Origin of the sequence: Labrenzia sp. 5N, from assembly GCF_012395805.1 — a bacterium.
GTDB classification, from domain to species: domain Bacteria; phylum Pseudomonadota; class Alphaproteobacteria; order Rhizobiales; family Stappiaceae; genus Roseibium; species Roseibium algicola.
In genome coordinates, this window is record NZ_JAAZTM010000020.1 from 461,182 (window position 1) to 573,885 (window position 112,704).

A 112,704-nucleotide genomic window follows, 5' to 3' on the forward strand; every position below is an offset into this window, starting at 1 on the left:
GAAACCTGGCAGCAATTCGACAGCTACGGCGTGGCATAGGGGGCATCATGGCGCACTCGCCAAAGAAGACCGACTATTTTCCTTATCTGCTTCTGGTGCCGGCGTCCCTCGTCATGCTGGCTATCGTCGCCTATCCGCTTTTTGAAACATTCCGGCTTTCCTTCACCAACACGAGCATGAGCCCGAACTACGAATACGTAGGGCTGGAAAACTACGAGAAGCTCATGTCGCGCCGCTTTCCGGAAGTGATTGCGCGCACCTTCTACTGGATGGCTCTCTCTGTAGCGCTGAAAATGCTGATCGGAACCCTGGGAGCCGTGCTTCTCAACGCGATGGTGCCGGGTCGCACCCTGTTTCGCGTGCTGGTCATGCCGCCGTGGGTGATCCCGATTGCCATTGGCGTCTTCATCTGGGGATGGATGTACAACGGTCAGTTCGGAATGATTTCCGGAATGGCCCAACGACTCGGCATTCTGAGCGGGCCGTTCGAATTCCTCGCCTACAAGAACTCCGCCTTCATGTCGACCATCGTGACGGACGTGTGGATCGGTGTTCCAATGGTGACGCTTTATCTGCTGGCCGCCATGCAGTCCATTTCGAAGGACCTTTATGAAGCGGCCTGGGTGGACGGGGCCTCTCGGCTCTACAGGTTCCGCCGCATTACCTTGCCACTGATCATTCCCTCGATCGCGACGATGGCGCTTCTGTCGGCCATCGCGACCTTCAACTCCTTCGACATCATATGGATCCTGACAGAAGGCGGTCCGCGCGGCGCAACCACCACGATGATCATCGACACCTACAAGACCGCGATCAGCCGCTTCAAATACGGCGAAGGCGCCGCCAGAACGGTGATGATCGTGGTGTTCCTGGGCTCGTTCATGCTGGTCTATTTCATGCTGCTGTCGCGCCTTGCCAAAAGGAGCCCGCACAATGCTGCATAAGTATCGCTGGTACGAATATGTGCTGATCTATCTCGGTCTCGCAGTGTTCCTGACATTCGTCCTGGCCCCCTTCGTCGAAGCCTTCGTGGTGTCGCTGAGGCCGCTCAGCAGCCTGTTTTCGATCCCCTACAAGTTCATCACCGACAAGATGAGCTTCGATGCCTACATCACCATGTGGCAGAACGTGCCGCTGTTGTGGGTCTACATGCTCAACTCGTTCTTCATCGCCACGGTGGTGACGGTCCTCGGCCTGTTCTGCATCATCCCGGCTGCCTATGCCTTCGCCCGGTTCGAGTTTCCAGCGCGAAACTCGCTGCTCGGCATCTTCATAGCGGTGAACATGTTCTCCGGTGCGGTGCTGATCATTCCGCTGTTCAAGCTGATGCAGCAATACGGGCTGCTGAACACCTATTTCGCGATGATCGCACCTGGAACGGCCTTCGTCATTCCGACCGGTATCTGGCTTCTGCGCTCCTATCTGATCCGGATCCCCAAGGAGCTTGAGGAAGCAGCCTGGGTGGATGGCGCCGGCAAGATCTACACTCTCTGGCGCGTGATCATTCCCGTGGCGTTGCCGGGCATCGTGGTGGTCACGATCACCGCTTTCATCACCGCTTACGCGCAGCAATTCATCTATGCGCTGACCTTCAACTCCGTGAATGAACTGAACCCGCTTCCAGTGGGGCTGTTCCAGTTCTTCGGACGCCAGACCGTGGTCTGGAACGAACTCATGGCCGCCAGCCTCGTGGGCATCCTCCCCGTGCTGTTCGTCTATGTGTTCCTGCAACGTTTCATCGTCGCCGGTCTCACGGCAGGCGCCGTCAAAGAATAACAAAAAGAAGAAACCAACCAGAAAAGGGAAAACAGATGACACTTAAATCAGTGCTATTGGGAGGGGTCTTCGCGCTCTCTCTCGTCGGAGCCTCCCAGGCAGAAGACAAGGTCATTCACATGATCAACTGCGGCGACAACACCGGCGCCGGAATTCCGCTGCAGGATGAGTTGATCAAGGGTTGGGAAGGCGAAAATCCGGGCTACAAGGTCCAGCTCGAGTTCGTTCCCTGGGGCCAGTGCCAGGAAAAATCCACGACGCTCGCGTCCGCCGGGAACCCGCCAGCCGTTGCCTACATGGGCTCGCGCACGCTGAAGCAGCTCGCAGCCAATGACCTGATCATTCCGGTCAACATGACAGAAGAAGAAAAGGCAACCTACGCGGCCCCGATCCTGGCAACGATCACTGCCAACGGTCAGCAGTGGGGCCTGCCGCGCGCCTTCTCCACCAAGGCACTCTACTGGAACAAGGATCTCTACGAGGCTGCAGGCCTGGATCCGGATACGCCGCCGAAGACCTGGGACGAAATGTACGATTTCGCCAAGGCTATCAAGGACAAGACCGACTCTGACGGTTTCGGCCTCGCGGCCGCGTCCTTCGACAACACCATGCACCAGTTCATGAACTACGTTTATACGAACGGTGGTCAGGTCATCAATGAAGACGGCGAAATCGTCTTCAATTCCCCGAACAACGTTGAAGCCCTCGCCTTCTACGGCAAGATGGCCGAAGTCTCGCAGCCGGGCCCGATCGCCTATGACCGCGCGAAGCTGCGTCCGCTGTTCTCCGAAGGCAAAATCGGCATGTTCATTTCCGGTCCCTGGGAACGCACCCGCGTGACCGACGTGAACTGGGGCGTCGCACCGATCCCGGTCGGTCCGTCCGGCACTCCGGGCACTTTGCTGATCACCGACTCCCTGGCCGTTTTCAAGGGGTCCGGCGTTGAAGAACAGGCGCTTTCGCTCGCAAAGCTTCTGACCAACCCGGAAAACCAGATGGCCTTCGAATTGGCTGAAGGGTTCACGCCGCTGCGCGATCTGCCGGAAGTGCGTGCGCTGGTTGAGAAGGACCCGACCTGGTCTGCTTTCCTCGATGCGATCCCGACCGGTGGACCGGAGCCGTTCGTCACCGATTATGTCGGCCTTCAGGATTCGATCAACGAAGCCGTTCAGGGTGTTGTCCTTGGTGAAGTCGATCCGGCTGAAGCCGTCGAAATCGCCGCGGAACAGCTTGAGGAATTCAAGTAACACCTTGAGCACTGTCCGGGCCCCCTCTCCCACTTTCGGGGGCCCGGTCACCTCTTCAAAAAAGGAATGACCATGGGCGAGTTGCAGCTGCGCGACGTACGCAAAAGCTATGGCCATATGGAAGTCATCAAGGGTGTCAATCTTGATGTGGACCATGGCGAATTCATTGTTTTTGTCGGTCCGTCCGGATGCGGAAAATCGACCTTGCTGCGCATGATTGCAGGGTTGGAGGAAATCACGGGCGGCGATATCACGATCGAGAACAAGGTCGTCAACGATCTGCCGCCGGTCAAACGCGGCATCGCCATGGTATTTCAGTCGTATGCGCTCTATCCGCATATGTCTGTCTACGAGAACATCGCCTTCCCCTTGCGCGTCGAACGCCTTTCCAAGGACAAGGTGGAGGAGAAGGTTCAAGCCGCTGCCGGCATTCTTCAACTGAAGGAAAGACTGCAGCACAAACCGGGCGAGCTCTCCGGCGGGCAACGCCAGCGCGTCGCCATCGGCAGGGCCATCGTGCGCGAGCCTTCCGTTTTCCTGTTCGACGAGCCCCTGTCCAATCTGGATGCGGCACTACGAGCGGAAATGCGTGTTGAACTTGCCAAGCTGCACACGGAACTTGACGCGACCATGATCTACGTCACCCACGACCAGGTTGAAGCCATGACCATGGCGGACCGGATCGTGGTGCTGGATCACGGTATCATCTCCCAGGTCGGTTCGCCGCTGGAGCTTTATCACAAACCGCAGAACACCTTCGTTGCCGGCTTTATCGGCAACCCCAAAATGAACTTCATCGAGGTGTCCGGAAAAAGTTCCGGTCCTGAAGGCGTTGTCGTCACCTTGCCATCAGGCAAGGACCTGACAGTCAAGGTAGATGCCGCGGAAGAAGTTGCAGGAAAGAGCCTTACCCTTGGCATTCGCCCGGAACATCTGACACTAGGCGCTGCCGATGCCTCCATAGAGATTGTTCCGACCGTCGTTGAACATCTCGGCATTCACACCGTCACCTACAGCACGGTTGCCGGTGCCAAGTCCACTTTTTGCAGCGTCTTGCCCGGATCCGCCCCGGCGAAAGTTGGTGTGCCGGTTTCCATGGGACTGAAGGGTGTGGATTGCCACCTGTTCGACGGTAACGGAAACGCTTTTGACCGCCAGCTTTCGCTTGAAGAACTGGATGCTGCGGACATGCATATCTGACACTTGGCATCAGATACCCCAAATGAGAACGGCCGCCCCGAAAGGCGGCCGTTTGAAATTTCGGGAAACGGCGGGCAAGTCGTCTGGAGGACTAGACGACTTGCCCACGGGCGGCGACCGTCTCGATGCGGGTCACCACGCCGTCTCTGTGAAACACCAGGCGGTCGAAAAGGTTTGAAACCACGCACGTATGGTTGGGAATGATCCGGACCCGTTCGCCGATCTGCGGTTTTTTGCCGGACTTCGTCAGGTCGACGACGGCATGCTCTTCGCTGAGCGCGGCAATGGATGCCTCCGGATAATCGATCAACAGGCCGTGGTCGGAAAAACCCAACAAATCGGACGTCAACGCTTTCGATCCCGCATCCAGAACCGCCCGGTTTTCGGTCGGCCGGGAGACGACTGTGGCCAGCACATGCATGGCGCAATCGTCAAAATCGCACATACCGGCGCGCACCATCGAGCGGTCGTTGAAGATATAGGTTCCGGCCCGGTGCTCCGTCGCGCTAGGCACAAGATCACTGTCGAACAGGCTCGGTGAACCTCCATGCGAGACGACGGGGCACTCAAGACCTGCCTGTTTCAGAAGTGACAGTGTTTCAGAAAAAAAGGTTTCAACTGCCGTTTCGGACGATGCCTTCGGATAGGTCAGCAGACCATGGAATACCAGTCCGGGCGATGCATCGATGCGCTTGGCCAGCGCGACCGCAGCATCCGGATTTTGCACGCCGTTGCGTCCGGCTCCTGTATCGCATTCGACCAGAACCTTCAGCGGTTGATCCCCGGAAAACGCACTCGCCAGACCGTCGACGACAACTTCATTGTCGGCAACAACCTGTAGATCCACCTTGGTATTCAATAACTTCAACCTGTCGAGCCGCGATTTGCCGAGCATATTGAAGGTGATCAGGATATCGGTGAAGCCTGCGTCGGCGAACACTTCCGCTTCGCTTATTTTCTGGCAGTTGATACCGCGTGCGCCATAGGCCAGCTGCAATGCGGCCAGCGCCGGGATCTTGTGTGTCTTGATATGTGGCCGGAAGTTCCGGCCAATACGGTCGAAATACTCCTGTGCAACCTTGATGTTAGTCTCCATGACCGTTTCATCGATCACGGCGACAGGGGTCAGAAGATCCTGCACTGACAGCCCGACACTCATCGCTTAGCCTCCCTTGCGGCCGACAGTGCCGGCACTGGTATCGGTTTCATGCCCACTCGCGTTGACTGCCTCGTTGATTGGCCAGATATCCCTCGGTGCTTTCTTATAAGGGGTTACCCTCGGGTCGTTGGGATAGGGACGTCCGGCGGCGCAATAGAGGATCAACGGACTGATGCGAGCAAACGATTGATGAAAATGGTTCGTCGACTTGACCACCAGGATCTTCCTTTTGGTCGGATCGATACCGAAGTTGGAAAACAGGCTCGTGTCGAAGCATTGGGCGCGGGTCGAATTCAGGATCACTTCGATTCCGCCAATCCGGATCAGACTTGCGTCACCGATGGGAACGATGCTCTGGCCAAAAAACTGCTCTGCATTCCGGATGTTGCGGAGAATTTCAACTTCGGCGTCGATCGGCTTACCGGTTTCCGGTGCTGATTTCGCTCCGAACCGCAGCATCATCCGAGCCCCCTCGCCCGCTGCGTGACAGAGCTGGACGGCTACCGGGTCCCAGATTGAGCCGAAGGCAATGTTCTCGAGCTTGCCGGCAATGGCTTCTGCCAGCAGGACGGTCGCATCCCCGGCCGTTCCCCCACCGGGATTGTCCCACATGTCCGCGATCGTGACCGGACCACCTTCACAGGACAATGCCTTTGCGTAGGCTTCGGCCGGAGTAAGTTCAGCACTTCGCACCTTGCCGCGCAGCTTGAACAGGGCCTCTCCAAGGTCACGGGCAACTTCGGACCCAAGTGCCGGATCGTTGTTTGTCACTGCCAGCAACTTGGTCCCCATTTCGGGGACGTCGCCCGCCATGAAGCCATGGATAACAGAGAGAGACAAAAGGCCCGGCGTTTCCTGCTCCCGGCGGATCATCTCATCGACAAACCGGCGCATAGGCTCGGATGTTGTCGGGAAGACGTCAATCATCTTGGGATCGTAAACGCTCATTACAGGTTTGACTTCGCCTGCAACCGCTTGCCCAGCAATACGCCATGCATCCACGGCCCGATCGACGAAATCGATGTGGGGAAATTCCTTGAAGGCGATGAGCGCGTCAGCCGCGGCAACACGCTTTGCAGTCAGATGACTGTGCGGGTCGAACGTTGCAATAACAGGGACATCCGGGCCGACCACGGATCGAATTCGGCTCAGTAGATCCCCTTCCGGATCATCATACCCGTCAGCGACCATCGCACCATGCAGGCCAATGACGACAACGTCGAAAGGTCCACCTGCCACGATCTGATCCAGAATTTCGTCACGCAAGCCCTCAAAGGTCTGCCGCGAAACCAGTCCGGCCGGATCTGCCCACGCCGCGGTACCTTCAACCAGTTCCCAGTCGTTTTCACAAGCAAACCGGCGCCCTACGGTGACGACGGCAGAACACAGGGTCGGAGTTTCCGGATGCTCCCCCGGCCTTGCCAGCAGCGACGCCCTGAACGCGTTGATATCAATCCGGATCGGTGAAAACGTGTTGGTTTCTGTTGCCAGAGCTGCCGTAAAAGCGCGGGGCTTCGTCATGATCAGGACGCGGCTCCGAGAGGATTGGGCAAATATCCGGCAAAGCCGCAGATCTTCCAGCGCCCCTCCCTTCGGACACAGAAATAGAGCGTCTGCCACAACAAACGATCCTCGCCTCCATCTGCTTTCCGAATGCGGCCGTCGAATTTCTTGTGCGCGATCGCCCGGTTTCCGTTGATGTCGATCTCGGTCAGGCGGGTAGCGTCGAAAATGGCGGCACGCGCGTCTTCGGCAAATTCCGTCGCTCTGAAAATTTCCGCCTGGCTCAACCAGCGCTCCTTGTAGGAGCCGAGATCCGGAAACCCGAGTTTCCAGTCGTCCGGATTAGGTACCTTTCCGCCGTCTACGCCAAAAAAGGCTGGTTCGTCGAAATCATGGGCCACCTGCTCCCAGTCTGCTGCAACGAAGGCATTGATGTCCCGCATGACAAGCATGTCCCAGATCTCGGAGCGATCTTCGTCTTTTCCTGCAAATGGATTTGTCTGGCTGTCTGGAAGGGCCTGCATATCGGAAACCATTTTCATTTTGACGGTTGATTTTTGAAAAATATAAGGGTGAAATAAAACCAATGTCAAACCACTATGTAAATCATTTTCATTTTGGAGCCAAATATGTCTATCAAGCGCTATGGTGCTGAAAAATCAGGTGCCGGCGGCCAGAATCTGCCCTTCGCTCGAGCCGTTGAAGCTGATGGCTGGCTTTATGTCTCCGGACAGGTACCAATGAAGGATGGTGAGATTGTCGGCACGGGGATTGTCGAACAGACTCACCTGACCATCAAAAATGTTATCGCGATCCTGGAAGAGGCCGGGTACGGCCTTGAACATGTTGTCCGCGTCGGTGTCTGGCTCGATGATCCGCGCGATTTCTGGTCGTTTAACGGCGTCTATAAAAGCTATTTCGGTGAACACCCACCGGCACGCGCCTGTGTCCAGTCAACCATGATGGTGGACTGCAAGGTCGAGATTGATTGCGTCGCTTACAAGAAGCCGGCCTGATCCCATGCGGGATATCCTGTCCGTTCTGCAACAGATCGAGCCGGAGCTGTCCAAGTCGGAACGGATCCTGGCTGCATTGTTGCGCAACGATGCCGAGTTCATCGTCAATGCCGGAATTACGGATGTTGCCGAACGTGCAGGTGTTTCGCCGCCGACCGTTACCCGTTTTTGCCGTCGGCTTGGCTGCGAGAGTTACACCGCCTTCAAGGTGCAGGTTGCCCAGGTCACCTTCGCCGGAACCAGGTACCTGACCGCTAATGCGGCTTCTGACGCGCCGCGCGATATTGCCGACAGTCTTCTGGCTCAGTTTCAGGATGCAGCGACCAGTACGCGCAAAGCGTTGGACATGGAGTCGGTGCTGGCAGCTGCAGATGCGATCTCGACCGCCAATCTGCTGGCAGCGTTCGGTGCGGGCGGGACATCCTCGATGATTTCGGACGAAATGCAGAACCGGTTTTTCCGCCTGGGTCTGCGTACGGTGAGCGTGACGGATCATGCCATGCAGCTGATGCAGGCGGCCACCATGAGGACCGGCGATGTCATCATTGCGTCGTCTGTCTCTGGCCGGAACCTGCAAATGGCACGTGCGCTGGAGGCAGCGAAGACCTACGGGGCAATCGTAATCGCCCTCACCCGCCCGGGTCGGCCCGTCGCCGATCTGGCGGATATCACGATTGCCATCGACCTGCCCGAAGGTGACAACATCCTGCGGCCAAGTACCAGCCGCTACGCCTTTCTGTTTGTGACAGATCTCTTGGCAACGCTTGTCGCCATGCGGCGAGGCGACGAGGCTCGAGAAAACCTCAGACGCGTCAAATACCAGCTCAGCAACACGCGCGATCCGGACGACAAGGAAGCCCTCGGTGACTGATCAAACTCCGAAACCCGTTGCGGTGGTAACGGGCGCAGCCGGCGACATCGGCATGGCCATTGCCGCGCAGCTGTCAGCAACCCACATCATCGCCGCCGTGGACATAGACATGATTGCCCTCGAAGGCGCGGTGGAAAGTCTTGAAAACCACGGTGCCGATATTGCTGCGATCCAATGCGACCTGACCAAGGCTGATGACCTAGCCCGGCTTGCCAAGGAGGCTGCCAGACTGGGGCAGGTCAATACAATCATCAACAACGCGGGCGCCGCTGCGGCACTTACGTTGCATCAGATGACTGCCGAAACGCTGTCCAGGGATCTCGCCCTCAATCTGGAAGCCGCGCTCAACTGCTTCAAGGCCTTTGAACAAGCCTTGATTTCAAGCGGTGCCGGCAACGTGGTCAATATTGCCTCTGTCAACGGACTGTCTGTCTTCGGTCACCCAGCCTACAGCGCTGCAAAGGCCGGCCTGATCCATGCGACAAGGTCCATCGCAGTCGAATATGGGAAGTATGGCATTAGATCGAATGCCATCGCGCCTGGTACTGTTAAGACCCAGGCCTGGAAAATACGGCAGGCTGCCAATCCGGACGTCTTTGACGAGGCCCTTTCCTGGTATCCGTTCAAATCCCTGCCTGAACCGAACGACATTGCCTCGGCCGTCTCATTCCTGATCAGTCCGGCGGCGCGTTGCATCACGGGTGTTTGCCTGCCTGTCGACAGTGGGCTCACTGCCGGGTCACCTGCCCTTGCCCGAACCTTCACTCAATCTCCCGACTTCGACGGATTTTAAGTCATGACCAAGTTTGTGCTCGACTGTTTCTACCGCCCTGCGGAGGATCTTGCTGCGTCTCGTCAGGAGTTTGCACTGACCAATACAAGCTCCAAGCCCCTGAAGGATTTCACGCTGGCCTACACGGCGGTCAACCGGGCCACGGCAAATGCCAAGCTTGAAAACGCAGCGAGTTTCAGCCGGATTGCGAATTTTCACGAAATCACGCCAAACACTGGCCAAACAATCGAGCCAGGCGAAACCTGGACATTCGCCATCACCGGCCTGGCGAACGTGGCAAGACACCGGCTTGATGGTCCGAAGTCCGCCTATGTCAGCACCGGTGGCAGCGTCATCGAGGTGCTGTGCAATGATCTTGAAGCGCCGGTAGAGCTGGACAGCGGAAAACGCCGCAGCATGCCGGCTGGACACCTTCCTGAACCGCTGCATATCGTTCCCTGGCCCCAGAAAGTGGAAATAACGGCTTTTGCGGAAGACAAGACAAGCTTCCTTGTTGCCCAGGGCTCGGCGGAGGAAAAGGCGGCGGCGGCCAAGATCAACGCGCTCGCAGCAAGGCTCTTTCCGGGAGCGCCACATCCTTTCCGTTTTACTCAATCGCATCATCAAATCGCGATTGAGTTCCAGCAGGACGATAGCCTTGCAGCTGACGGTTACCGGCTCGAATTTGACCAAGCGAAAGCAGCCTTGCGCTACAGCGGCCCCGTCGGCCGTGACTATGGCCTGACGGTACTCGCCCAGATGGCTTACGGCACCTATGAGGCACCTGGTACATTCAAGTTTCCTGCACAAGGCGTGATTGAAGACGCGCCAAGATTTTCCTGGCGTGGAACGCATCTGGATGTGTCACGACATTTCCGTGGCCCCAAGGACATCATGCGCCTGCTCGACATTCTCGCCTGGGGTCGGATGAACGTCTTCCAATGGCATCTGACAGACGATGAAGGCTGGCGACTTGAAATCAAGGCCTATCCCGAACTGACCGTGGGCGGCGCGCGGCGTGGCCCTGGGTGCCAACAGGTGCCCCAGCTTGGCTTTGCCGCTGAAGTCTACGAAGGGGCCTATTCGCAGGACGAGGTTCGCGAGATTGTCGCCCATGCCACCAGCCTGAACATAGATATCCTGCCGGAAATCGATGTTCCGGGGCATTCGACCGCCGTTTTGAAGACCTACCCGCGCTTCGCCGATCAGGCGGAGACCCCGGAGAGCTACCATTCCATTCAGGGCTATCCGAACAACGCACTGAACCCGGCGATGGATGAAACCTACGAGTTTCTCGAAAAGGTCTTTGCGGAAGTTGCCAGCCTGTTTCCGTTCGACTTCATCCACATCGGCGGCGACGAAGTCGACGTCAATTCATGGCTCGCCTCTCCGAAGACCCAACGCCTCATGGAGGAAAAGGGACTCGCGGATACAATGGAAGTGCAAGCCTATTTCATGGGCCGCGTGCGCGACATCCTGAGAAAACTCAACCGGAAACTTGCCGGTTGGGACGAAGTCTCACACGGTGGCGGCATTGACCCGGATGGCGTGCTTCTAATGGCCTGGCAAAGACAGGAAGTCACCAAGGACCTGATCGATCAGGGCTACGACGTCATCTGCACCCCGGGACAGCACTATTACATGGATATGGTCCAGGCGTCCGGTTGGCATGAGCCGGGTGCGGGTTGGGCCGGCGTTTCGACACCGGAAGACTGTTACGGCTATGAAGCAGCTGCCGGTCTCAGCACCGGCAGTGAAGAGCGCCTCAAAGGGGTGCAGGCCTGCATCTGGTGCGAGCACATGACCGACAACGTCATCTTCAATCATATGGTCTTTCCGCGGCTGTATGCGGTCGCCGAAGCCGGCTGGACCGATCCCGCCAGCAAGGCCTGGCTACGATTTGCAGCACAGGCCCCCTTCTTCCCCCAGCTTTGAATGCGTGACGAGGCAGGAAGATGAAAATTGCAGTTGGCGGCATTCATACCGAATGCAGTACCTATTCACCGGTCCAGCAAACCGCATCAGACTTCACGGTCACCCGTGGCAAGGACTTGCTGGCACAGGCAGGCGTCGACGGCGGCAGATTTCCTGACGTCACCTTTTGTCCATTGTTTCACGCCAGATCCATTCCAGGCGGACCGGTGTCTGCGGATTGCTATGCGAGCTTCAAGTCTGCCTTTCTTGCCGAACTTGAAGCCGAGAAGCCATGCGACGGTGTTCTCTTGATTATGCATGGCGCCATGCATGTGATCGGTCTGAGCGATGCAGAAGGGGACTGGATCTCTGCCGTTCGCCAACTTGTCGGGCCGCAAGTGCCAATCGCTGTCAGTTACGATCTGCACGGCAATGTCACGCAAACCATTGTCGATCAGATCGACATCTTCTGTGCTTATCGCACTGCCCCTCATATCGATGTGACCGAAACCCACCGACGTGCCGCGGCAAATCTTGTCGATCAATTGGGTGGCGGTCCCAAGAGGTACGTGGCCTGGGCTCCTGTACCGGTTCTCCTGCCCGGGGAACGAACCAGCACGGAAGATGAACCGACAAAATCGCTTTATGCAAGGTTGCCGGTATTCGATCAGAGATCCGGGGTGACCGATGCCAATCTTATGGTGGGGTATGTCTGGGCTGATACGGCAAGAGCCACCGCAGCTGCCGTGGTGACGGGAACAGACCTGGATGCCATTCAACAGGCGGCTTCCGAAATTGCTGCGCAGTACTGGTCCGCAAGGCAAGACTTCGAGTTTGGTGTCCCCACGAAGCCGCTCGAACTGTGCCTGGGCGATGCTGCAACAGAAAGCTCGTCTCCCCTCATCCTTGCCGACAGTGGCGACAATCCGACAGGTGGTGGTGTTGGTGACAGATCCGATGTCCTGGCGGCCTGGTTGGAGCGAGGCTTGACTGGAGGTGTATTTGCAGGGATCGCTGATCCGGTTTCGGTCGATAAACTCTGGGCATCGCCGGAGGGCTCTTCGTCCCGCCTCACAATTGGTGGTGCATTGGGCAGCGATTGCAAGGTCGTTAGCACGGAAGCTGTCTTGCTGTCTAAACTAGGCAGAGAACAGGATCATAATCGGGAAGTGTTGACCAGGATCGCAGGTAATTTGGTGATCCTGACGGAACACAGACGCCCCTTCCATCAATTGGAGGATTTTCGGCGCTTTGCCATTGAACCATCCACTGCAAGGTTCTTGATCGTGAAATCCGGATACCTTTCGCCAGAGCTGGCCCCAATCGCCAATCCCGCCCGCATGGCCCTCACAGATGGTGCGGTTAACCAGGACATTGAGGCGCTCACAAACCAACACCGCCCTGTGCCGAGCTACCCTTTTCAGCGGGTCTTCGATTGGAAACCGGTTACAAGTCTATCTCGCAGGGCGCCCTCTTGAGTATTGCGCGCTCTTTCGAGCGGCATGAGTAACTGACGAATCCAGCCGACTAAAAGGGGTGCATTGCTTACCAAGCGCGTCCTGAATGCACGGATAATTGGCATTATGCTTGCAAATACAAGCACTCGCAAAGTTTTATTTCTATTATTTTCAGTACCGAATTTAAAATCGGTCATCCGCCTGCATTTGCATTTCTCAAATCAATCATAGTCTTACATGGGATCTTGAGCTCAGCAGCGCCCCTTCAAACACACTAATTGTTATTTTTACCAAGGTTGAATGTGAATGGTCGGTCAGTATCAATTTATGAGACGATCGAAACCCAGCCTTCAGGACCTGCGCCGATCTGCAGATCCAACGGCAAACTAAAACGGCCTGATCGCTGCAAGGATTTGATCTGTAGGGAGATTTGCACGTACCCCATCAACTGTGCCGATCCCATAAAGCTCCGCCGGACCTCTGCCGGTGGAGCTTTTTAATTGGAACTTCTGTCAGGTAGTTACTTCTAGCCGCGTTGAGCAAACCGGCTTTCTGACCTCGAGTTTAAGGCAAGTGCACAGGCGATAGCGGAAACCGATCAAAATCATCGAAAAACATCGACAAAATTACCACAGTCAACAAACTTACTCTACGTTCATTGTTAGTTATGACGATGGCTTTGCGTTCACGAACTGGTGATTGGCCTTGAACTTCGTAGTTCAACCCACATTTATTACCGAAATATAACTGAAAAAGCCCGGATTTGTGATCTTTGTTACACGCATTCGGGAGATTGTGGTGCGATAATGGCAAAATCGTGACCGCACGAACGGGGCGCAAAAGCGCGGAAGACCTGAAAAGTCCTACAATGGACCTCCGTTTACAGACCCCACGCGCGGTAAATTAAGTTGTATTAGCCTTGGGAGGCGTACATGCAACGGAATACCAGAGCAGGAACTCTTGCGCTTGGCCTCATCCTTGCCTTGGCGGGAAGCGCTGCTGCGGCCCCACTGCCTCAGGAAACGATAACGTTGCCTGAGGATCGTTTGGCGGTCACAGTCGCGTCAGCGTCACAGGATCAGGCCGATCCGCTGGAAAGTGAGCTCACGATATGGGTGGGCGAAATCGAGCTTGAAGGCCGGAAAGCGATCTGGGTAGAACTGATCGATTCCTTCGGCGAAGTTATCTATGACAGTGAAGTGAACACCAACGAAACCCATCTGCTTCCAGATGGCCGGGCCGTTGTCGTTCGCGCCATGGATCAGGATACGGTTGTCGCCGGCAAGGATGAATCAAGACTGGTCAATGAAGGCACCCTTACGGTCACGCGTCGTGTGGTCAATGAAGGTGTTGATGCGACCACAATTGAACTTATCGAAACCGGCCAGCAACCCTCGCAGAAACGCGGCACCATGCTGCAGGTCGCAGATTTTGGCGAATTGGTATGGCAGAAGGTCGTTGCCTTCTTCGATGCCGCACGCACACGCGTCGAAATCGCATGGAACTGGATTGTCGACACGATCCAGGCCTGAGGCTTGTTTTGGCGCAATTGCCTTGCAGACTTGCGACACGCCATTCGCTTGCCCGGCTTTTTTGCCGGGCAGCGGCGACGCGCGTGTGAGACTTTCCGCTCTTCCGAGGTCGCAAAACCTCGGATGGCGCTGGCTGAAGTCGCGCCAATGGGTTTGCGTCAAAAATAATCCATAAAATTCATCGCCCTATGTGATCCGCCCTTCAAGGCGAGGCGTAACCGCTGCACATCAACTGGAAAACTTGGCGTCCGACCAGGTTTCCCGCGGTAACACCGACGCCCCGAAGGATATGATATGCGGATTGCCGTAATCGGCTCCGGAATTTCCGGAAACAGTGCAGCCTGGGCCCTTAATGATCTTCATGACGTTGTTCTCTACGAGCGGCGCGAACGGCCAGGTGGTCACAGCGCCACGGCGGATATCGACTATGATGGCGCCCGGATTTCGGTGGACACCGGTTTCATCGTCTACAACGAGCTCAATTACCCGAATTTTACTGCGCTGCTTGACCATCTGGGGGTCGCCAACGAGATAAGTGACATGAGTTTTGCCTTGTCGGCGGACAACGGCAAGCTTGAATGGTCAGGCCATTCTCTGAACGCGGTCTTCGCACAACGGCGTAATCTGGTCTCACCGCGGTTCCTGCGCATGTTGCGGGATATCTTCCGCTTCAATGGCAAAGCCGTTGAAGATCTGAAGGCCGGACGCCTCAGCGGACAAACGCTCGGTGGCTACCTGGAGCGTGAACACTACTCTTCCGGTTTCATAAACGACTATCTGCTGGCGATGGGCGCTGCCATCTGGTCGACGCCGATCAACGAAATGCGGGACTATCCTGCGGAAAGCTTCGTGGCTTTCTTCGAAAATCATCGCCTGCTTTCATTCGATCGGCCGCTGTGGCGTACCATTTCCGGTGGCAGCCGCAACTACGTGGAAAAGCTGCTGGCGCCGCTTCAGGGAAAGATCAGGCTTGGCAAGCCGGTCACAGAAGTTCTTCGGCAAAACGGTCAGGTCATCGTGCGCGACGCATCCGGCCACCAGGACGTCTTCGATCATGTGATCCTTGCCAGCCACACGGACCAGACCCTTGCCATGTTGGGTGATCCATCCCCACAGGAGCGCGATATTCTTGGATCCATCCGGTATCGTCCAAACGAGGTTTACCTCCACCGCGACGAGGCCCTGATGCCGAAACGCAAAAACGTCTGGGCTTCCTGGAATTACATGTCCGATCGCGAAGCCGGCGAAACACGGGACGTAACCGTCAGCTACTGGATGAACCGGTTGCAGAACTTCGATCACTCCAAACCGGTCTTCGTTACATTGAACCCCTATGCACCACCTCAGGAAGACAAGACCTTCGCAAAGTATGTTTATGATCATCCCCAGTTTGATGCCATGGCTCAGCAGGCCAAGAACCGGCTTGGGGAAATTCAAGGCGTGAACAACACATGGTATTGTGGTGCGTGGCGCGGTCACGGCTTCCACGAAGACGGACTTTCGTCCGGACTTGATGTTGCCCGTTCGCTCGGTGCCCGGCTGCCATGGGAAAAAGACGTGGCTGGCGATACCTATCTGGAGGCTGCCGAATGAAGGCAAGGCCGAGCAATTGTATGCATGACAATGGACCGCCCCCTGATCTGGCGGCATCCCTGTTCATGGGCTCGGTCATGCATCACCGCATGAAACCCCGTGAGCACAGGTTTTCCTATAAGGTCTTTTCCGTGCTGCTCGATCTGAATCGGCTTGAAGAAGCTGCGCAGTCCAGCCTGTTCTTCTCCGTCAACCGGTTCAATTTGCTGTCGTTTCATCAGAAGGACCATGGCCCAAGGGACGGGTCTGATTTGCGGCTCCATGTCGACCGATTGCTCACCAAGGAAGGACTAGAGGCACCCGCTCGGGTCCTGCTGCTCGCATATCCGCGGATGCTGGGGTACGGCTTCAACCCTCTCAGCGTTTATTATGCTTATGACCGGTCGAACCAACTGATTGCGCTCGTTTACGAGGTGCGCAACACATTTGGCGGCATCCACACCTACGTCGCACCTGTCAAATCCGGCCAGTGCAGTGATGCAGGCATACGCCAGGATCAGAAGAAGCTGTTCTACGTGTCGCCCTTCGTCAGCATGGAACAACACTATTTCTTCCGCATGATGCCGCCGGGAAAAACCGTCCGCGTTCGCATTCTGGAAAAGGATTGCGAAGGCCCGCTTTTGTCGGCGACATTTTCTGGCACACAACATCCCCTGTCCAACGGCTCGATTCTGCAGGCCTGCCTTCAGGTGCCGCTGCTGACGTTCAAGGTCATCGGCGCCATCCATTGGGAAGCCTTTAAAATCTGGCGCAAGCGTGTACCATTTCACGCTCGACCCGCAGAAGATGCAGGGAATGACGGGTTGCCTGGGCAGACAGGTTCTGTCTTGCCAGTTTCAAACAACTGACGTTTCAAGAGATTCTGCTATGAGTGAGCCGATTGTTCTGACCAAGGAAAACTTCCGCGCGGAGTTGAAGGGTACTCCACGCCTCGCCAAAATGGCGGCCGGCCTTGCCCTCAAGATCCGCTACGGGTCTCTTGAAGTTCAATTTCCAGACGGTCGAAGGTTCCATATCAAAGGGCTGGAAGATGGCCCACACGGTGTTCTCAAGATCCATAACTGGGCGTTTTTCCGGATGGTCGTCCAAGCAGGCGACGTTGGTGTCGGAGAAGCGTTCATGGCGGGGTACTGGTCGTCGCCCGACGTAACCACATTTCTGGAAGTCTTTTGCATAAACCAGGAATCGACGCTGGAAGCTCTCCAGGGGAAACCGTTTACACGTTTTCTGATGTCGGTACGCCACTGGCTGAACTCCAACACCAAACGCGGGTCAAAGCGCAACATCTCGGCGCACTATGATCTCGGAAATGCATTTTACCGGGAATGGCTCGATCCTTCGATGACCTATTCCTCGGCGATCTACAGCAACGAAACCAACAATCTGGAACAGGCCCAAACCGAGAAATACGCTTCTCTGGTCCGGCAGACCGGCATTACTCCCGATCACAAGGTTCTGGAAATCGGGTGTGGCTGGGGCGGTTTTGCCGAATATGTCGCAAAATCGGTTGGTGCCAACGTGCGAGCCTTGACCATCTCACAGGAACAATTCGATTACGCGCGCGAGCGGATCTACAAGGCCGGCCTCAACGACAAGGTTGAAGTGGTCTTCCAGGACTATCGCGACGAAAATGGCGTGTTCGACAGGATAGCCTCCATCGAAATGTTCGAGGCCGTCGGTGAAAAATACTGGCCGACCTACTTCCGCCAATTGTCGAAGTGCCTCAAGCCGGGTGGCAAGGCGGGTCTGCAGATCATCACGATCCAGGACAAGATGTTCGAGGACTACCGCAGAGGCACAGACTTCATCCAGCGCTATATCTTTCCAGGTGGAATGCTGCCGCCGCCCGGCCGACTGGCGGAAATCGGCAAGTCACTGGGCCTGGACCTTATGGATCAGAAGATTTTCGGCCAGGACTACGCAAGAACGCTTGCAGAATGGCGTCAGAGCTTCCGACAGGCTTGGCCAAGGATTAGTCCGCTGGGTTTTGACGAGCGCTTCAAGCGCCTCTGGGAGTTCTACCTGCATTATTGCGAGGCAGGCTTCCGGTCCGGCAATATCGATGTTCGCCAGATGGTCTACGTCAAATCTGCCTGAGCAAGGCACTGACGTTGAAGACACATTTCAAAGGCCGGGTCACCCGGCCTTTTTCTTGTTCCAACCCGTGGACCGGGCTACCAGCGCGAAGTAGGCACTGTACGGCAACCAGCGCAAAAGCTTCAGTTGCCGAACAAATTTACGCGGAAATGCAATCTCGAAACGGGCTGGATGGGACAGGCCTTTCCTGATTTCCTCGACAGCCTTTTCCGGAGACATCAGATAAGGCATCGGGAACGGATTGGACTTTGTTGCCGGCGTATCGACAAAACCGGGACTGATGATCTGAATTCGGATCCCTGCAAGGTCCAGATCGAATTTCAAGGATTCAACAAGGTTGATCAGCCCCGCCTTGGTGGCACCGTATGCAGCTGACGTCGGCAAACCGCCATAACCTGCCACAGACGACACCACTGCGATCTGCCCCCTGCCCGCCGCCTTCATGGCTGTGATTGCCGGCAGAAGCACATTGACCGTCCCCATGAGGTTTACATCAAAGCTTTTGCGAAAGGCGTCTGCATCGGCATCGAGGCCATCCTGCGGCAGATAAATGCCCGCATTAGCCACGAGCAGGCTCAAACCGCCGAAGTCCTGCTGAATTTTTTTCACGTGTTCGGCCATGAGGTCCGTCTTCGTGACATCCCCAGGCAGCGCATGAATTGAACCGGCAAGCGCCTTGGACTGGTTCTCCAGCTCCGCCAATTCCTGCTCCGAGCGGGCAGTTACAATGACCTTCCAGCCCGAACGGGCGAGGTCAAGTGCAAGCTCCCGACCGATACCGGAACTTGCTCCCGTGATCCAGGCGCAACCGTGATCAGCTTGGGCAACATAATTCGTCTTGGGCAATTCATTCTCCCGGTTCGTTTGCCTCTTTACGCAAACAGACCGGGTGTCGGATTGAATTTTAGCGGATAAAGGGTGCGAACCAGCGGCCAACAGGGCCGGTCAACTGCAGGCGTCCCGCCGTCACCGCGAAGCAAATGCAGTCTTCACCTTCGTCAGCTATAGGTTTGTGGTCCACATCGCCATCGGCAAAGGCAACGTCACCAGCCACATAGTGGCCGTCTTCGTCCTTGAACCCGCCCGTCAATACCAGCGTAAGCTCAGTGCCGTGGTGCGTATGGGACGGCATTGCTCGACCTGCCCGCACCCAAAGGAGACTGCTTGCGCAGCCGTCAATTTCACCGAACTTGCATTCCTTGACGCCAGGAAGGAGCGTTTTCCAAGGGAGTTGATCCATCGAGGAACCGATAATCGACTGCAACGATTCGGGAACGGTCGGTCCGCCTTCCTCAGACAGTTCGGCGGCAGGCGCGTTATCGTTCAGGTCATCAACGTCGCCACTGAATATCGATCCGAGAAATTCGTCCCGATTGGAAATGGAGACCGGATCGGCGTCTTCCAGTTCAAAGCCGGCAAGCGTTTCAAGTGAGGTTACATACGACCTGTTGCAGTCGCTCATTTCGAGATGAGCACCGACCAATGCCTGCGCCGGATAGGTCAAGGTCCCGGCCGCATATCCGGCCAGTAACTCGTCCATTCCGGTCACGTTTTTTTCCATTACCGCTCTCATTTGGCTTTAGAATCCCAAGTTGCCTTACCGGCGATACGACAGGCAACAAAAATCGGATCAACAATTACACCAGAATTGTTAGAAATAGAATTTCAGTGAGCTGATTTCACGGAACAACTGATGGCGTGTTTTTGACACCAGATGGAAAAAGGAACCTGATTGGCCTCAGGTGCTGGCATTCCCCATTTGAAGCCTTACATTGCGACCTTGATCAAGGCCCTTCAGACCTTTAGCGTCCGGGGCTTATCAGATTTCATCTGGCCGGTCAGCGCCACCGGACCAGATCAGCCGGGAAAGAATAAATGTCTGTGTCCGCTTCTGTTGTCGATGCGATCGGTAACACGCCCCTCATCCGTCTGAAAGCTCTGTCCGAGGAAACGGGTTGCGAGATTCTCGGCAAGGCCGAGTTCATGAACCCTGGTCAATCGGTCAAGGACCGCCCTGCCCGGCAGATGATTCTTGAAGCCGAAGCCCGCGGTGATCTCAAGCCCGGTGGTGTGATTGTCGAAGGTACAGCCGGAAACACCGGTATCGGACTGGCGCTGGTAGCCAGTGCTCGCGGTTACCGGACCGTGATCGTTATTCCGGAAACGCAAAGCCAGGAAAAGAAGGACATGTTGCGCCTGTGTGGTGCTGAACTTGTCGAAGTCCCGGCCAAGCCTTTTTCCGACCCCAACAATTACCAGCACGTCGCCCGCCGTCTTGCAGAAGAGATGGCGCGGACTGAACCTAATGGCGTTATCTTTGCCGATCAGTGGAACAACCTCGACAACCGCAAGGCTCATTTTGTAACCACAGGTCCTGAGATCATGGCTCAAACGGGTGGCCGTGTTGACGGTTTCATCTGTGCGGTCGGTTCCGGCGGCACGCTGGCCGGCGTTTCAACCTATCTTCAGGAGAACAAGCCGGGTGTCGTCATCGGCTGCGCCGACCCGCGTGGCGCCGCGATGCAATCGCTGTTCACCATCGGCAAGGCGGTCGCCTCCGAAGGTGGATCGGTTTCCGAAGGCATCGGCCTTGGCCGCAGCACCGCGATTGTCGGCGATCTTAAAATCGATCACGCCTACACAATTCCGGACGAAGAAGCCCTGCCGCTGGTGTTCGATCTCGCGGAAAAGGAAGGGCTGCTGCTTGGCGGGTCGACCGCTATCAACCTGGCCGGCGCCCGTCGCCTCGCTCGCGAGCTTGGTCCAGGCAAGACGATCGTCACGATCCTGTGCGACCACGGCACCCGCTACCAGTCCAAACTCTACAATCCGGACTTCCTCAGATCAAAGAATTTGCCGGTTCCGGAGTGGCTGGAGCGAAAAGTCACGATCCAGCCACCCTTCGCCTGATCGATTGACACCGGGGGGCATTACATGAGTTCAGCGGATCAAGCATTGGCGCAAGGCGGTGACGCAGCCGAAGCGGTGATCCGCGATGCCGTCACAGATGCCGGCGTTCTGGATGTCATGGCAAACAATCTCGGACTGGTCGCGGCATTTGTCGCGATCATGTACGTGACGGCAGGCATCTGCGCCGTTCGCGAAGTAATGAATTCAAGAACTTCCCAGGGATCCGTCGCATGGCTGCTGTCCCTGTTTTTTCTGCCTTATCTCACGGTGCCGCTCTATTTCGTGTTCGGCTGGCGATCCTTTTCCGACTACGAGAAGATTCAAGCGACCCTTGGCCGGGCAGAACGGGCAAGGCGTGCAGACGAACTTGGCCTGACCGATCACGAGGAAACCAGAGACTGGCCGGTTCTTTCCCGCGTTGCCGGGGTTCCCTTCATGGCCGGCAACAAGGCAGACCTACTTATTGATGGTGATGCGACGTTCACAGCCATCAAGAATGAAATTGCAAAGGCCAGAGACGTCATATTCTTCCAGTTCTTCGCCATCCATGACGACGAACTGGGACGTGACATGGCCGACGCCCTGATCGCCCGTGCCAAGGATGGCATAACGGTCTATTTCCTCTACGACGATGTCGGCAGCCATTCTCTGTCAAAAGACTATCTGACCCGCTTGAAGAGCGCCGGCGTCAAGGTTTGCGGCTTCAACGAAAACCACAAGTTCCTGCGACTGCTTGGACCGATGCGTCTCAACTATCGCAATCATCGCAAACTGGTCGTGATCGACTACCGCGTCACATTTGTCGGCGGCCACAATGTTGCGGACCAGTATGTCGGCCGGGACAACTGGTTTGGCCACTGGCGCGACACCCATGTCCGTGTCGAAGGGCCCGCTGCCGTTGCTTGCGCACTCTCCTTTGTCGAAGACTGGCTCTGGGCGAGCGGCGAGCGCATCGAACTGCCTCAGGTTGGCGAAATTCCGATGCCAGGTGACGAAGCCGTTCTGGTGATGCCGACAGGGCCTGCAGACAAGCTGGAGGAATGCGCGCTGGCTTTTGTCGAAACGGCAGCCCGGGCACGAAAGAGGCTATGGATCACCACACCGTATCTGGTGCCGTCTCTCGACATCCAGACAGCGCTTTGCTCGGCAGCAATGCGCGGCGTGGACGTACGCGTTCTGATGCCGGAAAAACGTGATCACTGGACTGTATGGCTCGCAAGCCACGCCTACGAGGACACCCTGGTGCAGCGCGGGGTGAAGGTTTACCGCTATATCGACGGTTTTCTGCACCAGAAGGTTACGCTGATGGACGACGAACTCGTTTCCATCGGCACGGTCAACTTCGACAACAGATCATTCCAGATCAATTTTGAACTGACCCTCTGGTTCACCCATCCGCGCATGATCGACAATGTCGAAAGCATGCTGGAGACCGATTTCCAGAACTCCCGCCTGACCTGGCCGGACGCACTCCAGTCCCGCAGTTATGTTTTTCGTGTCCTGGCTCAAGGCGCCCGGTTGCTGTCTCCCATACTTTGATCAGTGTTCGGGACATATTCAGTCCCTGACTGCGCGGCCATGCAGAGCGCCTCGTGCAGCTTGAAGGCAATATCCAGCGCCTGACTTGTGAAATCGAAGGAAGAGCGCGCCCTTCCGGGCTGGTGCCGTCCTGGCGAATGATCTAAACCTCTATCAGACCAACTTCTCCGGCATCTGCAAACCATGGCTTACATACCCGACTACGCGACCCTGCTTGCCTTTACGGCCGCAGCACTGGTGTTGACCGTTACGCCAGGACCCGACATGACGCTGTTCATGAGCAAGACGCTGACACAAGGCCGGCGCGCCGGGCTTGCTGCTGTGTTTGGGGCAACCTGTGGGCTGGTCCTGCACACCGTGCTTGCCGCGATCGGTGTTTCCGCCCTGCTTTCAGCGTCGGCACTTGCATTTACAGTGCTGAAGATCGTCGGTGCCGCCTATCTGATTTATCTCGCCGTTCAGGCCGTCAGGAACGGGTCCAGCCTTGCGCTGGAAGCAGCCACCGTGAAGAGGCAACCTATTCACCGGGTCTGGTTACAGGCACTCGGGATCAACATCCTCAATCCCAAGATCGTCTTGTTCTTCGTGACCTTCCTGCCTCAGTTTGTCAGCGCGGCGGATCCGAACGCGACAGGAAAACTGATGTTCCTCGGGTTTTACTTCGTCGTTCTGGGAATGCCCATCTGCGCAGCGATGGTTCTGGGAGCCAGTGCGTTTGCCCGTTTCCTGAAGTCCTCGCCGAAATTCATGCGTGCCTTCGACTGGGCTTTTGCGGGCATCATGGGCACCTTCGCCCTGAAGCTTCTGGTGGCCAAGGCAAACAGCTGAACCGGTTCCTTTGGCTGCCGGTGACCCGTGGTGACTGAGCGTCCAAAACCAGTCTAGCGTGCCAGCAGTTCTCTCAGGCCGGCGGGGGTAACTTGGGCCATCTTGCGAAAGTCCCGGCTCATATGGTGGCGGTCCGAATAGGACGCCTGGTAGGCAATCTCGTCGAGACAGCAGTCGCCCGACGCCATCATACGCGTCGCCTTTCGCAGACGGACGAAACGAGCGAGCCTGGCGTAGCCCAACCCCGCCTCCGATAGCCGCCGGGAAAGACTTCTCGGCGATAAACCAAGTCCCGACGCTGTTGACGACAAGCCAGGATGCTCCCCCACTGAAAGTTCGAGAACGCCGACGACCCGCGCAAGAAGTCGGTTCGTACCCGGCCCCTGCGGCCTGTTCAGCAGGTGGCGAAAAGACAGGCTTGAAGCAGAAGACATCATTCCGATTTCGGATTTGAACCCGGAAGTTTCTTCTGCAGGAATAATCAGGATGTCGCTGTCGAAGTCCAAGTTGCCTTCGACGAAATTGCCAAACCGATAAATCGGACGGGAAGCACTGCCGCGGCTAACCGACCAAATGTCCTGGATATGTATCCCTGCGCTTTCAAGCGTTCCGGTCACGACACCGGCCAGCATTGCCGGTCCGAACGGTTTCTGGTTCGCGGGACGTACCTTGTAGGGTGACAAGACCAGTGAATTGCGCTGGCAGGAAGAAATAAAATCCTTTCCTTGACCGTTCTCGTGAAACCGAAAGGACGCCTGCAGTGCCAGGACACCCGACCATCTGTTCACCAGGTCAGGCATGCTCGGCGCACTCGTCAGGAGATGACTGATCACATCGAAACCGGCTGGGCGACCTAGAGCACGCGCAAGATTGAAAACCGCTCCGCATCCTCGTGAAGCGTAGAGCATTCCGATACGGGACAGCGGATCCTTCGCCTCAGTGCCCTGCAAAACGGAATTCCCATAAATTGCGGGAAACCTTGCCTCAGCCTGCTTCGCAAAATGCCTCAACCACCAGTTCCAATACGCCGAATAGGCTTCTCCGAGCGGCTCGTTGACACGCACGTTCTCCGCACCTTGTTGCGGCTCAATGGAAATTTTGGCGTCGATATTCACAGGTCTTCTTTCGACCGTGCTGCAGGATGAAGTGTGCCCTGGAACGAAACCAAGGGTTTAGCGCAAATGCAAGCATCGAAATCGAGGGGAACATGCGCAACTTGAAATCTCAGCTACAACTTCTTGCACTGACGTCGCTGGCAACACTGACGGGCAGCTTTTACGCACTGGCTGATCCGGCCAACCTGACGGCAGACGAGATCAACGACATGATGTCGGGAAACTCCATCCATGGTTTCTTTCCCGACGGCGTGACGGAGTACAAGCAGAACAACCACGCCGACGGCTTCGCCGTTGTCGTGGTCAAGGGCGACAAGATCCGGAACATTCCGTGGGAAGCCGTCGAAATTAACGGGACTGGTCAATATTGCGAAGACTGGAGCGGCGATGGCTGGGGCAAACTCTGTTTCACGGTGACGCGCGAAAACCCGGCCAAGCCGATCTTCACAAATGCAAAAGGCAAGGCAAACGCACAGAACTGGTCTGAAGGTTTTGTGGATCTGAATTTCGCCGACTGAACTTGGTCCACATCATTGTTATCGCCCGCGGTCCGGCCGGATTGCGGGCGTTTGTTTTTCATGACTCCGGTTTCCTGCAAATAGGGCCTTGCACCGCATGCTGTTCGTTGGTCAATTCGACGCTATTCGTTTCAGGGAGTTCCGGATGACCACGCCTTTGTTTCGCGACGATGCCTACCTCAGAACATGTGAAGCCGAAGTGACCGGCATCAACGAGCGTGGCGGCATCGTGCTTGATAGATCGGTTTTTTACGCGACCGGTGGCGGTCAACCGGGCGACAGCGGCACATTGGAGCTGGAAAACGGCACGAAGGTCGACATTGCCACCACGGTCTATGATGACGACAAGAAAACCATCGTCCATGTCCCTTCAGAAGGACAAAACCTGCCTGCCGCCGGCGCAAAAGTGACCGCCCATTTGGACTGGGCAAAACGGTACCGGTTGATGCGCATGCATACTGCCTTGCATCTATTGTCCGTGGCCCTGCCCTTTCCCGTTACAGGTGGTCAAATCGGGGATCCCGAAGGACGTCTTGATTTCGATATGGGTGAAGACACAATCGACCGGGAAGCGCTTCTGGAGAAGCTCAATGCGCTGGCTTCTGGTGATCACGAAGTAACCACCCAATGGATTACAGACGAAGAACTCGATGCCAACCCGGGTCTGGTCAAGACCATGTCCGTCAAGCCGCCACGAGGGTCTGGCAGGGTAAGATTGGTCAGGATCGGCGACGACGTGGACTTGCAGCCTTGCGGTGGTACCCATGTAACGAGAACCTCTGAAATCGGCCTGCTTGAACTCGGCAAGATCGAAAAGAAGGGTAAGCAGAACAGGCGCGTCCGGATCCGCCTGACCGACTGACAAGCAAACGGGGGAAGTTGAAATGAAACTGTCAGGTGGCTGCCGGTGTGGAGCTGTTTCCTTCGAAGTGGAAAGCAGAACCCCCTACCCCTACATGCGCTGTTACTGTTCCATCTGCCGTAAGACAGGTGGCAGCGGCGGTTATGCAGTCAATCTGATGGGAGACGCCAGCAGCCTTGAGGTATCGGGTGCGGAGACGAAGTCGGTCTACAACGCTGTCATTGATGGAAAGACCAGTCCTGCGGAACGTCATTTCTGCAAGGCTTGTGGATCTCACCTGTGGCTTTGGGATCCGCGTTGGCCTGAACTGGTGCATCCACATGCAGGAGCGGTCGATAGCCCCTTGCCAACACCGCCAGAGATTGTCCATATCATGCTGGCGTTCAAGCCTGATTGGATCGAGGTGCCGAGCGGTCCCGGACACGTTCACTTCCAGAACTATCCGGTCCTCTCAATCGAGGACTGGCACAAGTCCAAAGGCTTGCTGGAGACCTAAGGAGCCGTAATGACCGACCATCCCCTCGTATCGACTCAATGGCTGGACGATCATCTCTCCTCGCCTGATCTGATTGTCATCAATGCCTGGATGCCGCCGGTCACGCATCCAGATGCTCCGCCTGTCTATCCGAACGCCCACATTCCAGGCGCCGTCTTCTTCGACGTCAACGAGGTCTGTGACAAGACCAGCGATCTGCCTCACATGCTGCCAGCTCCGCATGTGTTTTCGTCAACCATGCGGAAAATGGGGATAGGCGACGGTCAGACACTGGTGGTCTACGATGATTTCGGTTTCTATTCCGCGCCACGCGTCTGGTGGACGCTGCGCAGCATGGGCGCGGAACGAGTTTATGTTCTGGATGGTGGTTTTCCGAAGTGGCGGGCAGAAGGCCGTGCCTTTGACGACGATACGCCCCGCAGAGTTCAAAGCCACTTCTCGTCCCGTTTGAACCATGGTGCCGTTGCCGACCTCGACCAGATCCGCTCCACCATCGCAAATGGTTCGCGGCAAATACTGGATGCAAGGTCTGCCGAACGATTTGCCGGAGAAGCGCCAGAGCCGCGTGCCGGACTGAAGTCGGGTCACATGCCGACCGCGCTCAACCTGCCCTTCACCCAGCTCATCGCGGAAGACGGCACATTCTTGCAGAAGGAAGACCTGGCAAAGGCTTTTCAGGATGCTGGAGTGGATCTCGACAAACCCGTCACGACCTCTTGCGGCTCCGGTGTCACAGCGGCGATCCTGACCCTTGGCCTTACCGTGCTCGGTGCTCGGGATCTTTCGCTTTACGACGGGTCCTGGGCGGAATGGGGAAGCCGGGACGATACGGACGTCGTCACCGGCCCAGCTTGAGAGATCAAATAGCGCCTTGATCAGGTACCAGTCTTCAAGGTTTCAAAGAAATCCCGGATCTCATCCGAGATCGAACTGGTGCTTGAAGACATTCTGCTGGATGCAGCCAACAGACTGTCGGCCGCCTGATCGGTTGCGGTGATTGCCTGTTCGACACCGCCAATGTTCTCATCGAGGGTCTGCGTTCCCGAAGCGACCGTCTGGATGCTGTGGGAAATTTCCTGCGTTGCAGCACCCTGCTCTTCAATCGCCGCTGCAATTGATGACGTCATTTCGTCAAGTTGCTTGACCACTTCGGAAATCGACTGGATGGAGGCCACGGCATTGTCCGTCGAACTTTGAATTTCGGTGACTTGCTGGCTGATTTCCTCGGTGGCCTTCGCGGTCTGTTCTGCGAGGGTTTTCACTTCGCTTGCGACCACCGCAAATCCCTTGCCGGCATCACCGGCACGAGCAGCCTCGATCGTTGCGTTCAGAGCCAGCAAATTGGTTTGTTCGGCAATCGCCTGAATGAGACCGATCACATCCCCAATTTTCTGGGCTGCACCTGCCAGGCTTGCCACCTGAAGGCTCGATTGTTCTGTGCCACCCGCCGCCTGGCTGGCAATTCGGGATGCACCGGAGATCTGCTTCGAAATTTCCTGGATGGAACTGGAGAGCTCTTCCGTTGCAGAGGCTACGGTCTGGACGCTGACGCTGGAGTCTTTTGAAACATGACCGGCGTTCTCTACCTGGCTTCTCGCGGTTTGCGATACACTCGTCAAATGCTCGGCTTCACCCGCAACGCTGCGAGCACCGGCCTCAACGTCGGCCAGCGGTTGCTTGACGCTGCTCTGGAACTTTTCGATAGCCTTGTTCAACCGTTCCGTCTGCGCTGCGCGCTCCAGAAGAAGTTCTTCTTCGTAGGTTGATATGGCAAGGTCCATGTCAAGGAAGACGGCCGCCGTGACATCGTTCAACAAGACGGCAAGGTTTTGAAAAGACCGTCTGTATTTACGGGTCAGATGGGCATGCAGATGGCGCAGGACATAAAGATACCCGGCAATGTACCAACGCGGTTCCAGCCCGATGCGGCAATGCACATGACCGATCTGGTTGATGCTCTGCTGGTAGCTCTGGTCGAAGCCCGACGTGAACAGCTTCTTCCAATGGCCCTTTTGAGCTGAAACAAGTCGGGGTTGATGCGAGCCGACGAGTGCAGCCAGATTTGGCTGGGTGTTGATGTGAACGTAAAAACCCGCCAGCACATCGTCCAACACGGGCTCGATTACCGGCCAGAGTTTTCTGAGATTTTCGATTGTGGAATGATCAATTTGGGCGAATTTCAAACGGGATTGGAAGTCGTATTCCTGATCGCTCATGGCAGGTCACCTTGATAAAAACTGACCCTACGTGACCCGACAATTCTAAATAAACCATAAATTGTATTTTTACGTACGACATAGTGACAATGGCGCGTTGAGCCACAACGAAAACGAAATAGGAATAATTACCAATCCCCCCGGTTTTTGGCCGTTTTTTAGGCAATATAAACGCGATACCCGATTCTTTCCGATGGGAGTGGCGAACACAACCTGAAAACGAAGGTAGCGATACTTTGGTCGTATTCCGGTTGTCCAAAACAAGGCTCACTCTCCCGGCTGGGGTCTTGCCTTCAACCCATCCGGTTTCTTGCGTGACGGCTCCAGACTGATCAGAAATTCGGCACGTGTGCCGGCAAGATGATGGCCTGGCCAGATCTCCAGAGCATCGTTCAGTTTCCCTTTCGGGTATCGAGCGAAGATGTCCTTGCGAACGTTCTGCGCAATCCTGCGCTGCCCCATTCCGAACACGTCACACATTGCTCCACGCGAAATAAGATGTGCTTCTGCGCCATACCTTCTGGCAGACACATAGCCGTTAAGGTGCAGTCCGATGGCATCGGCAATCCGATGTACCTTTGCCCGGTCATGTCCCTGGCCGACAAGGTGGTGCTGGCAGCGTTCCGCACCATGGACCACGAAACAGCAATCCCGCGGCTCACTGGTCCGGCCTGACGCCAGGCCTACGTCATGCAATATGGCTGCACAGAAGAGGATTTCCTTGTCGACAGTGAGCTTACGATAGCCACCCAACAAGAGACCAAAGTAATAGGTGCGCCAACTGTGCCGCATCAGGTCCAAATTCTGGACTTCGTCGGCAAAGTCCAACGCATCCCGGACCAATGCGGTCTCCGGTGGCTGCAGTCCTTCAAGGTCTGCACCGAAGGTGTTGATCAGGCCCAGTTTTCCTCTGAAAGCGTCCAGCGCTTCAAGCATCCCCATACGGCCAAGATTTGTAAGCACCTTCAGCTTTTCAGTTCTTGTCAGTCGCCCATTGCTGAACTGACCAGACCTTCGTCCCCAAGCAACCGTCCCAATGTCTGCAGTGTTTTCCGGCATCTCCCAAAACGTCTCCATTGATTGCTCCATTTTTATGTACCGTATCGCATAAAAATAGACATGTCGATATTTATGTGCCAATTGGTATAAAATGAAAGCCGAAAGCAAACGCGGGCGTCCGCGCAAATTCGACGAAGACATCACGCTCGACCGCATCATGCTGGTGTTCTGGCAGCACGGCTATGCCGCTACCAGTCTCGACCAGATAGCAGAAGCAACCGGCCTGAACAGACCCAGCCTCTACGCCGCATTCGGCAGCAAGAAAGACATGTATCTGAAGGTGATTTCACGGTTCGCGGACCAGATGCAGGCCCACCTGAAGGCGGCAGGACAGACAAAAACAGGGCTGAAACCCCGGCTCAAGGCCATCATGACAGCTGCTATCGATCTTTATTGCGGCAGGTCGACATTTGGTGATGCGGCCTATGGTTGCCTGGCCATCTCCACACTGACGACTGAAGCTGCTGATGATCCTGACTTCAGATCAATGCTGGCGCATGTCGTTGAGCGAATGGATCGAGGGTTCGCCGGTCTGATTTACGCGGAGGTGAAAGACTCGGTTCCGGAAGCAAGCGTCCAGTTCGCCGCCCAGCATTTGTCTTTGATGCTGCACGGTCTTTCGGTTCGCGCCCGGGCTGGGGAATCTCGCGATATCCTGGTGGAACTGGCAGAGGCTGCTGTTGACCGGCTTGTACCGGACCCAGCTTCAGCGCCCGTTATGTAGATCCAGCGACCAGTCAAGTGTCAGAGGCAGCGGCGTCCACATGCCGGTCTTCACCCCTGCCCGCCTCAACATGTCGGCCGTCCACGTGTTGCAGCCTATCATCGCGTTGAAGCCGCCAACTGCCGGAAAGAAAATGTCGTGTGCGTCATACGCCACGCCGGGAATTGCCGTCGGAGGCGTTGTGCCATCTGACTGGAAACTGGTCCTGATATCATTGACCAGTTCCTCAAATTCCAGCTGGCTCAGTTCAACTACGCGGACGCTTTCCTGTTCAAGCGGAATATCGCCGGTGCGACGGACATGCATGACCGAGGCATCCCAGGTCAACGCGTCTATTACCGGACCCGGTTTCAAATCGCCCCACGTTGGCGTTTCGATATAGAAGGACCGCCCACCCCAGCCGAAAGCAATCCAGAAAACACCCGGATAATCCAGCTCCAGCCCGCCATCCGATACGAATCCGAACGCCTCCAGCACGTCCGGATCGGCCGGGAGAGCGATATCAGTATGGATGGGATTGTTGAGTATCAGAATACGCCGTTTCTCTGCGAAACTTTGCGCAACTTCCATAACCGGGTTGGAATCGAACAAAGGCCTCGGAACGAGTGCTCCGAGGCCCAGTGCTACAACAGCAGTGAAGACAACAAGGCAAATTCCAATCAGGAACCTGCGCAGCAGTTTCATCATCCGCAGTCTTTAGCCGATCAGTGGTGCAGGATCTGGCTCAGGAAAAGCTTGGTACGTTCATGCTGCGGATTGGTGAAGAACTCTTCCGGCTCGTTCTGCTCCACGATCTGCCCCGCATCCATGAAGATAACGCGGTTTGCAACCTTGCGGGCAAAGCCCATTTCGTGAGTGACGCACAGCATGGTCATGCCTTCTTCGGCAAGTCCGACCATCACGTCCAGAACTTCCTTGATCATTTCCGGGTCGAGTGCCGAGGTCGGCTCATCGAACAGCATGATTTTCGGGTTCATGCACAAAGACCGTGCAATAGCAACGCGCTGCTGCTGACCACCGGACAGCTGCCCCGGATATTTGTTGGCCTGCTCCGGGATCTTGACGCGCTCGAGATAGTGCATCGCGATGTCTTCGGCTTCCTTCTTGGGCATCTTGCGAACCCAGATTGGAGCCAGAGTGCAGTTTTCCAGAATCGTCAGATGCGGGAACAGGTTGAAGTGCTGGAAGCACATGCCGACTTCGCGGCGAATTTCGTCGATCTTTTTCAGATCGTCCGTCAACTCGATGCCATCCACAAGGATCTGTCCAGCCTGATGTTCTTCCAGACGGTTGATACAACGGATCATCGTGGATTTGCCGGAACCTGACGGTCCGCAGATAACGATACGTTCTCCGCGCATGACCTTCAGGTTGATGTCGCGCAGAACGTGGAAATCCCCGTACCACTTGTTCATGTTCTTGATTTCAATAGCCACGTCCGTATCGGAGATGGTCATTCTGGAACGGTCGGCTGCGAGTTCCTCGTCGCGTACAGCGTTTTCAGACATAGTTTTTAACTCCTAGAGTGTCCTGTGGCCGGGGCGCTGCGGTTCATCGCGCGCCCCGGAAGCGGTTTGCTAGCGTTTGTGTCCTGTATGAAGCTTCTTCTCCATGAAGATGGAGTAGCGCGACATGCCGAAGCAGAAGGTCCAGAACACCACTGCAGCGAACAGGTAACCCGTGTGACCGGTACTGGGCGTCGACCATGTCGGATCCGTGAAGGACGACTGGATCTGGCCGAGAAGGTCGAACATGCCGACGATCAGAACCAGAGTCGTATCCTTGAACAATCCGATGAAGGTGTTGACGATCCCGGGGATCACGAGCTTCAGAGCCTGCGGCAAAATGATGAGATACATCATCGGCCAGAACCGGAGCCCGAGCGCCATGGCACCTTCATATTGCCCCTTCGGAATGGCCTGCAGGCCACCACGGACCACTTCTGCCATATAGGCGGCAGAGAACAGGGTCACGCCGATCAGAACGCGCAGCAGCTTGTCGAAGGTCACGCCTTCCGGCAGGAACAACGGCAGCATCACCGACGACATGAACAGAACCGTGATCAGCGGAACACCGCGCCAGAACTCAATGAAGATAACCGAGACAAGCTTGATGATCGGCATTCTTGATCGACGTCCAAGCGCCAGCGCGATACCTAGCGGTAGCGAGGCCACAATACCCGTGACCGCGATGACAAGCGTAACAAGCAAACCGCCCCAAACCGCTGTTTCAACGATCGGCAGGATTACCGCATCTCCGATGACCAGGCCGGTCAGCAGGAAGTATGCGATGATCGGGAAGACGACCAGAAACAGGATTGCGTTGATTTTCTTGAACGGCGCGCTGGGGATTGCCAGCGGCACGAGCAACACCGCGAACAGGAAATAGACGATGTTCACCCGCCAGATTTCCTCGGTCGGATACCGGCCATAGATGAACTGCGGGAAGTATGCTTCCACGTAAGCCCAGCAGGCACCGCTATGGCCGCCGTCCTGCGGCAGACACGCTTCACGATTGTCGCCGCTCCAGACAGCATCGATAAATGCGAACTGGATCAAAGGCGCGATAAGTGAGTAGGCGATCAGAATGCCGATTACAGTCAGAACGGTGTTGCCGATGGACGAAAACAGGTTCTGACGCATCCAGCCGATGACGCCGGTGGTCGAGATCGGCGCCGGCAGTCGCGGCGCCTCCTCGGTTCTGATTTGGAACATATCAGTGTTAGCCATTTTGCGCTCCTTACCGTTCCACGAGCGCCATGCGCTGGTTGTACCAGTTCATGAAGGCCGATGTGATGAGGCTGAGCGACAGATAGACAACCATCCAGATACCGATGATTTCAATCGCCTGGCCGGTCTGGTTGAGCACCGTTCCACCCATCGAGACGAGGTCCGGATAGGCAATGGCAACTGCCAGTGAAGAATTCTTGGTAAGGTTCAGGTACTGACTCGTCAGCGGCGGAATGATCACGCGCATCGCCTGGGGAATGACCACCAGTCTCAACGTCGGTCCGTTCCTCAAACCTAGTGCATGCGCAGCTTCGGTCTGACCATGGCTCACCGCCTGAATACCAGCACGTACGATCTCTGCGATGAACGATGCGGTATAGATTGCCAGGGCTGCGGTAAGAGCCAGGAATTCAGGAATAATATTGAGCCCGACATTGAGTTCGAACCCCTGACGCAGGATTGGCCCGGTTTCGACGAAGTTCGGATGTTCAAGAGTGATCGGCATGCCGGTTGCAAAGTACGTCAGCAAAGGCAGGCCAATAATAAATCCGACCCCCGTCAGGAATGACGGGAACGGTTGCCCTGTGGCCTCCTGACGCTTGCGCGCCCAACGTGCCACGAGGAACGCTGCTGCTATCCCGATCAGAAACGCATAGCCGATCCATTCCGATCCGGTCCCCATGATGGGTTTGGGAAGCCGAAGACCGCCAATGTTCAGGTGGAATGTGTCGAACAACGACCATTTTTCACGCTTGCCGGGGATCGATCGCAGCACCGCAAAGTACCAGAAAAAGATCTGCAGCAGCAGCGGGATATTTCGGACCAGCTCGACGTAGCAATACGCCAGACGGCTGATGACCCAGTTGTTCGACAAGCGGGCGATACCGATGATGAAACCAAAGATCGTGGCGAAGAAGATACCTACGCCCGCCACAAGCAGAGTGTTCAGGAAGCCGACATAGATCGCTCTTCCGTAACTTGATGTCTCAGAGTAGGAAACCAGTGACTGGTTGGTTCCAAACCCGGCTGTATTTTCTAGAAAGCTCCAACCGGAGGCGATGTTCTGCCTCTCCAGGTTGGCTATCGTGTTCGAAACGATGACATATCCCAAAGTCACCAGCGCGACGACCAGCAGCAGCTGGTAAAAGATGCCGCGCGCTTTGGGATCGTTCAACAGCGAAGCACGCGCCGGCGCCCCCGCCGAGTCCTGCTCCATTACTGACATAGAACCTCGCCCAAGTTTTCACGAAAGAGCCCGGCACGAAGCCTCTCCTCAATCGTGTCTGACCTGCTTCCCTGGCCGCACTTCGTCGGCACTCCCCTATCGACGGAAGCAGTCTGTTCCCCCACGCGGTTGCCGGGTATGTTGTCCGGTTTTTATTGCGTGGAATTTATTGAGGGTTCCGGCAGAACAACCGCCGGAACCCCTTCAATCCTCAATCAAAGAAGAGGATTAGCGGACCGGCGGTGCGTACATGAAGCCGCCGTCGTTCCACAGAGCGTTTACGCCACGGGAGATGCCGAGCGGAGTGTCCGGACCAACGTTGGCGTTGAAGGACTCTTCGTAGTTACCGACGTTTTTGATGATCGCATAAGCCCAGTCGTTCGGCAGGCCGATAGCTTCACCAAATGCGCCCTCAACGCCCAGAAGACGCTTGATGGACGGGTTGTCGGAAGACTTCATCTCGTCAACGTTTTCAGAGGTCACGCCGAGCTCTTCTGCGTTGAGCATCGCATTCAGCGTCCACTTTGCAATGTTGAACCACTCATCGTCGCCCTGACGGACAACCGGACCCAGAGGCTCCTTGGAGATGATTTCCGGCAGGACCATGTGGTCGCCCGGGTTGGTCAGCTTCAGGCGCTGTGCGTACAGGCCGGATGCGTCAGTGGTGTAAACGTCGCAACGGCCGGCGTCGTATGCAGCCACAACTTCGTCGGCCTTTTCGAAGGCGACGATTTCGTACGGCATGTTGTTGGCGCGGAAGTAGTCGGCAACGTTAAGCTCAGTGGTCGTACCGGTGTTGGTGCAGACCGAAGCGCCGGACAGTTCCAGTGCGGAAGTCACGCCCAGGTCCTTGCGAACCATGAAGCCCTGACCGTCATAGTAGTTCACACCAGCAAAGTTCAGACCCAGCTGGGTGTCGCGGGACATGGTCCAGGTGGTGTTACGGGACAGAACATCAACTTCGCCGGACTGAAGCGCGGTGAAACGCTCTTTAGCGGACAGCGGGGTGTATTTCACAGCGGACGCATCGCCGAACACTGCTGCAGCCATAGCGCGGCAGTAGTCAACGTCGATACCGGTCCAGTTCCCCTGAGCATCCGGGTTCGAGAAACCCGGCAGACCCTGGCTCACGCCACACTGAATGAAGCCCTTTGCCTTGACGTCTTCCAGCGTCGTTGCACCAGCAGCCGTCGTCGCGGCGACTCCCATAGCAGCGCCGATTACGAGCGGAAGGAATTTATTGGACATGGATATGCAGCCTTTATTTGTTACCCATACTTTTATTATGCCGGGTTTGTTCGAAAGACATCTTCTCCGTCTCTTGTAACCGGACGGATGCCAGCCTTGACGGCTGCTTCCTCCAGATATCTTTCGTCCCACCCAACGGTTCCATACGATGGCATTTAGCTGTTCGGGTCAAGTACTTGCTGCAGATATCTCGTCAAATTTCTCGAGCTATCCGCCATTTGCCATCAGGTTGGATGCACAAACAGCGAACATGTCTAAATCGAATTCATTCAATGCCTAAAAAGGGTTCAATGCATTTAGCGGAGACCTTGCGAAGGTTAACGCTAATCGAAAAATTCTCCACACAAAGACCCCCGCACAACATGTGAAATGGCGGTTGCGACCATGACGCGAATGACTAAAGTGAGCGCTCGGCGCTCGGCAGTTCAATGTCGCGCCGCCTCTCGCAAAACACACACCCAAGAGCCTTCATGTCTTCCACCAATTCCAAGCCGCCGTTGAGGCAGGATACCAAACTGGCGCATGCAGGGCGCGACCCGCTTGCATTTCACGGTTTCGTCAATCCGCCTGTCGTGCATGCTTCGACTGTTCTCTACCCCGACACCAAAACCATGGTGACGGGTGGCCAGACCTATTCCTACGCCCGCAGGGGCAACCCGACCACGGACTCCCTTGAAGGGGCCATGAAGGAGATCGAAGGGGCAGCCGGGGTCAAGATCGCGAATTCGGGTTTGAATGCCATTGCATTGGCCATCCTGTCCTGCGTGAAATCCGGTGACCACATCCTGATTGTCGATACGGCTTACGGACCGACCCGCCATTTCGCCGACACTGTTCTGCCAGGCATCGGGGTTTCCGTGACCTTCTACGATCCGAAGATCGGCGCCGACATCAAGACACTGTTTCAGGAAAACACGACAGCCGTGTTCACCGAAGCACCCGGCTCCCTCACCTTCGAGATGCAGGATGTTCCGGCGATTGCCGCCGAGGCCCGTGCCATCGGCGCAACCGTTCTGATGGACAATACCTGGGCGAGCCCGATTTACTGCCAGCCACTGTCCATGGGCGTCGATCTGTCGATCCAGGCGGGCACCAAATATCTTGTCGGACACTCCGACGCTATGCTCGGTACGGTCGCTGCCAGCGAACGCGCCTGGGAAAAACTGGATGCGTTCTGCGGTGCCATGGGGTGTCACGTCGCGCCGGATGACATCTACCTCGGCCTGCGGGGCCTCAGAACTCTGTCCGTTCGCCTTGAACGGCACCAGCGCAACACGCTTGCCGTGCTTGGCTGGCTGAAGGACCAGCCCAACATCGATCGCATCCGCTATCCAGGCCTTGAATCGGATCCTGGTCATGCTCTCTGGAAACGAGATTTTTCGGGAGCCTCGGGCCTGTGCGCCTTCGACTTCAGTGAAAGCACGACACAGGAACAGGCCTACGCCTTCCTGGATGCGCTCACGCTTTATGGTCTCGGCTATTCGTGGGGTGGTTTTGAAAGCCTTGCCATTCCGGTTCGCCTCAAGGGCGGCCGCACGGCAACCCCGGTAAACCTGGATCGCCAGTCGGTTCGCCTCCACATCGGCCTGGAAGACCCGGAAGATCTGATTGCCGATCTGGATCAGGCACTGGCGAAGGCATTCGGCTGACAGACTGTCGAGCGAAGGACGGAACGGCTCAAATCGTAGGGTCGTTCCGCTTTTCCTTGAAGATCAGCCACAGGTTCCGGAAATAGATTAGCAGACCCAGTCCCTGACCGGCGATGAAGACCGGATCCTGTCGTTGAATGGCATAGATCAGCAGCAGCGACCCACCCGCAACGGAAAAGAACCAGAAAGCGACCGGCACGATTGAGCGGCCGACGCGCTCGGATGCGATCCATTGGATGACGAAGCGCATCATGAACATGGCCTGGGCGAAGAAACCCAGAATGATCCAGAAGTCCAATTGCGCGATGAAAACCGCATGGATCCATTCGTATAGAGCGCTCATGTCTCAGGTCCAGTCAGTGTTTTTGAAAGGTCGGCGGGCTTCTCCACCCGGATTGGGGCATTAATCAGGTCAGTGGCCGAACATCCGGAATTTTTTTACGGCGGCGACGCAGCCACCACACTCCGAACAGATCCAGCACACCGACCAGCGCCCTGTCAAAGATCCCGTATTTAGACGTTCCATGGCGCCGCTGCCGGTCCTGCACGTCGATATGGGTGACACCGTAACCCTCGCGGATCACGAGTGCGGGCAAGAACCGGTGCCAGCTGTCGAAGTATGGCAGTTGCAGGAACACTTCCCGGCGCAGGGCCTTAAGGCCGCAACCGCTGTCGCGAGTATTGTCCCGCAGGATCGCGCCGCGCAGCTTGTTGGCAAACTTCGACGCATAGCGCTTGGCCAGGCTGGCCTTGCGGCCAAGCCTTTGCCCGGCGGCAAGAGCAACTGCCGGGCCGGCATCGTCGAGAGCGTCCAGAAGCGCCGGAATATAGGCGGGGTTGTTTTCGCCATCGCCGTCTATGGTCGCGACGACGTCGCCCCTCGCGTTCAAAAGACCGGTACGCACCGCGCAGCTCTGGCCACAAGACTTCTCATGCCTGACCGGCCGCAGCCAGTCATGGGTTGCCGCGTAATCCTGCAACACGATATCCGTACCGTCGGACGAGCCATCATCGATGACGATGACCTCGAAACGCCTGCCCTGCAATGCTGCCTCGATTTCATCCAGCAGGATGGGCAGGTTTTCCGCTTCGTCCTTCGCGGGAACCACGACCGTGACGGCGAGCGCGCCCTTGCTGGCCGCAACAGCTTCCAGATAGCTTTGTGTCATGCGCTTGTCCGTTCTGTCGTGTCTGCCGCAGGGACCTCGGTTTCCACACGGTCAGCGCCTCGCTGGCCGCGCAGAACCTGCCAGACAGCCCGCACACAGGCCTTGGCAGACAGGACATTCATGTTGGGTACAATCTTTCCGGAGGAAGACAGGTGAAAGCCGATCCGCCGCCGGGCCATGGCACGAACCGTGAAAAAGGTGAACGTCATCCCCAATAGCGTGCCTGCGATGACGTCGCTGGGATAATGCGCCCCGACCATGACGCGGCTGAACGCAAGCCAGAAGCCCGCAACAATGATCAGCCACCGGTAGGCCGGGAAAATAAAGGCCAGCGCAGTTGCAAGTGCAGCGACAGTGGTCGAATGACCAGAGGGGAAACTGGTGAAGGTGCCGTCGAAGGCCAGAAAGTCGAAGCGGACCGGACCAACTTCCTCGTAAAGCTTGGGACGCGCCCGGCCGAGCGACCACTTGAATGCAATGGCCAGAAGCCCCGTCGCGGCGACTGAATAAAAGATGAAGGCCGCATAAGTGAACACTGCGCCGATTGCCATGCGCAGGCGGAATGCGTAGCGCCCGGCATCCAGCGCCAGCAGAAACAGGCAGCATAGACCGGTAGAAACGAGGATCCAGTCGGCCTTGCCGATATCGGTAAAGGTTCGGAAGGCGGCCCGGTATTCGCCCGGGAGCGAGCGCAGCCAAGGATAGGTCGGAACATCGAACGCAACGACTGCAATGCCAACCGTCAACAAGAGGACTGCAAGGATATCCTGCGGCCGCTGCCCGGGAGGAAGCGGATCCCTGTTGTGGCGCGCACGTTCCCTGCGACCGGAAAACAGTATTGCAGCCCGCCGAGAATTCCCGCGCATGCGCGCCAGAACATGCCAGACAAATTTACTGCTGTTGCTCATTGCCGTCTTCTGAAACCGTCGTCGGCACGGACTTCTCATAAAGCCCGATATCGACATCGTCCCCGCCGTTGATATTGAGGCCGTCTACCCTTTTTACAGCCTCCGGCACAAGACCAATCTCCTGTGCGGCGGCCAAAAACGCGGCTTCTTCCCGGCTTTCTATTGCCGCAATACGGCAGGTAGCTGGATTCGTGGCTTCATCGGCAGCAAGAAAGGCGGCGGCATCCTGCGCGGAAACGATCTTTGTCGTCGTACCTTCCAGGAATATGAAACTGGGTTCGTGAAAACCGGTGGTCACGACCAGACGGTTCGACTTGTCTGCACAACCGGGGATTTCGTCCATGGCCGCGACAAGGCGCGGACTGACCCAGATCGGCGTAAGAGCTGGGCCGACAAAGCCCCAAAACCCGATGCTGACGCAGATCGCTGTCAGGCAGATGGCGGGGAAAGCATAGAGTGCCGGTCCTCGCAGAACCCGGGATGCTGCCGCAATCGCAAAAACAGCTCCCACTGCAAGCAGAACGGCTCCGGGAGGTGACGGCCAGACACCCAGCGCTAAAGGACCGGCAAACGCGGCGACGGCCAACCCCAACGCAGGCACCGCCAGCAACACTGCCGCTACCCAACGCAGCCACGTTCTCGTCGTGGCGCCAGCCCCCTCCATCAGCGCAGCAGCAACAGGCAGTGCTAGGGCAGGCAGCAACGGCATCGTGTAATGCGGAAGCTTCGTTGCAACCAGTTCGAACACGATCCAGCTTGGGACAAACCAGGCGACGGCAAACGTCACCAGCGGACTTTTTCGTTCATGCCAGATGAGCGGCAAGGCAATCACGAAGAATGCAGGCAAAGGCCAGAATATGCCGAACATCGCCCCGAGATGGGTAAGCGGGGGTGCTCCATGACCTTCCTGCCCCTGCCCGACCTTGCCAAGCAGATCCTTGCCGATGGCTTCAGTGAAGAACGTTCCGTCCGTCGCGATCCAGATTGCCACAAACCAGGGCGAGACGAGCAGCACGAACCACAGCAGACCCGCGATTGGCGCCGTTCCCTTGAACCATGCAGCTTTCCGTTTCATGGCCATGAGGCCAACAACCGTAAGGCCAATCACCATGGGTCCAACCGGCCCCTTGATGAGGACACTGCCCGCAAGTGCAGTCCAGAACAGGAACCCAAGACCCCATAGCCGTTTGTCCGGATCCTTCAACCAGACCCGCGCCAGGGCACCTTGCGCTATTATGATCATTGCAAACAGCGCGGCATCAGTTTTTGCCAGTCGCGCCTCGACGCCGACAATGATCGCCAGCGCCACGAAACCTGCCGCCAACAGCGCACCGGCAGGCCCCATGAATGCCCGTGCAAGCCAGAAGGTTGCCAGAACGCTGATTATCGAGGCTATGACGGAAGGCAGTCGATAAGCCCAAAGCGGAGCGTCCGCCCCCTGCCCTGTCAGCTTTACGGCAGCTGCCTGAAGCCAATAGATCCCGACTGGCTTTTTGTGGCGTGCCTGATCCTGAAAACGAATGTCGATGTAATCGTTCGTTTCCAGCATCTGCTTGGTTGCCTGGGTAAAACGCGGTTCGTCCCTGTCCAGGGGAGGTACCGTCCATTGACCTGGTACGAACAAGGCAAGCGACAGGAGCAACAGGAGGAACGGGGCAGTGATGTCGTGGCCGAAGATATGCAACCAGACCGGTTTTCGAACCGGGGCAGCCGACGGGCTATCCACCTTGTCCTTGCGTTCGGAATTCCCGGCTGCCTTGCCTGCCGCCTCGGGCTTCTGATCGTCGCGCGTGTCCGACATCAACTTTCTTGTCCAGTTCCTGCGTCCGGTGTCCTGCGCCCGGTGTCCTGCGTCTGGGCGGTCGCCCCTGCCCGCCCGTTTCTGAACGCTTCTCCTACATGAGCTTTTCAAAAAGGGAAACTAGTGCTTGCCCTCTTCGAACGCACGGTTATCGTCCGGGCAGATGATCCACCTGACGAGTCACAAGGTTTTCCATGACATTGATTGCTCATATGACGGACCTGCATTTGCGTCCGCGAGGTTTGCCCTGCTATCGCGTTTCGGACACCAATATGCTTGCCGAGCGCGCGATCAAGTCGCTGCAGAGTCTCACCCCGAAACCTGATGCTCTCGTTATAACCGGCGATATAACCGACAGAAACGATCCAAGGGAATACGCGCTCGCCCGCTCCATCCTCTCGCGCGTCGACATGCCTGTCTATCTTGTGCCCGGGAACCACGACGGCACAGAAGTCATGCGCCGCGAGCTCGGGAGCTTTCCAGGTCTTTCAGGCAGCCTTGAAGACAAGATATGCTATACGGCAGACATCGGCGACATTCGCCTGATTGCGCTGGACACCCATATTCCGGGTGATCCGCGTGGTCGGCTCGGTCAGGCACAGCTTGATTGGCTCGACAGCCGGCTGCGCGAAAGCGCCAAGACAACGCTGATCGCCCTCCACCACCCGCCTGCACTTTCCGGAATCCGACACATGGACGACATCGGACTTGTGGATGCCGATGCGCTTGCAGAAGTTGTTTCGCCGCACCGGCATGTTGCGCGCTTCCTGTGTGGTCATCTTCACCGTCCTATCATCGCGAGCTTTGCCGGAAAGGTGATGACGCTTGCTCCCAGTACCGGACACCAGGTCGTCCTCGACCTGACGGAAGACGGCCCCGCCATGTTCAACTTCGAACCCGCAGCCTATTTTCTCCACTATCATTCGCCGAAAACCGGAGTGGTGTCACATATGGCCTACGTGGAAGCGTATCCTGGCCCGTACCATTTCTTCGCCGATGAAGGCGTCGTCTGGCCGGGAGATGAAAACTGATGTCCGTAATCGCCCTGCCCAAACGCTTCTTGGCGCTGTTGCTGCTTGGCCTTTTCGCGGCCTCCCTCAGCGCCTGCGGCGCCTTGCCGGGAAAAAGCGACCTTGAAGACAAGACAGTGCTGACGGACCAGCCGGTCGACAAGGCGCAGATGCTGTCGATGATAAACGCCTACCGGCAGCAAAAAGGCTTGCCCGCTTTGCGCCACGACCCGGAACTGGATGTCGTTTCCCAAAAGATGGCACGCCATATCGCCGAGCGCGACAGTATGGACACCTGGGCTCACAGTGCCTTCGGTCTGTCACAACGGCTCGACAAGGCAGGATACGCAAATTACGCAGGCGCGGAAAACCTGGGGGCGGGATATGCTGATCTGGCAGCAGCCTTCCGTGGCTGGCAAGGCTCAGAAGGCCACAACAAGAACCTTCTCAACCCCTACGTGACACGGGTAGGTATTGCCAGAACAAACCGCAACAATGGCAAATGGCGCAATTTCTGGGTGATGACACTGTCCCGCCCTTATGCGGACGGCCGACCGACCGTCCGATAACAAGGCACCTGGAAAAAGGGCGGAGCCAAGCTCCGCCAAAAGGCTTCTTCCAGAGATCGAATGACCCAGTTGTCATCCGGACGCCCCGCAAACAAAACATGAATGCACGGCTCATATTTTATTAAGGCCGGCGCATCAGCCTGTCAATCGTTCAAAAGGGAAATGGTCGGGCGGCAAATTCGGCTTCGGACGCGGGAATGTCTCGCAAACCACGCTCTACAACCCCGTCGAACAACCTTTTTTTGCCGAACCTTGGCTCCCAACTGCAAAGCTCGGGGGACAACAGCTTGATGCAGGGAATTGCAAGGTCTTGGCGGGTCGCATCAAACTCCCAAAGGCTGATCTCGCGGTCGAAACAGCCCTGAAGCAGGCTTTCAAAAGTTGAGGTCTTCTCCAGAACCTCAGGACGCGTGGCAACCGCACCCCGCAAAGGCAGATCTTCGAAAATCACGCGCTCTCTGGCATACGCCAGCTGCCTGGGTAGCGACCTCAGCGCTTCTTTTGTGCCGTGACTGGCGGGATAGGATTTGTCCATAAGAGACAGCGCGTTTTCCGATTGCAACATTTCCTGAATTGCACTGGTGCATGCCTGTGCGGTGTCCCAACCGGCGGATGATCCAAACGCACACCCCCGGCCGTAAACGTCATGAGAGACACAAATCACCACCTGGACCGGCAGGTCCGTGTCGACGTGCAAGAGCTCCCATTCCCGCGGCTGGTCATCGAGATATTGGACCAGATCAGGAGGGAGCATTTCCCTCACATAGCCTTCAGGTAGAGAAGTTATCCCCAGGCGGTTGTACCAGGCCTGCGCAACTGCATCACGCTCTACAAGCTCAAGAAGCGCGCGCGCGCGCGCTCCCTCAAGGTCATGCCAGACAGCGCATCCTACGCTCGAAGCAAAGGGCAAACGTAAGCCCGTAACGTCATCGGCTTCGTTAAACAAAATTCCCAAACTAAGGCACTGCGCCTCTTCATCGGACCTCAAATTCCGCAACCGGACACGCCTGTCTGAAAGAGATGACCAGTCTGAAGAGTTGACGCGTGAAAGATCCCGCCCGAGATGGAGCCTGCCGAGAGCGACACTTGCCTGGGCTTCACTCAATCCAAGCAATCGACCGAAATCTACCTGAGGTTGTTTTTTGTCGTAATTGAAAATCCTATTGTCACTAATCCCGATACTACAAAGGGTTAGCCTTTCGGAAAGCTCTCCAATACAACTAATAGCTGCAATTGATGCGATATCCCCCTGTCCACCGGCAGGAATTGGTGCCCCTGCAGCAGGTACTTCATTTGCATCAGTTTCAGATGACTTGAGCAACCCGGTGCAAAAATGCACCGGGCATCCGGGGCGTGTCATCGGGACCAGTCTTGGGGAGAATGACGAAAGCAGCTTCAGGAAAAGACGAAGGTCCGGCTCCAGCAAGCGCACACGATCTCCCTCAACGCCCGGCTCCACCGCTATCAGGCCCAAACGCGACAGGTCCGCAAGTACGTCGTCCGCAAATCCACTTTCAACGATCATAGAAGAGACACCGCCGCCAACAGTGAGGATGCGGGACGGCTGCTTATGTTTTGATATGGCAATTTACTTCGCCTCACCCTGCAATTGCACACAACGTAGATTAACAAAACTGCCATTGAGCGAGTTCATTCCCTCGTTCTACATTCTATTCGAAAGCAGTCGATCAGTAGTAAACAGTATCAATACATAACTATTTACTAAAGTTTGACCGAATTTCAAAAAGCCAGGTGACCATCCCACCACCAGGCAGGACACATTGCAACTCAACCTATCGGAGGCTCATAATGCACGCTGACACAACTTCCCGGACTGAACTGGAAATTGGCGCGAAACTTGGCGCGATCATTCAGAACGCCACAGCACGTGAGCGGCTGGTTGCCAACCCGGCTGAATTCCTGGCTGAAGTTGGCATCGACTCCGATGCCGCAATCTTCGCCGACACTGCTGACCTCGTCCATCTCGTGATTCCTGCACAAATCGACGCTGAACGCGTTGCAGCCGGCGATGAGAAATATTTCGAAGAACTCGGTAAAGCAGCTCTCGGCAATTGCTTTTACGAAGACGTCCCGGAGTAAGCCGGTAAGGTCGTCACGATACGTCTCCGGCCTTCTTGCTTCGCGCAGGAAGGCCGTCGTTTTTTCCGATTGGGGTAACGATGGCCAGATTTCCCTACTATCAGAGCAACGTCAAAGACCTTGGCAAACTTATCGCCAGGGCAGCGATCGACGAAAACTTCCGACGCGAGCTTGAGCGAGACCCGTTAGCCGCGATTTCCAAAATTGGCCTGCCGAAAGAGACGGTGGCGCTCATGCGGTTCAAGATCGTCGATCAGAAAAGCAATCCGAACGCCGTAGCTCTTCCTTTTCGTCTGAACGAAGAAAAGCTGAACAGCGCCAACGAGGAGTATCTGAAAGCTCTGTCTTCGACGTTCGCGCTAAATTGAACCGGAACCGTCGAACAGGAACCGCTGCACCAAGGCTGCGCCCTTGTCGAAATCGTTTCGCACTTTCTCGTTCTGGAAGAAATTGATCTTCTTTCTCCAGCTCTTGGGGTCCTGCGCAAGCTCGGGAGAGTTTTTCAGCAAGGCAGCACGGTTTTCACCAAAGCGCTCAAGCGTTTGCATGGCTTCTTCTTCTCGCCCGGCACAGACCAAAGCGGCCACACGAGTGGTCAAGCCACTGATACCAACCCCGGCGCCCCGCTCTATCTGCTTTATCGCGCTGTCGTAATCTTCCGCGGCAAAATAGATGTTCGCCAGGTACTCGTAGAAAACGCGGGGCACAAACGCGAAGAGAGAAAAAGCTCTTTCGGCCGTCACGCGCGCTTCGTTGATGTCGCCGGAGAAAGCCAGGCCCTCGGCAACGGACATCAGGTTGGCGGGATCAGCCGAGCTCAGACGGCCAGCATTCTGGAATGCTCTTCGCGCCTCGTCAGGCATATTGGACAGAATAAGTGCCCAACCATAAACACGCTGATTTACCGCCTGCCAGGGATCGAGCCTGATCGATTTTTCGGCAAGGTTCAGAAGATTGTTTTCTTCACCGGAAAACGTCTTGTCCATGAGCGGGAAATGCAATTCCTGCTTCATGATGATCGACGCCTTGCCAGCATACGTCATCGAGAACGAACGATTTGTGCGCTCCAGATCATCCAGCAACCGCATCGCTTTTTCGTCGGATTGCGGCGTGAAATCCCACAGCAGGGCTTCGGCCTGACACCAACGGGCGAAAACGGATGTTTTCGCGGGGTTTCTTAGTCTGCTGGTCGCGTGGTTATGGATGCGGCTCACAATCTGGCTCGCAGCCGGCACCAGGCCGTCCCAGTATTGCAGGTCAATTATCTCGTTAAAGACAATCTGACCGTTGCCCCTGTCCTCGAACTGGACAACCACTTTTCCGGATCGTTCATCATGCCGGAACCTGAGCAGATAACAGCCAAGTTCGTGACCTTCCATCAAGGTTGGACGTGGCACGTTTTCTTCGCCGAAATACTCAGATTCAAACAGCTCGAACGACCTAAACGAAGAAAGGCCGGAAACGATTTCCTCTCTCAGATGGATCGCGTCGTTCAGCCCTTTTTTCAACAGGGATGACGAGACAATGGAAATTTCTGGCAAGGGAACGAAGTCATCGTAATTTGGCAAGAACCCTCGGTTTCCGCCGCTATTACCATCACTTCTACCAACCGACACCGGAGAAGCTTCGACCTCCGACACGAGCAACAGCTTCCGCGTCTCTTCATCGGGCTCAGCATCCAGATGAAGTCGCATTTCCCTTTCGCAGGATCTGAGCTGCTGTTCGGCGCGCTCGGGCTGGCCCAGATTCATGTAGAGACGAATAAGAACGCGATGAGCCGCCTCAAACGCGGGATCGAGTTTCAAAACAAAACGCGCCCCGGCCTCTGCCTGCACACCCCCGTCTTCCGTGGATATCCTGTTCAGATGCTTGAATGCGGCGCTGATGAGTTCTGAGCGCACCCGTTCACGCTCGACTGTCAGCCACTCGGAAAATTCAGAATCGATATCGTCGTAGCCGGTCAGGAACTCGCCGCGCCACAGTTCCCCCGCCTTGCGGAAATCAGCTGCCTGCCCACGTTCGAGGAGCGTATTCATGGCCATGAGATCAGACGCAAACGCCGATGGGTCGAGTTGAATGTGACCTGGCGCTGAGCGCACAACATCGATGCCGGCCGTTTCTTCGGCGCTCTTCAACTGGCGCAATGCCTGACGCAAGGATTGCATTGCCTTGTGGCGGTCTGTCCCGCTCCAAAGCAAATCCGCCAGTGCTTCCCGGGGCGACGCCATACCGCTCATGCGGCTCAGATAGCCCATGATCGCCAGAGCCTTGCGGGTTTTGACCGCTACAGGTTCCTGGTCGCTATCAAGGAGCAAAGGCCGCCCAAGGCATGCAAAGCAGGACGCGATTGCCATCAATTCCCCGTAATTGAAATGCACGCTTCAGCCGTCGCCTTCGCGCAACCGCGAATATCACGCAACCTGAAACACAACAGCACCTTATCACGCTCATTTCACGCTGCAACAGCATGCTTTAATCGGATGGTCACAGCAGCGACGCTGCAATCGGCAAATCAAATACTGGTGGGTAGTAAAATGTCTAAGACCGTTAGCAAATCGGACCGCACTGAACTCGAGCAGGAGCCTGCAATCGAGGCGATCAAGCGCATGATCCGCTACACGAAAAAAGAATCGGACAAGGACGGCCGTACGTTCTGTTCCTATTTCCTGGATATGGCTCTTCAGTCCCTGGAAGATGGTTCCGAGGACGTGGACATGATCCTCAAAACAAAGATCACGCCGCTCATGGTTGGCCAGAAGGTGGAATCGGGAAAGTCCGAGACGCTCTGACCTTCAGGCGAATCGCGGTCTAGAAACACCGCCGTGCTCCTATATTGCAGGGGCCGGCGGTTTTTGTTTTTTGCAGGCTTTTTCCAAGTACCTGACTTGAACGTCCAGTTTAGGACATCTGCACGGCAGGAAGCCTTTCCACGCAAGGTAGAGGCATCGAAGCTCAGGATTTTTTCAAAAAAAATCAGGGAGATGGCGACTCCGGCAGGATTCGAACCTGCGACCATTCGCTTAGAAGGCGAGTGCTCTATCCAGCTGAGCTACGGAGCCAATTTCTCAGGAACGCAAACCGTTCCCAGATGAGACTATCGGGCAGTATCTCTGAGGCCTGCCAGACGTTCATGCAAACTTGGATCGAGACCAAACGTCCGGAGGCAACCCGATCCGGCGATCGCCTCCACCGCCCTAATGCGTCAAAAACCCGGCTCGTGTCGATTCGAAATCGGCGCTTTCAACAGACAATCCGAACTCTTACCGAACAGGTCAGAGGAGCCGAACGTTCTTGTTCAGTGAGTCCAGGGTGCAGACCGGTTGAATTTGAAATTGTCCGCATAGGCAGACCCGCGCACCTTACGCTCCTGCGCCTTCTCCACCCTGTGCGGAATGCCATGGCGTTTCGCATATGCGACAGCTTCTTCAGAAGTCTCGAAATAAAGCCGGATTTGCTGCTTCATGTCGGACGACGACGTGTAGCCCATCAAAGGTTCGACGGACTTGGCGACCTCCGGCTCGTAATCCAGCACCCATCTCTGGGTTTTCGCCTTGCCTGACTGCATGGCGGTTTTCGCCGGACGGTAGATACGCGCAACCATGTGACAGTGCCCTCAAGTCTGAATATGTGAGATGCAATTCCTTACAGCAGCTTTTTCCCGCCTTTGCCGCCGGTGTCAACACCGATATTGGCCGCAACCCGCAATCTTCGGTTCGGCGACGACTCATTTAACAGCACAAGTATGTATTCACGGTGTTGGTGGAGAGGCGATTTATGACATTCACGTAACATGACATGGAGGCGCAACTCATGCTATTAACTACCCTAACGTGAACTTGTCTGGAAGACGCCGATTTTCGGAACGCAGTGCAGGTTCAAAAAATACAGAATCGCAGGGCCGGACAGCCTGAAAGGGCCGATCCAAAGATCAAAACGATAAGGCTTTGACATGCATTACGAATTTCTGAAAAGACTGGAAGGCTATGTTCCAGAACATGTTCGGCCGGTTACCAGAGCGCCGGAAAAAATTGCGCCGGTCGAACTGAAAGCGGCGATCGACGACGCCAATCTCACTGAAATGTGGGACATGATCCTGACGCTGGACTATTCGGTATCCGACCCCACCGATCTGTCACCGGAAAAACGCGACGAATTCCTGAATGTCATGTCGCTGTTGTTGAGAGCCTTCGACCGGTAGAAATGGTTATTGGCAAACGGCCAAACATGTGCGGTGTCCCTGGTCGATTTTTGCCGGATGGAACAAATCAAAACATGAGAGAGGACTGTGCTAACACGCCCTGATACTCATTTTTCGGAACTCGGCACACAGGCCATTGAAAAAGGGCTTGCCGACCCGGCTGTGTCTGCGTTCTACGACAGCATCATGTCGACCGATGCGGTTCAGATCCAGCAATGCCTGAAACCGTTCCTGCCTCATTTGAGCCTTTGCTCGGACAAGATGCCCGGAAACGCTCCTCCTCCGATCTTCTATGTCGGTAAGGAAAGTGGGCAGCGACACTTGTTCGGCGAAGACTGGGCAAGCCCGGCGACACCCGCCTGCGGTCTGCGCACACCTGATCCGGACCTGGAGAAGGCTTCGGCGGAAGGTTATCGCAAGGCTTTGGAAGGCACGCCTTATTACGGCTACGCCCACACGAAAATTCAGGTCAATGGCGAACTCTATGAAGTTGCGTTCGAGCGGTTGATCGTCGCCGTGCGACCTTCGTTGCAATCCGATCTTCGCTTCTGCGCCTACCTGGGCGTCATTCAGGATCTTCAGCGGACGTCCTGAGGATAAGTTTTACAAGGCCGTGTAGATCGCTTCTGGTGGCATAGACCAGCCAGTCATCCGGCCTGATATGTCCAGGCGCAATCTCCCAATGCGTTCCGCGTGGCACGAACCTGCGGTAACCGACCCGGATGCCGAAGCCTTTTTCTGCGCTTTTTGCAGCCATCAGGCCATAGAGATAATCCGGCGACCACTTCAATAGTGAGAGCAGAAACCCCAACTGGGTCAAAGGCTCGGCAAGGCCCTGCCCCCGGATGTCCCGTCTCAGCCACAGATTGCCGTGATAGACGATACGCCCGCGCATGAAATAGGCATCATGCGCGTGGTCTGTCCCGAAGCGAACCTGGGGGTTTGGATCGACAAACATCCTGCGTTGCTGCTGATGCCAGTGCTCGGCAAGGCTCCTGTCTTTCAGGTCTTCCACCTTTGCAGCTTGCACAGACACGACGTTACCATGGCTGTTGACGGCCCCTACCCAGAACGCGGTCGTCCCGTGCAGGTCGAAAAACCGCGGTGAAAAATCTTCCATCAGGTATTTGTCTTCGGTGCTCCGGACGGTCTTTTCGAAAAGCGCAAAATCCGCGCTTTCCTTCAGAGAAAGCCCGGCCTTTTCAATTCTGGACTGCAGCACGGCGATCGCCGCCGATACATCCAGCGTCGCCTGGTCGTCAGGATCCGGTATCATCAGCCCCATCCGGCGCGGCCTGCATGCCGTCGCAAGCGGCGTCACTCCCACAGGCATTGGAAACGCCCGTCTGACCAGTCTGTTATGCGGCGATAAGTTGCACAAGACGCCTGCGTAGCTTGGCCCTAGTTATCCCGGCCTTTAGGCACGGAACCACAGCAAGCGCATGGATTTGCATTGCAAAGTCCCAGGTCACGCGCACCGCATCACATCGATTTTCAGGAGAATGAATGGTCGGGGCAGCAAGATTCGAACTTGCGACCCTCTGGTCCCAAACCAGATGCGCTACCAGGCTGCGCTATACCCCGATCCGTTGATTTGCTTGGGTTTATAGCTCTGACAGATGCCAGTCAAGCTAGAACAAACCATGAAAATCGCGCCCTTGTGGACAAGAAGTGACAAACGAGTCCCGAAATAGTACCGAAATCCGTTCACGGCTTGTTCACGGTTCTCCGATTCGGCAATAGCTTTGGGCGCGTGAACTCGGTTGGGCACGACCTGAGCCGATAGGTTTGTTGTGAGCTGACTAGCCTTAAAACGACCGAAATGCGCTACGAGGCCGCCCTTCGGTAGTACTTCGGACCGTTCGGCAAAGCTGCCGTTCGTTTCTCTACATCAGATGATCTTTGGAGCGTGTAGAGCAGTCTTTCGCTGCCCTCGGTCCCAAGACCCAAGATCGGTGGTGTGTCGACTTGAGGCAATGTAGCTTTACCCAGAGGACGAAGCTGAAACCGGCTAGATAATAAAGTACGGATTGCGATCGTGCGAACTTTTTATGAAACAGAAATTCCAAGCGCGTGAGGCATGCTTTAGCGTCAAGATATGAGGCGCGTTTTGCTGCTTCTACTTAAAAAGGTAACTACATGGGTCTCGAGGATAGTCTTCCAGATAAGTTTTCCAGGAACTTGCTTGCGGGGTGTCTCATGGTCGCCAAAGATCAGAAAAATCCTGTTCGTTTGCATCTCGCGGCGGCTGGATTGAGAGAATTGTTTGGACACATCCTGAATGCGGACTCGCCAGACGATGAAGTACGCGCATGCGCTTGGTTCAAGCAGGAACCAAACACGAATACTGTAACACGGCGTCAAAAGGCTATCTATTCCACGCAGGGTGGCCTTTCAGACGCATTCGTTGAACGTTTAGGATTGGACGTCGAAGATTTCCACCGCGTGGCGATCCGATCGATTGAAGCCCTGAACAAGGCAACTCACGTTCGGCCCGACACGCTTGTAAACGACGAGGTAGCTATCAACTCATTTGTCGATGAAGCCTTGGAGGCGCTTGAAGGTTTACTTCAGTCATTTTCTGAAGGACGAAGCGCCGTCAAGGAGGCCTTAGTGGATGATGTCTACCGTGCTATGTCGAACGCGTTGATCGAGCAGACCTTCGACGAGATTAATATTCTCGCCGGCAAGGGATACGAAATCGACCCTTGGATTGACGATGCCGAAATCGAAGTCGAAGCATTGCGATCACAAGTGATCCTTGTGCGCTTTTCTGGCGTTGCAAATGTTACCTTGCACTACGGACCCAAGCACGACGCTGCGGAAATCCATCATGACTTTCCATTCTGGCTGAGATTCGAAGCGCCAGTCGAAAAGCCTACCGAGCTAACCTTGGTTGCACATCACTTCGACGACACGTCCTGGTACATTTGAACAAAGCCCAGCTTGAAGCCTACTCCGCCACCAGCCTACTCCTGTATCAATGTCCGAGATGCGTTTCCCAACCTCCTCGCCCAGGTAGTCTTTGTTGATCATTTACAGAAGTGCGTGGCGAATTCTCAAGACTCTCTTGTTTAAAGAACCTTGAATTGCTCAAGCTAGGTTTGCGCTCTAACATCCGCACGGTGGAATTGCGGAGAATGTGCGTGGCGAACCCGGAACATGTGAAATGGCTGCTGGAAGAGGGGGTTAACGCCTGGAATGAACGCCGGGAACAGCTTCGCTTCAAACCCGACTTTTTTCTGGTGGAGCTGCGGGCGGCAAGCCTGCAGGGTGCGAACCTGAGGGGGGCGGACCTGCGGGGGGCGGACCTGCGGGAAGCAATCCTGCAGGGGACGGACATGAGGAATGCGGATCTGCAAGGGGTGAAACTGCGAGAAGCCAACCTGCGAGCGGCCATCCTGCGGGATTCGGACTTGCGGGAGGCGAATCTGTTGCGCGCGGACTTGCAGGAGGCGAACCTGATGGGTGCGAACATGCGAGAGGCGGACCTCCTGCGAGCCATCCTAGTCGGGGCGAACATGCGGGAGGCGGATCTCCTGCGGGCGAACCTGCGGGAGGTGGACCTGAGAGATGCGAACCTGCGGGGGGCGAATTTGAGGGGAGCGAACTTGCAGGGGGCGAACCTGCAAGGGGCGGACTTGCTGCGTGCGGACCTACAGTCGGCGAATATCAGTACTTTAAAATCGGCCCTGCGCAAAAAAAGAAGCGGCAGAGCCGATTTTGCACTCGCATCAAACCTGGTCCAGTTGCAAGTCGAAGGTATGAACGGCGATACTGGCGTACTGCTGCCGGAAGGATTGAGACATCCTGAACACTGGCCAAAATGGGAAAAGGAAAACAACAACCAGAATGCGGCGCGGAAAGAAGATTTAGATCAAAACCAGCTAAGTGACCCCGTTGAACAGGAAATTCGCCTCAAAAACAGAATCGGTTCGTTGAGCCCACTGTCAGCGAAGCTAGACAGCAACAAACTCAAGGCAATCTCAGGACCACTTGGCGCGCGCCCCACTCATTTCAATTCAGCTGAAACAGAAACTCTGTTTCGGGCAATCGATCATGGCTCTTTCAATTTCTTGATAAAATACAAGGAGGATCATCTCCAGTTGCCAAAGTCCTTGCAGAGGCACTTTAAGGAAGCAAGACGCCGTGCCCGACAAAAGAGTTTTGATTGGTTTATCTGGGAAAATTTAATCGCTTCGATAAACGGGCCAATTACCGACCCATATTACAAGGATGATTGGCGCGGTGCACACGAGCTTGCGTCGCTTGTTCTGAGAAACATTAGACTGCTCCAACCGTACTTGACGCACGTAACAGATGGTGTTGGGACGGACGAAATCGAGCTGACAGCGCACATCGATAAGGACACGTTTCCAAAAGTACGGAGCCTTTCATCATCTCTCGGGAAATTGATCGCCACGGAAGAAGATCGCCTCTACCCAGGAACGCCAGAAATTCTCCGGAATGAGAAAGGTGCACTGGATATGTTCGAGGACGAGGGGTTGACATCTGACGGCTTTTTGGGAGAAGCGCGAGAAAGTGATCTAAAAAAGACACTGTTCCGCGTTGCAGGTTTTGTCGTAGGCGGATTGAAGGCCTTGGGCGCAAGCAGCGTCCGTGTAAGCGAAAATACCTCAGGTGCAACAATTGCAATTCTCGCAACGACCCCATCTGCCCACGAGTCTCTGATTTCAGCACTTATGAAGCTCTGGGAAATTGTGAAAACCTTTTTCATCTAACCACATGCTGAATGAAATTGTTCGTCGTAACTCCTAAAGAGGGCCCCAATTGAGAGCCAAGTGATCTACGCGCAACAATGGTCCTCTTTTTCAATCCTCCTCCACTTCAGCGCGGGGTCTTTAGGTTGATTTTCACCTCATGCAACCTCGCCTACAATGTCATTTTCGTAGCGAATTTGTCGGGTGTGAGGTTGCCTAGGGATGAACGAGGACTGGTGAATCCATCAAGGCAGTGCGGCGTGCTTGCGAGCGGACGCAAAGTGTCGGTTCTTACCTTTGACCCAAAAAGTCATAATACCTGCGCGGTTGATTATCGCTCGGAAATCGCAAGGCGACAGTGCTAAGTGCGGCCGAGGCCACCGTTCGGCAGCGCCGCCCATCGGCCGGCGATTGGTTTTGGCAGACTGCCGGTATTCGGTGCGTTGGCGCGTTCCGGATCTACCAAGTTGTTTTAGCAGGAGATATGGCTGTGACAGAAAATTCAGGTGACCCGAAATCACGGTTCGACGCGGACATCAAACGATGGGAGCTTGGGTTTTCCGAAATTGAGGCGATAAGAAAACGCGGGAACGACACCCACATCGCTTTTCGCAATTACTCAGTAGCCTTCTCGCAACTAGCACTTCGCAGTGCCTTCTTGATGAATGGTGGTGCGATGTTTGCGGGTCTTGCTTTTCTTGGAGCGCTGTCGCGAGCCAGTGACGACAATACCTATTTGACGGGCTTCATTGTGGCCTGCGCGTGTTTTGTAGTTGGAATAATCGCAGCAGCAGCGGCCGCGTTGTCAGCGTATTTGAACTATGAATCTCATTCACTACGAGAACAATACGAAACTAAACGCGACGCTTTGAGCAAGTCAGTTTCTCATTTTCCAGATCTCTACGTCGATCAGCAGCAGGCGGTTGATGCAGACAATTCCAACTGGAATGCTGAGATCATAAAGCATGAGAAAATCATCATTGACACGCAAAAGTGGGCGGTCGGGTTTGGCGTGACCTCATTTATCCTCTTCATGATTGGATGTGTCGTTGTCGGAGGCACAATGGCGACTGCCTAAATCGCGTATTGCCAAATCAACCACCTGGTCGATATTGGTACAAAGAGAGAACAAGTTTCAGGTTTGAATATGTCTCGTCGCAGCGGGCGCGGTTTCATCAACACTCAGGAAGTGCTGGAAAAGCTCAGCCTTGGCAGAGCCGGAGCTGTCCAGGTCATGCGATCAGCGAAGATCGGATCGCCGCAATATCGGACGGCCATACACCTGAGCGAGGCGATTGACGACATGGTCGAGAAACTGACCGGAGACCGGACCTATTTTCACGACAAGCCCGCATCGACGGCGCCGCGGGAAGATCCGCTCAGAAGATAATCAGATAGAGCAGAGCGATTGCCAACGCGGCCAGGAGCACCCTGCCCTGACCGCGTGTTGCCTCCTTGGCGTATTTACGCTTCTTCATCGCGCTTACCCACGTGAAGGGGGCTGGCACGGTAGATACCGTGAAGGCGAAAAATCTTCAGCAGGATCTCGATGACGACGATGCCGAGGACTCCCATCAGAAAACCGGACATACCAGCGGTCTTTTCCGGCGGCACATTCAACCCGCCCAGAACAAGCGACAGGAGCGGGATCGCCAGGGGCGACAGATAAAGCGCACAAAGGGTGCCGACGACGATTTTTCGCACTGCCGGCAGGAACCCTGACCACTCCATTGCAGCGGACACAGCCGCACCGGCAAGGCCGGCGGTTGCCAGTTCTCCGGTTGCGGTTTGCATCCACGCCGAAACGCTCTGCCAAACACTCATTCCACATCCCCGCTTAAGCTGTTTCGATAGGTGTCGTGCCAGTTCGCACAACGCAGGACTCGGCTGTTCGCCCGGCCGAGGGCCTGGTCTGTCTTGATAAGGGCGACATCAAGCGGATCACCGAGGGCAACGCCCGATCGTTCCCGCTTCCGGCAGTCTTCCGGCAACGGCGGATCGGCCTCTGATTGAGCAGCCGACGCACCGATCCGCGCGCCTGCCGAGACCGCCCGGTCCCTATCGGTTTGGCAGGCGGTCAAGAAGACGCTGATCAACAACATCACGGGAAGTCGGTTCATAGTTGCTCAGCTCCTGCGCCTGGAAAGTGGCAATGGCTTCAGCTTCGGAAAGCTGGCGTTGAAAAGAGAAGTTCGCCGCCTCCGCGGCTTCGGCCCGTTTGCGAGCCGCGGCCAGTTCGGCCTCGGCCGCTGCCAGCTCGACGTCGGCTACATAGGACGTCACAGCGGCACGAACGGCACTCGACTTGTCCAGCCGGTGCCAGGTGTAGAGTGCCGCCGCAACCGCAAGGAACGCGATCACGACGGCGCCGGTTCTGGATTTCCAGACCGCAGCAGCAAGCGCCAGCATCAGCCGTAATCCGGAGTCGAAGGCGCTTTCGACATCAGCTGCTTGCCCACAGCATCGAGGCCGAACGCAGCAACGGCAAAGGTGATTACCGGTGCAACGAACAGCTCCGCCCAATCACGGGCCGCCGTGCCACCGCCGTGCAGCAAGTCATAAAAACAAAGCACCGCCAGACCTGCCAGCAGCGCCCACGCGGTTTCCCGCTTGTAGGTCTTCACCATGGATTTTCTCTCAGTCGGGGATGATCGAAATTTGGTCGTCGGTCTGCAGTCGCCAGACACATCTGTTTCTGCGTGTCACCGGGTAGCAGCGTAATCAGCCGGCTCAACACTATCCGCACGCAAGGCCGGATATCTCCGAAACGGGAAGGTCTTCGGCCAACGGAAGGCGATGAACTTGCTTTCAGGAAACGAGCTGATCGTGACCGCGTTCTGCTGGTTGCCCCCCATCAGAAAGACGCGGCGTTTCGCAGCGTCATAGCCGACAACAATGCCGACGTGCCCGGAGTTTGCGGTCCAACGTATGACGCCAATTGCTCCAACCAGAGGGCCACCGGCATCCATGCCGAACGCGCGCCAGTTCTGAGCAAAGAACGGATTGGACGGTACCGGCTCATCCGGAAGGGTCTTCACGATGCAGGTTTCAACGGCATCACCGCACCAAGGCAGCTTCGAAGGATCGCCAAGGAACTTTCCGAATTTGAGCCAGCCCGACAAGGCAGTCTTGTCGCGAACCTCGTGCAGTCCCATGCGCCGGTCCATTTCCTTGAGCCAGGGCGGCATGTCCTGCGAAGGAACATCACGAGTCGCCACTCGGCCGCGGCCATTCGGCGACTGGCGAAGAAGTTTGATCGTGTCATTGTCCGCGAGACCTGACACTCTCAGCCCTTTGAGCGTTTGGAACTTCTTGATTTCGCTGGTGGTCTCGTTTCCGATCTCTCCATCTGCAGCGATATCTGCGCCGTGCAGGTTAAGTCGCTGCTGAAGCCATTTTTCAAACGTCAATGTGCTCATTGCGCCCTCCATCGTTTGGGCATGAAAAAACCCGCTTCGAAGAGCGGGTTGGGTGAATTCTGCTATTTGGATCGGCCGTTAGCGGCTGTCATTTCCTGCGCCATCCTGAGGCTGTTGCAGCTCCAGGTCGGTCGTTGCCCCGCCCGATCGGCTTGCGGAGTGCGTAACGGAAACAATCCGGTAAGTGCCATCGACACCCGCTCGCGTTCCCTTCAACTGAAACTGCGCCTCGGCCTGCGCTTCCGGCATCAGATCAAGAGTGACCCGGCCTTTTCCGCCCTCGCGCTCAATCTGCGCCTTGCGAGCCTCGGCAATGTCCTTCGCTTGATTTTCATCGTGCGCGACAGACCGCACAAGATTGACAGCCTCGGCGCGCTCACCGGCCTTGCCCGCATCCGTCTTGTAGATCAGCGGCAGTCCCTTTTTACGGTCGACATATGGCACCTCAACGGACTTGAACACCGTGCGCGTCGACAGCGGTTCAATATCCCAGGAGATCAGGTTGCCGGACCCGTCCGGTTTGAACAGGCCGGAGATCACCGGAAGACCGAAGTCCTGACCGTGCTTGGCAATAACCGCCATAGGGCCGCGAAGCTTGAAGGTTGCACCTAGTTCGCGGGCCAGTTTCTCACCGATATGAAGAAGGCTTTCACCATCTGCGGCGATATAATCGCGTGCGATATTTGCCAAGGTCGGGTCGATCTTCATTTCGAACCCTGCCTTTTGCGCAAGTTTCTTCAGAAAGTCCCCGACCGTTCCCTCATCCTGGTGAAGGCGCTGCGGCTGCTTCGCCTTGCCCTTGACGTCAAAGCCCTTGGAAGAGACGGACAGCGAGCGGCCGCCGGACCTGTTGCCGGAGGACTTCACGCTGTCGATCACACCCGAGAACACCTGAACGCCGTTCAGCCGAACCGCGACTTTGCCGCCTGGCTGCGGCAGCTTGATCTGCCCACCGGTGTCATCGAGCATCAGCGAACAGCTGTCAGACGACGCGCCGGCCTTGTCGGTCACCGTGATCTGTTCCAGATAGTTCGCCATCTTCGAACTGACGTCCTGCCCGTCGATCTCGACCGCCCATTCCGTTTTCCAAGCCATCAGATCACCCGAACAATGTTACGACTTCGCGGGCCTGGACGGTTTCCGCTGGAAGGTCTGGCAAGACGACATCTGTACCAACCGGCACATAGACACCGGTCAGCTTCGGATTGAGCTTCATTGCCTCTTCAATGAGAGCCAGGCCGCGCAAGCCGTGCTTGCGCCACAGGATCAAATCGAGCGTAAGATTATCGCCCACGATCTTTATCGTTTCGGTCATAATCACCCCAAGAGGTCGAAGAGCTGCAAGAGCGCGGGAATGACTTGCAATCCGGTCGATTGCTGCGTCGGTACCTTCTTCAGGGAAACGGAAACCCGCACCCGTGCGCCGATACCATCCCGCAGAAGATCCGTGTGATTGTCGCGAAGGCTCACGATCATGTAGGTGCCGAGCCGCACCCCGTCACCGCGCATCACCGGCAAGGCCGCGCCCTGTTTCATATGCGAGCGGAGAGCTTCAAGTTGCGGCAGACCGCCGATCTTCGCAGGCAGGAGCTGACCGCGCATGCTGAGCGTGTCATCCCCCTCGCCCATGAACTCCCCACCTTTGAGGCCGTTCAGCAGTGGCTTGAACGCTATGTCCGCCGCGCCTGACCGGCTGACAGCATCAAAGGCAAACGGGACTGTGTCGACCGAGACAGCGCCGATCATGTAAAGCATGCCAACACCTCGCTCTTCTCAACCGCAGAAGGAACGACGACTTCCGTTTTCCCTTTCAGGTAAGGTCGAATAATTGCGTTCGGGATCAACCGCCGAATTTCATTTTCCTGCCCTGGCGAAAACTCGCTGTAGATGAATATCGTCTCAGTTGGGAACCCGGTTGCATCCCGACGAATGTGAGAAAAAATTGGTGTAGTCACCTTGCCCCCTTATACCACTGACCAACCGGTATCGACCTGAAGGCCTGCCAGCTGCGAACGGATTTCTTCACCGATCTTCTCGGCAACCGCCTTGGCGTCCTGCGCGCCGTGAACGTTTATATTTTCGATTGAGAGGCTTACGGCCTGACCGCCACCTTGCCCCTGCCCTGCACCAGCAAGAATGCGCTTCGTTGCTGCGGCGCTGTGAATGAACCCGTTACGGTCAGGCGTGAACAGCTCATCGCCCTTTTCCGCCGTGCGGTAGGTTCTGCCGGCGACGACAGGCCCACCGAGCGCGCGAGCCCCTTCGATCTTGGGCTGAGGTGCTGCCGGCGCTTCACCGCCACCGCCCAGGAATGAAGGCAGGCGCAGCATGTTGGAGAGATCGATCCTGCCGATCGCGGAAACGATGCGGTCAGGAATGGATTTCAGGAACTCCCAAAGAGCGCTGAATGCATCAATGATCGCATCGACGAGCGCTTGCCCGATCTTTCGCCCGGCATCCCGGAACTCCGCCTCAGCGGTCGCTGAATAGTCCTTCATCGTGAAGATGTCGGCGATCCAGTTCCCCAACTGCGTAGGGATTGCCAGCACCATGTCGACGAACTTGGCAAGAGTGCCGGAGATCGCCCCATATGCCTTGTCCAGAGCCCCGCGGATCTCCGCCTCATCGATGCCTAGCAAGGTGCCGATGTCCACCAGCTTATTGGTTGCCCACCGCCCAACGTGTGCGGCAAGGTTGGACATGAAGCCGGTAATGGCGCTCATAGCCTGCCCAAGACTGCCGCCGATCACCTCGGCAAAACCGAGAGTGAATTCCCTGATCGGCTCCCAATACCGATAAACGGCGACACCGAGCGCCGCGACAGCCGCGATCACCAAGGCAATAGGCCAGGTGATGCCAACGATTGCGGCCCCAATGGCCGCAGCGGCAGCCTGGATCGCCCCGACCGCGGCACTCGCAGCACCCGCAATCACCCCGAAGAAGGTCCCGCCCCCCAGAGCGCCAAGCATGGATGCTCCAAGAACTGCCAGCCGAAGCCGTTTGGTGGCCGCGACGATCAGATCCGCGCTGCGACCAATGACAAGCGCTGCATTCAGAACACCGCCCTTCAGGAACAGGAAGGAATACCGGCTTGCGATGGCGGCAATGTTCAAGGCCACGAGCGCTGCCGTTAAACCGACCACCGCGGCAGTCACCTGCGGATAGGCTGCGGCCAGATCCGCGATCGCGCTGATCGTCGGCATCACCGCCTCGATGATCGCTGTCAGCGCCGGCAGCAAAGCATTGCCGATCGCAATGGCCAGTTCGGTCATGCGGTTCTGGAAACTCTGAAGCTTCGCATTGAAGGTCTGCGAGCGAACCTCGAATTCCTTCTGCACCGAGCCGAGATAGTTGGTTTCGCTCGCCACCTGGCCGAGGGCATTCTGCAAAAGCTCGGCATTCTCGATCAGAGGCATGACGGCGCGTGCCTCATCCCCGAAGAGATCGGAGATCGTCGAGGCCTGCAATTCCTTCGGCAGCGCACGGATCCGCGCAATGACATCCTGAAGGGTGCCAACAGCGTCCTTTTGCAAGCGCTGTGCTACGTCCGTCGCGGACAGGCCGAGCTTGTTATATGCCTCATGCTGGCGCTTCGACGCAGACTCGCCACGTGCCAGCGCCTTGGTCACATTGCGGAAGCTCGTGGCCGCAACATCAGCCTGCGCGCCAGCCGCAACCATTGCCGAACCGATCGCCGCAACCTCGCGTGCCGAAAAGCCCATGGCGGTACCGGCAGAACCAACCCGCCGCATGAAGTCCAGCAGATCAGCTGCCGACGACGCGGACGTATTGGAAAGGTGGTTGAGCACATCGGCCAGTTCGCCGGTCTGTTCCACTGTCAGGCCAAGCGCTGTTTTGATCTTGGCAAGGCTTTCGCCCACCTGGTCGGCCGACAGGTCGAAGGCAACGCCAACCTTCGCGGCGATCTCAGCGAAGGCGAGCAACTCGTCGCCCTGCATACCGGCCTGCCCGGCAGCGGCAACAATCTCCGCAATGCCGGTTGCAGCCACCGGAATGACCCGGCTGAGTGCAAGGATATCGGCGCTCATTTGCTTGAGCCCGTCCGGCGTGTCGAAATCGACCACCTTGTTGACATCCGCCATCACGGACTCGAACTCACGTGCTGCGTTGATCGGCGCAGAGATCGCCTTGGCAAGCACATAACCGACGCCTACTGCGTCCAGCATCCGGCCGCGCATGGCATCCATCGCCCGGGCGTTTGCATCGACGCGCAGGCGCATTTCGGTCAGGGAATGGCTGACGGCGCGCGCCGGACGGGACACGCGCTCGACCAGCGACACAATGAGTTGTGACGTGAGGGTTGCCAACGGAACACACCTTTGATTGTGCGGCCCTCGGTCGGGCTAATGACTGAAAGGAGAATGGAGACCTAAGGGCGGAATTAGTTCCCGCCCTGAGGCTTCTTGGATTTGGCTTCCGCCTCGACCTGCAAAACCTCTTCGACATGGCCGAAGTAACGGAAGAAGGTCGGGACGTCCCAATCCTCGATTTCCGTCAGGGACTGATGCAGGTACCGCGCGATCTGCGCGGCCATCAATCCGAAGCTTTTGCCCGCCTGGCCAGTTCCGCCTGAACCGCTGTCTGCATGCCGTAGCTCGCCGCCTCTTCCGTCAGGAAGCCCATTTTGACGTCTTCCCAGGACTTTCCCATGAGAGGCGCGACCTGCTCTTCAAGGGTCGCATAGTCGTCGGCATCAAGATCGAAGATCACTTCGGCCGGCACTCCTGCCATTGAGGCATAGACAGCGCCGGTCTTCTGCAGAATGCTCTTGTAATCATCCGCCGCGACGAGGTCCCGGACCTTGCGTTTACGCGCGAACGTCAGCTTGTCGAAGGTCTTGCCGCCGTGCTCGACCGGCTCTTCAAGGGTAAGTTCGACGGGAGTGGTTTTCTGAGACATGTCGTATCTTTCAAAAGAAAAGCCGGGACAGAGCCCGGCCGGTTGAGGTTGGATAGAAAGTTGGAGTTACGCGCCAAGCGCGCCGCGCACGCCTTCGAACATGTCGACACCGTCCCGGCGCAGCTGCCGCTCCCAGAAATCGATGTAGAACAGTTCCTTGCCGTCGAGGGTCAGTTCAAAGTGCGTCACTTCGGTGAGCGCATGATTACAGCCCTGGAAGTCGACGGGATCACTTTCGTCGGGCTCCCACTGCGTGACAGCGCCTTCAATGATCGCCCGGCCCGGCACATCCAGGCCGGTGCGCTTGTCCTTGTAGGCACCTGCAAACACCCAGCGGTCACGCGCCCCCAGTCCTCCGAACACGTCGGTGTCGAGGCCTTTGCACATGAATTTGGGCTCCAGCGCCTCAATGCGTGGAAGAGTAAAATCAACGGCAATAACGCCGCCGCCAGGGTTATGCCCTGCGTTCGCAAACTTGATCGGCGGAATGGTCAGTTTCGCGATCGTGTGAACCCGCGAGGTGCCGGGCGTCTCAGCCCGGCGAACATCAACGGCGGATAGCATGTAAATCGTCTGCATGATCAGATCCTGAGTTCTGGAAAATCGTTAGTCGTCACCGTGTCAGCGCTGATCAGAGATCGTTCGACAGGCGGGCGATGATTTCGTTGACGAGGTTGTCGACGGCCGGCCGGTACCGGCGGATCTCGTGCTGGGCGAGCTTGAAGACCGGGCAAGGCTCGATGCCAATATCCAGCTTCAGGCGGCCGAGGCGGATGTTTTCCGGGCTGTTCTGGCTCTTCTTGAACATCTCGTTTTTCGGCGTATAGCCGAGGATGTTGCCCTCGTTGACGTGATCACGCAGAGCGAAAGCAATCGAGTTGATCCAGGCCTCGGTAGTGTCGGCATGAATGCGGCGGCCGAGGAACTGGTTCGTGATCTCGATGATCTGCGTCACGATGTAATCGGTACCGCGCACCTGGTGGATCTGCTCCCACAGCTCCCCCGTCTGAGCGTTGTCGGTACCGATGAAGCGATACCCGCCATCGGCAATCGCGCCATCAACACCGGTTTCGCCCTCGGCCACGATGGCGACATTCGCCGCAAGCATCTGCTGGCCCTCGGTGGAGCCGTCCAGTGTGGAAAACGGGATCTTCCGGGAAAGACCGGCAAGGCCGTACAGCGCGCGGTTGGCAAACGGGTGAAACGGCTTGCCGCCCCCAACCTGGTTGTCAATACGCGCCATCAGGCCAGCAACGCGCGGCATCATCGGACGGGTAACAACCTGCGCACCATCCCAGACCTTTGCCGCGACACCGATCGGCATCAGACGTTCCGAGTTCATCGTCTCGCGGGCGTCGATGGCGTTCGACGCCGAGGTGTCGTCGACGTCGACCGGTGCGACAGCCATGATCTTGCCGAGGTTGGCTTCCAGCGCCGCGATCACCGGGTTGGTGGTTTCGAGATCCGGGCGCCAGGCAGTGCGGCCGGCAACGACAATGCGCGGGGTCTTGTTGACTGCGGAGGGGATGCTGGCAACGCCGTTGACGATGGCGGCAATTGCAGCCGCGGTCGCGGCGACATCCACGCCCTCGACAACGCGAACGATCGTCACATCCGCACCGGAGTTCAGATCGGTCAACTGATCGTTGATCCCTTTGACGGCATCGGCCAGCAGCCCGGTACCGAGTGCGGATACGGCCTCGGCATCGCTGGTCGAGATCCGCACGGGCGTGTCGGCCGGATACTCGGCAACCGAAGCGTCCTCGGACGTTTCGATCAGGAGCATCTGGGAGAAGTCGGCACCAAGCGCCGGAACGATCTCATCGTCCGGGCGCGTGAAGCTCATTCCAAAGACTGGTTCGGTCATCTTTCCTCACAATCAGCCCGAGAACCGGGCACAAAAAAACCGCCTCACGGGCGGTGTTGGGTTGGATTAAAAAAGCCCCGCAGGCTCAAAGATCGGTAACGGGAAGCTCTGAGATCCGGTTATGGCCATGGCCAACACAAGCGCCCACCACAGACCACCGATGATCAATTCCGATAGCGTGTTGCCGAAACTCGTTCGAAAACGCAGCTCATACGCCCCAACTCCCAAGGCAGCGAAGGGAACGGCAGCAGCGAGAAGCCACTGGCTAGACCCGCTCAAAACGCACCAAGCACCAAGCGTCGGAAGGACGAACAAACCAAGACGAAGGAACAATGCAAGGTGGTCTGACCCAAAAGACACAAACGACATGGCCTTGACGAAAAGAGAATTGCGCCGTCGGTCATCGATTTGAAAGTCATCATGTCGATGAAGATCAAACCACAATCCCCATCCAGGAGCGCCCCAAATCAGGAAACCAAGTCCGAAAACAAGACCGAGCACCGGATCAAGAATTGCCGCTGTCAGCGCGCCAAGAATGGCCGACACGTAATAAAGCGCGCGACCTGGCAGCCGATCCGTCAGGCTCGACATGCCCCCGCCCCTGATCCGGTTGAAAACCATAAAGACCGGCAAAGCCGCCAGCCACGGAAGAAAGAGCGATTGCATAGGCATCCTTTCAGGCACAAAAAAACCGCCTCGGGGGCGGTGCGGGTTTAAGGAATTTGAGATCCGATCAAAGCTGCAAGGAACTCTGCCAGAGCGTGTCGACTTCTTCAGGCGTGAAGCCGAGCGTTACCGAAAGAGAAACGACGAGCGGGTGCGTTCGGTTGAACTCCGCCGCATACTCCCATTCGACCTGCGCTGTTTCCCGTTCCACCGGGTTGGCAATTGCTGCAATCGCCGTTTCGACCTGAGAAAGCGAGCGGCCTGATTGCAGAAGGCCGAGCCGGAATTGCCGGGCAGTGAGTGGGGGCATGTTCTCTCGAAGTTCTTCGATCGTCGGGGGAACAGGAGCTACAAAGTTCCATTCGCCGTTCTCCCAGATGTAGTCCGGGGATGGACGCAGGGGAACCTCTACCGTGCCAACTGGATGGTCGGCTAGCACATGATCAGACGGATACGTGGTGGTTTGCCAATAACCGAAGTCTGGGTGATAGAATCCGTGTTCTGCCATCAATATAGCTCCCGCCAAAGTGCGATCTGGTTGTCAGGAACGCGGTAGTACCAACCCGGAGGGACGATTGCAGAGATACATCCTCCCCAGTTGTTGTTGTCGTTACTCCACCCAACATCAATCCAAGAAGAGTTGTTGGACGACAGTTGCAGCCGCATTCGGTTGTTTCCGGCTGTTGATCCAGAGCCGTTCTGCGTTACGCAAACCATCATCGATTTGTTGTGGGTGTTTCGGTACGAGGTGTTGTACGACCTCGACACAGACCGCCAAGACTGACCTTTACCAATAAATTGGTTCTCAAGGTCCAATGCTTCTCCGGTCACTCTGAAGTTGGCGGAGAACAGTCGTGAATTTCCGTTAGACTTGTAGGGGCCATCAGAAACAAAGTGCCAGGCATTGGAGCTATCATCATGCCAGAAATGGTCGATGTTTGTCCCTGAACGGTCTGAAAATGGACCATCAGAATCATTGGCAATAAACGCACCGTTGTTGGTGGTTACATCCTTACCCTCTGTGTTGATTCCTGCAGTGAAGGTCACTTGCCCTGTTGCGCTGGAGTGTTCATCCGACCGCAAAAACTGCGAGCTATCCAATCCATCGAACAGATCGCTGTCAGCGGCCTTGTCACCGACACCCAGCTTGCCCGCAATTTGACCGGTGATGGTGGTTGCAAAATCCGGATCGTTGCCGAGCGCGGTCGCCAATTCGTTTAAGGTGTCGAGTGTTCCGGGCGCCGAGCCAACCAGGTCATCAAGTGCCGCCTGAATGTCCGCCTGGTTCGCCTTCGTTGCCTGAAGGCTTGAAAGCGCTTCTTGCACGTTGTTCGCGGTAAGACCGGAGATCGGATCTATGCCGAAGAAAGCAGCCTTGGCGACGATCGCGGTCCATTTCCCGGTCAGATACTGCAGCATCATGCCCTGCGTGACGTCGGTTGTATCCGTGTCCTGCAGGGCTGCGAGCGTGTCAGGGAGACCCGTGACGCTGTTGGTCAACGTGTCCAGCGCATTCTGCAAACCAGTCACGTCACCAATTTCGTGATCGTGTGCGCTTGCCGCTTTGCCTGCAAGGGCAGAGTCAATGCCGTTCAAGAGCAAGTCGACCATGTCGACCATCAACGCGATCCGCGCCATGTCATAGTCGAGATCATTATCGACGTGCGGTTTCGGAAGGTTTTTATGCTGAGTTACAGCGTCGGTTGGCATCAGAACCTCTTAGTAACCGTAGGCGCGAAGGCGCGCGATGGACGGGCGGGCAGCCGGCGTTCCGTTCAGGGTGATTTTCACGCGGCCGCCGTTGGGAGCGGAGAAGCCGGCAAGGGTAAGTTTCGGCTCGGTCCAGCCGCCACCAAGCGCGCGGGCACTCTCCTGGACAAGCGGTTGCCAATTGTCGTCGCCGGCGTCGACAAAGGCTGACACAGTCGCCCCGGCCGGTTGCCACCGGTCGAACAGTTCCCTGAAGCCGATTACCCCGTCGATGGTGAAATGTCGGGAGACATAATCGGCCTGTTCCTGAAGCTGCCCACCGATGATCGTGGTGCCGGGCCAAAGGACCGGCGACAGGTATTCCGTCCCGCTGAGAACCGCGCGCAGCTTCAAGGTCTCTGAAACATACTCATCGAACTCGATGGCCTGCCCCGGTGCGAGCGGTATGACATCGCCGTTCGCCCGCTCCAGCTCATAGCGGAAACGGGTCTGGTCGGACTGCAATTCGGCCGTGCCCCGCACGACCAGGTCGGTGATTGCCGCAACCGCCCCTTCAAACAGTTGCACCGTCTTCTCAGTCGGGTTGAACCGGGCCGCAACGATATCGATTTTCAGATCACTTTTTGGGTGCGCTACCCATGTGGTCCGGTTGGAGCCAGAGAACAGATCGCCGTTGGTGTAGGGCTGCGAGGCTACGAGCTGCTGGGTTTCCGGAACCACCTCGCCAAGCGTTGCAATCTTGACCGCGTGGTCCGGATCGTCCGTCATGATGACGATGCAGTATTTCTCCGAAGCGCTGAGATAGTGCGGAATGTTCCAGCGCGGCCGGACCTTTTCCCCCGGCTGAACGCCCGCCATCGGAATGAACGCATCGGCAAGGATCACGTTGGTCGGATAGCCGTTGAGCGTTGTGGCGAGCTGGCACAAAAGGCCGTTCGACGCGCTGCCCACCGCTGCGATCTCCACGTCAAAGCCCAGCATGAAGCAATCGTTGGGCGGGACAAAGGTCCAAGCCAGCGGATCGCCATTCATACCGCCTTCGCGGCCGGAGCTTTCCCGAGAACCCGAATTGCGGTTCGACACGTTGGTGACGTTGGTTACACGCGTGATCTGGTTGATCACGTTAATCACCGGTGGCGGTGCGGAATGGGTGACAAGATGCACCTGCCGCATGACTTCCACCGTGATCTGACCGCTGCCAACAAAAGAAGCCTGGGCAAAGCCGCCCGCGGCCCCTTCCGCCCGGATCGCATGCGTCCCTGTCGGGACACGCGCCGGGATCTGGAAAGTACCGGCAATCTCACCGTTGGCATCCGCAGCAAGCGGCCCGGCCGGCGTTACGTCCCGGCCGCCGAACAAAAGCTTTTCAAGCTGCTCATTCGGCGCGAAACCTTCAATGCTAAAATCGATATCGATCTGCCGCAGGAACTCAGCCTCACGGGTCGTTTGGCTGACTTCCTCGTTGATCGTCGACCTGCCCGGAGATTGCCCTGGCGCTGCGGTGAACTCACGCGTGACGGCGGACGTCCACTGCGTTTCGGTTGCCGTCCAGAAATCGTTATTCGGGTTGAGCGCCAGCAATCCCGGCATCGGGTTGAAGTTGGCATAGGGGTTGACCTTCATCGACCCGGTTGCGAGCGGCTGCGAGATAATCACCTGTTCGGTGTAATCCAGCATTTCCAGCCCGCCGACTGTTTGCAGGAAGGTCTGATAGACCGGCAACTGCAAGACGCCCTGGTTGGCGGCGGCCGACTGGACAACGCCCGCGTCGCGGTAAAAGTCAGACCGGAAATCATCCGTGAAAATACCATCGGCAGAGATAGACGCCGCATCCGGTACCGACTGCTCCAGAATGGTCCGGTTAAGCTGATCGGCCAGTTTAACAACCAGCGAGAAGTGCGCCCGGACTTCCTCATAGGTCGCAACGCGGGTGCCGTTGTTGACGATCTCCGGAGCGCCGTCCCAGGTATTGTGGATCTCGGCAAGCTTCAGATGCCCTTCAGGCGCCTTCGGCGGCAAGGCGCCCTTGCGGGCCGATACGCCTTCGACAACAAATGGCGTGCCGTTGATATCAAAAACCAGAATGTCCTTGCGCGGGATCTTGGAATTATAGGTCAGCAGCACCGTTTCCCCGGTAACGCCTCCCGACAAGGTCACAGTGGTGGCGTCAAACGCATCAGGCGCAACCTGGTCGAAATAAAGATAGGTCACGACATATGTGCTGCCGCTCGCCGGCTCGTCTCCGACCGGTGCCCAGGAGATCTCGTCACCCTGCAACGTGTAGGTTGCCGGATCAAATGTGGTCGCACCCTGCGTCACGCTTTCGATCCGGACGATTGATCCTTCCTGCAAGGTGTCGAGGCCATTCGGCACCGCCCCACGGGTGACGTTTTCCGAAACGCGCTTGGTCACAACGGCCGAAACCAGGTTGGCGATCGGCGGACGGCCGACTGTCAGGACTGCGGTGCCGCTGCCGGCATCGGCGAAGCTGAGCGTTTCAGCGGAGACCAGTTCAAGGTCCGGATCTTCCGGCAAGAACAGCGTAAAAGCGGTTTCACGGGTGCGCCGCCAGCCCTGAATGTTGGCTGCGCCGGCTGCGATGGAGAGGATCTGGTTGCCCTCGCCATCATCACCGAGCGCGGTTACCTCACAGCCAGAGACGATATAGGACCCGCGAGCGCGATCGTAGATGGCATTCGTCGCCAAAGGTCCGTCAAAGGCGGCCGGTGCTGTCTGGTCGACAACCGTGCCGTCACGGACCTGATAGACCTGAATGAACTGGCCTTCGCCGCCATCGTTGAGCAAAGCCCAGGCGAGAGTCCTGTTAGCGCGATGGGCACCGGGTTCGCCTTCCGCTTCGCTACCAGGCTGCAAGCCAACAAGCGACGCATCTTCTTCATGGCCGACATATGTGACCACTTGGCGCACGCCAACGATCACGTCGCCGGCAATGGCAACATTGTCGAACTGAGCCGCCGGGACGGCCAACACGTGGCCATCGATATAGATCCGGCCGGGCTGCAAAATGATGCTGGCGGTGGTCGGTACGACATTCGGATCTTCCGGATCGATGTCGAGGGCAACCTTGATTTCCGCGCCGCTTTCCCGGTTACCGTTTCCGGCGACCATGTTGCCGATCGCCTGAATGCGGCGGCCGGTCAGGCCCTGAAGTTCATTGAGTTCCGCACCCTGGACATACCGGTCCTCGACAAAGACCAATTCCGTGCGCTTATCCGGGGCGCTAGGCGTTCTGTCGAAAGCTCCGGGAATGCCGGACTCGTGTTCGTAAGCCATCAGAACCTCAAGAAAAATTGGACGTGTTCGCGCACTGTCTCTCCAAAGAGAATGGAGACGGGTTGCGCAGCGATTTCTGTGCCGCCGGTCAGGCCGGCAGGCTCCAGCCACAGTTGGCCGGGTTTTGTTTGATCGGTGACGTTCGCGTCGATCACGACCGAAACGGATGCGGCTTCAGAGCCGTAACCATCCCCGAAGCCCGTCCTTGCGAAGACATGCACACCGAGCGGGTTTTCAGTGCCGGGCTCCAGAAAGTCAGGGCCGAAGGTGTAACCACTCAGGCCGTGCCCAACAGCCCGGCAAATGGACTTCCGGTAACCGATGGTCTGATCCTGTGCGTCCGCGAACCGGAGCCAGCAGGGCAGCCCCTCCAGAGACGTCGCCAGCGAGACTCGCCGGGCCTGTTCCGCATCGTTCGACCACTCGAACGTCGCAGTCACCCACGGAAAGTTCATGTCAGCCCAAAGAGAGCTATCAATCTCGGGTATCCAGATGCCGATGGAGGTCAGTTCCGCTTCAGTCAGAACATGGCTGAACTGGTAGTTTCGCCCGAAGGACCATTTCGGGCCTTTGCCGTCGATCCGTACACCGCTGTCATTGGACAGGATCGAGCCGCTCAGCCGCGTCCGGCAGCCCTCGGCGGCTGGCACGTCATGCCCGTTAACGCCGCGCCGGAACGTCGAGCGCTCCGGGATACTCAGGTCAACAATGCCGGCGATCTTGAAAAGATCTTCGCGATCATCTCGAACCCGATCCAGATCAATCTGGAATTCAGCCCAAGCTGTGCGGCGCGCCGGCGGGTCCTTGAGAGTGCCCGAATAGCCGACAATTGCGAGGCCCCGGTTGACCGATTCATGCGTGCCCCTCGCCTCGCACCACGGACGCCGAAGAGCAAGGATGGCGGCATAGGTTTCAACGAATGGCTGGAGAACCCCCATACCAAACTCTTGAACCAGATAGGGGCGCAGATCCGGTGGCTGCACAATGTGCTTCCACCCGGAAATATAGCTCAGGGCGGGATCAATCTTCGGCGCTTGGTCCCCTGCCCGATCGAGCGCGACTTCAATCGGCGTCGCATTGGAGGGAAGAAGTGTCTCGGTCATCGGCCCCGCCCGGCAAACTGAACGGTCACTTCACCAATCTTGACGGCTTCCTCCGGGCTTGCGACCACATCAGCCACCGGTGCGTTGACCACGACATTTGAAACGCCGGCCACCATCGCAGCCTTGCTCACCCAAGCCCGATGCAGGTCGAGCCCCAACAGGTTCTCCTGATCGCGCGCCAGGCGAATGAGATCTGGAAGCTCTGCGAGAACGTCTTCCGAAGCATCCGGTGTCAGGGTGACGGAAAGATCGACCGCAAACACTTTCTGAACGGCCGACATCACGTTGTAACGGTCGGACACCAGGCGAACCGCAGGAGCTTCAAGAGCGGCCCGAACAGTCGCAAGAAGGGACGCAGAAGCCGCGCCGCCAACGTCAGTCGACAGCACGGCAATGTTGACGGTCGGGTCTCTTCCAACGGTCCATGTCGCGATGTCGCGAACCTTGGGGCTCGATGCCATGGCAATGGCCTTGAACCGCTCATGAGTGCCGCCGGGAGACCGGCCAATCGTCGCCAGCTGAACGCGCTCACGCAAACGATCATCTGTTTCACCTGCGAGCCTGGCAATACCGTAGTGGGACGCCAAATGCTCAAGGTCTGTGCCGGTTGAATAGGCAAGGATCTGGTTCCGAGCGACATGGTTCGCACGAGTGCGCAAACGGATCTCGCGATAGCTGAAGGCTTCCAGAACGATCTTGACCGGATCTGTTTCAAGCGCGCCGACATCATAATCGATGCCTGCGGCCGCGAACAAAACGGTCACATCATCGATGAAGCCTTGCAAAATGGTCTCGTAATCCAGTTCCTCAATCACTTGAGGATCTGGAAGGCTGGAAAGATCGATCACGGTTTACCCTCAGATGACCGAGGCCGAGGCGGAACCGCCTGCAAAACGCACGGAAAAGGAAAGATTGCGCTCGATGGTGAAGTCACCAAGATGGCCGCGGGGCCGATAGTCCGCCTCAATGACAATGCCGACTGTCCCGCGGCGGACTGCGTCAGCCGAACCGCTGAAGGAAACCCGGCGCACATGCAAACGAGGCTCCCAGAGATCTATGGCGGTTCCGATCACTTGCTGCACGATCGCCATCAGTGATGGCTTGACCGCCCGGCCGAGCAGCTCAGCGACCCCGCCTCCGAACTGCCGGCGCATCACACGCGATCCGATGCCCGTTGACAGGATCACCTCCACGCTCTGAAGCGTGTGCGTGAGATTGTCGAGCGGGAGCATCGTCACACGGTCAAAACCGGACATGGCTTATTCTTCGCCTTCCACGGACTCGGCACTGTCTGCCGCAGCTTTCGGCTTGGACGTCAGGAGCCGCCCAAGCGAAACGTCATGCATCGCCTCTTCCTCGGTCAGACGCAGTTTGCGGCTTTCGGGAATGCGAGCAGCACTGATCGCGCTGACACCGTCAGCGACGTAATAAGTCTTCTTAGACATGGATTTCTCCTAATGCGGTCCTTCGGTGTCCGCTCCGCCGGGGATGACCCCGGAGTGGACATGATCATCGCCGATGTTGGTGCCGTTGTGCTTGACGTGCCCGTCTGCAAAATCGACGTCGCCTTCGACTTCTAGATCCCCTTCGATTTTCACGTCACCCTTGATCGTGACGTCACCCTCGATAGTCACTTCGCCATCCTTCATCGTGATGGTGATGCCGAAGGCTTTGACGACATTGGCTTGCGGGTCATTGCTCGGTGCCTGGTTGCTGTCCGTAAAACCGCCACGCAAGAGAACACCCTGCCGAATGTCACCGTTCGGGCTGAGAATGCCAACAACCTGCCCTTTGGAAAGTGGAACCCAGGACGATGTCTGACCGCCGCTTTCCGGATGCGGCAACCAGGGCGACAGGAAAGGGCCGTCTTCATCGTCGCCAAGCTTGATCCGATATCCCTTGGCAGGGTCGATTTCTTCAATAGGTCCGATCCGGATCATTTGACCGAACCGGGTTTTCAGCATCTCGATATCGATGCGCTGCCCCGTCAGAAACTCAATCATGCCCCAACCTCAACCGGCTGTCCGCCCGCGACATCAATTGTCACATTGCTGATCTCGCTGTCCTCATCCGCATCAGGCACGTATTCGAAGCCGAGCGAGCCGAGTTCGGTCAGGGTCAGGCCGATCCGCTGACGTGCCTCTTCCAGATCCTCAGGGGACGCCGGGATCTGATCGAGGATCAGCGCTCCGAGCTTCTGGTCATCGGCATCGCCAGCCGCGAGCAGCGCAAGGAACCGTGAAAACGGCGCGCCCTCAGGTACGTCCTTAAGGAACTGCGGATCTTGCAGGGCGTCGACCGTAAACGTCAGCTTCTGCGCCGCCACCCGTTCACCCGTCCGATCGCTGCCGGCGCGCTCACAGGTGACTTTCACCACGCGGCGGATCAAGCCGCGCAACACTTCTGCCGCTTCATTCTGCCCATCTGACAGACCGGACCGGATTTGCCGCCCCAGAATGTCCAGGTAGAAATCATGCATCCGGCTCGCATGCGGGATCGTCGGGAAAATGACCTGCATCTTTCTTCCCGGATGGTCCGGATCGTCAACCTCTTCCCGCATGGCGTCGGTGACACCGTATTCGAGACAAAGGTTCACAAGCCCGTTCTCGTGAAACGCGCGCTGTTCGTCAGGCTTGGCTTCCGCGTCATCGGTATAGACCGCGATAAACCGGCCCTTTTGCGGCTTGATGCGCAATCCTTCTTCGTCCTCACCGAGAATACCAATCTCGCTATCGAGAACGTTTCCCTCGGCTACAGTCCGGTCCTTGAGGGCCTTGACCGCCAACATTCTCAATGCAATCCGCACAAGGCTCATCAGCTGTCCCCAAGATTGATAATCAGACGGCCATGGCCGTTCGGATCGACAGAAGAAACGCGCCAACGCGGTTCGCCTGGTCGCTCCAATGCAATGACTTCGTCACCCTGCCGGACCTCAAGGTCTGGGTAGACCGCTGGATCCGGCTTCAGAACCGCGCCGCCTGTCCGGACATTGCCGCTGAACTGGCCCGACCGGTCACCAGACAGAGACTGGTTCTCGCGATCCTCTTCAACCAACGGCGCAACGATCTCGCGTGCCGGCCGCTCCGGATCTTCCCGGCCATCCTTCCAGGCAACGATCCTGACGCGTTCTGCAAACATGCCGTCCACACTCGAATGCAGACGGCGCTTGAATTGATCGAACCGCGGCATGTTTCATGCCCCTCGTTGTCAGGCCTTGGCGTCGGCAAGCGCGCTTTCTGCACCATCCAGGGCTGCCTGAGCCGTTGCCTTTGCCTCATCACTCTCCGCGCTTTCGAGAGCTTCCTTCGCCGCCGCGACGGCCTTTTCGAGCCCGGCGAGTTCGGTCTTCTTCTTGTCTGCCCCATCCGTGCTTTGGGCCGGTTTGGTAGTAGAGGTTGCTTTTTCTGCGAACCGGTCGCTGACAAGGTGCTCGCCGTAGGCAATCGGAACAGTGACCACCTCACCGGGCTCGCAAACCCGGTCCTTCGCGGACTTGAGAACATCCTTCGGGATGATGCCACCGAGGGGGAACTGGATTTTCATGGTTGTTTTGGAAGCCATTTCACGTCTCCTTTTGATGTCGAAAGGCTGAATGCCTTCGGAGATCAAAAGAAACCCCGGGGCGATGCTCCGGGGTTTTTCGCAGGTCAGATCTGTGCGGCTTAGACCGTCAGGCGCCGGAGCGCTCCAGGCCGAGTGCAAAGCGAGATCACGTTTGTCTGGATCTCGATTTCTGCCTTCTTGCCGTTCTGCGGCACCCAGACTTTTGCGTAACGCGGCAGGCCCTGTGTGTTCACCGTCTCGATGTAATCGGCCGGCGCGAAGCGGCTGATGAAGAGCCCGGAAACACCCATCGGCGTTACACGGCCCTCGTTCTCGGCGATGTAGCCAACGCCGCCGTTATCGGCTTTGGCCCTGCTGCCATTCCGATAACGTTCAAAGGTGAATTTGCCGATCTGGTACTTGTCCGGAATGGCCTGGCGAAGCTGGTTAGCGCCGACAGTATTCAGGAACGTTTCGCGGATGCGCTTGTGGTTCCAAACCTTCAGGTGGAATTCTCGGCCAGTCCAGACATGAAAGCCGGTATAGTAATCGTCGAGAGAGTCTTCGATGGACCAGGCAACGTCCGTTTCGAGGATCTCGTCGACCTTGGCGGCTTCGTTGTCGAGATCCAGACTGACGGCAGCCGGTACGGCAATCCCGAACCGCGAATAGAGATTTTCGAGGACCACGCCGGATTTTGTGACCACGATGCCCTTGATCGCGCCGGCGCGCTGATGCTCCAGCGTCATGTCGAGATCGCGCAGATGACGATCGGTCTTCGACCGGACCCGATCCATGACCTGCTCGACTTCGGTTTCGGAACCGAATGCACGGACGCCCTGAACTTCATCTGCCTTGACCGCGTCATCGCGCTCATAGTGAGGCACCGAAAACGGAACCAGACCGCGACTGCCGTCGCCAGTCGTCTCACCCGGACCGCCACGCTCGGTCGGCTCCACAAGGCTCAGCTCACCCTTCTGGTTTTCAACAGAGATAACGGTCGTTGTGACGCTGTCCTCTTCGAACATGCCCGAGGACGAGATCTGTCCAGGGCGGTAAGGCTGTTCGTTGACGGTTGCCGTCAGGTTCTGAACGCTGAATGCATCGTCATTGAAAATATCGAGTGTCGGCATGCAGGGTCCTCCTTAGCGTGCCTTGATGCCGACAGCGCGCAGCTGGTCGAGCTTGGTTGCGGTTTTGGTGTCATCGTCTACGGAGGCATGGAAAAGAAGCATCGGCTTCTTGACCTCTGCGTCGGCGGTGTAGGCGACGACTTTCTGGTCCGCGTCGGTTGCGTCGACAAGATATCCAAGGATCGCCGTTGCGACCTCTGCGCCTTCCTTGCCAACGACCTCGGCGTTCGGCGAGAAAACATATTTCTCCGAAGCGGTGACTTTGCCGAGGACGGAACCCGGCTCAAGAACACCTTCCCCGGAGGCGATGGTCACGGTATCGACGGACCGCTTGCCCGATGCCTCGGAAAGCACAAAGGCAAGATTGCGCGGCCCCATGGTCTTGTTCTCCATGGCTTATGCACCTTTCATCTGCTGAGCGCGGGAGGCAAAGATGCCTGCGCGGTTGAGTTTCGCCTGTGCAGGCTTCGGGCCATCGGAGGGCAGAGCCTGGCCGGAGGCACGAAGTCGCTCGGCTTCATAGGCGGCTGGGTTCGCCTCTTCCTCTGCTTCGCTCGTCGGCTGTGCGGCGACGCCTGCAGCGAGAATTGCGACTGCGTCTTCGGCAGTCATGTCGGTACTAAACGCAAGGTGCTGCGCCTGAGCCTCGCGACCTTTTGCTTCATCAGAGCCAAGAATGGCCTTGATACGCGTTTGGGCAGCGGCGGTCGCATCGGCAGTCACCTTTGCGACATCGACGGATTTACCGCCCGCCTCGGTTGTTTCAGCCATGCTGGTCTCCTCTTGGCTGGTTGGTGCGGCGGACGCCGCAATTCGGTTGATCTCGCGCTCGAAGGTCCACCCCTTCTCGACGGAAAGGGCGACAAGACGCTCCGGTGCGTTGGCATAAACGCGATAGTCGAAGGCGGTTGCCTGCTTGGCCTTGGCCTCTTCGGCTTCGTCGGCAAACCCGGCCTCGACCGCCTCATCAGCGGTGAACCAGGTTTCGTCTTTCATGATCTGGCGAACCTCTGCCAGATCCTTGCCGCTGCGAGCGCTGTAGAGCGACGACATCTGCTCGGCGAGCTTGTTGAGCGCTGCGGAGGTTTTGTCATGGTCGCTGGCGGTTCCATAGGTAGAGCCGGACGGATCGTGGATCATCAGCTCGGAACCGGCACGCATGACAATGCTGTCGCCGGCGAGCGCAATGACCGAGGCGGCCGAGGCGGCGATCGCGTCGATCTTGACGGTCACGGTGCCCTTGTGCGCCTTCAAGGCGTTGTAGATCGCGATGCCTTCGAAGGCGTATCCGCCACCGGAGTTCAGCAATACGGTCAGGTCGTTGTCGGTGCCATGCTCCGCAAGCGCCTGCAGCACCTCGCTCGACGTGAAACCCTCACGCCATAGGCTTTCCCCAACGAACCCGTAAAGAACGAGTTCGCCGTTCACATAAACCGCCATCGGTCTTTCCTTGATTTAGATGAAACGAAGTCTGCGAGAACGGCCCTGCCGCCCCTTCCCGTTCGCGCGAGCGCATTGCCCTTCGTAGTCGGCAATCAGGCTTTTGAGCTGCGTGACGTTGGCCTTGCTGAAGGTGACCTCTTCACCACCCATGCGGATGATCAATTCTGAAGATCCGCTCGCGACAGCGATCAGACGTTTCTTCAACGCCGTCACAACATCGCAAGGTGCGTTGATGTCGACATCTTCACCGCCGATCTGGATGACCGAGGAAATACTCAAACCTCTTCCTCCTTCGGATCGTCGGGCTCTTCAACAGGCGTGCGCGCAGCTGGCGCTTTAGGTGCGTACGGCGAAGCCATCCCGGCCTCTTCGTATCGACGATGTGTTTCGAGCCGCTGCTCGAAGAGATCGTCCGGATCGAGGCCAAGATCCGCAGCCTCGATCTCGATAGAGCTTGTGCCATTGTTCAGCCGCTCGCTGGAGGCCTTGGAACTCTTCAGATCGTCGGCTGTCGGCTTCGGCGGTCCTTCCCAGGACGCCTGCAGAATGGCATCACGGTTCGCAAGGAACGCGCGATACCCACCTTTGAAGGGAATGCGCCCCTCTCCGATCTCCTCGTCGAGCCACGCTTCATAAACAGTACGCTCAACCGGTACTGCACAATGATCGCGCCGCCGCTTGACCACCGGCCAGATGGACGAGTTTTCCATCCGTACAGACGAATAGGTCGCGTTGGTATGATCCATAGTAAGCGCGCCATAGGAAATACCAATGGCGCGGGCTGTGTCGCGCGACAAAGCATTCGAAAACGGCAGATACTGGTTTCCCGGAGTGCCCGCCGCCTTGAAGTCGAGCTTCTCGCCTGGAGCCAGGTGTGAAACTTGCGGGTCGCCGCCAATGCGGATCTCAGACTCTGCCGCAGCTTCCAGACTGCCCTTCAGGTAGTCGACATAGTCGTTCGCGTAGTCCGAAGCACCTTCGACATCTTCCTGCTTCAAGACCTCAAGCGCCTCAAAGGCTTCCATGGTCGGTTTTTCGCTGGTGAGCGTTGCCGCAAAAACGGTCTGCAAGATCGCGGTCTGAAGTGTGGCATCGTCCAGCAACTCGTGCTGGATATGCTTGCGGAACGCAGATGCAAGAACCGAGATCCCCCGCACATCCGTCGCGTCCATCGGATTGAAGACGTGAAGGACGATGTCCCGCCCAGAACGATCATACGCATCATACTTGCGTTTGACGGAAATCCCGGCCTCGCGCTCCTCAAAGAGATAGCCGACAGGCCTGCCGTTTTCGTCCTGATAGACACCCTGATAGAGCCCCTCAACCTCGTTTGTATCCTGAACGAGACGATGGGGCGGTGTCAGGCAAAGTTTCGTGCCGGTCGTGATCCCGTAGCGACGACGGACGGCGCGAGGCATGTACTCAAGAAGACCGGTAACTTCGCCGTATGCCATATCCCAGCGAAGGGCGACGTCGACGAGCTGTGACAAGCTGAACTTGCCCCGGAAATCTACCTCCTTCCGGTTCTTCCGGTACCGGTTCCAACGCCGCTTTACGAGCCGACGCCATTCCTTGATCTCATTGTCGCTCCAACCCAAGCCGGAGAAGTCAGGCGTTGGCGTCATCTTGAGCCCGCTACCGACCGTGTCGGCAATCACCTGGTCAGCGGCACCGCGGAGCCGGCCGGAATTCTTGATAAGGTCCAGCGCGAGTGCCGCGGCGCGTTGCCACGATTGACGGATATCATCCCGGCTCTCGACCAGAGAAACCATGCGCGAGGCAATGACGCCGGAACGGGTGTCCCGGAGATAGCGGCTCTGCGGCCGAAAATCGGAACGCGCGCGCAGCGGACGGCCATGCACGTCAATCAGCCCGTTCGTTTTCGCCATTTGCTGCGCGATGCCTTCTCAGGTTCAGGGTTGGTTTCTGGTTCGGTTTCCGGCGCGGGCTCGGGCGCCGGCTGGCTCAGGAGATCCTCGAAATCGCCTTGTGCCTCTTTCGGGAACGTTTCCCGTTCAGCCTCGTATTTGTCCCAAAGCAATTCGGGCATGTCGCGAACACCAAACCGAAGCGCTGCCGCCTCTGCCTGGTTCATGGTGTCGAGGGCTTCGTTCGCCTGCTTTGGGTCTTTTTCCCAGTTGTAGACGTCAAAACCGTCCTTGTTTTTCTTCGAGACACGACGCTCGGCCGTCAGCTGCCGGTAATATTCATCGTCCAGCCCGGTCGGGAATGCGATGTAACCGGCTGCCAGCGGATCTTCTTTGCGGCAATTCCTGTAAAGCGCCATTTTCATCACCGACGCATTGAAGGAATAGAAGCGTTTGGACCACTTCAGGAGCTTGCCTGTCTTCTTGTGCCGTTCCTTCTTCACCGGCAGAAGCATCGGAGCGCTGTCGGAATTATTGCCGCGAACCATCATCACGACGCTGGCCGGATGCTTCTTCACCCATTCCCAAACGTCCTCGGTGTACGCATTGCCATCGATCGCGATGCGATCCGCCGAGATTTTACGGCCGTAGGCGTTCGGCCAGGTCTGCTTCACCAGGGCGTTCAGTTTCTCCTGACAGCTCTCTTCCGAGATATGCCCTGAAAAGACGCCATATTGGATCACGAACCGGTTCTTGTTCCGGCCCCAACCGACGACATGCCATTCCACTCGGTCGTCCTGACAATCGATGCCGATCGTGAGGATCACAGCGCCCGGAGGAATGCGCCCACGGGCATAGTCAGAGACCGCGCCGCGGTCGCGCAAACCTTCCCAAGGTGGAGCTTCACCCTGCGTCTGAAACGCTAGCCCGACGACGTCGTTCATAAACGTCTGTTCGCTGGCCGGATCTCCCTTCGCCTTCAACCAGGCACGGGCGATCCGCTCAAAGGTTTGCAGAACCGAATAGGCAGACCAGATCCAGAAGGAGCGATGCTGCCGCTTTGCTTTTGGGTTCTGAGCGCGCCATTCAAGGCGTTTATTCAGCTCAGACCGGTGATGCTCCTCAATCGCTGCGCCGCAATCGGGTGCTTCGCAATAGAAACAAGCATTTTCCGGGTGCTCTTCATCCAGATAGGCAAGCATGTTTTCCCATCTGAGAACCTGCATGTGACCGCAATGCGGACACGGGACGTAAGGAAGCTCCTGACTTCCGTCTTCAAAGTTGCGCGTGATCCGGCAACCCGGCATCACAAGCGGCGTCGAGATCTTGAAGATCTTCGCGAATTCGTGCGCCTGGCTGCGGCTGTCGGCCTGTGCCTCCGGATCACCGGCTGTATTGGTTTCCCATTTCGCCAGATCGTCCTGCACTTGGCGCTTCATCGTCACCTGGCTGAGCGATGCCGGCGAATTCGCACCGGAGATCTGGATAGCTCCACGACCATCCACCCGCTCCTTGTAAAGAACGGAATCGCTGCCATCGCGAGACGACTGCGGAAACAGCGCCTTCAACGATGCCGAGTTCTTCAGCATCGGCGACAGCTTCATCTTCGACCAGCGCTTCGCGTTCCCCTCAGTCGGATGGACATAGAGGAAATCAACCGGGTCCATTTCAATGGAACCGCAGGTGAAGATGTTGGCGAGCACAGTGCCGCCAAGCTGCGCGCTCTTTGCCAGCGTCACGATCCGGCAAGGATCGTCAGGCGAAAGAGCGCGCAGGATCTCGTCGAAATATCCGAACAGGTTCCGGTTGTAGTTGCCCTTGAAGGGGCTTTCACGCTCGGAAAAGCTGACCTTGTTCTCGGCGTAATCCAGATAATCGACAGGCGGCGGCGGGTTCAAAACCTCAGACAGGGCCTCAAGCGACAAGCGGCGCGGGTTCGCTGTGTCGACTGTGAGGTAGGTCATTCTTCTTCGCTGGTCTCGATTTCCGACTTGATCGTTTCGGGTTCTTCATCCGCCTCATTGCGGGCAGCCTTCGCGGCCTTCGCGCGGATCTCCCGGAACTCACCCCGCAGGAGGTGAAGAACATCCCTTGAAGGTACCTTGAACTTGCCCGCAACAGCATTTGCGAAGTCCGGAAGGCTTCCCTCAAATATGTCGAGAAGCTTGCCGGCCATCTGGTTCATTTCCGCCTTTACAGCGGCTGTCTCAGTGAACCGGCCCTTCCTCTTCTCTTCTTCCTCTGTAGCCTTCCGGCTGGTGATGCGCGCCTGCAGGAGCTTTTCCTGCTTGAGCTGATCCTCAACGGTCGGGCCTGTGTCTTCTGGCGTAGGCCACGCAGCAGGAGATCGCTGCGGCGGACCTGGTTGGAAAGGAAGCTCGCTTCCAGCTGGATGCGGCGGAGCGGCCGGCGGTTGCTGGAGGCGCGTGCCGAGACCGTTGCCCATCATCTGGCCGATATCCAGCTTCATGCGGAGCTGCGCCAATGCAGGCTGAACCCGGATCTTGGCGCGGCGGCCCTCGCCGTCCAACGCCTCACCGGAAAGCTTGCCTTCGCTGATGTATTGCGAAACCCGGCCCGGAGTGACGCAGATCAGTTGCGCAAACTCTCCTTTGGACAGGGTTTCCGGCATAGGTGCGTCCACCGCCCAGATCCCCTCAAGTTCTCAACTTTAGAAGTTTAGCCCTCAACTTTAATTTTAGGCTTTGAATTTAGCGTCAGACTGACGAGATCTCGGGAGCTTCCCGCCCGTGGCGGGGCGAGGCCCGGTGTACGGTCCCTAAAGCCTTCAGCCGAAGACCTTGCCTGTCTCGCGCTTCACCTCATGGATGACGCGCATCGGCAAGACCTTGGCGACTGTTGTTTGCCATGCCTCGGCACTCGCACCCTTCACCAGTTCCGTTGGTAAGATGACGCCTGACTTCTGATTCTTGATCGGCAGGCGTCCCGAACCCGAACGCGCATAGACATGCCCGCCCATGTTGAGAGCGACACGAGACGGAAACTTTCCGCCCTTGATGAACGTGCCTTTGAAGATCTTGCGCTGACCGAAAGGCCTGGCGCTGACACCGCTGTGGGTTTCCCTCGCGTCGAAATGCTTGAGGGCGATATCCCCGCCCCGTGCCTTGATCCGGTAAACGAGCGACGAGGCCGACGCCCGAACCGGGACCATGGCGGCCCGGACGGTTCGCAGTTTCAGGCCGGTTTGCTTTACCAGCGCACGGCCCGTCCTGGTCCGCCCCTGCGATCCCGCCCGGTTCAACGACCGCGATCCAATCAAACGGATCGTTCGGCCCGAAAGTTTGGACATGGCACGATCCAGCTCCCTGATGCCGGTGACATCAGACCAATACATACCGAGCATGCCAGAACCTCAGATCACGGACTTGATCGATACAGCCAAAGAGCTGCGCACAGGTGTCGATACGATCAAGCGCGCACATGGCAACCCCAACAAAAAACCCCGCGGGCGTTGCCAGCGGGGTGTGAACCTTTTTCAGTGCGGTTTTTGTATGTCAAGCGTCAGGTTGCAGTCAAGGATATTTTTCGCGCAATACGGATCGGGCGACCTCTCAACCGCTTCTCGGTGTCGACAACATTCCACGGCTCTGCTGGCCTCGGGGTCATCACGGGCTCATAGTCAGTGAGAGTATTCGCAAGCATTTCAACGAGTTCACCAAGGGTTGCCAGCCAAAGCTGATATTCGCCACGCTTCACCAACGCCTCGTGCGGATCGGGATGCAGATATTTCTTCTGATACGCACCACGCTTCGGGCGCTTCCGGTATTTGTCCCAGCCATCATCCTGCTCAACCTGCGCAGTCACGCGCGTGCCGCCATCGTCATAGTACCGGTGCTTGACCAACCGAAACCAGACCGGGCCGCCGTGCTCTCCGCAAACAGTCAGCAGCTCAGGTGCTTCGCAACTTCCATCCGGGCAGCCGCCCATGATCGCGTAACTTTGCACCAATTGTCCAACTGGACGCTGCAGCCAACGCTGCCCCTGACCATCCACGACAGTCAGGCTGTTAACAGCGCCATTGATTGCGTTCCGCCCATGCTCGCCGAAGGCGGCCAGTTCCGGCATCGGACACCAATCGGGCGGCAGATCAAGATCCAGAAAATTGAATGAGCAAACTGCCTCATGCACCTTCATGGCATCAGGATGCACGACCTCATCAAATCGCGAGAATTGACGGTCAGGTGCTCTGCCGGAGGTATCGACCCTGGTGCCCAGAAGCCCCAGCTCAATGATGGCAAAGAAGTTCGAGCCAGCCACCGCGCTTTGAACCCCGTCACGAGCCCCCTTCGGCAACTCTTCGCAATAGGCCCACTTCAGCAGCTTTTCGATATCGATGCGTCTCTTCATGCCCAAGCCCCGGTTTTGCAGGATTTCAAGTGGTGGTCCATGTGGTCCATAGTGGTCCAGTCAAATAAAAGACTATATGGACCGGCATTCTCGTTGCCCTTCAATGACTTAGCGTCGTGGTCCAGATGGTCCGGGCAAACCAGCCATGTGGAGAGCAGGTGCAAAGGGGTAGATCGGCAAACGGACCTCACGCGCGCGCGGGGCGTGATTTTGTATGGACCACGTGGACCATATGGACCAACCGTTGATTTCATTGGCTAATCCCGGTCCACACTGTAACCGGTGGTCCACGCAGAGGGTGGACCAAGGCTGCCGGAAAGCCGTTCTCCCCCTCTCATCCTGTCTCTCTCCACGCGGAGAGCTCGCTTTGAAAGGTTGGCAAGTCGATCTCTACGGGCCAATCGACTGCCTGCCCAACAGCCTCTTCGAAGCTTCGGCGGCAATCCTCCAGGCTCGGAAAGATATAGACCCGTTTCCGCGTACCACCGTCGCGTGGCCGCGCCTCTGGAATCCCAGGAATGAGCTTCAACAATGATTTGCCGAATTGGTTCAGGTCTGCGCGCCGCTTTATCCCGACTTTGTCAGCCGAGGCGAGATATTCCTCATAGAGGATCTGCTTGATGATGCTGCCACCTGGCTGCCAGCTGTCATCTGCCTTGAGCAACGTCCCCTCAAAAAGCCGCTCGAAAAAGAACTGATCGACACTGTCGAGCGATCGCAGCTTTTGTTGCAGCAGCGCACCCGTCCGCGGGATCTGACGCAGGTTAACGGAATTCAGATCGAAAGCCAGCAGATCGGCCAGCAGCGCCTGGCGCCCGCCCTCCTCCAGCTCAGACATCATTTCTCCGAAATAGCCATGGTTCTCCTTGGCGTTTGGCGCGCAGTCCAACACGCAATACCGGCGCTCATCCTTGCCGGCCGGCACAACCCAGTCCTCGTTGGAGGTCATCATGATGCGCACGAAGTTATCGAGCCGGTACGGGTCAACGCCCTTCGACTCGATCATCTGCGTTTTCGAGGTGATCAACCCTTTGAGACGACCTTCGGCCACTTTGTCACCAGCCCACACCGCCTCTTCAGCCTGGAGTAACAGACAGGCACTCATATGGGCATTGAACTGCCCGGTAATGTACCGTGGATCATCCACTTGGAAGAAATGAGGCGCGATCAGGCTGCCCATCACTTCGCCCATGATCGACTTGCCGGTTCCCATCAAACCACGGATGACAAGCGCAGTGCCCGGCCGTTCGCGCGGCCGCTGAAGCATGTGTGCGAACCAGGCGAACACCCAACGAAACAGCTCGGTGTCCTCGTTGCAGATGTTGGTCAGCATATGGTCTTTCAGAACCGACCATGACCCGGCCTTTGCGTCAGGCCGATAAGAAAAGCCCTGCCAAAGATTGAGGTAACCGCGCGTTCCCGCCTTCCCTTCCGGGTTCGGAAAGAACTCGATGCCGTCGTACTGACGGCGGTGGCGTTCACCTTCCCATCGCTTCGACCAGGACACGGTCTTGATCTTACCGTCCGCCCCCATCACCTGCGTGGGTTTGTTGTTATAGAGCCTGTGGAAGGAGTCCACCTGGACAACACGAACGCGGTCCTCTTCCTTGGCATGCGGCTGTTCGCGCACCATAGCAACCTTGGATCCGATCAGGACAAGCGACCACTCCGCATTCATCTTTTCGAGTGAATAGCCCCATTCTTGCGGCACAGGCGCACTGGATCCGGTGTCATTGTCCGTATCATTTTCCTGATCCGTCAGAATTTCGGCGTCAACGTCCGTTGTGCCGGGCTGACTGGCGTTTTCGATCATGGCTCGCACACGCGCCAAGCCGTCTGCGCGCGGATCACTGGCATCCGTGTTTTTTAAGTTGCCAGTCTGTCCTTTTGTTTTCCCGGCACTACCTGTTTTCGCCTTTCCGGCGCTAAGTTCAGCCCGCAGTTTTGCATGTACGTCATGCTTCTCCGCCCCACTCGATGCCCCGGTCTCCGTCACTGCAACGATCTCCTCGTCAACCCAGAGGAGAAGCAGTAAACTTCTACCATTGATGATTTAAGGTTACAGCTCGGTGGGCAAAACTCATGGATTACTTCAGAACCAAGACGTTTCGTTTGATTTTTGCAATTAACTGCACAGTTGCGTTGGTTATCGCTGCCGTCTGGGCCCTTCAGGAAATCCCAAAACCAGACAACAAGGAAACGGAAGTTTTTGCAGTCATCCACCCCACTGAAGAACTGCAAGCCAACATGCAGATGTACATTTTCACTCGAATTGATGAAGCAATGCGAGTTGCAGAGTACACAAGCACCCCGCTTATCGACTTCTTTCCCGATGCAGATGATTTCACGAAAAGCATCATCAATCGAATTGACAAGACCGCTAAGCCGTCCGAAATGTTGGATCTCGTTTCCAATGAGATCGCCCGATACCAAAAAGCCGTCAAAATTCGGGTCTTGCCTCCGCCGAATATTTTGGTCGGCAAAGAATACGACTTGGCGGTTGGCGTTACCTACGATGTTGCGCTGATCAACGACTGGGCTTCGATCGCGCCCACGCCGGGCCTCGCGTCGGAATTTGAGATTGAAATTTATGCGGGCGACTACAGTCTCAGCAAGCCGCTTTCGATCGAAAGGACACTGATAAGCGGCAAGGAAGAAATCTTCCGCTGGCGTTTTTCTGCACCCAATAGTGCCCCCTCGCCCATGCACCTCAATGTCACGCAACTCATTAGGTTCGGCGAGCGGACCGTGCCGATAGGAACGGGAGAAGAAGTAAACTTCGTCGTACGCGGCACGCCAGCCTCTACGTTGACAGAGTGGCTCACGGAGAATGTCGGGCCTATTTCCACTGCAACTGACTATGCCAAATTCGCCGCAATTATCTTCGGTTTGATAGCCAGCCTTTATGCTGCAGTTAAGCTGTTTTTCATTTTTGCAGACAAGTTCAAAGGGCTTTTCAAGGAGCGATTCAGGGGTATGCTGCAACGTTTGGTTTGGGCGCAGCAACGTGCGTTCAGTCGCCGAAAGATGCCCCCCGTCAAAAACAAGGAAGAGAAGCCAAGTCCCTGGGTTCAAGACACGCATTCCGATGGCGAATAGTGTCATGCCGCCCCCCGCACCAAGTCATTGTAATCTTGCCCCTCAGGTGCCCAGGCATCGAACTGCCGGCGGCCGAGTTTCGCCCACCGTGCGTTCGCCCGCGCCATCACCTGTTCGGCGGTAAAGCGATCACTGTCGCCATCACCGAGACGAACAACTTCCTCGACCTGGTCGGGAATGGTCAGCGCCCTCGGGTCATCCATATCCGGGAAAGGCCCAGGCACCTTGAGCGGGCGACCAGCCCTGTTCTTCAGGTGCGGGTGCGCGATCGTTTCAATGGCCTTGCCGCCCATGGATTGCAGATCGATGGAAACCCAATAGGCCGTTCGGCTGAAAACATCGGTTCCATATTCGGCCAGGGCGACAGACGCAGTCGTCTCCCACCCCTCGCCGACAACCAGCCGGGTGAAGCCTTCAGGCTGCAACAGCTTTATGGAGGCGTTTCGCTTTGAGCCGCGGATCTTCTTTGGCGCGATCAGTGACGGCTTTCCACCCTCGCGCGGGTCCGCATATGGATCTTCCAGCTCAATCTTCCGTCCTGGTCGGCGCGGGTCGAAATAGGTGATGTGCACACCGGCAAACGAGCCATCCAGCCCGGTTATCGGCGCCAGCATTGCCGGCCCGGAAAAGAGCACGAAAAACTCCTGCCGTTTCTGGCCCGGTACCGGCCGCGAGTGCCAGTATTTGAAATGCGGGTGGAACCGAAGCGGCAGAACGAACGGCAGCGGCGCCAATCCGCGTCCCCGCAGATAGCCAACACCTTCCGTACCGCCTACGCGGCCGCCATATCCCCAAAGCTTGAAAGCCTTCTTGATTTCCTCTTGGCGGCGAGCCTCGGCAAAAGCCTCCTGCTCTCTCCGCTTGTCCTCTGCCCGCGCCTTGTCCTCGGCGATCTTCTCCAGGCTCAGCGGCTCCGCTTCAGCATTGCCACCAAGACGCTCCATTGCCTCAACAAAGGAAAGCCCCTCGACGTTCTGCAGAAACGTGAACTGATCACCCGTCGCGCCACAGCCAAAGCATTTGTATCGATGGTCCCGATCAACGCAGTGAAAGGACGGGCTGTTCTCCACGTGGAACGGGCAGCAAGCCCAGAAGTCACCAGCGTTGGCGTTCGTCTTCGCCCTGTCCCAGGTCACGTGCCGGCCGATGATGCTCGAGATCGGATTATTCGCCTTAACGCGTTCCTTCTCGGCTTCGGTATAGCGTTTCATGGGAAGACTCCCATCTGCAACCGGGCCGTGTTATTGGCAAGAAAATGAGAACGTTTCGGGAAATACTTCCAGCTTTGTCTCCAGTCTGGCTGTACTTCGTTGGACTTGGACTTCTTGCACTTGGATATTGGATTATGCCGATGGATTGGTCTGGAATTCGAGAGATTTCGAATTGGATGGGCATCTTTGGAACGTTGGCAGGCGCTTTGGTTACTGTAAGCGGCGCTTATTTGATTGCACGATATCAAATAAAACCACTTCTTCAACAAAACATAAGCGCCGAGACGAAGGCCTTTATTGATCGCGCAAAAGAATGCTCTGCCATTTCTGAAGAAATTTTCAATTTTCAAATTGAAATTATTGAAATTACAAAGGACTGTTCCTTTATAAGTGAAGATAATGAGAAGCTTGACGCTGTTTATGCGCTGCCTCAATGGAGTAAAATCAAAGCTCAAGCACAACGCATCGAAAACTTTTCCGTTCAGGCTGATCTCAGAATAAGACGGCTTCCAATTTATCCAGACACAAACTCTGAAGTAATAAAAGTTAGACAACAGTATCGAAGCACACTCGAAGAAGTTGAATCTATAATGAGCAAGCTCTGCTATTTTTGCAATTCTCGCGAAACAAACGATATTTCTAAGATGAAAGAGCTGAGCAAACGGGCATTTACTGAAATTATTAAGTATGCAGATTGCACCTATCTGATGATCAACGCACTTGAAGAGGAACAAAACCGACTTGAAGGCCTGATCAGAAAGCCATGAGATCATCGAACTCGCTCCATTGATTGTGGCCACCCAATCTGTTTGGCATGCGCTACTGGCGATATTTGGCAAGTCGGTGAAAAGGTTGCGCATCAAGTCACCCTCCTCTTGTCGAACTGACGGAAAGTCGGCAAGTTCAAGACGGAATGGGGGACACCTGAATGGGGCTTATTTCTTGGCTGCTCGGTATGGACCGGCCACGGCTTCGGTGGTGGCTGGCTGCTCTGGCGGTCATGGCCGTGCTCATCGGCGTCAGTCCATTTCTTTGGGTACTGTGCCTGCACGCTTATCACATTGTCATAGAAGCCTTTTCCAAGGGGCCTGCCCACTACTTGCAGGAAATAGCTGCGCAACCAGACAACGAGTTCTTTGCCAACGTGCGAAATCTTGGCCTTATCGCACTCGGCATCATCGGAACGGCGTTGGCACTCTGGCGCTCGGTCCTCGCCCATCGAGCCCACAGACTGTCCGAAAAGGGGCTGAATCTGGATCGCTACCAGAAGGGTGCACAAATGTTGGAAAGCCTGGACCTGTCTGTCCGCTTTGCTGGCATTTACGCCCTGCGTGATCTTGCCATAAGCGATCCGGACGAAAGCTACAGTCTTGTGCTCGACCTGCTCTTTGACTTTGTCCGCGAACGATCCAAGGTTCGCGTCAAATCCGTCAGTCCTGTACCTGTCCACCCCAAAGTATACTACGCCCCGTTTCCGGCCGATCTGCAAAAGGCCTTGGAAGTGGTATCCAGTCTTCGCCGCACACTGCCAAACGCTCGATCCCTCGAACGTGGCTGCCTGTTGGATCTCCGCAATGCAAACTTGTTCGGTGCGGATTTGGCGGGATTGTACATGCCCAAAGTGAAGCTTCTTCATGCGCAAATGTCCGGTGCTAACCTGAAAGGAGCGAACCTTAAAGGAGCAAGCCTTCCCGTTGCGAACCTGTCCGGAGCGATCCTGGACGGAGCAGACCTTTCCAAAACGAACCTGACTGGATCGTCTCTTGTCAGAGCGCACTTGTTTTATGCAAACCTGTCCGGAGCGACGCTGACTGGAGCGGATCTGTCTCGAGCAATCCTTTCGGGAGCGCGCCTGTCTGAAACAAACCTGACCGGAACAAACCTGTCCGGAGCGGATGTATCCTCTCCAGACATCGACATTACGAACGCCTGGGCCGTGAGAATTAATCCGCCCAAGGGCGTCTCCGAAAAGATTATGGAAGGCCTCACACTCCGTAACGAAAATGAACTCCGAGCTGAGCATCTCAAACGACTTTTGGCGGCTGAAAATCGAAAGGGCAGCTGGACTGAAAGGCTCCGTAAGAGAGATCCCAATATCTGACATCGCACCGACCCTAACTACCGCAGCAACATCAATGCCCGCCTTCCTCGCCAACGTTGGAAGCGGCGTGCTTGTGAAGCCGTTTTCGTTTCCGCGCATAGGCATGAGTATCTTGACGACGCTTAACCCGTCCGTTTCCAGTGCGGTTGGGCTGTGAGCATCGGGAGTAGTGAGCTTGATTTCAGCCGCGAGACAGCTCACGACTGACTGCATGATCTCTTTCCAAGTGATTTCGCAGACCATGAGCCAGCCGGAGTTGTCATAGTCGGCCATCCATCCGCCCGACATGACCTTGTGGTTTTCCGAAGAGCGCGCCGATCCACCGGAGGTCAACCGGTACGGCGCATGGAAACATGCGACAGGAAAACGGCGGCCAAGCTTCGGAACCACATCGCGCGCATCCCCCGGGTGCAGCTCGATCTGCCCGTCCAGATACGTCAGCACGACATCACCTCCGGCTCTTCCGAAAACAGATGCGGATGGGTCTGAACCGCCGTCACCGCACCAAGCTCTTTCAGAACCGTCATGCGCGCCGCGATCTTCTCTTCGCCATCGTACGCCGGCTCATAAACATCCTTCGGCCCCTCAGGATGGAACACCCACAAGACGACAGCAGCCGGATCCAGCTGCACGATTTGCTCGGCGGTCATGCTTTTCATTCCGGGTCTCCTTCGGTGCGGCCGAGCGGCGTCAGCGCGTAGGCGCGGCCGTCGCGGGTCAAGAGGTCTGCAGAAACAAGAAATTCGAGTGCCTTGCGGACAGCGGACGGGCCGACGCGTAAATCCGTTGCAGCGCCCTCGACAAAGATGCGATCGGGACCGGCCTCCAGGTCACGCTGCGCCTGGCGCAACAGTGTCTTTTCCAGACCGGACAGCGGCGGCATTGTGCCCGCCCGCCAGACAAACAGAATGTCGCCGTCCTGGTCGCGGCGTACCTTCAGTTGCTGAGCACACAAGGCGATCTCGACGATATCCTGCGCCTCAACGAACAGAAGCCCGTGATAGCTTGCGATATCGATGACACGGATACCGTCCGGATGCCGCTTGGCGAGATAGTCCATCGCCACGGGGTCGATCACCTGATCAGACTTTCGGACGAAGTCATTCATCGGCGCGAGCAAATCGGGAAGGATGCGCGGTGTCTGGTTCATGCCAACCTCTCCGCACCAGTGAAGTTACTCATTCCCGTCCCTCCACCGCTTGCGCGTGTCGGTCGAGAACTGCGAGCGCCTCAATGGCTGCGGAAAGTTTCGCGCGAATATCAAGGTCCTGGATCTCTTCCAGGCTGACCCGACCGTCGTCGCTTAAAGCTTTGCAGATGGATTCCGCAGCTTCAGCACCACTGCGCACCAGCGCCCCCAATTGCTGGGGCCAACAGGCGTCATTTGTTCGCACTGCCTGAAGCGGCACAAACACACCGCCGGCCAACCTGCATAAGGTGCGCACCACTTCAGGGTTGTCCGCATCCATCGTGAGGTCCATCAACACGTCCGCCGGAACGTGATCGCTTTCGTGGTGGGGAGATCCATACCGTGAAAGTGCCTGCTGCCCGACGCGAGTTGAAACAGCGGCTTCTGACTGACCACCAGCGTCTCTTAACAGCCTTCGAAATGCTGCTTTTATGGCCGCTCGATCATGCTCCGAAGTCGGACGAGACGTCATTGCGTAACCTCTGCAGATTTACGCGGTGACACGCTCGGCAGTTGCGGGAGAGACTGACTAAGCAAACACGGATCGATTTCGTTCAATCCATGCTCCTGAATCAGTCGGAGAGTTTCCTCATGAATGAAAACTCTGATCGCCAAAGCCTTTTTGGAAACAATGTCACCGCCATTGGACAGCCGCTCATACAACCGCCCGTCTCGGACAGAGACCCGACCAAAGTGACTTTCAGACATGCGCTCGCCGCACTCACGCTTGAGAGCGAGGAAAAGATCGATGGGTTTGAGCAACTCGTGTGTCATAAACCAGATAATGCACGCTTATGCGTGCACGTCAATAAGTGCGAACGCTTTTTGATGCGTGCGATACACGAAAAACAACTCTATAAATTTGGGATGAACGCATCACCAGTCGACAGAATTGCAGCCGCATTGCTATTGAGCGGCAAAAGCTTTCGGAAGATCTCCGAGGCGGCAAAACTCGGCGTGAATTACGTTTCACATTTTTTTATAAAGCAGACACTTCCCAAGAACGACACTCTGGCTGCGCTTTGTAACGTCGTAGATGTCGATATGAACTGGGTACTGACTGGGCTCCCAAGAAACAAGCGAATTGACACGCTCTTGGACCTATTCTCGCACTTGTCTTTCGACCAGAAACGCGACGCGATTGCCAAACTGGCCGAAGGCGAAAAACTGAGCGTCGAGGATCTCTCTCACGTCTCAGAACAAACCAACACTCCAATCGAAGACCTGCGCGAATGGATCTCTGGAAATGAGACCACTCGGACGACTGACCACAGTTCCGCCGCGTTCGACGAACTGTCGCGTATCGCAAATGGTCGAGAGTTGGATATTGAGCTTCTCCAAGAATCCCTTGAGGAAGCGTATGAACTCGAATATGCGATCGCAGGCCGCCTTGGCCCACCTGAAAAACGTGCACAACTCGTCAAGAAGATTTACGCACTGAAGCTGTCGAAGTCAGATCGCGGCGCATAATCAGAATTTGTAAGCTGACCGTTCTGCAACTCACCACTTTCGCCTTGGTTGCATTTTATTGTTTTTTTACTCAACTTGAAATTGAGCTTTACAGAGAAGAAACTTTGCCCCTTAAATGCCTGAACGGCAATTCATATCAGATGTTTAATCCAATCAATTGAAGACCGTGCAACCGGGGCTGGAAATGGGTAACTCCTTTGAACGGAAGAAAATTGAGGCGTTCGCAGCTGAGGTTTACAAAGACCTCACGGTACGCTCCCCAGAGGAGGAACTAGAAAACTTTCTCGACAAATGCAGCGACTATAATTTGACCATCTTTGTCAGCTGCTTTGTTTGCCACGATCTGTTCGGACACAGTCACCCTGAACGTTTAATGGGTGACGATGTTGAACTGTTTATGAAACACGCTGACCCTTTTTTGCAGACGGCAATGCTGCAAAGGAGCTTGCTGTCATGACCAATAGCGTTACGCGACTTGATCTTTCATTCTTGAACTCCTCGACCGACCCAACAGCTAAATGCATTGTTTCTGAGTGCATCAGAAATGACTTTTTGCTCTGCGAGGAGATGGGGAAATATTCTGAACAATTAGTGCTGCTTGATGGAAACCCGTCACGGCTGCAGTCACCACAAATTTTGTGGGGAGGCAGTCAGAGCTTGGCATCTGCGCAATTCAACTTTGATTGGCCTAGAACACCCGTGTCCCCACGGTCTGTTTTTAGTGAAACTTACCGCCAAATTGTTGCTGGTGGATACTGCGACTGCATACACCAAACCTCCGTAATCATTGAACACATTGAGTGTGACGACACGGTCTTAATCGGTCGCCTCCCTGTTTCTTATGTTCGCGCCCTGATACCAATAACAAACGGACAAGGTGCATGGTTTATTGGGGTTTACTCGTTCAAGCCTAGTCCAGGCCGATATCCAAAGGCCTCATCAAAAGCTGAGCAATTCCGGCAGGCGTGCATCCCAGGAAGCACAAATCTTCATATGCCTTGTTCGCTGGCGGCCTCTCCCAGATAAGCCCCCCCGGATAGCAGGTGGTGTACCCCCACCTCAGGAAGAGTGCTTTCTCAAAGGCGTGATGCCTAGCCATCCATCCGTAAGTGTACACCGGTCGCCACTTGGTATTGGCGATGACCAGGCAAAGCCTGACGATATAGGCCGCCAAATTGTTCTCACGAAGGTCAGGCGCCACGAAAGTATCGCCGATGTAGGCAATGGACCCGGTGACGTCCTTTGCGAATGGAACCGCAGTTTCCGAAAGCAGAACAGGTTCACCATCTTTCGTTCTGTATGCTCGCATCCAAAACTCCCGGATGTACCTGTCCAGGTCCCAGCCTGAAATATCGTCACAACGAATAGCGGTGGTGGCTACAACATAGCCATCTGATGATCTGCATGTGACGCCTTGAAACATCGAAGGTGGCAAGGTGTTAAGCGTTCGGTGAAAGTACTCGCCGATGTAGCCTTTCTCAGAGTGCGATACGCTTTGCTCGTAGGTAGACACCTCGTCATGTAGCTCGATCTGGCTAACGCCTAGCGATTTGATCTTTGCCTCTAACGCCGCTCCCGCCCTCATCAAATCAACAACTGAAAACCGAATCCCGGCCAAAATCACACCCTCGCCAAACATTTTTCCCACCTAATCTAGCGGTTTAAACCCGAATTGCGCGGCAATTTTACGGTTGCAGGAACGTCTAATTCAACTTTTTTAAGTTCAATATATTGATTTGCACGCATTTGCGTGCATTATAGACACATAATCTGGTCGGCGTTGAGCTGAACGCCTCCCCTTAAAAAGTGTCTCAACATGCCTTTGAAAGTTGGAAACACCGAAAGAGCAACTGCTGCCACTTTTGCATGCTCCCAAAGATCGAGGCAGCGCGGTAGCGTTTCCTCAAAACTTGTAATCGGGAGACGCAGAAATGAGTTTCGTTCAGAACACTTGGTCGAGCCTGAAAGTTCTGAAAAACGGACTGGAATGGTTTCACACGGCGACACACGAAACGCCGGAGTACCGGGTGTGGATGGTTGGAACGCTCGTCGACAGCCTGCAGAAGTGCATTTCCCGACTGGAAGCAGAAATCCGGTTCTATCACTCAGCAAAGAGCCCGACGCGGTCGCTGGCCATCACAGAGCCGGATGGCTCCCAGAGGTACATGCATGGGGCGCAGGTGGAAACCTTGTGCCTACGCCTGCCAGGCGAGGCCGAAGATGCCGTTGTCTACGGCAAACCCGCCGCCTTGAAAGCAATTGCCGATGCCTTGGCCGCCACCGGTCATCCGGTATACGGCCCTGCCCCCATCAGCGAACTTGCTCAGCAACTGGCGGATGCATGCGATCCGCCAGGAAATGGAGATCCGCATGAGCATCGACGTTCTTGATGTTATCGCCCACGGCACCCTCTTTGCGGCGACCGGGCTTTCCGGCCTATGCATCGCCGCCGTTTTCTGGATGCAGTACCGCCAAGGCGCAAACAAGCGCCGATCACGATCTTCCAAATCCCTGATTTTCGGCCAATGGCCTCCCCTTTCCTGCCCAAGAGACATGAAAGCAGAACGCAATGCCGTTGCTCCCTCCCCGGTTTTGCGCCCTGACAGTCTTCGGCGCAGGCCCGACCGGAGTGTTGGCAGCCCCGCTCCGGTCGGCCCGTTTCCGTTGATCAACCGGGCACAGATCCGGACTGCACCGCCCCATTGGCGAGCCTTTGGTTCATCCCCTCAAACAGAAAGGACAGCCGAATGAAATAGCACTCACAAGGGACGGCGCCCGGACCTGACCACTTACAAATCGCAAAAGGATGCGCCGTCCTGCCAAGCAGATTTTGGAACCTCAATCTGTTTCGCAGGACTTCCCCCAAAACCAAGGAGATCGGAATGAGTGACCCAGGCGGCGTTGCCGGCGACCAGCTGCGCGCTTTTGTCGAGCGCATCGAGCGGCTCGAAGAAGAGAAGAAAGTCATCTCGGATGACATCAAGGACGTCTACGCCGAGGCCAAGGGCAACGGGTTCGACGTGAAAATCCTGCGCACGGTCGTTTCCCTGCGCAAGAAACAGCCGCACAAGCGTGAAGAGGAAGAGGCCGTTCTTGATCTCTACCTGCACGCTCTCGACATGCTTGTCCCGGACCACGATCCGGGAGCGGGTTCTGCTTCCGGACCTACTGCCGGATCCGGAGAAGGCTGATGTCTCACGTGTCCGCCCTGCAAGTTTCCGATGCAAAACGTTTGCTGCCGCCGGCCGCTCACAGGGCGGAACGGTTCCTGACTGATGCCGACAACCTGATTGCCGAGATCGTCAACTGTGAAAAGGATCTGAAGGCCTGCCTCGAGATCTGCCCGCACGACAAGGCGGAAATTCTCCGCCTGACCGAAACCATCAAGAAACGCGCCATGACGCTGCATGGCCAGGCCGTGCAAGCCTGTCAGAACATCAAGGATGGAAGATGACCCAGCATGCCTCCCCCGTTTCCGCTCGCTGCATGGCGAACCCGATGCTGATGGCATCCGGCCGCGCAGTCGATCTCGCCAACCTCGCTCCCGCGGACATCTTCTGGCCCGACCTGGTCGAGGCACTTGTGAAGATGCCCCGGTTCAACGGTGCAACCCCGCACGTCCACTACAGCGCTGCGCAGCATTGCTGCCTGATGTATGATCGTGCGGTTGACGCGCATAAAGCCTATGCTCTCCTGTCGGATTTCCATGTCGCGTTTTCTTGCGAACCGCCCTGGCCTTTTTTGGCCTTCGCTGCCGCAAAGACCGGCTTCGCCGACGCCTTCATGGACGCGATCCGCGAGGCGAAAGGCGAGCTGACCGATGCCATTTTCGCAGCTGCAGGCCTTCCTGAAGATGATGACGACGAAGTCGCCATGGCCCGGATCAAGTATCTACAGATCCTCGACAAGTCCGTCACGGCAACCGAGGTTCGCGATCTCCTGAAGGCAAGCGCCGTCATGGAAACATGGCACCTGCCGAACCCTTTCAAGGAAGTCATCAAACCTTGGGGCCTAGACGAAGCGCGTGCGCAGCTGGAATTGCGTCTGTCATTCATCGGCATCCGCGCCCGGGGCTAAGCAACAATCCGATGCAGCCCCTCCCCGCCAGTGTTCAACAGTCTTTGGATGACCTCTTTACCGAGGCCGGCGGACCATTGGTCGGCCACGCTGCAGCCGCCCGGTTTCTCGGGGTGCATTCGAAGACGTTGACACGCTGGGGTGATGATGGCCAAGTTTTCTATCGCATACGGGGTGCGCGGCGAGCATATGCAAAAGAAGACATCGCCGCGGCCATGACAGGAAGCTCGACATGTCAGTCTTCAGGAAGCGCAAACGCGACCCAGAAAGCGGCGAATGGGTCTACACTTCGCCGTACTACCACTTCGATTTCGTCCTCACGATCAACGGGACACGTCGTCGATTTCATGGCTCAACTGGAGAAACGACAAAAGGCCGCGCGCAAAAATTCGAAGAAAAGGAAAAACGGCGCGTAAAGGACGAAGGCCCGAACGACCACATGACCCTCGGCCAGGCGTGCCTGCGCTATCATGAGGAAGTCATCAAGGGTAAGTCCTCCGAGGTCGACGAGCTGATCGCCATCAAACACTGCTGCCGCCTGATCGGCAGCGACCGACACCTGACCTCCCTCACAACCGACGACATCGCGATCGCCGTCCGCAAACGCGCCGGCGAAACCAAGGGCAAGAAGAACAAGACCCTCGTCGCTCCGGCAACCGTCAACCGCCAGATCATCGAAATCATGCGCAAGGTGCTGAAGCGCGCGAAACGCGTCTGGCACGTGCGGATCGATCTCGACACCTTCGATTGGTCGAGCATGCGGCTCAAGGAACCAAAAGAACGCGTACGGGAATTCGTAGGCGACGAAGCCGACCGGTTCTGGGGGGTAATGCGCCCAGACTACGGCCCATTCGTCTGGTTCCTTTTGTCCCGTGGTCTCCGCGTCAATGCCGCCGTCGGCATGTCAAAGGACCGCCTGGACGAACCGCGCTGCCGAATCCAGATCTGGATCAAGGGCGAAGGCTGGGTATGGGTACCAGTCACCAAAGAACAGATGTCCGTTATCGTCCAGGAAGCAAAGAAGGCCCCAGGCAAAGCCGTCTGGAGCTACGAAATGCAGCGACACCCGAACCGAGGCAAACGCCAACCGATCACTTACACCGGCTTTCGCCGCACCATGTCCTCAGCCTTAAAAGCCGCCAGCATCACCGACTTCCGCATCCACGACCTACGCCACGACTTCGCGTCCAAGCTACTGCGTGCAACACGGGACCTTGCCCTGGTGAAGAATGCGCTGAAGCATGCGGATATATCATCGACGGTTCGTTACGCGCATGTGCTTGATGAGGATGTCCGGGAGGGATTGGAGGTTTTAGAGGCCAAGAAGCCGAAAACCCGGAGTCAAGCTGAGCGGTAGTAGCTTTTCGCAGCCCAGAAACTTCACTCGAGATTCTGGGCTTTGAGTTATGGTGGTATGAAGAAGCTTCTTGGTTTGCCAATTTCAATCGGTAGCATCCGAGCTACACCAGATGCGTTTAAGTTGGCATATCCGAGACAGAACTAGAGATCGCTGCTTGCGTGAACCTTTAAACACGATGTTTCAACAAAACAGTTTTGAAATACTGTGTCCGAAACTGCACTAGCCAACGAAGTTCAATCCAATTCTGGTGACGGCACCTCCTAATCGTTGAACCAGGTTCTGCGCGTATTCGTACCGAAGCTGGTAACGAACCTCAGTGGGATGACTGACCATTCCAAATTCGTTTGAAAGTTCGTTGGCTTCAGAACGGGTAATCGTAAATTTGAAACCATCGTTAAATATGCCCCTATTGTCGGCATAAAACACCTCTGTCTCCGGCATTGCATCCGGACTCGAGACAATTGAGAACACCGATACGCCCTCGTCAGAACTTAAGAACAAAAACTGATTACTCTGAACGTTGTCTGGGAGTTTATTTGGCTTCCTAGCGTGAAGCTTTATTGCGTTAAATCTAAGCCTGTCACCGTGTAACTTGATGTTTCTGGCGGAAATCTGAGCTGGTACTGTATCACACAAGGGCGAGACACAAATCCAAGTTTCCCCTGCTGCGTCAAAGATATGGCCCGTCTGTATGTGCCAACCACCAACGTCTTCGCTGCAGACTAAAGCATTGTGCATCAACCGAGCCTTCTGAAGTTGCTCCGCATTATTGAGATCAACTTGGTAGTGGTCCATCACTATTGAAATGTTATCTGATTCATTTTCTCGCCTTTGAGATTTGACTAGCGTCTCTGCAAAGGCCCGAACTCCTGGGAGCACTTCAGCCATCATGGCCTCAATGTGCCGCCTAACCGTTCTGTCTATAGTCGATTTGCGCTCTACTTCGCTAGAAAGCAACAGTTCTTTGAACCAAAGAGCTGAGGAATGATTGTCAGCAAGGGCCCGATCTTGCATTTCGACCCCTTGATTTTCAAGATCGGCTGACATCTTGGCCAATAGAAGTCGTGATGGCCTTGGCTTCCAATCAGACAACGCAGCTCGAAGAGCCTCTAGTAGCGGCTTGTTCGCTTTCTTGTCCGAAAACGTGATAAAGCCACGATCTGAACGGATCCACTTTACTTCACCTGCATCGCGAAAACTTGAAACTCCGCAGCCTCGGTCGCTCAGTTGATCAGCAATTTTATCCTGATATGCAAGGACCGCAGACATTGCCATGCTGAGCCAATACTTCTTTGGTAACTTTATGTCTTCAAAGAGCTTCTTAAGGTTAGCAAACTCCGAGCGACCAGACATGACGCGGCAAATGTTCTTGCTGTCTTGAACCACCGAAGAAAATTGTCGAAATCCAACAGCCTTCTCAAGGCCATCTGAAAAACTGTCCGGGATATCAACATTCTCATATGCCTCCTCAACATTCTTCGCCGCTTTGGGGGGCAGTGCTGGCAAACAATTTTTCTCGAGTAATCCGATCAGAAACGTCTCAAAAACCTCGTCTAGATCTTTATTTGTGTTCACAATGATCAGGTTAAAATGATCACTAGCGAAGAGCTTCCGTGCAATCCGAAGAGAACGAGTGTGATCTTCTGTGTTTTCTGGATCCAGTTGGTAGTCCAACACTAAAAGATCTGTTTGATGAAGGTGTGCCGCGCCCTCCACTTCGTCGTCGTCCGTAAGGTTTTGGGCGTCATGAATGTCAAGGATGTACTTCTTCTCTTTTGATCGAAATTCACTGACAACTTTCATCACTTGTTGAGGATTCTTACGCCAGTCCTTTTGGCGTTCAGCTTGGACCGGCTCGCCTTCGGGCTGGGATAGCCCCTCACCTTCGGGCCTGGATACAGAGTTCAACACTTCTTCGATCGTCGGATAATCGTCATCAACAATCACAACTGATCGAATGGGCTCTATAAATGCAGCTTCAATGAAGGTCTCGAATGCCTCAGACATTTGTGAACTCAGCTCCGTTCAACTCAATAATGAAATTCGCTCCTGTAAGCAGTTGGCTGCCAGCATCCCGAGCATAAGAAAGTGAATGCCCGCCAGAGACCAAATTGGCTTTAGCAAGGTACAGCCCAACGCCTCTGCCGCCTTGAATTTTCCTGGTGAAGAAAAGCTTGAAAAGGTTTTCAACGTCTTCAGCCGAAACGCCTGGGCCGCTATCTGCCACAACGACCTTTTCAGACTTGACGTCAAACAAAATTATTCGTTCTTCATTGTTGCTGGTACCTACCCAGTAGATACTGTTGTTCACCAAGTTGATGAACACCGGGAGTAATCTCGATGGTTGATCAAATACTCTGAAGCCAAGAAAGGCCTCAGAGGCTTTAAGCTCGATCTGGTTCTTCTTTAAGCTCGGTGCGAAAAAGTCTTGGATGTAATCGCGTATCTCACTGCCTGTAATCCATCGCTCGATCTTGATACCAGACAGTCTCAGCGGTGAAAGAAAACGAAGCTGATCGGTCAATCCTTCATAGCCAAGCGTGATATCTCTCACAGCTTTTGTCTCTGATAGCTCAGACGGAAGAGCCCTAAGACCTGACGCTATAATATCGTCATAGTCTTGCAAATCATGCCCCGTGATCTCAACCGCTATGCCTAGCTGAGCCAAGCTGTTCAGACGATCAAGTTCAACTCTTGCGTCCGCAAGTTCCTCCATCCCACGTGTGGCAAGATGTTCGAGATCAATGCTTTCTTTAAGGCCTTCAAGAGCACGAACGTAAGGTTCAAAAATGTCTTCATTCTGTTCAGAAATTTCGCGATCTATCTTGGTTAGCTTTGCCGATGCAGAAGAAAAGGTCTCTCGTTCAGCGTTGAATAATTGCAGCACCGCCTCGGCTTCATCCCTAAACAAAGCCTTTCTCTGATCTGAGAGGTCGGTGATCCGCTTGAATTCTTCAGTTTGCAGTGAACGTACAAGCTTCTGCCAGTGCGTGACACGTGCTGAAATTCGGTTTCGAGATTTTTCCACCTGACTTTCCAATACCGACAGTGGATCGGAAGGCCGGAACTTCTCAACCTCTTCATCGACAGCTTTGGAAACACTTGCATAAAGTTCTCGAGCGCGTGCCGCCTGTGAACGATACAAAGAATAATTCTCTTTCTGGCGAGGAGACATCGACCGAGGCGCACCCGGGATTGTTGCTGGTGGGAGTTGATCCCGGAATGAAGAGATCAGTTCCTGCTTCTCTGCAACATCAGCGTCGCTTGTGATGGTCAAATCTTGTCCAGCTTCCTCAAGCCAGCCTAATAAATTAGGTAAGATCTCAAGTCCTTCATTGAGATTTCGCGCAAAAGTCCTGTTGTTTTGCGCCCTCAGTTTCTGCCGATTTTCAGCATCGCGTGCCTGCTTCTTGTTTGCCTGTACGTCCGGTAGCAACTCTTTTCTGATTGGTGCGTCAGTGCCGAAATACTTGCGAGCTGACTGCATAAGAAGGTTTACCACAACATCCTTAAGAGCTTTTGCTGCGCGGTTGTCGATAACGCCTTCGCGCCCGGCTTTGTCTTTCAGATTTGGATTGCCAAAACGACTAATTCCAATGCGACCAAACATCCGTCGGTGGTTCCAGAATTCACGACCGGCGTGCCTCGATCGACGGTCATCAATCTCAAAGAAATCGTCACCACTTCGGCCATATGGCAGCACGCGCAAACCATCCCTGAATATCATGAAGCCAGCGTAGAGTTCGGCTAAGTCTCTGAATCTGTCATGTTCCGCCTTGTCGTGGGTCGACTTCATATAGTCGAACTCCATCGCGGAAATGAACAACTCAAAGCTACCTAGCCTCGTATCCACTCGAGTTGGGATTTGAACGTCAGATGCCGGGAGAATTTTTACTTGTTCCGGAAGCCATTTTCCCCAAGCCTTTATCTGTCCACGGAACACGCCTTCAGCGTCAACGTTGCCTACGATACAGTGCTCTAGCTTTAGAACGTCGCGGCGAGAGATGCCGATATCACGTCCAACAATCGTCTTCGATATCTCGTCCTTCCAAGTGCGAACCTGGTAGGAAAAATCTGCAAAATAGTCAGGCAGTTCTGGGTCTTCTGGATCAACGTAAGGATCAAGAAAGCTAGCCAGAGTTTCTCTGAAATTCTTTCGTGTCCGAGCAACCGACTGCTTAAACGGCGGGGATAGAAGCTGCGATCGTAAGTCGTAGTTGATACCAGAAACCAAAAGAGCTGTGCCGCAATCTGAAGCTTCTTGTGCGATTGCCCATCCTGAAAGGTGCCTAAGTGAGAAATTTAATTCCCGGACGCTCTTGACTATCGACTTCGAAGTCACCCCCCCTGCTCGTTCAGGTAGATTGTCGAAATCCTCCCAAGCTTTTGCAATTCTAAGCGCATTTTCAAGTTGTTCTGGGTCTTCTTCCTTCTCAATTTCGACAATGTCAGGCTCAATATTCTGAACCAGCTCTTCAATCATGTTCGGAAGACGCCTAAAGACATCATTGAGATCGGAAACTTCGACTACAGGAAAGAAAATGTCAGTTAGATTTAGGTAGGGATTTTCGAACAACCGCCAGTCAACCAGCGAGACGACGAAATCTTGATTTGATCGTTTAGAAACGAGTAGGAGTATCGGCCCAAGGTTGGCGCAAGAAAGTCTCCCAATGCCTTTCTGACCTTGCTTTACTCTTTCTTGCAACCCATTTCGGTCGGCCTTTGGAACTTTGTCAGCCGTAGCCTTTGACTCTGTTCCAATAACCAGCCATCGATCTTGAAATTCCGCTAAGCTCATTCCATGGCCGTTATCCGACACCACCGCCACTGGAGACTTTTCGTCGAAAAGGTCTAAAGCAACGTCCGTCGCATATGCATCGAACGCATTCTTCCATAATTCTGAAATTGCCGTTGGACAGTCGGCAACTTGCTCTCGACCCAAATGGTCGACCGTCCTAGCTCTTGTCTTGAATCCGGAACGGTTCATAGTTTGCGCGCCTTATTTGACAGCAATTCTGCAGAAGAGCCTGCAGGGACAATCATCGTAAGTAAATGATTTATCAGTGCTTCTGCCATTCTCACTGGAACCGCATTGCCAATCTGTTTACCGGCTGCAATCAAGCCTCCATCAAATACAAAGTTGTCTGGGAAGGTCTGAATACGTGCTGCCTGACGTACTGTAATTCCATGATTCTCAGTTGGATGAACAAACCTGCCCTTAGAAGGGTTGATGCACGCGGTAGTCATTGTTGGGGCGGGTGTACGCGAGTCAATGCGGCCATATACGTCCTTGTGACCATCATGTTTTTTGTGGCACGGAAGTGTCCTGCCTGAATCCTTTCTTGAGCCACCGTTTGGTGGTGTATTCTTGAATGCTCTGATAAGTTCTTCATTGTGTTTCATGTGTAAATCATTGGGGTCACCAAAAGGTGCCGGTAAGAAAGCGTCTTGGCAGCAGATCCACCCTTTCCTCGATTCACCACTTGTCTCTGAATGTGTTGGTATAGGTGGCCAACTCGAATTTATTGCCCCTCTTTGCTTACACATACCTAGAATGAACACTCGTTTTCTTCGTTGCGGCACACCGAAATCTCGAGCATCCAGCGTTGTTGGCGCAAATACGGTGTAACCGCCATCTGCGGCAAGTTGGTAAAATTTTTCTAGATAGTCCCTGTGCCTGGGCCAAAGCAAACCAGGTACATTTTCCATCAGAAAAGCCTTAGGTCGTAGTGCTCTAACAAAATCGAAGTACCGATAAATCAATGTATTTCGAGGATCGTTCACACCAGCGTCGTTAATTCGATGCGTAGAAAACCCCTGGCAAGGTGGCCCTCCTAAAAGAAGGTCGCATTCTGTACCTGACGGAAAATGCTTTTTGGCTAGTGCATCTGCATCAAGTTTCATAATGTCGTCGGTGTAAAGCGTTGTTTGACCATCACCACAAAGGTTTTGACGATAGGTGGCTGCGGCAAATTTGTCGAATTCCACTGCAAAAACAACTTGAGCACCAGCGTATTTTGCTCCTAGAGAAAAGCCACCTGCTCCGGAAAACAAGTCCACAACTTTAGGTGATAGAGCTGTTGGTTTTATGGCTAGTGAATCTTCGGAGTTAAACTGCTCTAACCTCATCAAGGCCCGTCTCTTTAATTATCCTCACCGCGCTGAACAATCGACTCACCCTTGAAAGGTGCACAATTGCTCGTTGCTATCCTGAACGATAATGATCTTCCTCGTTAGGAACAAGCACGTGAAACCCTATTCAGTCGCCTAAAGTTCTTCAATTATTTCATTCAACATAATCCAATTAGAAGTAGCATCCCTAGGCTGGAGTGCTCGTGAAGGACCAGTTTACCCAAAGGATCGCGTAGAGAAGAGCTGGATCACTTGTTTCATCGAGATCTTGGAATGGTTCGCGTTTTGGATGCGGTAATCCGATAAATAGGGGTTCACGGACGCCTCATACATAGCCTAGGTCAAGAAACATCAGACCAATCGCTCTCAAACGTTTTGAAAGCCCATCGCATGAAAAAACGGCACAAACACTATCTAATGGGGTTTTTGCTCGGCTTTCTTGCTGCAACCTGCCTAATGGTTCACGCCATTTACACCCGCAATCTCGAACCGAATTTCACCCGGCTTTTCGTCTTCCCGGTTTTGATGGGGGTGCTAATTGCCCTCGCCGCCTGGCATTCGAAAGCATGGGATCTCAGAAGCCGGCGCCTGCGCGAGGAATTCAGAAGGCGCGGCTGGAACTTGACCGCTTATCGGATCACAGCTCTTGCTCTTGCCGTGCTCCTTGCATGCGCCCTGACAATCGGTGATTTTTGGAATCGCTAACGGTCACCAAGTCCCGAAATAGTCCCGAACTTGATCTATTGAATGTCTCTGTGAGGAAATTTTCATGAAGTTTGTCAGGGACTTATGGATTTGGGCAGAAAAACTCCCAAACCAGATGCGCTACCAGGCTGCGCTATACCCCGAACAGTTGATGCGCTCGGATTTATAGGCCACAGACTCTATCGTCAAGCTAGAACAAACCAAGAATATCCGAGTTTTGTGGGCAAAACCTGACAAACATGTCCCGTACTTTGTTCTCAGTTTGCCCACAAAAGCAAAATGGCACGCCCGATGACCGCGAACGAGCCTCGTAAACGCGCCGGCCAAGGCATCGTGCCGTCACGGTCTTTGAAAGTGCAAACTGAACTTCAGTATATTTGCTTGATCAACCAGATTACTGGCGGCATTCTCCCGCATGAAAAGTATCCAAGCAATTGAATCAAATACCAAGACGTTTACATCAGCCAAATTACAATTTTTGATATAGATTTCAGGAAAAGAAATAGATGATCACCAAAGATGACTTCACAAAGGCATTAAAAGATTTCGGTGGATCCGAGTCCCAGAAAATACTTCAGGATCCACAAGCATACCAAGCTACCTTTGACCTGCTGATCACCGTCGCAGAAGATTCGTCAATCTTCCAAAAAAAGCTGTCGATCGCCAATACAGCAGCGGGTGTCGCCAATATGGCCGTTGGACACTCCTCTGCCGACCGTCGGACAAAGAATGCTGTTCGCGCGGGATCTTTTGCTTTGAGCCAATTCCAGCAGACAGCGAATCTAGCAAGTGTCACCAAGTTATCGCCAGGAGCCGCGATGGTTGCTGTCAGTGCCACAGTCGTCAACAAGACAGGTATTATCGTGTCCTTTGCAGGCGGAGACAAAAAGAAGGCTCAGTGCATCGGTGCGGTGATGGAGCTTTCTGCTTCCGCGGTAATCACCGCCGTGTCTGCACCAACGGGTGTCCTGCTGGTCCTGTCGGTCGCCAGTCTGGCCGCCTCATCGGTCAACGCATATAATTCATGTTTTTAGAATTTTCGGGCACGCTGGAATAAGTGCCATTCGGTTTCATTCCAGCCCCATGGACGGGCTGCTGACCTTGTCTCCGGCCGAGATATCGAGTTTTTCCGCCAGACCGGCGTTTATTTCGAACACGTACTTCGCCGGACCAAGTGAGGGAATGACGTCTTCGGAAAAAGGCGTGGTGTTGTCGGCGATGCTGACGATGGCACCCTTTGCGTCAATGAAAATGATGTCGAGTGGCAGGGGCGTGTTTTTCATCCAGAAGTAACGGTCGCCCTCCCCTTCGAAGAGGAACAGCATGCCGCGTTCCGCCGGCATCTCTTTGCGGAACATCAATCCCATCGACCGTTGCCGGTCCGTTGCCGCAACCTCCGCCTTGAACTGGTGTTCCTTGTCTCCAGACCGAATGAGAAGATCTTCCACCGGCAGGTTCAACTGCGGGTCCTGCGCCAGCGCCTGCCCTGGCGAACCCGCGAGCGAAAACCAGAGTGTTGCGGCAAAAAGCGAGAGGCACAGAAAGAAAGGACGCATTCTGAAAACTTCCTGAAAGGCCCGGCAGAACCGGTTTGGGAGACTGGCAGTCAAGGGCAAGACCGGAATAACACTTCCCGTTTGCCAAAGAAGATTGCCTGAAGGTCGACAAACAAAAAGGCCGGAACATGTCCGGCCAAGTCAATGTGCAGAATGACGGAAAGCGGGGTCAGTGAGAGGCAGGTATGTGGGTGCCTGTCCCGACCGGACGGATTTCAGCGGCCATGCGGCCTTTCGGGCCTTCGCCGAAGCGCACCAGCACATCCTGGCCGGGACGCAATTCAGTGATGCCGAAACGTCGCAGCGTCTCCATGTGAATGAAGATGTCTTCTGAACCTTCACCCTGGGTCAGAAACCCGAAACCCTTGACGCGGTTGAACCATTTGACGGTCGCTTTTTCGAAACCGCTTTCGGGGACAACCTGAACATGGGTGCGCGACGGTGGCAGCTGTGACGGGTGGGTCGCTGTGCTTTCGTCCATCGACAGGATGCGGAAGGCCTGAAGACCGCGCGGCCTGTCGAGTACTTCGCAAACAACCCGCGCGCCTTCATAAGCAGTCTGGTACCCGTCTCGCCTGAGGCAGGTGACGTGCAAAAGGATATCACCGTCGCCGTCGTCCGGGACGATGAAGCCATATCCTTTCCCGACGTCGAACCACTTAATCGTTCCGGCAATCTCGAGAACATCAACGGCGACTTCGTCCGTCAATGTTTCGAGTGCGCGGGGCTCCCGTGCGGTTTTAACCCCCATAGCCTTTTGTCCCGTCTCTGGTCCGCATCATTAAGCTGAAGGCAAAATTCGACTCACCAGCCAGCTGATTCCTAACAAAAATGATAACATTGTGCTTTCTGGCGAGAAGGGAAATTGTCGGACTAACCACAGACCATTTACGGAAATCAGGCCGGTTATTCGCCAAATCTCGCAAATGTTTGAGCTAAAGGCGTTCGAATGACTGTTGACGCATAAGAATCGAGCGGCGTTTCCTGGCCGTTTAGAATCACTAGGTCTGCACCGCCACGAACGGCGATGGCCGGCAGTTGTGCAGCTGGATGCACGACAAGTGACGAGCCCAACACCAGAAACAGATCGCAAGCAGCAGCAGCCTCCGCTGCCCGCTCCAGTTCCATTTCCGGCATCTGCTGCCCGAAACTTATGACCGCCGCCTTCAACAGTCCGTTGCAATCTGGACATCTCGGACTTTGCCCGGCGTCAACAATCGGCTTCTGAGCTTCCAGTTCAGCCCGCGCCCCGCAGGAAAGACAGGTTGCGAATGTGGAATTGCCATGGATCTCGACAAGCAGGTCTTCCGGAAACCCTGCTCGCTGGTGCAGGCCATCGACATTTTGTGTGATGAGGCAATGAAGCTTGCCGGCCTGCGCCAGGCTCGTCATTGCCAGATGTGCTGCATTCGGCTCCGCTCTTGCGAAATAGTCCATCATTTCGAACCGGCGTTCCCAGTCTTCCAGGCGGCAATCCTCATCGGCGACAAAGTCCTGGTATTGAACAGGCTGACGTTTGGACCATATCCCGCCAGGTGAACGGAAATCCGGAATTCCGGAGTCCGTCGATATCCCCGCCCCGGTCAGGGCAACGATCTGCCGGTAGGAACCTTCCTTGAACTGTGCCACAAAGCGCTGAGCTTCGGGCAAGGTATCAATGCACTTCATCGGCCGGTCCGGTGCCCGTTTGGAAAATCCCTCGATTGAGGAAAAGGATAGGACATGCGTTATTTGCACACGATGGTCCGCGTGACCAACATTGAAGACTCACTTGATTTTTATTGCAACAAGATGGGCATGACGGAAGTCCGTCGCTACGAAAACGAAAAAGGCCGGTTCACCCTGATCTTCCTCGCCGGATCCGATGATGTCGAAGCCGGAAAGGCAAACGCTGCGCCGCTTCTAGAGCTGACCTACAATTGGGATCCGGAAACCTACACCGGCGGCCGCAACTTCGGCCATCTCGCCTATGAGGTCGATAACATCTACGAATTCTGCGAGAACCTGCAGAACAAAGGTGTCACCATCAACCGTCCTCCACGTGACGGCCGCATGGCCTTCGTTCGTTCGCCGGACAACATCTCCTTCGAGCTGCTTCAAAAGGGTGAAGCGCTTGAAATCAAAGAACCCTGGGCCTCCATGCCCAATACCGGCGAATGGTAAAACCGGACAGTTTTCAACAGGCGCAGGCCCGGGATTCCGGGCTTGCAAAAAATTGTCGCAAAGGCTCTTGCGGGCTGCTCCAATCCCGCCTATAAGCCTCCCCACGACGCAGCCGCGTCGACCGCGCGCCCATCGTCTAGCGGTCTAGGACGCCGCCCTTTCACGGCGGAAACACGGGTTCGAGTCCCGTTGGGCGTGCCAACTTCTTCCCTTCCGGTTCAGAAGCAGGCACCTGGCATTGGCGTAAGCTACTGGTCAAAGTGCACCTGGCGATACGTAACTGCCTTTTATATCCAGGGCAGGTTCGTCCTTGCGGAACAATGTCCGCCCCGGAAATTCCTTTTTGTAGAATGCTTCGATATCTGCGGCTGCAGGGCCGGCATACTCTATCCGTCCGCTTGGGAAGAATATGTCCAGGTCGTCATCCTTGTGCTCCGTCGCATAGGTTTCCTGCGATCCGTGCAAGACCATGGCAATGCCGAGCCGGTTGTTGACGAAATGCTGCACGTCAAAAAACTTTGGCGAGCGCGTGTGCTTCTGACCCAGGCGATCCTCTCTGACGCGGATCAACTGGTCAGGAGCGTCCATATCGACGATGCCGTAGAGATCGAAGTCTCCGTGTACACACTTGGCCGCGGTGATAAGCGAACTGGACGAGAACTTCACACAGCCGAAATAGGGGTCTTCTGGATTGCGTTCGACGAAATAAACGCCTCCACGCGGAATGTAGGTCAGTTTCCGTTGCTGTTCGAAGGTTGCCATTTCAGGTCGCAACTGTTTTTGAAATTCCATCCATTCCTCGATCACCTTTGCCATCTTGCTCGCCTTGAAGGCCTTTTCGCCAACGATTTTTGGATCGACTACCAGGCCCGCAAAGTTCTTGCGCTGCGCGTCCGGACACTTGCTTCCGACGGGCTTAACATCGAAATCCGCAGTCTTGGCCTTGCAATCCAGGCGCTTGGGCGTGGCGTAGGGTTCGCCAACGTGCTCAAGGGATGCTGTGTTTGTCCGTCGTACCAGAATCGCAACGTTGTAGAGCCGGGCTGCGGACTGAAATACGCCGACATGCTTGGCTCTCATATGTTTGAGAATATCTGCTCTTCCGGCCATAATGTGTTCTCCGCTGAGTGCAGGCTTCAACCGGGCCTGCGAAAACGCGCATTTGCAATGAAACCAGATTACCAGACAGTCTCCCAAACTCGGTGATTCAAGTCACAAAGCGTTTTTTCAGGTCGAAAAACCCGGTCCGTTTTCAAGTTGTGGCCGGCAAAAAATCCGCTACCACCTTCCCTAACGTCCTTTCGTGTTAACGTAACTCGAAAAATGGCAGCAACTGTCTGTTGAAAAGTGGTTTTTAAAAAAAGGATTGGCTATAGTCTGCAACTGATTTTAGTGGGGTCATCAACGGACCGTTGCGGTCCGGATTCAGTTGGTTGCAGGGACAGCTTCTTCTATTTGACGTTCCTGTGACGCGTATTACAGAAACATAGTGCCATCCGGGGTACCTGTTCCTCTCAAGAGGACAAAGACCTCGTGTAAAGATCGGTTCAACCGACAGGCAACCATGATCTACGAGAGGACAGGATATGTTCAAACGAATGATCGCCGTGCTGGCAATAATTCTCGCAGGGACGGCTCCGGCACTGGCTAAGCGCGTTGCCCTCGTACTCGGCAACGGCGCTTACGAGCACACAGTACAACTTCCTAATCCGGCAAATGACGCCGAGCAGATGGCCGCCAAACTCAAGGCCCTCGGCTTCGAAGTCGTCGCCGGGCAGGACCAGACTTATGGCGAAATGCGCAGATCCGTCATGGATTTTGCGAAAAAGGCATATGGCGCGGATATCGCCATTCTCTTCTACGCCGGCCACGGCCTTCAGGTCGCCGGTCAGAATCACCTGGTACCTATCGACGCCACGATCGAGGATGAAACCTCGCTCGACTTCGAAACCATTACCGTTGATTTCATCATGCGCCAGATGTCCAAGGACGTGAAGGTTCAGATGGTGTTCCTGGATGCCTGCCGCGACAATCCGCTGGCCCGCACCCTCGCACGCCGCATGGGACCGAGCCGCTCCGGCAGCATTGGTGCAGGTCTTGCTGAAATCAAGATTCAGGAAACCGGCGGAGAAGGCTCCGTGATTGCATTCGCGACCAGCCCGGGAGATGTTGCCCTGGACGGCGACGGTGCGAACTCGCCCTTCACCTCTGCGTTGATCAGACATATCGACACGCCGAACGCTTCCATCCAGACAGTCATGACTCGCGTTACCGGTGAAGTCTATGAAGAGACGGAAAAGAAGCAGCGCCCGTGGGTGAATGCATCTCTGATCGGCGAAGTGTTCCTGAACAAGCAGGCCGCACCGGCCGCGACGACCACTGTTGCCTCCCTTGGCGACACCGCGACGTCCGCTCCGCAGCAGCCGGTTGTCAACAATGCAGCAACGACCTCCCCCAGCCAGTCGGCAATTGCATGGGAACGTGAGAAGCTCATCTGGGAAACTGCCAAGTCCAGCAACACCGTTGCTGACTACAAGGCTTACCTGGATGCCTACCCGTCAGGCCTCTTCGCGGACTTTGCGCGCAATTCCATCAAGCGGCTCGAAGCCGGCAGCCAGGTTGCTTCGGTCAATCCGACCGTCGTCCCAGGTGCAGCAACGGCTCCTGCCGCCAGCACCACGGGCGTTGTGGCGACCCTGCCGGACCCGCAAAAGGCCGTTCCGGGTAATGAGGCGACCGAAGCATCACTCGGCTGGAACCGTACTGCCCGCCGCGAAGTTCAGACCCGTCTGAACCTGGCTGGTCAGGATGTCGGCCGCCCGGATGGTGCCTTCGGTCCGAAGACCCGCGCCGGTGTGAGTGCATGGCAGGCTGCCAACGGCATCGTCGCCACGGGTTACTTCACCGCCGCCCAATACGCCTTGCTGACTGCACAGACGGCGACGCAGTATTCGGTCTACCAGGCTGAAGTGAACCGCAAGCAGCAGGCTGCCGCGAGCGCCTCTCGCAGTGCGACTTCCACGCGCCGCACCAACAACACCACCACTCACCGTGCGAACAACAACAACAACAACGGTGGTAACTTCAACCCGGCTGGAGCCGCTTTCATCGGTGGCGTTGTGGGTGGCATCATCGGCGGTGCAATCGGTCGCTGATCAACCGACCTGTAGTCACATGTCAAACCAGAACGGCCCGGTCTTGAAAACCGGGCCGTTTTTGTAGCCACAGACGGGGTTTTGCGTACGAACGGTTCGTTTGCATTGCAGGAACGCCTTGTGTTCCTGTCAATCGAGATGCAGCCGAACGCTTGTCAACTTTGACGTTCGGGCTTCGTCCAAAATCCGCACGACCTGCTGAAAATCGGTTCCCTTGTCAGGTAAAAGAACAGCGTCCCTGGCACCAGCTTCTGCCAATCGGTTCAGTTCCTGTGCCAACCCTGCAAGTGGCAGTGCATTTCCATTAACAGTCACGGCGGACAGATCTTCACCGGAAACAGACTTCACGACGATCAGGACTGCGGGAACGCTGGCGTTCGAGTGTGCCTCTGCCCCCCCTGCCGGCGCACCACCACCAAGCGCAACTTCCATCGGCCGCCAGACACCAAATGTGGAAGACAAAAGAAAGAACATGATCAGGATAAAGATCACATCGATCAGCGGTGTCAGCGGAATGCGCTTTCGCCTTGCAAGCGGTGTTTCGATGGAGATCATGGCTCAGGCCATCCCGGCTCTTCAGGTCATTTCGAAAATCGAGTTTCGCCGAAATAGGACTTCAGCTCAATCGACTTTCCTAAATTGACCGCGGGTTCGCAATTCCTTAGCGTATTTAGCAGGTTGGCAAACTGGAAACACGAGCATGAAAACGGACCGCGACAGCGGCAAGGTTAGGCAAGGACGCCGGATCGGGTTACGCGGGATCGCGTTATTCGGGGCGGTGGCGCTGTCTGGAATTTTGTCGACCTCTGCTGCTCACGCGGGCCTGCGTGTTTGCAACGGGTCCGTTGATCTCGTGAACGTCGCGATCGGCTATGAAACCGACGAAGGCATGCGGACTGAAGGCTGGTGGACAATCACTGCCAACGCCTGCAGCCAGGTGCTGCAGGAACCTCTCGAGAAAGCACGCTACTATTTGCACGTGGCAGACGGGTTTGGCGAAAGCCGTCTTGGAGGCGATATCACGCTTTGTATTCGCGAGGAAAAATTCGTTCTTTTCGATGGCGATCAGTGCTGGCAACGCGGGCTGATCGAAGCAGATTTCTTTCAGGTCGAAACCGAGGGAAAACAGGATTGGACGGTCCTATTGTCTTACGATTAGGAACGGCAAAGACCGGCATTCACAATCCTTTCCAACATTCATTGACGCATTAACCGGGGGAACAAGATGCGGATATTGGTTCAAAGAGTTTTTATAGCGATTGCAGTTGCCATTTTGGCGGCACCCGCACAGGCACAGCAAGTGACGGGTAAAATCAGCCTCGAACTCAACCAGTTGCAACCGACAGCGGACGGCGGCTGCCGCCTTTCGATCATCGCGACCAATGGCCTTGAACGCCCCATGGACAAGCTCGGCCTGGAAA

Annotated in this window: 118 protein-coding genes and 3 tRNA genes (2 of these 121 cut by a window edge); 51 read left to right on the forward strand and 70 right to left on the reverse strand. The window is 56.0% G+C overall.

From position 1 onward, the window contains the following. From HEP89_RS22640 to ugpC, 5 genes are all read left to right on the forward strand, one after another. Nucleotides 1–39, forward strand: partial view of a Gfo/Idh/MocA family oxidoreductase gene (locus HEP89_RS22640; protein WP_168693091.1) — the final stretch only. The gene continues 1,131 nt to the left of window position 1, outside the view; only the last 39 of its 1,170 coding nucleotides appear in the window; its start codon lies off the left edge, out of view; it ends in the stop codon at nt 37–39. 8 nt (nt 40–47) lie between these two features. Next, nucleotides 48–944 carry a sugar ABC transporter permease gene (locus HEP89_RS22645; RefSeq protein ID WP_077292942.1) on the forward strand — a complete coding sequence of 299 codons (897 nt, stop codon included), beginning with the start codon at nt 48–50 and terminating at the stop codon, nt 942–944. Continuing rightward, on the forward strand, nt 934–1,776 hold the full coding sequence (locus HEP89_RS22650) for a carbohydrate ABC transporter permease (protein WP_022998786.1): 843 nt from the start codon (nt 934–936) through the stop codon (nt 1,774–1,776). The genes HEP89_RS22645 and HEP89_RS22650 overlap by 11 nt, the downstream gene beginning before the upstream one ends. 35 nt (nt 1,777–1,811) lie before the next feature. Further along, nucleotides 1,812–3,023 carry a sugar ABC transporter substrate-binding protein gene (locus tag HEP89_RS22655; RefSeq protein ID WP_031268566.1) on the forward strand — a complete coding sequence of 404 codons (1,212 nt, stop codon included), beginning with the start codon at nt 1,812–1,814 and terminating at the stop codon, nt 3,021–3,023. Between the two features lie 72 nt (nt 3,024–3,095). Beyond that, a complete protein-coding gene (gene ugpC, locus HEP89_RS22660) occupies nt 3,096–4,223 on the forward strand; it encodes a sn-glycerol-3-phosphate ABC transporter ATP-binding protein UgpC (RefSeq protein ID WP_152510887.1) in 1,128 nt (375 codons plus the stop codon). Between the two features lie 91 nt (nt 4,224–4,314). Here ugpC and HEP89_RS22665 read toward each other — a convergent pair whose 3' ends face one another. Genes HEP89_RS22665 through HEP89_RS22675 form a run of 3 tightly spaced genes read right to left on the reverse strand, consistent with a single transcriptional unit; the run spans nt 4,315 to nt 7,427 of the window. Continuing rightward, the gene (locus HEP89_RS22665; protein ID WP_152510888.1) at nt 4,315–5,382 is read right to left on the reverse strand and encodes a D-TA family PLP-dependent enzyme; all 1,068 of its coding nucleotides are present in this window, start codon (nt 5,380–5,382) and stop codon (nt 4,315–4,317) included. Between the two features lie 3 nt (nt 5,383–5,385). Further along, the gene (locus HEP89_RS22670) at nt 5,386–6,903 is read right to left on the reverse strand and encodes a M81 family metallopeptidase (protein WP_168693092.1); all 1,518 of its coding nucleotides are present in this window, start codon (nt 6,901–6,903) and stop codon (nt 5,386–5,388) included. 2 nt (nt 6,904–6,905) lie between these two features. Further along, entirely contained in the window at nt 6,906–7,427 is a 522-nt protein-coding gene (locus HEP89_RS22675; protein WP_168693093.1) for a hypothetical protein, read from the reverse strand. Between the two features lie 87 nt (nt 7,428–7,514). Between HEP89_RS22675 and HEP89_RS22680 the strand changes: the two genes are divergently transcribed. The 9 genes from HEP89_RS22680 (at nt 7,515) to HEP89_RS22720 (ending at nt 18,137) form a co-directional block, all read left to right on the forward strand. Then, nucleotides 7,515–7,901 carry a RidA family protein gene (locus HEP89_RS22680; RefSeq protein WP_022998792.1) on the forward strand — a complete coding sequence of 129 codons (387 nt, stop codon included), beginning with the start codon at nt 7,515–7,517 and terminating at the stop codon, nt 7,899–7,901. A 4-nt stretch (nt 7,902–7,905) separates the two neighbouring features. Next, nucleotides 7,906–8,772, forward strand: coding sequence for a MurR/RpiR family transcriptional regulator (locus HEP89_RS22685; RefSeq protein ID WP_055654096.1), 867 nt, complete (start codon nt 7,906–7,908; stop codon nt 8,770–8,772). Further along, nucleotides 8,765–9,565: an SDR family oxidoreductase gene (locus HEP89_RS22690; protein WP_031268572.1), complete on the forward strand. Its 801-nt coding sequence runs from the start codon at nt 8,765–8,767 to the stop codon at nt 9,563–9,565. Before HEP89_RS22685 ends, HEP89_RS22690 begins: the two co-directional genes overlap by 8 nt. A 3-nt stretch (nt 9,566–9,568) precedes the next feature. Continuing rightward, the gene (locus HEP89_RS22695) at nt 9,569–11,479 is read left to right on the forward strand and encodes a family 20 glycosylhydrolase (RefSeq protein WP_168693094.1); all 1,911 of its coding nucleotides are present in this window, start codon (nt 9,569–9,571) and stop codon (nt 11,477–11,479) included. A 20-nt stretch (nt 11,480–11,499) separates the two neighbouring features. Then, a complete protein-coding gene (locus HEP89_RS22700) occupies nt 11,500–12,936 on the forward strand; it encodes a M81 family metallopeptidase (protein ID WP_168693095.1) in 1,437 nt (478 codons plus the stop codon). Nucleotides 12,937–13,847: 911 nt separating this feature from the next. Next, a complete protein-coding gene (locus HEP89_RS22705) occupies nt 13,848–14,447 on the forward strand; it encodes a hypothetical protein (RefSeq protein WP_208997721.1) in 600 nt (199 codons plus the stop codon). Between the two features lie 294 nt (nt 14,448–14,741). Beyond that, nucleotides 14,742–16,040 (forward strand): FAD-dependent oxidoreductase, encoded by a 1,299-nt coding sequence (locus HEP89_RS22710; protein WP_075283021.1) that lies wholly within the window; start codon nt 14,742–14,744, stop codon nt 16,038–16,040. Between the two features lie 65 nt (nt 16,041–16,105). Continuing rightward, nucleotides 16,106–16,888, forward strand: coding sequence for a DUF1365 domain-containing protein (locus HEP89_RS22715; RefSeq protein WP_286201071.1), 783 nt, complete (start codon nt 16,106–16,108; stop codon nt 16,886–16,888). Nucleotides 16,889–16,907: 19 nt separating this feature from the next. Next, entirely contained in the window at nt 16,908–18,137 is a 1,230-nt protein-coding gene (locus tag HEP89_RS22720; RefSeq protein WP_168693097.1) for a cyclopropane-fatty-acyl-phospholipid synthase family protein, read from the forward strand. Nucleotides 18,138–18,176: 39 nt separating this feature from the next. Here HEP89_RS22720 and HEP89_RS22725 read toward each other — a convergent pair whose 3' ends face one another. Further along, complete coding sequence (locus HEP89_RS22725) at nt 18,177–18,983, reverse strand: SDR family NAD(P)-dependent oxidoreductase (protein ID WP_168693098.1); 807 nt, start codon at nt 18,981–18,983, stop codon at nt 18,177–18,179. A gap of 58 nt (nt 18,984–19,041) precedes the next feature. Further along, nucleotides 19,042–19,698 (reverse strand): ChrR family anti-sigma-E factor, encoded by a 657-nt coding sequence (locus tag HEP89_RS22730; RefSeq protein WP_168693099.1) that lies wholly within the window; start codon nt 19,696–19,698, stop codon nt 19,042–19,044. A gap of 314 nt (nt 19,699–20,012) precedes the next feature. Between HEP89_RS22730 and HEP89_RS22735 the strand changes: the two genes are divergently transcribed. The 3 genes from HEP89_RS22735 (at nt 20,013) to HEP89_RS22745 (ending at nt 23,414) form a co-directional block, all read left to right on the forward strand. Next, nucleotides 20,013–21,047 carry a cysteine synthase A gene (locus tag HEP89_RS22735; RefSeq protein ID WP_168693100.1) on the forward strand — a complete coding sequence of 345 codons (1,035 nt, stop codon included), beginning with the start codon at nt 20,013–20,015 and terminating at the stop codon, nt 21,045–21,047. A gap of 24 nt (nt 21,048–21,071) precedes the next feature. Then, nucleotides 21,072–22,586 (forward strand): cardiolipin synthase, encoded by a 1,515-nt coding sequence (gene cls, locus HEP89_RS22740; RefSeq protein ID WP_168693101.1) that lies wholly within the window; start codon nt 21,072–21,074, stop codon nt 22,584–22,586. Between the two features lie 183 nt (nt 22,587–22,769). Beyond that, the gene (locus HEP89_RS22745) at nt 22,770–23,414 is read left to right on the forward strand and encodes a LysE family translocator (RefSeq protein ID WP_168693102.1); all 645 of its coding nucleotides are present in this window, start codon (nt 22,770–22,772) and stop codon (nt 23,412–23,414) included. Between the two features lie 53 nt (nt 23,415–23,467). On the opposite strand, the gene HEP89_RS22750 is transcribed toward HEP89_RS22745, so the two are convergent. Then, complete coding sequence (locus HEP89_RS22750) at nt 23,468–24,529, reverse strand: AraC family transcriptional regulator (RefSeq protein WP_168693103.1); 1,062 nt, start codon at nt 24,527–24,529, stop codon at nt 23,468–23,470. 92 nt (nt 24,530–24,621) lie between these two features. On the opposite strand from HEP89_RS22750, the gene HEP89_RS22755 reads away from it, so the two are divergent. The 4 genes from HEP89_RS22755 to sseA all read left to right on the forward strand — a co-directional run bounded on the left by HEP89_RS22755 (nt 24,622) and on the right by sseA (nt 27,260). Then, on the forward strand, nt 24,622–25,047 hold the full coding sequence (locus HEP89_RS22755) for a hypothetical protein (protein WP_145903426.1): 426 nt from the start codon (nt 24,622–24,624) through the stop codon (nt 25,045–25,047). Between the two features lie 145 nt (nt 25,048–25,192). Then, nucleotides 25,193–25,909, forward strand: a complete 717-nt coding sequence (locus HEP89_RS22760; protein ID WP_168693104.1) for an alanyl-tRNA editing protein — start codon at nt 25,193–25,195, stop codon at nt 25,907–25,909. 22 nt (nt 25,910–25,931) lie between these two features. Then, nucleotides 25,932–26,405, forward strand: coding sequence for a GFA family protein (locus tag HEP89_RS22765; protein WP_168693105.1), 474 nt, complete (start codon nt 25,932–25,934; stop codon nt 26,403–26,405). A gap of 9 nt (nt 26,406–26,414) precedes the next feature. After that, a complete protein-coding gene (sseA, locus tag HEP89_RS22770; RefSeq protein ID WP_022998810.1) occupies nt 26,415–27,260 on the forward strand; it encodes a 3-mercaptopyruvate sulfurtransferase in 846 nt (281 codons plus the stop codon). 20 nt (nt 27,261–27,280) lie between these two features. On the opposite strand, the gene HEP89_RS22775 is transcribed toward sseA, so the two are convergent. Both HEP89_RS22775 and HEP89_RS22780 read right to left on the reverse strand, forming a co-directional pair. Continuing rightward, complete coding sequence (locus HEP89_RS22775) at nt 27,281–28,621, reverse strand: globin-coupled sensor protein (RefSeq protein WP_022998811.1); 1,341 nt, start codon at nt 28,619–28,621, stop codon at nt 27,281–27,283. Nucleotides 28,622–28,888: 267 nt separating this feature from the next. Beyond that, complete coding sequence (locus HEP89_RS22780) at nt 28,889–29,584, reverse strand: HD domain-containing protein (protein WP_209014798.1); 696 nt, start codon at nt 29,582–29,584, stop codon at nt 28,889–28,891. A 187-nt stretch (nt 29,585–29,771) separates the two neighbouring features. On the opposite strand from HEP89_RS22780, the gene HEP89_RS22785 reads away from it, so the two are divergent. Then, nucleotides 29,772–30,404 (forward strand): TetR/AcrR family transcriptional regulator, encoded by a 633-nt coding sequence (locus tag HEP89_RS22785; RefSeq protein ID WP_168693106.1) that lies wholly within the window; start codon nt 29,772–29,774, stop codon nt 30,402–30,404. On the opposite strand, the gene HEP89_RS22790 is transcribed toward HEP89_RS22785, so the two are convergent. The 5 genes from HEP89_RS22790 to HEP89_RS22810 all read right to left on the reverse strand — a co-directional run bounded on the left by HEP89_RS22790 (nt 30,387) and on the right by HEP89_RS22810 (nt 35,606). After that, nucleotides 30,387–31,091 carry a TIGR02117 family protein gene (locus HEP89_RS22790; RefSeq protein ID WP_168693107.1) on the reverse strand — a complete coding sequence of 235 codons (705 nt, stop codon included), beginning with the start codon at nt 31,089–31,091 and terminating at the stop codon, nt 30,387–30,389. The two genes, HEP89_RS22785 and HEP89_RS22790, sit on opposite strands and share 18 nt — an antisense overlap. A gap of 17 nt (nt 31,092–31,108) precedes the next feature. Then, nucleotides 31,109–31,912: an amino acid ABC transporter ATP-binding protein gene (locus tag HEP89_RS22795; RefSeq protein ID WP_022998815.1), complete on the reverse strand. Its 804-nt coding sequence runs from the start codon at nt 31,910–31,912 to the stop codon at nt 31,109–31,111. A 69-nt stretch (nt 31,913–31,981) separates the two neighbouring features. After that, entirely contained in the window at nt 31,982–33,133 is a 1,152-nt protein-coding gene (locus HEP89_RS22800) for an amino acid ABC transporter permease (protein ID WP_031268584.1), read from the reverse strand. Between the two features lie 10 nt (nt 33,134–33,143). Continuing rightward, nucleotides 33,144–34,358: an amino acid ABC transporter permease gene (locus HEP89_RS22805; RefSeq protein WP_081713351.1), complete on the reverse strand. Its 1,215-nt coding sequence runs from the start codon at nt 34,356–34,358 to the stop codon at nt 33,144–33,146. 228 nt (nt 34,359–34,586) lie between these two features. Then, nucleotides 34,587–35,606, reverse strand: coding sequence for an amino acid ABC transporter substrate-binding protein (locus tag HEP89_RS22810; protein ID WP_031268586.1), 1,020 nt, complete (start codon nt 35,604–35,606; stop codon nt 34,587–34,589). 470 nt (nt 35,607–36,076) lie between these two features. On the opposite strand from HEP89_RS22810, the gene metC reads away from it, so the two are divergent. Further along, a complete protein-coding gene (metC, locus tag HEP89_RS22815; protein WP_168693108.1) occupies nt 36,077–37,255 on the forward strand; it encodes a cystathionine beta-lyase in 1,179 nt (392 codons plus the stop codon). Between the two features lie 28 nt (nt 37,256–37,283). Here metC and HEP89_RS22820 read toward each other — a convergent pair whose 3' ends face one another. From HEP89_RS22820 to HEP89_RS22835, 4 genes are all read right to left on the reverse strand, one after another. Next, entirely contained in the window at nt 37,284–37,598 is a 315-nt protein-coding gene (locus HEP89_RS22820; RefSeq protein WP_022998819.1) for a lipid-A-disaccharide synthase N-terminal domain-containing protein, read from the reverse strand. Between the two features lie 64 nt (nt 37,599–37,662). After that, the gene (locus HEP89_RS22825; RefSeq protein WP_168693109.1) at nt 37,663–38,424 is read right to left on the reverse strand and encodes a glycosyltransferase family 2 protein; all 762 of its coding nucleotides are present in this window, start codon (nt 38,422–38,424) and stop codon (nt 37,663–37,665) included. Beyond that, nucleotides 38,421–39,332, reverse strand: a complete 912-nt coding sequence (locus HEP89_RS22830; RefSeq protein ID WP_168693110.1) for a phosphatase PAP2 family protein — start codon at nt 39,330–39,332, stop codon at nt 38,421–38,423. The genes HEP89_RS22825 and HEP89_RS22830 overlap by 4 nt, the downstream gene beginning before the upstream one ends. Further along, entirely contained in the window at nt 39,316–41,133 is a 1,818-nt protein-coding gene (locus HEP89_RS22835; RefSeq protein WP_168693111.1) for a glycosyltransferase family 39 protein, read from the reverse strand. The genes HEP89_RS22830 and HEP89_RS22835 overlap by 17 nt, the downstream gene beginning before the upstream one ends. 194 nt (nt 41,134–41,327) lie before the next feature. On the opposite strand from HEP89_RS22835, the gene HEP89_RS22840 reads away from it, so the two are divergent. After that, on the forward strand, nt 41,328–42,164 hold the full coding sequence (locus HEP89_RS22840; RefSeq protein ID WP_209014799.1) for a phosphodiesterase: 837 nt from the start codon (nt 41,328–41,330) through the stop codon (nt 42,162–42,164). Beyond that, nucleotides 42,164–42,712 (forward strand): CAP domain-containing protein, encoded by a 549-nt coding sequence (locus tag HEP89_RS22845; protein WP_022998824.1) that lies wholly within the window; start codon nt 42,164–42,166, stop codon nt 42,710–42,712. Before HEP89_RS22840 ends, HEP89_RS22845 begins: the two co-directional genes overlap by 1 nt. A 151-nt stretch (nt 42,713–42,863) precedes the next feature. Here HEP89_RS22845 and HEP89_RS22850 read toward each other — a convergent pair whose 3' ends face one another. Then, a complete protein-coding gene (locus HEP89_RS22850; protein ID WP_168693112.1) occupies nt 42,864–44,237 on the reverse strand; it encodes a YcaO-like family protein in 1,374 nt (457 codons plus the stop codon). 284 nt (nt 44,238–44,521) lie between these two features. Here HEP89_RS22850 and HEP89_RS22855 point away from each other — a divergent pair, with 284 nt between their 5' ends. Next, the gene (locus HEP89_RS22855; RefSeq protein WP_168693113.1) at nt 44,522–44,812 is read left to right on the forward strand and encodes a hypothetical protein; all 291 of its coding nucleotides are present in this window, start codon (nt 44,522–44,524) and stop codon (nt 44,810–44,812) included. Nucleotides 44,813–44,892: 80 nt separating this feature from the next. Then, complete coding sequence (locus tag HEP89_RS22860; RefSeq protein ID WP_168693114.1) at nt 44,893–45,180, forward strand: hypothetical protein; 288 nt, start codon at nt 44,893–44,895, stop codon at nt 45,178–45,180. Here HEP89_RS22860 and HEP89_RS22865 read toward each other — a convergent pair. Continuing rightward, entirely contained in the window at nt 45,172–47,166 is a 1,995-nt protein-coding gene (locus HEP89_RS22865; RefSeq protein WP_168693115.1) for a BTAD domain-containing putative transcriptional regulator, read from the reverse strand. The genes HEP89_RS22860 and HEP89_RS22865 overlap by 9 nt on opposite strands. 180 nt (nt 47,167–47,346) lie before the next feature. Between HEP89_RS22865 and HEP89_RS22870 the strand changes: the two genes are divergently transcribed. After that, nucleotides 47,347–47,601: a hypothetical protein gene (locus tag HEP89_RS22870; protein WP_022998829.1), complete on the forward strand. Its 255-nt coding sequence runs from the start codon at nt 47,347–47,349 to the stop codon at nt 47,599–47,601. A gap of 193 nt (nt 47,602–47,794) precedes the next feature. Here the strand turns inward: HEP89_RS22870 and HEP89_RS22875 are convergent. Both HEP89_RS22875 and HEP89_RS22880 read right to left on the reverse strand, forming a co-directional pair. Next, a tRNA-Arg gene (locus HEP89_RS22875) sits at nt 47,795–47,871 on the reverse strand. A 236-nt stretch (nt 47,872–48,107) separates the two neighbouring features. Further along, complete coding sequence (locus HEP89_RS22880) at nt 48,108–48,413, reverse strand: ETC complex I subunit (protein WP_022998830.1); 306 nt, start codon at nt 48,411–48,413, stop codon at nt 48,108–48,110. Nucleotides 48,414–48,761: 348 nt separating this feature from the next. Between HEP89_RS22880 and HEP89_RS22885 the strand changes: the two genes are divergently transcribed. Next, complete coding sequence (locus HEP89_RS22885; RefSeq protein WP_168693116.1) at nt 48,762–49,010, forward strand: hypothetical protein; 249 nt, start codon at nt 48,762–48,764, stop codon at nt 49,008–49,010. Between the two features lie 87 nt (nt 49,011–49,097). Beyond that, a complete protein-coding gene (locus HEP89_RS22890) occupies nt 49,098–49,604 on the forward strand; it encodes a hypothetical protein (RefSeq protein ID WP_075283039.1) in 507 nt (168 codons plus the stop codon). Here HEP89_RS22890 and HEP89_RS22895 read toward each other — a convergent pair. Both HEP89_RS22895 and HEP89_RS22900 read right to left on the reverse strand, forming a co-directional pair. Beyond that, entirely contained in the window at nt 49,576–50,286 is a 711-nt protein-coding gene (locus tag HEP89_RS22895; RefSeq protein WP_168693117.1) for a hypothetical protein, read from the reverse strand. The genes HEP89_RS22890 and HEP89_RS22895 overlap by 29 nt on opposite strands. Before the next feature lie 231 nt (nt 50,287–50,517). Next, nucleotides 50,518–50,594 (reverse strand) — tRNA-Pro (locus tag HEP89_RS22900). 555 nt (nt 50,595–51,149) lie between these two features. On the opposite strand from HEP89_RS22900, the gene HEP89_RS22905 reads away from it, so the two are divergent. The 4 genes from HEP89_RS22905 to HEP89_RS22920 all read left to right on the forward strand — a co-directional run bounded on the left by HEP89_RS22905 (nt 51,150) and on the right by HEP89_RS22920 (nt 55,121). Then, entirely contained in the window at nt 51,150–51,944 is a 795-nt protein-coding gene (locus HEP89_RS22905) for a hypothetical protein (RefSeq protein WP_168693118.1), read from the forward strand. A gap of 212 nt (nt 51,945–52,156) precedes the next feature. Next, nucleotides 52,157–53,752 carry a pentapeptide repeat-containing protein gene (locus HEP89_RS22910; RefSeq protein ID WP_168693119.1) on the forward strand — a complete coding sequence of 532 codons (1,596 nt, stop codon included), beginning with the start codon at nt 52,157–52,159 and terminating at the stop codon, nt 53,750–53,752. A gap of 463 nt (nt 53,753–54,215) precedes the next feature. Then, on the forward strand, nt 54,216–54,809 hold the full coding sequence (locus HEP89_RS22915) for a hypothetical protein (RefSeq protein WP_168693120.1): 594 nt from the start codon (nt 54,216–54,218) through the stop codon (nt 54,807–54,809). Nucleotides 54,810–54,878: 69 nt separating this feature from the next. After that, nucleotides 54,879–55,121 carry a hypothetical protein gene (locus tag HEP89_RS22920; RefSeq protein WP_168693121.1) on the forward strand — a complete coding sequence of 81 codons (243 nt, stop codon included), beginning with the start codon at nt 54,879–54,881 and terminating at the stop codon, nt 55,119–55,121. Nucleotides 55,122–55,195: 74 nt separating this feature from the next. On the opposite strand, the gene HEP89_RS22925 is transcribed toward HEP89_RS22920, so the two are convergent. From HEP89_RS22925 to HEP89_RS23090, 34 genes are all read right to left on the reverse strand, one after another. Beyond that, nucleotides 55,196–55,555 carry a hypothetical protein gene (locus HEP89_RS22925; RefSeq protein WP_197923280.1) on the reverse strand — a complete coding sequence of 120 codons (360 nt, stop codon included), beginning with the start codon at nt 55,553–55,555 and terminating at the stop codon, nt 55,196–55,198. A 234-nt stretch (nt 55,556–55,789) separates the two neighbouring features. Further along, nucleotides 55,790–56,140, reverse strand: coding sequence for a hypothetical protein (locus HEP89_RS22930; protein WP_168693122.1), 351 nt, complete (start codon nt 56,138–56,140; stop codon nt 55,790–55,792). Next, nucleotides 56,140–56,358 (reverse strand): hypothetical protein, encoded by a 219-nt coding sequence (locus tag HEP89_RS22935; protein WP_168693123.1) that lies wholly within the window; start codon nt 56,356–56,358, stop codon nt 56,140–56,142. The genes HEP89_RS22930 and HEP89_RS22935 overlap by 1 nt, the downstream gene beginning before the upstream one ends. A 75-nt stretch (nt 56,359–56,433) precedes the next feature. Then, on the reverse strand, nt 56,434–57,150 hold the full coding sequence (locus HEP89_RS22940) for a TIGR02594 family protein (protein WP_168693124.1): 717 nt from the start codon (nt 57,148–57,150) through the stop codon (nt 56,434–56,436). 78 nt (nt 57,151–57,228) lie between these two features. After that, complete coding sequence (locus HEP89_RS22945; protein ID WP_168693125.1) at nt 57,229–58,245, reverse strand: late control D family protein; 1,017 nt, start codon at nt 58,243–58,245, stop codon at nt 57,229–57,231. A 4-nt stretch (nt 58,246–58,249) separates the two neighbouring features. Beyond that, the gene (locus HEP89_RS22950) at nt 58,250–58,465 is read right to left on the reverse strand and encodes a tail protein X (protein ID WP_031268601.1); all 216 of its coding nucleotides are present in this window, start codon (nt 58,463–58,465) and stop codon (nt 58,250–58,252) included. Nucleotides 58,466–58,467: 2 nt separating this feature from the next. Continuing rightward, complete coding sequence (locus HEP89_RS22955; protein WP_168693126.1) at nt 58,468–58,905, reverse strand: phage tail protein; 438 nt, start codon at nt 58,903–58,905, stop codon at nt 58,468–58,470. Nucleotides 58,906–59,114: 209 nt separating this feature from the next. Next, on the reverse strand, nt 59,115–61,478 hold the full coding sequence (locus HEP89_RS22960) for a phage tail tape measure protein (protein WP_168693127.1): 2,364 nt from the start codon (nt 61,476–61,478) through the stop codon (nt 59,115–59,117). A gap of 74 nt (nt 61,479–61,552) precedes the next feature. Continuing rightward, a complete protein-coding gene (locus tag HEP89_RS22965; RefSeq protein ID WP_168693128.1) occupies nt 61,553–61,705 on the reverse strand; it encodes a hypothetical protein in 153 nt (50 codons plus the stop codon). Beyond that, nucleotides 61,705–62,070, reverse strand: a complete 366-nt coding sequence (locus HEP89_RS22970) for a phage tail assembly protein (protein WP_168693129.1) — start codon at nt 62,068–62,070, stop codon at nt 61,705–61,707. The genes HEP89_RS22965 and HEP89_RS22970 overlap by 1 nt, the downstream gene beginning before the upstream one ends. A gap of 66 nt (nt 62,071–62,136) precedes the next feature. Beyond that, nucleotides 62,137–62,649, reverse strand: coding sequence for a phage major tail tube protein (locus tag HEP89_RS22975; protein ID WP_022998854.1), 513 nt, complete (start codon nt 62,647–62,649; stop codon nt 62,137–62,139). Nucleotides 62,650–62,701: 52 nt separating this feature from the next. Next, complete coding sequence (locus HEP89_RS22980) at nt 62,702–63,937, reverse strand: phage tail protein (protein ID WP_168693130.1); 1,236 nt, start codon at nt 63,935–63,937, stop codon at nt 62,702–62,704. Between the two features lie 66 nt (nt 63,938–64,003). Beyond that, nucleotides 64,004–64,603 carry a hypothetical protein gene (locus HEP89_RS22985; RefSeq protein WP_168693131.1) on the reverse strand — a complete coding sequence of 200 codons (600 nt, stop codon included), beginning with the start codon at nt 64,601–64,603 and terminating at the stop codon, nt 64,004–64,006. A gap of 67 nt (nt 64,604–64,670) precedes the next feature. Continuing rightward, on the reverse strand, nt 64,671–65,111 hold the full coding sequence (locus HEP89_RS22990; protein WP_168693132.1) for a hypothetical protein: 441 nt from the start codon (nt 65,109–65,111) through the stop codon (nt 64,671–64,673). Continuing rightward, nucleotides 65,111–66,313, reverse strand: coding sequence for a hypothetical protein (locus tag HEP89_RS22995; protein ID WP_168692954.1), 1,203 nt, complete (start codon nt 66,311–66,313; stop codon nt 65,111–65,113). The genes HEP89_RS22990 and HEP89_RS22995 overlap by 1 nt, the downstream gene beginning before the upstream one ends. A gap of 9 nt (nt 66,314–66,322) precedes the next feature. Continuing rightward, the gene (locus tag HEP89_RS23000; protein WP_168693133.1) at nt 66,323–69,607 is read right to left on the reverse strand and encodes a DUF4815 domain-containing protein; all 3,285 of its coding nucleotides are present in this window, start codon (nt 69,605–69,607) and stop codon (nt 66,323–66,325) included. Next, nucleotides 69,607–70,710 carry a phage tail protein gene (locus HEP89_RS23005; RefSeq protein WP_168693134.1) on the reverse strand — a complete coding sequence of 368 codons (1,104 nt, stop codon included), beginning with the start codon at nt 70,708–70,710 and terminating at the stop codon, nt 69,607–69,609. Before HEP89_RS23005 ends, HEP89_RS23000 begins: the two co-directional genes overlap by 1 nt. Continuing rightward, entirely contained in the window at nt 70,707–71,558 is an 852-nt protein-coding gene (locus HEP89_RS23010) for a baseplate J/gp47 family protein (RefSeq protein ID WP_168693135.1), read from the reverse strand. The genes HEP89_RS23005 and HEP89_RS23010 overlap by 4 nt, the downstream gene beginning before the upstream one ends. A gap of 9 nt (nt 71,559–71,567) precedes the next feature. Next, nucleotides 71,568–71,966, reverse strand: a complete 399-nt coding sequence (locus HEP89_RS23015) for a GPW/gp25 family protein (protein ID WP_031268609.1) — start codon at nt 71,964–71,966, stop codon at nt 71,568–71,570. A gap of 3 nt (nt 71,967–71,969) precedes the next feature. Further along, the gene (locus HEP89_RS23020; RefSeq protein WP_168693136.1) at nt 71,970–72,155 is read right to left on the reverse strand and encodes a hypothetical protein; all 186 of its coding nucleotides are present in this window, start codon (nt 72,153–72,155) and stop codon (nt 71,970–71,972) included. Nucleotides 72,156–72,164: 9 nt separating this feature from the next. Next, nucleotides 72,165–72,713, reverse strand: coding sequence for a phage baseplate assembly protein V (locus HEP89_RS23025; RefSeq protein ID WP_168693137.1), 549 nt, complete (start codon nt 72,711–72,713; stop codon nt 72,165–72,167). Further along, a complete protein-coding gene (locus tag HEP89_RS23030; protein ID WP_168693138.1) occupies nt 72,710–73,525 on the reverse strand; it encodes a hypothetical protein in 816 nt (271 codons plus the stop codon). Before HEP89_RS23030 ends, HEP89_RS23025 begins: the two co-directional genes overlap by 4 nt. Next, entirely contained in the window at nt 73,525–73,899 is a 375-nt protein-coding gene (locus HEP89_RS23035; RefSeq protein WP_168693139.1) for a hypothetical protein, read from the reverse strand. Before HEP89_RS23035 ends, HEP89_RS23030 begins: the two co-directional genes overlap by 1 nt. An 18-nt stretch (nt 73,900–73,917) precedes the next feature. After that, nucleotides 73,918–74,271, reverse strand: coding sequence for a hypothetical protein (locus tag HEP89_RS23040; protein WP_168693140.1), 354 nt, complete (start codon nt 74,269–74,271; stop codon nt 73,918–73,920). Between the two features lie 101 nt (nt 74,272–74,372). Then, nucleotides 74,373–75,386 carry a major capsid protein gene (locus HEP89_RS23045; RefSeq protein WP_168693141.1) on the reverse strand — a complete coding sequence of 338 codons (1,014 nt, stop codon included), beginning with the start codon at nt 75,384–75,386 and terminating at the stop codon, nt 74,373–74,375. Nucleotides 75,387–75,398: 12 nt separating this feature from the next. Next, entirely contained in the window at nt 75,399–75,779 is a 381-nt protein-coding gene (locus tag HEP89_RS23050) for a head decoration protein (protein ID WP_168693142.1), read from the reverse strand. 3 nt (nt 75,780–75,782) lie between these two features. Next, nucleotides 75,783–76,826, reverse strand: a complete 1,044-nt coding sequence (locus tag HEP89_RS23055; RefSeq protein ID WP_168693143.1) for a head maturation protease, ClpP-related — start codon at nt 76,824–76,826, stop codon at nt 75,783–75,785. Nucleotides 76,827–76,841: 15 nt separating this feature from the next. Further along, a complete protein-coding gene (locus tag HEP89_RS23060; RefSeq protein ID WP_168693144.1) occupies nt 76,842–77,108 on the reverse strand; it encodes a hypothetical protein in 267 nt (88 codons plus the stop codon). Next, nucleotides 77,105–78,718 (reverse strand): phage portal protein, encoded by a 1,614-nt coding sequence (locus HEP89_RS23065; RefSeq protein ID WP_168693145.1) that lies wholly within the window; start codon nt 78,716–78,718, stop codon nt 77,105–77,107. The genes HEP89_RS23060 and HEP89_RS23065 overlap by 4 nt, the downstream gene beginning before the upstream one ends. Next, nucleotides 78,697–80,661, reverse strand: coding sequence for a terminase gpA endonuclease subunit (locus tag HEP89_RS23070; protein WP_168693146.1), 1,965 nt, complete (start codon nt 80,659–80,661; stop codon nt 78,697–78,699). The genes HEP89_RS23065 and HEP89_RS23070 overlap by 22 nt, the downstream gene beginning before the upstream one ends. Next, nucleotides 80,658–81,341, reverse strand: coding sequence for a hypothetical protein (locus tag HEP89_RS23075; protein WP_209014800.1), 684 nt, complete (start codon nt 81,339–81,341; stop codon nt 80,658–80,660). The genes HEP89_RS23070 and HEP89_RS23075 overlap by 4 nt, the downstream gene beginning before the upstream one ends. 144 nt (nt 81,342–81,485) lie before the next feature. After that, nucleotides 81,486–82,007 (reverse strand): hypothetical protein, encoded by a 522-nt coding sequence (locus HEP89_RS23080; RefSeq protein WP_209014801.1) that lies wholly within the window; start codon nt 82,005–82,007, stop codon nt 81,486–81,488. 212 nt (nt 82,008–82,219) lie between these two features. Continuing rightward, nucleotides 82,220–83,065 carry a hypothetical protein gene (locus tag HEP89_RS23085; protein WP_168693148.1) on the reverse strand — a complete coding sequence of 282 codons (846 nt, stop codon included), beginning with the start codon at nt 83,063–83,065 and terminating at the stop codon, nt 82,220–82,222. A 334-nt stretch (nt 83,066–83,399) separates the two neighbouring features. Continuing rightward, nucleotides 83,400–85,061 carry a primase-helicase family protein gene (locus tag HEP89_RS23090; RefSeq protein ID WP_168693149.1) on the reverse strand — a complete coding sequence of 554 codons (1,662 nt, stop codon included), beginning with the start codon at nt 85,059–85,061 and terminating at the stop codon, nt 83,400–83,402. An 86-nt stretch (nt 85,062–85,147) separates the two neighbouring features. Between HEP89_RS23090 and HEP89_RS23095 the strand changes: the two genes are divergently transcribed. Further along, nucleotides 85,148–86,164, forward strand: a complete 1,017-nt coding sequence (locus HEP89_RS23095; protein ID WP_168693150.1) for a hypothetical protein — start codon at nt 85,148–85,150, stop codon at nt 86,162–86,164. 2 nt (nt 86,165–86,166) lie between these two features. Here HEP89_RS23095 and HEP89_RS23100 read toward each other — a convergent pair whose 3' ends face one another. Next, a complete protein-coding gene (locus tag HEP89_RS23100; RefSeq protein ID WP_168693151.1) occupies nt 86,167–87,375 on the reverse strand; it encodes a CHC2 zinc finger domain-containing protein in 1,209 nt (402 codons plus the stop codon). Between the two features lie 44 nt (nt 87,376–87,419). Here HEP89_RS23100 and HEP89_RS23105 point away from each other — a divergent pair, with 44 nt between their 5' ends. Together HEP89_RS23105 and HEP89_RS23110 are read left to right on the forward strand one after the other, a co-directional pair. Beyond that, nucleotides 87,420–88,142 carry a hypothetical protein gene (locus tag HEP89_RS23105; RefSeq protein ID WP_168693152.1) on the forward strand — a complete coding sequence of 241 codons (723 nt, stop codon included), beginning with the start codon at nt 87,420–87,422 and terminating at the stop codon, nt 88,140–88,142. A gap of 161 nt (nt 88,143–88,303) precedes the next feature. Next, nucleotides 88,304–89,476 carry a pentapeptide repeat-containing protein gene (locus HEP89_RS23110; RefSeq protein ID WP_168693153.1) on the forward strand — a complete coding sequence of 391 codons (1,173 nt, stop codon included), beginning with the start codon at nt 88,304–88,306 and terminating at the stop codon, nt 89,474–89,476. A gap of 437 nt (nt 89,477–89,913) precedes the next feature. Here HEP89_RS23110 and HEP89_RS23115 read toward each other — a convergent pair whose 3' ends face one another. From HEP89_RS23115 to HEP89_RS23125, 3 genes are read right to left on the reverse strand one after another with little or no spacing between them, the layout of a single operon-like run. Continuing rightward, nucleotides 89,914–90,135 (reverse strand): hypothetical protein, encoded by a 222-nt coding sequence (locus HEP89_RS23115; protein ID WP_168693154.1) that lies wholly within the window; start codon nt 90,133–90,135, stop codon nt 89,914–89,916. Beyond that, the gene (locus HEP89_RS23120; RefSeq protein ID WP_168693155.1) at nt 90,132–90,626 is read right to left on the reverse strand and encodes a hypothetical protein; all 495 of its coding nucleotides are present in this window, start codon (nt 90,624–90,626) and stop codon (nt 90,132–90,134) included. Before HEP89_RS23120 ends, HEP89_RS23115 begins: the two co-directional genes overlap by 4 nt. Before the next feature lie 28 nt (nt 90,627–90,654). Beyond that, the gene (locus HEP89_RS23125) at nt 90,655–90,957 is read right to left on the reverse strand and encodes a hypothetical protein (protein ID WP_168693156.1); all 303 of its coding nucleotides are present in this window, start codon (nt 90,955–90,957) and stop codon (nt 90,655–90,657) included. 299 nt (nt 90,958–91,256) lie between these two features. Here HEP89_RS23125 and HEP89_RS23130 point away from each other — a divergent pair, with 299 nt between their 5' ends. After that, a complete protein-coding gene (locus HEP89_RS23130; RefSeq protein WP_168693157.1) occupies nt 91,257–92,135 on the forward strand; it encodes a hypothetical protein in 879 nt (292 codons plus the stop codon). Nucleotides 92,136–92,319: 184 nt separating this feature from the next. Further along, complete coding sequence (locus tag HEP89_RS23135) at nt 92,320–92,592, forward strand: hypothetical protein (protein WP_168693158.1); 273 nt, start codon at nt 92,320–92,322, stop codon at nt 92,590–92,592. Nucleotides 92,593–93,045: 453 nt separating this feature from the next. On the opposite strand, the gene HEP89_RS23140 is transcribed toward HEP89_RS23135, so the two are convergent. Further along, entirely contained in the window at nt 93,046–93,774 is a 729-nt protein-coding gene (locus HEP89_RS23140) for a hypothetical protein (RefSeq protein WP_168693159.1), read from the reverse strand. Nucleotides 93,775–94,066: 292 nt separating this feature from the next. Here HEP89_RS23140 and HEP89_RS23145 point away from each other — a divergent pair, with 292 nt between their 5' ends. From HEP89_RS23145 to HEP89_RS23165, 5 genes are all read left to right on the forward strand, one after another. After that, nucleotides 94,067–94,525 (forward strand): hypothetical protein, encoded by a 459-nt coding sequence (locus tag HEP89_RS23145; RefSeq protein WP_168693160.1) that lies wholly within the window; start codon nt 94,067–94,069, stop codon nt 94,523–94,525. Nucleotides 94,526–95,017: 492 nt separating this feature from the next. Beyond that, nucleotides 95,018–95,326, forward strand: a complete 309-nt coding sequence (locus tag HEP89_RS23150) for a DUF2312 domain-containing protein (RefSeq protein WP_197923281.1) — start codon at nt 95,018–95,020, stop codon at nt 95,324–95,326. After that, nucleotides 95,326–95,589: a hypothetical protein gene (locus HEP89_RS23155; RefSeq protein ID WP_168693161.1), complete on the forward strand. Its 264-nt coding sequence runs from the start codon at nt 95,326–95,328 to the stop codon at nt 95,587–95,589. Before HEP89_RS23150 ends, HEP89_RS23155 begins: the two co-directional genes overlap by 1 nt. Further along, entirely contained in the window at nt 95,586–96,212 is a 627-nt protein-coding gene (locus HEP89_RS23160; protein ID WP_168693162.1) for a hypothetical protein, read from the forward strand. Before HEP89_RS23155 ends, HEP89_RS23160 begins: the two co-directional genes overlap by 4 nt. A 232-nt stretch (nt 96,213–96,444) precedes the next feature. Further along, nucleotides 96,445–97,569, forward strand: coding sequence for a tyrosine-type recombinase/integrase (locus tag HEP89_RS23165; protein ID WP_168693163.1), 1,125 nt, complete (start codon nt 96,445–96,447; stop codon nt 97,567–97,569). Between the two features lie 222 nt (nt 97,570–97,791). Here the strand turns inward: HEP89_RS23165 and HEP89_RS23170 are convergent, their stop codons facing one another. The 3 genes from HEP89_RS23170 to HEP89_RS23180 are packed head-to-tail and all read right to left on the reverse strand — an operon-like array spanning nt 97,792 to nt 103,701. Further along, the gene (locus HEP89_RS23170) at nt 97,792–99,579 is read right to left on the reverse strand and encodes a response regulator receiver domain (RefSeq protein WP_168693164.1); all 1,788 of its coding nucleotides are present in this window, start codon (nt 99,577–99,579) and stop codon (nt 97,792–97,794) included. Further along, a complete protein-coding gene (locus HEP89_RS23175) occupies nt 99,572–102,559 on the reverse strand; it encodes an ATP-binding protein (protein WP_168693165.1) in 2,988 nt (995 codons plus the stop codon). Before HEP89_RS23175 ends, HEP89_RS23170 begins: the two co-directional genes overlap by 8 nt. Continuing rightward, nucleotides 102,556–103,701 (reverse strand): DNA cytosine methyltransferase, encoded by a 1,146-nt coding sequence (locus HEP89_RS23180; RefSeq protein WP_168693506.1) that lies wholly within the window; start codon nt 103,699–103,701, stop codon nt 102,556–102,558. The genes HEP89_RS23175 and HEP89_RS23180 overlap by 4 nt, the downstream gene beginning before the upstream one ends. Nucleotides 103,702–104,094: 393 nt before the next feature. On the opposite strand from HEP89_RS23180, the gene HEP89_RS23185 reads away from it, so the two are divergent. Both HEP89_RS23185 and HEP89_RS23190 read left to right on the forward strand, forming a co-directional pair. Then, a complete protein-coding gene (locus HEP89_RS23185; protein ID WP_168693166.1) occupies nt 104,095–104,409 on the forward strand; it encodes a DUF3180 family protein in 315 nt (104 codons plus the stop codon). A 506-nt stretch (nt 104,410–104,915) separates the two neighbouring features. Next, nucleotides 104,916–105,443, forward strand: a complete 528-nt coding sequence (locus HEP89_RS23190) for a hypothetical protein (RefSeq protein WP_055654034.1) — start codon at nt 104,916–104,918, stop codon at nt 105,441–105,443. Between the two features lie 36 nt (nt 105,444–105,479). Here HEP89_RS23190 and HEP89_RS23195 read toward each other — a convergent pair whose 3' ends face one another. The 3 genes from HEP89_RS23195 to HEP89_RS23205 all read right to left on the reverse strand — a co-directional run bounded on the left by HEP89_RS23195 (nt 105,480) and on the right by HEP89_RS23205 (nt 107,633). Next, complete coding sequence (locus HEP89_RS23195) at nt 105,480–105,965, reverse strand: DUF192 domain-containing protein (RefSeq protein ID WP_168693167.1); 486 nt, start codon at nt 105,963–105,965, stop codon at nt 105,480–105,482. Between the two features lie 169 nt (nt 105,966–106,134). Beyond that, on the reverse strand, nt 106,135–106,716 hold the full coding sequence (locus tag HEP89_RS23200; protein ID WP_022999344.1) for a cold-shock protein: 582 nt from the start codon (nt 106,714–106,716) through the stop codon (nt 106,135–106,137). A gap of 155 nt (nt 106,717–106,871) precedes the next feature. Further along, nucleotides 106,872–107,633: a Sir2 family NAD-dependent protein deacetylase gene (locus HEP89_RS23205; RefSeq protein WP_077292971.1), complete on the reverse strand. Its 762-nt coding sequence runs from the start codon at nt 107,631–107,633 to the stop codon at nt 106,872–106,874. Nucleotides 107,634–107,687: 54 nt separating this feature from the next. On the opposite strand from HEP89_RS23205, the gene HEP89_RS23210 reads away from it, so the two are divergent. Together HEP89_RS23210 and HEP89_RS23215 are read left to right on the forward strand one after the other, a co-directional pair. Continuing rightward, the gene (locus HEP89_RS23210) at nt 107,688–108,128 is read left to right on the forward strand and encodes a VOC family protein (protein ID WP_022999346.1); all 441 of its coding nucleotides are present in this window, start codon (nt 107,688–107,690) and stop codon (nt 108,126–108,128) included. 125 nt (nt 108,129–108,253) lie between these two features. After that, nucleotides 108,254–108,329: transfer RNA gene (locus HEP89_RS23215), tRNA-Glu, on the forward strand. 54 nt (nt 108,330–108,383) lie between these two features. Here HEP89_RS23215 and HEP89_RS23220 read toward each other — a convergent pair. Then, the gene (locus HEP89_RS23220) at nt 108,384–109,268 is read right to left on the reverse strand and encodes a hypothetical protein (RefSeq protein WP_168693168.1); all 885 of its coding nucleotides are present in this window, start codon (nt 109,266–109,268) and stop codon (nt 108,384–108,386) included. 446 nt (nt 109,269–109,714) lie between these two features. Between HEP89_RS23220 and HEP89_RS23225 the strand changes: the two genes are divergently transcribed. Beyond that, nucleotides 109,715–111,283, forward strand: coding sequence for a caspase family protein (locus HEP89_RS23225; RefSeq protein ID WP_077292973.1), 1,569 nt, complete (start codon nt 109,715–109,717; stop codon nt 111,281–111,283). A 129-nt stretch (nt 111,284–111,412) separates the two neighbouring features. On the opposite strand, the gene HEP89_RS23230 is transcribed toward HEP89_RS23225, so the two are convergent. After that, on the reverse strand, nt 111,413–111,838 hold the full coding sequence (locus HEP89_RS23230; protein WP_077292974.1) for a biopolymer transporter ExbD: 426 nt from the start codon (nt 111,836–111,838) through the stop codon (nt 111,413–111,415). Between the two features lie 145 nt (nt 111,839–111,983). Here HEP89_RS23230 and HEP89_RS23235 point away from each other — a divergent pair, with 145 nt between their 5' ends. Together HEP89_RS23235 and HEP89_RS23240 are read left to right on the forward strand one after the other, a co-directional pair. After that, on the forward strand, nt 111,984–112,442 hold the full coding sequence (locus HEP89_RS23235) for a DUF1036 domain-containing protein (protein ID WP_077292975.1): 459 nt from the start codon (nt 111,984–111,986) through the stop codon (nt 112,440–112,442). 141 nt (nt 112,443–112,583) lie between these two features. Further along, nucleotides 112,584–112,704: the start of a hypothetical protein gene (locus tag HEP89_RS23240; RefSeq protein WP_022999351.1), read on the forward strand. 236 nt of this gene lie beyond the right edge of the window; 121 of the gene's 357 nt are visible here — the first part of the coding sequence; it begins with the start codon at nt 112,584–112,586; its stop codon lies beyond the right edge, outside the window.

Coding starts and splice junctions, on each gene's coding strand:
- HEP89_RS22645 (WP_077292942.1), top strand. CDS start 48: ATGGCGCACTCGCCAAAGAAGACCGACTATTTTCCTTATCTGCTTCTG.
- HEP89_RS22650 (WP_022998786.1), top strand. CDS start 934: ATGCTGCATAAGTATCGCTGGTACGAATATGTGCTGATCTATCTCGGT.
- HEP89_RS22655 (WP_031268566.1), top strand. CDS start 1,812: ATGACACTTAAATCAGTGCTATTGGGAGGGGTCTTCGCGCTCTCTCTC.
- ugpC (WP_152510887.1), top strand. CDS start 3,096: ATGGGCGAGTTGCAGCTGCGCGACGTACGCAAAAGCTATGGCCATATG.
- HEP89_RS22665 (WP_152510888.1), bottom strand. CDS start 5,382: ATGAGTGTCGGGCTGTCAGTGCAGGATCTTCTGACCCCTGTCGCCGTG.
- HEP89_RS22670 (WP_168693092.1), bottom strand. CDS start 6,903: ATGACGAAGCCCCGCGCTTTTACGGCAGCTCTGGCAACAGAAACCAAC.
- HEP89_RS22675 (WP_168693093.1), bottom strand. CDS start 7,427: ATGAAAATGGTTTCCGATATGCAGGCCCTTCCAGACAGCCAGACAAAT.
- HEP89_RS22680 (WP_022998792.1), top strand. CDS start 7,515: ATGTCTATCAAGCGCTATGGTGCTGAAAAATCAGGTGCCGGCGGCCAG.
- HEP89_RS22685 (WP_055654096.1), top strand. CDS start 7,906: ATGCGGGATATCCTGTCCGTTCTGCAACAGATCGAGCCGGAGCTGTCC.
- HEP89_RS22695 (WP_168693094.1), top strand. CDS start 9,569: ATGACCAAGTTTGTGCTCGACTGTTTCTACCGCCCTGCGGAGGATCTT.
- HEP89_RS22700 (WP_168693095.1), top strand. CDS start 11,500: ATGAAAATTGCAGTTGGCGGCATTCATACCGAATGCAGTACCTATTCA.
- HEP89_RS22705 (WP_208997721.1), top strand. CDS start 13,848: ATGCAACGGAATACCAGAGCAGGAACTCTTGCGCTTGGCCTCATCCTT.
- HEP89_RS22710 (WP_075283021.1), top strand. CDS start 14,742: ATGCGGATTGCCGTAATCGGCTCCGGAATTTCCGGAAACAGTGCAGCC.
- HEP89_RS22715 (WP_286201071.1), top strand. CDS start 16,106: ATGGGCTCGGTCATGCATCACCGCATGAAACCCCGTGAGCACAGGTTT.
- HEP89_RS22720 (WP_168693097.1), top strand. CDS start 16,908: ATGAGTGAGCCGATTGTTCTGACCAAGGAAAACTTCCGCGCGGAGTTG.
- HEP89_RS22730 (WP_168693099.1), bottom strand. CDS start 19,698: ATGGAAAAAAACGTGACCGGAATGGACGAGTTACTGGCCGGATATGCG.
- HEP89_RS22735 (WP_168693100.1), top strand. CDS start 20,013: ATGTCTGTGTCCGCTTCTGTTGTCGATGCGATCGGTAACACGCCCCTC.
- cls (WP_168693101.1), top strand. CDS start 21,072: ATGAGTTCAGCGGATCAAGCATTGGCGCAAGGCGGTGACGCAGCCGAA.
- HEP89_RS22745 (WP_168693102.1), top strand. CDS start 22,770: ATGGCTTACATACCCGACTACGCGACCCTGCTTGCCTTTACGGCCGCA.
- HEP89_RS22755 (WP_145903426.1), top strand. CDS start 24,622: ATGCGCAACTTGAAATCTCAGCTACAACTTCTTGCACTGACGTCGCTG.
- HEP89_RS22760 (WP_168693104.1), top strand. CDS start 25,193: ATGACCACGCCTTTGTTTCGCGACGATGCCTACCTCAGAACATGTGAA.
- HEP89_RS22765 (WP_168693105.1), top strand. CDS start 25,932: ATGAAACTGTCAGGTGGCTGCCGGTGTGGAGCTGTTTCCTTCGAAGTG.
- sseA (WP_022998810.1), top strand. CDS start 26,415: ATGACCGACCATCCCCTCGTATCGACTCAATGGCTGGACGATCATCTC.
- HEP89_RS22775 (WP_022998811.1), bottom strand. CDS start 28,621: ATGAGCGATCAGGAATACGACTTCCAATCCCGTTTGAAATTCGCCCAA.
- HEP89_RS22785 (WP_168693106.1), top strand. CDS start 29,772: ATGAAAGCCGAAAGCAAACGCGGGCGTCCGCGCAAATTCGACGAAGAC.
- HEP89_RS22790 (WP_168693107.1), bottom strand. CDS start 31,091: ATGATGAAACTGCTGCGCAGGTTCCTGATTGGAATTTGCCTTGTTGTC.
- HEP89_RS22795 (WP_022998815.1), bottom strand. CDS start 31,912: ATGTCTGAAAACGCTGTACGCGACGAGGAACTCGCAGCCGACCGTTCC.
- HEP89_RS22800 (WP_031268584.1), bottom strand. CDS start 33,133: ATGGCTAACACTGATATGTTCCAAATCAGAACCGAGGAGGCGCCGCGA.
- HEP89_RS22805 (WP_081713351.1), bottom strand. CDS start 34,358: ATGTCAGTAATGGAGCAGGACTCGGCGGGGGCGCCGGCGCGTGCTTCG.
- HEP89_RS22810 (WP_031268586.1), bottom strand. CDS start 35,606: ATGTCCAATAAATTCCTTCCGCTCGTAATCGGCGCTGCTATGGGAGTC.
- metC (WP_168693108.1), top strand. CDS start 36,077: ATGTCTTCCACCAATTCCAAGCCGCCGTTGAGGCAGGATACCAAACTG.
- HEP89_RS22820 (WP_022998819.1), bottom strand. CDS start 37,598: ATGAGCGCTCTATACGAATGGATCCATGCGGTTTTCATCGCGCAATTG.
- HEP89_RS22825 (WP_168693109.1), bottom strand. CDS start 38,424: ATGACACAAAGCTATCTGGAAGCTGTTGCGGCCAGCAAGGGCGCGCTC.
- HEP89_RS22830 (WP_168693110.1), bottom strand. CDS start 39,332: ATGAGCAACAGCAGTAAATTTGTCTGGCATGTTCTGGCGCGCATGCGC.
- HEP89_RS22835 (WP_168693111.1), bottom strand. CDS start 41,133: ATGTCGGACACGCGCGACGATCAGAAGCCCGAGGCGGCAGGCAAGGCA.
- HEP89_RS22840 (WP_209014799.1), top strand. CDS start 41,328: ATGACATTGATTGCTCATATGACGGACCTGCATTTGCGTCCGCGAGGT.
- HEP89_RS22845 (WP_022998824.1), top strand. CDS start 42,164: ATGTCCGTAATCGCCCTGCCCAAACGCTTCTTGGCGCTGTTGCTGCTT.
- HEP89_RS22850 (WP_168693112.1), bottom strand. CDS start 44,237: ATGATCGTTGAAAGTGGATTTGCGGACGACGTACTTGCGGACCTGTCG.
- HEP89_RS22855 (WP_168693113.1), top strand. CDS start 44,522: ATGCACGCTGACACAACTTCCCGGACTGAACTGGAAATTGGCGCGAAA.
- HEP89_RS22860 (WP_168693114.1), top strand. CDS start 44,893: ATGGCCAGATTTCCCTACTATCAGAGCAACGTCAAAGACCTTGGCAAA.
- HEP89_RS22865 (WP_168693115.1), bottom strand. CDS start 47,166: ATGGCAATCGCGTCCTGCTTTGCATGCCTTGGGCGGCCTTTGCTCCTT.
- HEP89_RS22870 (WP_022998829.1), top strand. CDS start 47,347: ATGTCTAAGACCGTTAGCAAATCGGACCGCACTGAACTCGAGCAGGAG.
- HEP89_RS22880 (WP_022998830.1), bottom strand. CDS start 48,413: ATGGTTGCGCGTATCTACCGTCCGGCGAAAACCGCCATGCAGTCAGGC.
- HEP89_RS22885 (WP_168693116.1), top strand. CDS start 48,762: ATGCATTACGAATTTCTGAAAAGACTGGAAGGCTATGTTCCAGAACAT.
- HEP89_RS22895 (WP_168693117.1), bottom strand. CDS start 50,286: ATGATACCGGATCCTGACGACCAGGCGACGCTGGATGTATCGGCGGCG.
- HEP89_RS22905 (WP_168693118.1), top strand. CDS start 51,150: ATGGGTCTCGAGGATAGTCTTCCAGATAAGTTTTCCAGGAACTTGCTT.
- HEP89_RS22915 (WP_168693120.1), top strand. CDS start 54,216: ATGGCTGTGACAGAAAATTCAGGTGACCCGAAATCACGGTTCGACGCG.
- HEP89_RS22920 (WP_168693121.1), top strand. CDS start 54,879: ATGTCTCGTCGCAGCGGGCGCGGTTTCATCAACACTCAGGAAGTGCTG.
- HEP89_RS22925 (WP_197923280.1), bottom strand. CDS start 55,555: ATGAGTGTTTGGCAGAGCGTTTCGGCGTGGATGCAAACCGCAACCGGA.
- HEP89_RS22930 (WP_168693122.1), bottom strand. CDS start 56,140: ATGCTGGCGCTTGCTGCTGCGGTCTGGAAATCCAGAACCGGCGCCGTC.
- HEP89_RS22935 (WP_168693123.1), bottom strand. CDS start 56,358: ATGGTGAAGACCTACAAGCGGGAAACCGCGTGGGCGCTGCTGGCAGGT.
- HEP89_RS22940 (WP_168693124.1), bottom strand. CDS start 57,150: ATGAGCACATTGACGTTTGAAAAATGGCTTCAGCAGCGACTTAACCTG.
- HEP89_RS22945 (WP_168693125.1), bottom strand. CDS start 58,245: ATGGCTTGGAAAACGGAATGGGCGGTCGAGATCGACGGGCAGGACGTC.
- HEP89_RS22950 (WP_031268601.1), bottom strand. CDS start 58,465: ATGACCGAAACGATAAAGATCGTGGGCGATAATCTTACGCTCGATTTG.
- HEP89_RS22955 (WP_168693126.1), bottom strand. CDS start 58,905: ATGCTTTACATGATCGGCGCTGTCTCGGTCGACACAGTCCCGTTTGCC.
- HEP89_RS22965 (WP_168693128.1), bottom strand. CDS start 61,705: ATGGCCGCGCAGATCGCGCGGTACCTGCATCAGTCCCTGACGGAAATC.
- HEP89_RS22970 (WP_168693129.1), bottom strand. CDS start 62,070: ATGTCTCAGAAAACCACTCCCGTCGAACTTACCCTTGAAGAGCCGGTC.
- HEP89_RS22975 (WP_022998854.1), bottom strand. CDS start 62,649: ATGCAGACGATTTACATGCTATCCGCCGTTGATGTTCGCCGGGCTGAG.
- HEP89_RS22980 (WP_168693130.1), bottom strand. CDS start 63,937: ATGACCGAACCAGTCTTTGGAATGAGCTTCACGCGCCCGGACGATGAG.
- HEP89_RS22985 (WP_168693131.1), bottom strand. CDS start 64,603: ATGCAATCGCTCTTTCTTCCGTGGCTGGCGGCTTTGCCGGTCTTTATG.
- HEP89_RS22990 (WP_168693132.1), bottom strand. CDS start 65,111: ATGGCAGAACACGGATTCTATCACCCAGACTTCGGTTATTGGCAAACC.
- HEP89_RS22995 (WP_168692954.1), bottom strand. CDS start 66,313: ATGCCAACCGACGCTGTAACTCAGCATAAAAACCTTCCGAAACCGCAC.
- HEP89_RS23000 (WP_168693133.1), bottom strand. CDS start 69,607: ATGGCTTACGAACACGAGTCCGGCATTCCCGGAGCTTTCGACAGAACG.
- HEP89_RS23005 (WP_168693134.1), bottom strand. CDS start 70,710: ATGACCGAGACACTTCTTCCCTCCAATGCGACGCCGATTGAAGTCGCG.
- HEP89_RS23015 (WP_031268609.1), bottom strand. CDS start 71,966: ATGTCCGGTTTTGACCGTGTGACGATGCTCCCGCTCGACAATCTCACG.
- HEP89_RS23020 (WP_168693136.1), bottom strand. CDS start 72,155: ATGTCTAAGAAGACTTATTACGTCGCTGACGGTGTCAGCGCGATCAGT.
- HEP89_RS23025 (WP_168693137.1), bottom strand. CDS start 72,713: ATGATTGAGTTTCTGACGGGGCAGCGCATCGATATCGAGATGCTGAAA.
- HEP89_RS23030 (WP_168693138.1), bottom strand. CDS start 73,525: ATGAGCCTTGTGCGGATTGCATTGAGAATGTTGGCGGTCAAGGCCCTC.
- HEP89_RS23035 (WP_168693139.1), bottom strand. CDS start 73,899: ATGCCGCGGTTCGATCAATTCAAGCGCCGTCTGCATTCGAGTGTGGAC.
- HEP89_RS23040 (WP_168693140.1), bottom strand. CDS start 74,271: ATGGCTTCCAAAACAACCATGAAAATCCAGTTCCCCCTCGGTGGCATC.
- HEP89_RS23045 (WP_168693141.1), bottom strand. CDS start 75,386: ATGCCGACACTCGATATTTTCAATGACGATGCATTCAGCGTTCAGAAC.
- HEP89_RS23050 (WP_168693142.1), bottom strand. CDS start 75,779: ATGGAGAACAAGACCATGGGGCCGCGCAATCTTGCCTTTGTGCTTTCC.
- HEP89_RS23055 (WP_168693143.1), bottom strand. CDS start 76,826: ATGGCGGTTTATGTGAACGGCGAACTCGTTCTTTACGGGTTCGTTGGG.
- HEP89_RS23065 (WP_168693145.1), bottom strand. CDS start 78,718: ATGGCGAAAACGAACGGGCTGATTGACGTGCATGGCCGTCCGCTGCGC.
- HEP89_RS23070 (WP_168693146.1), bottom strand. CDS start 80,661: ATGACCTACCTCACAGTCGACACAGCGAACCCGCGCCGCTTGTCGCTT.
- HEP89_RS23080 (WP_209014801.1), bottom strand. CDS start 82,007: ATGTCCAAACTTTCGGGCCGAACGATCCGTTTGATTGGATCGCGGTCG.
- HEP89_RS23085 (WP_168693148.1), bottom strand. CDS start 83,065: ATGAAGAGACGCATCGATATCGAAAAGCTGCTGAAGTGGGCCTATTGC.
- HEP89_RS23095 (WP_168693150.1), top strand. CDS start 85,148: ATGGATTACTTCAGAACCAAGACGTTTCGTTTGATTTTTGCAATTAAC.
- HEP89_RS23100 (WP_168693151.1), bottom strand. CDS start 87,375: ATGAAACGCTATACCGAAGCCGAGAAGGAACGCGTTAAGGCGAATAAT.
- HEP89_RS23105 (WP_168693152.1), top strand. CDS start 87,420: ATGAGAACGTTTCGGGAAATACTTCCAGCTTTGTCTCCAGTCTGGCTG.
- HEP89_RS23110 (WP_168693153.1), top strand. CDS start 88,304: ATGGGGCTTATTTCTTGGCTGCTCGGTATGGACCGGCCACGGCTTCGG.
- HEP89_RS23115 (WP_168693154.1), bottom strand. CDS start 90,135: ATGAAAAGCATGACCGCCGAGCAAATCGTGCAGCTGGATCCGGCTGCT.
- HEP89_RS23120 (WP_168693155.1), bottom strand. CDS start 90,626: ATGAACCAGACACCGCGCATCCTTCCCGATTTGCTCGCGCCGATGAAT.
- HEP89_RS23125 (WP_168693156.1), bottom strand. CDS start 90,957: ATGGACCTCACGATGGATGCGGACAACCCTGAAGTGGTGCGCACCTTA.
- HEP89_RS23130 (WP_168693157.1), top strand. CDS start 91,257: ATGAATGAAAACTCTGATCGCCAAAGCCTTTTTGGAAACAATGTCACC.
- HEP89_RS23135 (WP_168693158.1), top strand. CDS start 92,320: ATGGGTAACTCCTTTGAACGGAAGAAAATTGAGGCGTTCGCAGCTGAG.
- HEP89_RS23140 (WP_168693159.1), bottom strand. CDS start 93,774: ATGTTTGGCGAGGGTGTGATTTTGGCCGGGATTCGGTTTTCAGTTGTT.
- HEP89_RS23145 (WP_168693160.1), top strand. CDS start 94,067: ATGAGTTTCGTTCAGAACACTTGGTCGAGCCTGAAAGTTCTGAAAAAC.
- HEP89_RS23150 (WP_197923281.1), top strand. CDS start 95,018: ATGAGTGACCCAGGCGGCGTTGCCGGCGACCAGCTGCGCGCTTTTGTC.
- HEP89_RS23155 (WP_168693161.1), top strand. CDS start 95,326: ATGTCTCACGTGTCCGCCCTGCAAGTTTCCGATGCAAAACGTTTGCTG.
- HEP89_RS23160 (WP_168693162.1), top strand. CDS start 95,586: ATGACCCAGCATGCCTCCCCCGTTTCCGCTCGCTGCATGGCGAACCCG.
- HEP89_RS23165 (WP_168693163.1), top strand. CDS start 96,445: ATGTCAGTCTTCAGGAAGCGCAAACGCGACCCAGAAAGCGGCGAATGG.
- HEP89_RS23170 (WP_168693164.1), bottom strand. CDS start 99,579: ATGTCTGAGGCATTCGAGACCTTCATTGAAGCTGCATTTATAGAGCCC.
- HEP89_RS23175 (WP_168693165.1), bottom strand. CDS start 102,559: ATGAACCGTTCCGGATTCAAGACAAGAGCTAGGACGGTCGACCATTTG.
- HEP89_RS23180 (WP_168693506.1), bottom strand. CDS start 103,701: ATGAGGTTAGAGCAGTTTAACTCCGAAGATTCACTAGCCATAAAACCA.
- HEP89_RS23185 (WP_168693166.1), top strand. CDS start 104,095: ATGAAAAAACGGCACAAACACTATCTAATGGGGTTTTTGCTCGGCTTT.
- HEP89_RS23190 (WP_055654034.1), top strand. CDS start 104,916: ATGATCACCAAAGATGACTTCACAAAGGCATTAAAAGATTTCGGTGGA.
- HEP89_RS23195 (WP_168693167.1), bottom strand. CDS start 105,965: ATGCGTCCTTTCTTTCTGTGCCTCTCGCTTTTTGCCGCAACACTCTGG.
- HEP89_RS23200 (WP_022999344.1), bottom strand. CDS start 106,716: ATGGGGGTTAAAACCGCACGGGAGCCCCGCGCACTCGAAACATTGACG.
- HEP89_RS23205 (WP_077292971.1), bottom strand. CDS start 107,633: ATGAAGTGCATTGATACCTTGCCCGAAGCTCAGCGCTTTGTGGCACAG.
- HEP89_RS23210 (WP_022999346.1), top strand. CDS start 107,688: ATGCGTTATTTGCACACGATGGTCCGCGTGACCAACATTGAAGACTCA.
- HEP89_RS23225 (WP_077292973.1), top strand. CDS start 109,715: ATGTTCAAACGAATGATCGCCGTGCTGGCAATAATTCTCGCAGGGACG.
- HEP89_RS23230 (WP_077292974.1), bottom strand. CDS start 111,838: ATGATCTCCATCGAAACACCGCTTGCAAGGCGAAAGCGCATTCCGCTG.
- HEP89_RS23235 (WP_077292975.1), top strand. CDS start 111,984: ATGAAAACGGACCGCGACAGCGGCAAGGTTAGGCAAGGACGCCGGATC.